The following is a 115,343-nucleotide window of genomic DNA, read 5'->3' as shown; positions in this document are numbered from 1 at the left end:
AGACGGCACTCAGCCGCCTAAATTCATCCAGACCGAATCGAAACTGCTGCAGCCGGATACTGCCAAGCAGGAATTCGACATGAAAAAGAGCATGGGCTATTAACCAGCGGCGGACGTGAATGATGGCCAATGATCTGTTAGCAATTAAAGGGCTTTCCGTCGAATTCCCAGGGGTAAAAGCCCTGGATCAGGTGGATCTGTCCGTGCGCAGTGGTGAAGTGATGGCGTTGCTCGGTGAGAATGGCGCCGGCAAGTCCACCTTAATCAAGGCATTGACCGGCGTTTATTCACGTTCTGCCGGCGACATCTGGCTGGATGGGACGTTGATTGCGCCGCAGAGTACCGCTCAGGCGCAATCATTAGGCATCGGTACGGTATATCAGGAGGTGAATCTGTTGCCGAACCTGTCGGTGGCTGCCAATCTGTTTCTTGGCCGTGAGCCGACGCGTTTCGGACTGGTTGATCAACGCAGGTTGCAACAGCAGGCAGTTCAGTTACTGCAAGGCTACGGCCTGCCGCTGGATGTCAGCCAGCCGTTGGGGAACTACTCGATCGCCATTCAGCAGATCGTTGCGATCGCTCGTGCGGTCGATCTTTCGGCCAAGGTGTTGATCCTCGACGAACCTACTGCCAGCCTGGACGCGAAAGAAGTCACCATGCTGTTGGCTATTCTGAGCCAGCTTAAAGCCCGGGGAATGGGCATGATCTTCGTTACCCACTTCCTCGATCAGGTGTATCGCATCAGCGATCGTATTACCGTGCTGCGTAATGGCAAGCTGGTTGGCACCAAATCCGTTGCCGAGCTGCCGCGTATCGAACTGGTGCAAATGATGCTGGGCCACAGTTTCGATGAAGAGCTGTTGAAGCGGGGAGAGCACGAGGCGGTAACTGCGGCACCGTTGGTCGAATTCAACGGCTATGGGCGGCGCGGCCTGGTGGAACCGTTTGATCTGTCGATACGTCCGGGTGAAATCGTCGGTCTCGCGGGATTGCTGGGATCGGGGCGCACCGAAACCGCGCAGCTGATTTTTGGCATCAAGGCGCAGGACAGCGGTACGGCAAAGGTCGCTGGTAAAACCGTCGCGATTCGCTCACCGCGCAAAGCCGCCAGCCTTGGTTTTGGCTATTGCCCCGAGGATCGCAAGACCGACGGTATCGTGGGAGCGGCAACGGTGCGCGAAAATATTATCCTGGCCTTACAGGCGCAGCGTGGCTGGCTGCGTCCGCTCCCATTGCGTGAGCAAACCCGCATTGCCGAAAGCTTTATTCAACTGTTGGGCATTCGCACCCCTGGCCCGGAACAGCAAATCCAATATCTTTCCGGTGGCAACCAGCAGAAAGTGTTGCTGTCACGCTGGTTGGCGACCAATCCGCGCTTTTTGATTCTGGATGAGCCGACCCGTGGCATCGATGTGGGTGCGCATGCGGAAATCATTCGCCTGATCGAACGGTTGTGCAGCGAAGGCCTGGCGTTGCTGGTGATCTCCTCTGAGCTGGAGGAACTGGCAGGCTACGCCGATCGGATCGTAGTACTGCGCGACAGACGACATGTCGCCCAGTTGGATCATGACGCGATCGGCGTGCCGGCCATTATGCAGGCGATCGCCGTGCAGCAGGAGACGGTATGAACCAAAGGAGCTTTTTCATGACCGGCGAGCCACGTAAAGTCAGATGGATATTACCGGCCGGCGCAACACAGGTCGGCGCCCTATTGGCCATTCTGTTGATCGATAGCCTGGTCGCCCCGCATTTTTTCTCTATTCATATCCAGGACGGGCGACTGTTCGGCAGCCTGATTGATATTTTTAATCGTGGGGCGCCGGTTGCCCTGCTTGCATTGGGCATGACACTGGTGATCGCGACCGGCGGTATCGATCTGTCGGTTGGGGCGGTGATGGCGATCGCCGGCGCGACGGCGGCAACGCTGACCAGCGCAGGCTATCCGTTGGGTTATGTTTTGGCGGCGGCGTTGGCCGCAGGTGTGCTATGCGGGCTATGGAACGGCTTTCTGGTGGCGATACTGAAGATCCAGCCAATTGTCGCGACGCTGATGCTGATGGTCGCAGGACGCGGTATCGCCCAGTTGATCACCGAAGGTCAGATTGTCACCTTTGAACGTGCCGGGTTGGCGCAGTTGGGCAGCGGCGCGCTGATGTATTTACCGATGCCGATTATTATTGCCGCACTGATGCTGTTAATGATTTGGCTGTTAACGCGTAAAACCGCGCTCGGTCTGTTTATCGAATCGGTGGGCATCAACCTGCGCTCGGCACACCATGCCGGAGTCAGTACCCAATGGGTAGTGATGGCGGTATATGTGATCTGCGGCCTGTGTGCCGCCGTGGCCGGAGTGATCGTGACGGCGGACATTCGCGGTGCCGATGCCAACAATGCCGGTCTGTGGCTGGAGCTGGACGCAATTCTGGCGGTGGTGATTGGCGGCGGCTCGCTGCTTGGCGGTCGTTTCAATCTGGCATTGTCGGTCATCGGTGCGTTAATTATTCAGGGGATGAACACCGGTATTCTGTTATCTGGCTACCGGCCGGAATTTAACCTGGTGCTGAAAGCGTTGGTGGTGTTGGCGGTGCTGATGGTGCAATCACCCAGCCTGTCGTGGCGGCGCCTGCTGCGGAGACCCAAGACATGATGAAGCGCAATTTGCCGTTATTGATCACCATTGCGGTGTTTCTGCTGGGCTACGGCTTTTGTCTTAGCCAGTTTCCCGGCTTTGCCTCGACGCGAGTGTGGTGCGATTTACTGACCGACAACGCGTTTCTCGGCATTGTCGCAGTGGGCATGACGTTTGTTATCCTGTCTGGCGGTATCGATCTGTCGGTCGGTTCGGTCATTGCCTTTACTGGGGTACTGCTCGCCAAGCTGATTGGCAGCGGTATCGATCCGCTGTATGCGTTTGCCATTGCCTTATTGCTGGGAGCATCGTTTGGCGCGCTGATGGGATGGATCATTGATGCGCTGAAATTACCGGCGTTTATCATCACGCTGGCAGGCATGTTTTTTGTGCGTGGCATGAGCTTTATCGTCTCCGAAGAATCGATCCCCATCGATCATCCGCTGTATGCCACACTGGCCAACTATGCCTGGAAGTTGCCGGGCGGTGGGCGCTTTACCCTGCTGGCGCTGGTGATGCTGCTGGTAGTGGCCCTGGGGATGGTGCTGGCGCATCGCAGCCGTTTTGGGCATAACGTGTATGCAATTGGTGGCAACCGGATATCCGCTGGGCTGATGGGAGTGCCGGTGCAACGCACGACGGTGCTGATTTATATGCTGTCCGGCACCTTGGCGGCGTTGTCAGGGATTGTTTTTTCCCTGTATACCTCGGCCGGCTATGCATTGGCAGCCAGTGGTGTGGAACTGGACGCCATTGCCGCCGTGGTGATTGGCGGTACGTTGCTGACCGGCGGCGTCGGCACCATTCTCGGCACGCTGTTCGGCGTGCTGATACAAGGATTGATCCAGAGTTATATTACCTTCGACGGCACGCTTAGCTCATGGTGGACCAAAATCGTCATCGGCATCTTGCTGTTCTGCTTTATTGGCCTTCAGAAGGCGTTGAGCGCGTTTTGGCTCTCAAGACGCTCAAGACCCCGCCATCCAACTCTGAAGCCGTCATAGCGCGTTATGCTGCGGTGTTTAAAGGTATTTTCAGCAGTTGGCGAATAAGCGGCTGCTGATCGCTGTTTTGCAACCAGACGGCATACAGCGGGCGAACGATGGTGGGCACGTCGGGAGTTGCCTCCAGATGGGGGTAGGCCTTATCCCATTGACTTGGCAAAAAGGCACAGCCGCCGGTGGTATCCAGCAGCTGTCGCGTCAGGTGCGCCGAGGTGGTGGTCAGCACCGGCATGGTATCGCTGTCCAGCATACGGCTTTCCTGTTGATGGAAATCTGCGCCCCATTCCAGCTTGATGTACGGCATCGGCGCTTGCCGGTTGCGCTGCGAAGATGCGAACAGCCGCAGTGAGAAGTTCCCCAGCAGCTGGCTTGCCAGTTCATCCATCTTTGGCGGCTCGGTGGTAATCAGCAAATCGAGCTGCCGTTCATGCAGCTGTTTTACCAGCGAATGTCGCAATGCCACTCTGGCTTCCAGCTGTAGCGCTTCACGCTGTTGATAAAGCGATTGCAGCCACGGCGTCAGATAGGCCTCCCACAACGAGGCGGTGGCACCGATCGACAGTTCGCTGTGTTGCAGCGACCGCACCACTTCTTTTTTTGCCAGTTGCCAGGTACTCATCAGGCTTTCCGCATACGGCAGCAGACGTTCTCCGGCCGGCGTCAGACGGATATTATTGCGATGGCGGGTGAACAAATTTGCACCCAATTGATTTTCCAACTGACGGATACGAAAACTGACCGCCGACTGCGTCAGGTACAAGGATTCTGCGGCCCGGCCAAAGTGACGCGTTCTACTGACCTCCAAAAAGGTTTTCAGTAATTCGGTATCCACAGCTATCTCCAAAAATTTTTGTCGTTAAGATTTAAATGTTTTGTTTTACACAATGTCAAGCCTATCTAATACTCCGCGCCATAAACAGCACGGCCATGAGAGAATTAGGAGCGTGTCAGATGGCGGATAGCTTCACCACGACCAATCGTTTTTTTGATAATAAACACTATCCTCGCGGGTTCTCCCGTCACGGCGATTTCACCATTAAAGAAGCGCAATTGCTAGAGCGCTTTGGATATGCGTTCAATGAGCTGGACGCCGGAAAACGCCAGCCAGCCACTGAAGAAGAACAGCTGTTCGTCGCAGTGTGCCGCGGTGAGCGCGAGCCGGTAACCGAGCAGGAAAAAGTATGGTCTAAATATCTGGCGCGCACTCGCCGCCCGAAAAAATTCCATACGCTGTCCGGCGGTAAACCGCAGGCGGATGCGGTGGAAGATTACACCGACAGCGACGATTAAAAATCATGGGGCTTCGGCCCCATTTTTTATTCCAGGCTGCGGTGCAACTGCATTAACAGGCGATCCATGCAGCGATAGCTCAATGCTTCGCTAACATGACGTCGAGTGACAGTATCGTCGCCCAGCAGATCGGCCAGCGTACGCGCCACTTTTAAAATGCGGTGCCAGGCTCGCACCGACAGCCCCAATGCGTTCAACGTAGCCTCTAGGTATTTGGCGTCCTCAGGCCGTAGGCGGCAGTCTCGGTCTACTTCACGATTATCCAGCAACGCATTGACCTTACCCGCTCGGCGCAGTTGACGCTCACGCGCCAGCAACACCCGTTCACGCACCTGACAGCTGCCTTCACTGGCGCTGCGCTGCTGGCTGAGCATGCCGGGCGGCAACAGCGGCACTTCTATCGACAAATCGAAACGATCGAGAAACGGCCCGGACAGCCGCCCCAGATAGCGTAATATCTGCTGGGGCGGCGTGCGGTTGTGCATGCCTTGATAATGGCCGGTTGGGCTGGGGTTCATGGCGGCGATTAACTGCACTCGAGCAGGAAAACGCACTTTGGCGCTGGCGCGTGAAATCACGATCTCACCCGATTCGAGTGGCTCGCGTAGCGCATCCAGTACCCGTCGCTCAAATTCGGGCAACTCATCCAGAAACAGCACGCCGTTATGCGCCATGGATATCTCGCCCGGACGCGGCAGCGAACCACCGCCGACCAGTGCTGCCATTGACGCACTGTGGTGCGGGGCGCGAAACGGCCGCTGCCGCCACGGCAGCGAGGAAGCAGGGTGATGCAGCAGACTGGCAACGGCGACGCTTTCCAGCGCCTCGCAATCGGTCAACGGTGGTAGCAAGCTGGTCAATCGACTGGCCAACATGGTTTTACCGGTGCCTGGTGGACCGAGCAATAGCAGGTTGTGGCCGCCGGCTGCGGCGATCTCCAGCGCGCGCTTGGCTTGCTCTTGGCCGATGATGTCGCTGAGATCGCCGCGCGTCGTGACCGGAGCGGCAGGCGGGGCGACGGCGGGTGGCAGGTGACTCTTGCCCTGTAAAAATGCGCAGGCTTCCAGCAGGTGGTTGGCTACCCGAGCCTTGCCGCCGGGGATCAAACCCACTTCACCGCTGTTTTCGCTGGCAAGGATCAGACTTCGGCCGGCCTGCTCTGCCGCCAGCGCCGCCGGTATGGCACCGTGGACTGCCCGTAACGCACCGGACAGCGCCAGTTCGCCAAGGAATTCATATTCAGCCAGCCGATCGACAGGCAACTGTTCGGAGGCGGCGAGGATCGCCAATGCAATGGGTAAATCGTAACGCCCGCCTTCTTTAGGCAAATCCGCCGGTGCCAGATTAACGGTAATGCGCTTGGCCGGAAAGGTGAAGCCGTTATTGAGCAACGCGCTGCGCACCCGATCGCGCGCTTCCTTGACCGTAGTTTCAGGCAACCCGACCAGCGCCAGCGTGGGCAATCCGTTGCTGATATGCACTTCCACCGTGACCGACGGGGCCTGAACGCCATAAAGGGCGCGGGTATAGACAACCGCTAGCGACATAGAACTCTCCTTGCTGAGAGCCATAACGTGCCAGTTAACCTTGTAACATGCAGTGCCCTATCGCTGAGACTGCGTACTGTCTCCCAATAAAAATATTGAATTTCAATAAGAAACGCTTTTTTTACGCGTTATCTCGCAGCTTGCCGCAATACCTCCTAACACTTACACGATCGCTGCAACAAATTAGCATGCTAAGCAAGTTGCAACCTGAGGGTTAATGGGTGTATTTAACAATTGTTTAAAATAACCATCATGTTTTTAACAATGCCTGACCGCCGCGCATTCAGACGCGGCAGCCATAGAACCTCAATGACTTCGTACTCAACGATAGGGATAACGTTATGTTTGGTTGGACCTCGCTGCAACGCAATGCAGCCATCGCCAGCTTTTCCAGTTGGACGCTCGACGCTTTTGATTTCTTCGTGCTGGTTTTCCTGCTGAGTGATATCGCACAGGCGTTTCATGTCGGTATGGAAGAAGTCACGCTGGCCATTTTACTGACGCTGGCGGTACGGCCGATTGGCGCATTGCTGTTTGGTCGCGCGGCGGAGAAGTACGGGCGCAAACCGATTCTGATGCTCAATATCGTCTTTTTCTCGGTTTTTGAGCTGCTCTCTGCCGCTGCGCCATCGCTGACGGTATTCCTGATATTGCGCGTGCTATACGGGGTCGCGATGGGGGGGATCTGGGGCGTGGCCTCATCGCTGGCGATGGAAACCATTCCGGATCGCTCACGGGGTCTGATGTCCGGTATTTTCCAGGCTGGTTACCCGTTTGGCTATTTGCTGGCGGCAGTGGTTTATGGCCTGCTGTTTGACGTGGTGGGGTGGCGCGGCATGTTTGTCATCGGTGCGCTGCCGATTCTGCTGTTGCCGTTTATTTATTATTTTGTCCAGGAATCACCGGTGTGGATGGCGGCGCGAGAACGCAAGGAAAGCACCGCGTTGCTGCCGGTGCTGAAGAGCCATTGGAAGCTGTGTATTTATCTGGTATTGCTGATGGCGGCATTCAATTTCTTCTCGCACGGCACGCAGGATATGTATCCGGTGTTTTTGAAAGTCCAGCACGGTTTCTCCCCTGAAACCGTCAGTATCATCGCCATTAGCTACAATATCGCGTCAATTATCGGCGGAGTGCTGTTTGGCGTGCTGTCGGAAAAAATCGGTCGCAAGAAGGCGATTATCATCGCTGCGCTGTTGGCGCTTCCGGTGATTCCGCTGTGGGCTTTTTCCAGCGGTTCACTGATGCTGGGGCTCGGGGCGTTTCTGATGCAGTTTATGGTGCAGGGCGCCTGGGGAGTGGTGCCGACCTATCTTAATGAGCTGGTGCCGAGCAATACGCGCGCCGTGCTGCCGGGATTTGTCTATCAGTTGGGTAATTTGATTGCGTCGGTCAATGCGACCTTACAGGCCACCATCGCCGAACGTCATGGCCATAACTACGGCATGGCGATGGCAATCATTGCTGGTACGGTGGCTATCGTAATTGCCGTGCTGATGTTTTTTGGCAAGGACACGCGTGGCAAAGCGATCGCCGGTACGGTCAAAGTACCGAAAGTGCACGCTAACGTTTGAAAACGCAGCACTTTGCTTGAGGTATGACCAGGCCGCGTCGAATAATAACGCAAAAAAATGTTGTCACGCCGCGCATGACTATGGTACCTCTGTAGGTATTAGTTCGACACGAGCACAGTGAACAACCCTATTATGAAAGCCTTTGCCCAAGTGATTAGCCTAGTCGTGATTAGCGTGGTGGTGATTATTATCCCACCGTGCGGGGCTGCACTTGGACGAAGAATGGCTTAGAAAACAAGCCAGAATCGCAAGAGAACCCCCGCACCGTCAGGTCCGGGGGTTTTTTATTGGCAAGAGAAAAGTGAAGTGAGGAGCAGAGAATGTACAACAGAATAAAATCCTGCAAATCCCGCAAGATGGCGGGGGAATAACCATGAATGGTGCTCAGTGGGTGGTTCAAGCGTTGCGTGCGCAGGGTGTTGATACGGTATTCGGCTATCCGGGCGGTGCAATCATGCCGGTCTACGATGCGTTGTATGACGGTGGGGTGGAACATCTGCTGTGCCGCCACGAGCAAGGCGCCGCCATGGCGGCCATCGGTTATGCGCGCGCCACCGGTAAAACCGGCGTATGTATCGCCACCTCCGGCCCGGGCGCCACCAATCTGATCACCGGTCTGGCCGATGCTCTGCTGGATTCGGTACCGGTTGTCGCCATCACCGGCCAGGTAGGGTCACAGCTGATCGGTACTGATGCTTTCCAGGAGATCGACGTGCTGGGCCTGTCGTTGGCCTGTACCAAGCACAGTTTCCTGGTGGAGTCGCTGGAGGCACTGCCTGGCATCATGGCTGAGGCATTCGCCATCGCTGCCAGTGGCCGCCCAGGGCCGGTACTGATCGATATCCCCAAAGACATTCAATTGGCGCAAGGCGATTTGCCGCCACACCTGATGCCGGTCGAGGATGAGTTCTGCCACCCGACCGAGGCACTGGCGCAGGCTGCCACGCTGTTGGTGCAGGCGAAAAAACCGGTGTTGTACGTCGGCGGCGGCGTTGGTATGGCGCAGGCGGTACCGGCATTGCGCGAGTTTATCGCCATGACGCACATCCCGGCAGTTGCGACGCTGAAGGGTCTGGGTGCCCCTGACGCCCGACATGCGTATTACCTCGGCATGCTGGGCATGCATGGCACCAAAGCGGCCAACCTGGCGGTGCAGGAGTGCGATCTGCTGGTGGCGGTCGGCGCGCGTTTTGACGATCGCGTCACCGGCAAGTTGAATGCCTTTGCTCCGCATGCCAAGGTGATCCACATGGATATCGATCCGGCGGAAATGAACAAACTGCGTCAGGCGCACGTGGCGCTGCAGGGTGATTTGAAAACGCTGCTGCCGGCCCTGCAGCAGCCGCTGCAGATTGCCGGTTGGCAACAGCGGGTCGCCGAACTGAAACAGGACCACACCTGGCGTTACGATCATCCCGGCCAGCCGATCTACGCGCCACTGCTGCTCAAGCAGTTGTCCGAGCGCATGCCGGCTAATACGGTGGTGACAACCGACGTCGGCCAGCATCAGATGTGGACCGCACAGCACATGTGCTTCGACCGCCCGGAGAACTTCATTACCTCCAGCGGTCTGGGCACCATGGGCTTTGGCGTTCCCGCCGCGGTGGGCGCCCAGGTGGCGCGCCCGGACGACATGGTGATCTGCGTGTCGGGGGATGGCTCTTTCATGATGAACGTGCAGGAGCTGGGCACCATAAAACGCAAGGGGTTGCCGCTGAAAATCGTGTTACTGGACAACCAGCGGTTGGGCATGGTTCGCCAGTGGCAGCAACTGTTCTTTGACGGGCGCTACAGTGAAACCAACCTGTCTGATAACCCCGATTTTCTGATGCTGGCCAGCGCCTTCGGCATTCCCGGCCAGCGTATTACCCGTAAAGACCAGGTCGCAGACGCACTCGACGCCTTGCTCAACAGCGAAGGGCCTTATCTGTTGCAGGTTTCCATTGATGAACTCGAAAACGTCTGGCCGTTGGTACCGCCGGGCGCAGGCAACGAAACCATGTTGGAGAAAGTATCATGATGCAGCATCAACTCTCGATCCAGGCCCGCTTTCGCCCAGAAATGTTAGAGCGCGTATTGCGCGTCGTGCGTCATCGCGGCTTTCAGGTTTGTGCTATGAATATGGCTGCTGGCCTGAATAGCGACAATATCAATATTGAATTGACCGTTGCCAGCCAGCGTCCGGTGGACTTACTGTCATCACAATTAAGCAAACTGATGGATGTCTCCCGAGTAGATATCCAGCAGCAAACATCACAACAAATACGCGCCTAAAGCGAAAGAAGGAAAAGAACAATGACGAGCAAAGCCGATTATATTTGGTTCAATGGTGAGATGGTTCCTTGGGCTGACGCCAAAGTGCACGTGATGTCTCACGCGCTGCACTACGGCACTTCGGTGTTTGAAGGGGTGCGTTGTTATGATTCGCACAAAGGCCCGGTCGTGTTCCGCCATCGTGAACACATGCAGCGTTTGCATGATTCGGCAAAAATTTACCGCATGCCGGTGTCGCAAAGCGTGGATGAGCTGATGGAAGCCTGCCGCGCCACGCTGCGTAAAAATAATCTGGTCAGCGCCTATATTCGCCCGCTGGTGTTCGTCGGCGACGTGGGTATGGGGGTGAATCCGCCGGCCGGCTACCAGACAGACGTGATTATCGCGGCGTTTCCTTGGGGCGCATATCTGGGTGAAGAAGCGCTGGATCAAGGCATCGACGCGATGGTTTCCTCTTGGCAACGTGTTGCGCCAAACACCATTCCAACCGCGGCCAAAGCCGGCGGTAACTACCTGTCCTCGTTGCTGGTGGGTAGCGAAGCGCGCCGCCATGGTTATCAGGAGGGCATTGCGCTGGACGTGCACGGCTATATCTCCGAAGGTGCGGGTGAAAACCTGTTTGAAGTCAAAGACGGCGTACTGTTCACCCCGCCGTTTACCTCATCGGCACTGCCGGGCATCACCCGTGACGCGATCATCAAGCTGGCGAAGGACATGGGCTTTGAAGTACGTGAGCAGGTGCTGTCGCGCGAGTCGCTGTACCTGGCTGACGAAGTATTCATGTCCGGTACCGCAGCGGAAATCACGCCGGTTCGCAGCGTTGACGGCATTCAGGTCGGCATTGGTAAGTGCGGCCCAGTCACCAAACAGATCCAGCAGGCATTCTTTGGCCTGTTTACCGGTAAAACCGAAGATAAATACGGCTGGTTAGATCCAATCAACGCATAAGCCATAACGACAGACAGACATCATGTCCGTGCGGTTCGTTCGCCGCTCGGACAAAACAGCCTATATTGGAGTGAAAAGAGCATGCCTAAGTTACGTTCAGCCACCACCACCCACGGCCGCAATATGGCGGGCGCCCGCGCATTATGGCGCGCGACCGGCATGACCGACGCCGATTTCGGCAAGCCGATCATTGCGGTGGTCAACTCCTTCACCCAGTTCGTGCCAGGCCACGTGCATTTGCGCGATCTGGGCAAGCTGGTTGCCGAGCAGATCGAAGCGTCCGGCGGCGTGGCGAAAGAGTTCAACACCATTGCCGTGGATGACGGCATTGCCATGGGCCACGGTGGCATGCTCTATTCGCTGCCTTCGCGCGAACTGATTGCCGATTCGGTGGAATACATGGTCAATGCGCACTGCGCGGATGCGATGGTGTGCATTTCCAACTGCGACAAAATCACCCCAGGGATGCTGATGGCGTCGCTGCGTTTGAATATTCCGGTGATTTTCGTGTCCGGCGGTCCGATGGAAGCCGGTAAAACCAAGCTGTCTGACAAGATCATCAAACTGGATCTGATCGATGCGATGATTCAAGGGGCCAACCCGAACGTCAGCGATGCCGACAGTGAACAGATTGAACGCTCCGCCTGCCCAACCTGCGGTTCTTGTTCCGGCATGTTCACCGCCAACTCGATGAACTGTCTGACCGAAGCTCTGGGGCTGTCTCAGCCTGGCAACGGCTCGCTGCTGGCGACCCACGCCGATCGTAAGGACCTGTTCCTCAACGCCGGTAAACGCATCGTCGAACTGACCAAACGTTATTATCAGCAAGATGACGAAACCGCGCTGCCGCGTAATATCGCCAACAAGGCGGCGTTCGAAAATGCCATGACGCTGGATATCGCCATGGGCGGCTCGACCAACACCGTGCTGCACCTGTTGGCGGCGGCGCAGGAAGGCGAAATCGATTTCACCATGGCGGACATCGATCGCCTGTCTCGCAAGGTGCCGCACCTGTGCAAAGTGGCACCGAGCACGCAGAAATACCATATGGAAGACGTTCACCGTGCCGGCGGAGTGATCGGCATTCTTGGCGAGCTGGATCGCGCCGAACTGCTGAACCGCGACGTCAGCAACGTGTTGGGCCTTAACCTGCCGCAGACGCTGGATGCCTATGACGTCATGCTGACCAGTGACGAAAGCGTGAAGAAAATGTACTCGGCCGGCCCGGCGGGTATCCGCACCACGCAGGCATTTTCGCAGGACTGCCGTTGGGATTCGCTGGACACCGATCGCCAGGAAGGCTGCATTCGTACCCGCGAGCACGCCTATAGCCAGGATGGCGGGTTGGCGGTGCTGTATGGCAATCTGGCCGAAGATGGCTGCATCGTGAAGACCGCCGGTGTGGATAAGGACAGTCTGACCTTCCGCGGGCCGGCCAAAGTGTATGAAAGCCAGGAAGATGCGGTGGACGCGATCCTCGGCGGCAAAGTGGTGGCGGGCGACGTAGTAGTGATCCGCTATGAAGGGCCGAAGGGTGGGCCGGGGATGCAGGAAATGCTGTACCCGACCACCTACCTGAAATCCATGGGGCTGGGCAAGTCTTGCGCACTGATTACCGACGGGCGATTTTCCGGCGGTACCTCCGGCCTGTCTATCGGCCATGCTTCGCCGGAAGCGGCGAGCGGCGGCGTCATTGGGCTGGTGCAGGACGGCGACATGATTGATATCGACATTCCAAACCGCGGCATCGTGCTGGATGTAGCGGACCGCGAACTGGCGGCCCGTCGTGAAGCCGAACTGGCACGGGGTGATGCGGCCTGGACGCCAAAAGCCCGTGAGCGTCAGGTGTCCTATGCACTGCGCGCTTACGCGACGCTGGCAACCAGCGCCGACAAGGGTGCGGTACGCGACAAGAGCAAGCTGGGAGGCTAAGCATCATGGCGGTATCACAACCCCTACCCGACGCCCCCTGCGGCGCCGAATATTTGCGTGCGGTGCTCCGCTCGCCGGTTTACGAGGTGGCGCAAGTCACCCCGTTGCAGGCGATGGACAAAATCTCCGCGCGCCTCGGTAATATCGTGCTGGTAAAGCGCGAAGATCGGCAGCCGGTGCACAGCTTCAAGCTGCGCGGGGCCTATGCCATGATTGCCGGGCTGGACGAAGAACAAAAGGCGCGCGGCGTGGTGACGGCGTCGGCCGGTAACCATGCACAGGGCGTGGCGCTTTCCGGTAGCCGCCTTGGTATCAAGACGCTGATTGTGATGCCGGTATCGACTGCCGATATCAAAGTGGATGCGGTGCGCGGTTTCGGCGGCGAAGTGCTATTGCATGGCGCCAATTTTGACGAAGCCAAAGCCAAGGCGATCGAACTTTCCGAGCAGCAGGGTATGACCTTTGTACCGCCGTTCGATCATCCGGCGGTGATTGCCGGTCAGGGGACGCTGGCGATGGAGCTGCTCCAGCAGGATGCGCACCTGGATCGCGTGTTCGTGCCGGTCGGTGGCGGAGGGCTGGCGGCAGGGGTGGCGGTATTGATCAAGCAGTTGATGCCGCAGATCAAGGTGATTGGCGTCGAAGCCGAAGACTCCGCCTGCCTGCGTGCGGCGTTGGACGCCGGGCAGCCGGTGGATCTGCCACGCGTTGGGCTGTTTGCCGAAGGCGTGGCGGTGAAACGCATTGGCAATGAAACCTTTCGGCTGTGTCGCGAATATCTCGACGATGTCATCACCGTTGACAGCGATGCCATCTGCGCGGCGGTGAAGGATCTGTTCGAGGATGTACGCGCCATCGCCGAGCCCTCGGGCGCACTGGCGCTGGCCGGTTTGAAGAAGTATGTGCAGCAGCATGACATCCAGGGGGAACGATTGGCTCACGTGCTGTCCGGCGCTAATCTCAACTTCCATGGTTTGCGCTACGTTTCTGAACGCTGTGAACTGGGTGAGCAGCGTGAAGCGCTGCTTGCGGTCACGATCCCTGAACAGAAGGGCAGCTTCCTCAAGTTTTGCCAACTGCTGGGGGGCCGGGCGGTAACCGAGTTCAACTATCGTTATGCCGATGCTGATAACGCCTGCATTTTTGTCGGCGTGCGTTTGACGCGCGGCCATACGGAACGCCAGGAAATCATCAGTGAACTGGCGGCCGGCGGCTATCAGGTAGTGGATCTGTCCGACGACGAAATGGCCAAGCTGCACGTGCGCTATATGGTGGGCGGGCGGCCTTCCAAGCCGTTACGCGAGCGTCTGTACAGCTTCGAGTTTCCGGAGTCGCCGGGCGCACTGCTGAAGTTTCTCCATACCCTGGGCACCCACTGGAATATCTCGTTGTTCCATTATCGCAGCCATGGCACTGATTTCGGTCGCGTGCTAGCGGGTTTTGAGCTGTCGCAAACCGAACCGGAGTTTGAACAGCACCTGGCGGCGCTGGGCTATGATTTTCATGATGAAACCACTAACCCGGCATTTCGCTTCTTTTTGCAGGGCTAAGGAAGTGCGAGCCGGGCGTTATCCAACCGAGGCGATCCAAAACGGGCTTCGGTTGCGGTGGCAGGCAACGCGGAACAACGCGATGGCGTTTGTCGGCGGTGGTATCAGTGCTACGCCGTCGCCGCCGGCGAACAATATCAAGACGACCGGGCAATATTTGATCGGCGTTATCCAGGCATTACCCGAGAGGATGATGGCAGTGTCGATGACGCTGATCCTGCTGGTACAGAGCAAAAATAGCGGTGTGGTATTGCTGAAATATTACCTCGTCATGCTGGTGGTCATGTTACTGGCGGTGTTCTCGACCTGGGCGAGCGGTGGGAACCAGCGTATTGCGGGTTGCAACGCTGCTGTGCGGTTCGGCCGGCGAGTTTTTATGTAGTAATCGGATAATTTTTTATCTGTATGTGACGTATTTCCGCAGCCGTCGGCGGGTGTTTGTGAAGCCGCGCTGGCAGAGGGCGGATCTACGCCATGGTAGATAAGGTAAAGCGGTGGGGAGAGATATGGCGCAGCGGTTCAACGGTTTTAGTCAGCAGGGATTGGATTTCCTACAACAGGTGCGGATTGAAAACGACAAAGACTGGTTTGAGGCACGGCGCGATGTCTATGAACGGGAATTGCTTACGCCTTTTCGCACGCTGGTGAACGACCTGGCCCCTGCGATGCTGATGATTGATCCGCAGTTCGAAATTCGCCCGGCGATCGGCAAAACGCTGTCGCGCCTTCATCGCGATACCCGGTTTTCCCATGACAAATCACGCTATCGCAGCCGGATGTGGCTGACGTTCAAACGGCCAAGCAAAGACTGGAAAGACGCGCCGGTGTATTTCTTCGAAATTGGGCCCGATCTGCTGCGTTACGGTTTGGGCTATTACAGTGCCAACAAGCAAACCATGGATCTGTTCCGCCATACGCTACGGCGCCAACCCCAACGGTTTCTTGAGGTGGCAGCCTGCTGCCAACCGCCGTTTGAACTGGTGGGCGAGAGCTACAAACGGTTGCTGGTAAAGGATCTGGCAGCGGAAATCTCGACCTGGTATCACCGTAAGTCCTTTGCCGTAATGGTCAGCGATAATCAGGTCGAAAAACTGTTCGGCGCCAATGTGGTGCCGATGCTGATCGAGGCGTTTCAACAGCTCGAACCGCTCTACCATTGGCTGATGAAGGTGGAGGCAATGAAACAGATCGATCCGGCTGACCTATAAACGCGTTTTGGCTGACCCGCCGCCTGGCGGCGAGAGGAGCGGCGGTGAATTTTTGCCGTTTACAGCAGCCGCCAAAACGCGTCGATCAACGGATCGCCGAGGCGCTTTTTCTGCACGCAAACGCCTAGTTCGAACGGCTCGACCATCGAGATATTGTCCAGTTGCGAGATGCGATTGCGCACCGGCTCCGGGCTGTTATCCACCACCACGCTCGGGATCAGGGCGATGCCGCAACCCAGCGCCACCATCGAGACAATGGCCTCATGGCCGCCGACGGTGGCATATATTAGCGGGTTGCTCAGGCGCTGCCGGCGGAACCACAGCTCGATGCGTTTACGCGACGGGCCGTGCTCCGGCAGGATAAACGGAATATTGGCCCAGTCCGGCTGTTCGGCAAATACCTGGGTACGCACGGCGCATGGCAACGCCGGGGCGATGAGTACCAGCGGAATTTCGCCGATTTTGGTGAACTCCACGCTGTTGGGCAGACTTTCCGGCCGGCCAGCGATGCCAAGATCGGCCTCGTTCGACTGAATTTTATCTACCGCATCGGCGGCATCGCCGGTGGTCAGTTTGATTTCGACCAGCGGATGCTGCGCGCGGAAGCGATCCAGAATCGGTGGCAGGTGGCTGTAAGCTGCGGTCACCGAACAGAACAGCCGCAGCTCGCCGCTCAACGAAGGACCGTGCTGACCGAGTGCGTGTTTCAGTTGCTGGTATTGCAACAGCGTTTGCTGGGCAAAAACTTTCAGCTGCTCCCCGGCGTCGGTCAACTGCACGGTACGGTTGTCACGCAGGAACAGCGGCTGCCCCAGCTCGTCTTCCAGCCGCTGTACCTGGCGGGAAAGCGTGGACGGGCTGACGTGCATCGCCTTGGCGGTACGGCCAAAATGACGGCCTTCTGCCAGGTGCAGAAACAGCTTTAAATCACGTAAATCCATAGTTGTACGCTCGCGGTGATTACGTTGCATAAATTGCAATATTACATTGTTAATATATCAATTTGAGCAACGCAGATCCTGTTATACATTGAGTTTAACGAATCTCCGCACAGACAGGGCGGGGAATGAAAATAACATGCAAGACACAACATCTAACTGGAGTACCACCATGGCTAACTATTTCAACACTTTGAACCTGCGTCAGCAGTTGGCGCAATTGGGTAAATGCCGTTTTATGGCGCGCGACGAATTTGCTGACGAAGCCGGCTACCTGAAAGGGAAAAAAGTGGTGATCGTCGGCTGTGGCGCCCAGGGGCTGAACCAGGGCCTGAACATGCGTGATTCGGGTCTGGACGTTGCCTATGCCCTGCGTAAGGAAGCGATTGAAGAAAAACGTGCTTCCTGGCGTAAGGCGAGCGAAAACGGCTTCAAGGTCGGGACTTACGAAGAGCTGATCCCGCAGGCCGACCTGGTGGTTAACCTGACGCCGGACAAACAGCACTCTGCCGTGGTGCGCGCGGTGCAGCCGTTGATGAAAGACGGTGCGGCACTGGGCTATTCTCACGGCTTCAATATCGTTGAAGTCGGCGAGCAGGTACGTAAAGACATTACCGTGGTGATGGTGGCGCCGAAGTGCCCGGGCACCGAAGTGCGTGAGGAGTACAAACGCGGCTTTGGCGTACCGACGTTGATCGCCGTTCACCCGGAAAACGATCCAAAAGGCGAAGGCATGGCCATCGCCAAGGCCTGGGCTGCGGCCACCGGTGGCCACCGTGCCGGCGTACTGGAATCATCCTTCGTTGCCGAAGTGAAATCTGATCTGATGGGCGAGCAGACCATCCTGTGCGGCATGCTGCAGGCGGGTTCACTGCTGTGCTTCGACAAACTGGTGGCCGAAGGTCGCGATCCGGCCTATGCAGAAAAGCTGATCCAGTTCGGCTGGGAAACCATCACCGAAGCGCTGAAGCAGGGCGGTATTACCCTGATGATGGATCGCCTGTCCAACCCGGCGAAACTGCGTGCCTATGCGTTGTCTGAGCAACTGAAAGCGATCATGGCGCCGCTGTTCCAAAAACACATGGACGACATCATTTCTGGCGCCTTCTCCAGCGGCATGATGGCGGACTGGGCGGAAGACGACGTGAAACTGCTGACCTGGCGTGAAGAAACCGGTAAAACCGCGTTCGAAAACGCCCCGCAGTTCGAAGGCAAAATCAGCGAGCAGGAATACTTTGATAACGGCGTACTGATGGTGGCCATGGTGAAAGCCGGTGTTGAACTGGCGTTTGAAACCATGGTGGATTCCGGGATCATCGAAGAGTCCGCGTACTATGAATCACTGCACGAACTGCCGCTGATTGCCAACACCATTGCGCGCAAGCGTCTGTATGAAATGAACGTAGTGATCTCCGATACTGCAGAGTATGGCAACTACCTGTTCTCCTATGCGGCGGTACCGTTGCTGAAAGATTTCATGAACACTCTGCAGGCGGGCGATTTGGGCCAGTCAGTTGCCGGTACCAGCGTTGACAATGCGCAGTTGCGTGATGTTAATGAAGCGGTACGCAACCACCCGATTGAATCGGTGGGTCGTAAACTGCGTGGCTATATGACTGATATGAAGCGCATCGCCGTGGCTGGCTAATCAGGCCGCTTAGCTTAGTTCCCGGGCGCGGTTTGGCGCCCGGTTAAAAACACCAAAAGCCGGCATTTGCCGGCTTTTGTCATTTATAGCGCTAACGTGCGTCTGCTCTTCTTCCTTCCATGCGCATCATGTAATATCAACCTCCTTGCTGACGTATCAACTGCGGCTTTGGTTGTGCAGCGCGCCTACCATACGAAGTGTCTGTACAATAGCTAACATAAACGTCAAATTATATAATGAAGTCGACTAACGCCGCTGGATATAAGAAAAATTGTTGGGTGGTTGTATTTGACATGCAAACATGCCGTTAACGGAGGGAATATGTTAGAGATTTTTGATGTAAATTATAGTTTGTTGGCCAATGACGTATCGGAAGAATTATTTACATTGCGCAAAGAAACCTTCAAGGATCGTCTCGACTGGGCTGTAAATTGCAATAATGGCATGGAGTTTGACGAGTATGATAATAATCATACCAATTATCTATTAGGCGTCAATGATGGCTCGGTTATTTGTAGCGTAAGATTTATAGAAACGAAATATCCTAATATGATAACTGGCACCTTTTTTAGCTATTTCGATAGAATCGATATTCCGTCAGGGAATTATCTGGAATCCAGCCGATTCTTCGTGGATAAAAAAAGGGTCAAATCGATGTTCGACAGTCGATTCCCGATTAGCTCCATCCTGTTTCTTGCCATGATTAACTATTCAATCAATGCCGGCTATGACGGTATATTCACCATCGTCAGCCATCCGATGCTAACAATATTAAAACGTTCTGGCTGGGGAATCTCTGTGGTTGAGAAAGGGCTGTCAGAAAAGGAAAAACCCATCTATCTGCTGTTTCTGCCGACCGACAGCCAAAATCAGGCGGTGCTGATTGACAGAATAAAGCAGCATGAGAGCCTTGCCGAGAATACCCTGACACATTGGCCGTTATCGTTGGCTTTCACTGAATGACCGGTTTGATGAGCTGCAGCTCAATGCCGAGTCTTATCGCGTGCTTGGCATTCAATACGCCGAGTTTTTTAACCACGTTGCCAATATGAAATTTTACGGTGCCAGTTTTTATACCCAGTATAAGGGCGATTTCCTGGTAAGTTTTCCCCATGCTGGCCCAATAAAGTATTTCATTCTCACGGTGTGAGAATATTTCTTTATCGTTATATATCTTCTCATCTTTATTTTGGCTCATCTCTCGGTATAGAGAGATGAGCTTGTCGTGGGCAGAAATTAACAGCATTTGCAGTTTTTCTTTGTTACTTTCGATATTTTCTTCTATCTCGTTGCTTTTCTCTTCATCCAGCATGATGGATAACATGGCCAGATTATTATTAGGATCATGCAGGACAAAGGTAAAGCCGTTAATGATATTGTATTTTCTGGACAGATTGAAGATTTTTGAAAGTTTTAAACTGGAATTAATGGCAAGGTTCTCGTCCCAGGAGAATGGCGCTATTTTATTGAATGCAATAACCACCACGGGATCAATATGCTGATAGTTATTTTCTTTATAAATATTCACCCACTCATCAGGGTAATTCGAGATTATATTGATCTCAGCAGGGTTTTTTTTATTAAGAATTAGATAGGAATATTTTATATCACCGTACACTTTCAGCTTGCGATCGAGGTAATTTTTTATCGTGTCATTGATGATGTCATTATTGGAGAATAAAATAGCCATCTAATTACCTCAAGTGAAACTATAACGTCCCTGTACTAACAAAAGTATAGCCCAAACCTAGACCTAAGTCTAACTACCCGGCGGAATGAAGAGAACATATACTGCGTTCATAAAATGAAAGTATAAAGATTCGAAAAAAAACCTGACCTTTTAGATCAGGTTGCCAATTGGCTAACACCAGGGAAAATTTATCTAGCAGTATTATCTTCGCTATCAAACGATACAGTCAATCTCTCTCATGCTATTTTGCACGATTAATGGCGAGGGAGAAGGCTGTGCTTTGGCGAACAATCCTCCTCTGACCCGCAATACGACTACGACACCCACGCTTAAGCGGGTGTCTGATCCCTTGATGTGCGGTTTAACATCACGCCGGCATAGCTGCCTGCGGGATAATGGCTCCCCGATACTGGATCACCGTACTGGCTGTCAGATGCCCACGCTGCGCCGCCTGTTCCGCGCTGCCGCCGTTCAAGCGCACTGCGAGGTAACCGGCGCTGAAGGAGTCCCCGGCGGCGGTGGTATCCACCACGTTCTCTTTGGCCAATTTCACCGCTGGCACGTCGTGTTCGCCACCTTCGGCGCTGTATACCAGGCAGGACTCTGCGCCACGCTTAATCACGATTTCCTGTACGCCGAAGCCGCGGGTGCGGCTCACCACCTGTTCTACCGGCTGCTGTCCCCACAATAAATCCTCGTCATCCAGCGTCAGGAACGCAATATCGGTGCAAGACAGCACATCGCGGTATACCTGTCGGGTTTCTTCCTTGTTTTGCCACAGGCGCGGACGGTAGTTATTGTCGAAAATCACTTTGCCGCCGTTGCTGCGGCATTGGCGCAGCAGAGCCAGCAATTTTGCCCGGCTGCCTGGATTGAGGATCGCCACGCTGATACCGCTGAGATAGAGATAATCAAATCGTGCCAGCTGCGAAACAATGCTGTCCGCCTGTGGGCTTTCCAACCAGTAGCGTGCGGCGGCATCGTTGCGCCAATAGTAGAAGGTGCGCTCGCCGGTTTCATCGGTTTCAATCACGTAAAGACCCGGTAGCTTGTTGTCCATACGCTGGATAAGTGAAGTCCCGATCCTTTCCTGCTGCCAGGCGCGCAGCATTTCCTCGCTAAAACTGTCGGTGCCCAGCGCGGTGACATAGTGCACATTCAGCGCCTGTTGCGCGACCTGACGGGCGACATAGACCGCGGTATTCAACGTATCGCCACCAAAGCCACGGCTGAGATCGTCGCCCTTCTGCGACAGTTCGATCATGCATTCACCGATCACGGCAAGATTTTTGTGATTCATGGGGTTCCCTGCGTTAAAAATTTGTCTGGTTACTGAGCTATATACTCAGTCTCATGGCAACGCGGCAACGAGTCAATACAAATAAAACGGCGTTTTATTTTATTTTGATCGCAGTCGTAAAATGCCCTGGTCGCTCTTTTTACTGCTAAAACCGGCGGCCATCACATCCGCATGATCGACGGGTGGCGATGTGGCATCCGCAACCTCCAGCGTGCCCAGCGCGTGAATTCTTGTGGGTCATCAACTAGGCTTGATAAGGACTATTAATCAATTTTGCCAGGCAAATCCAACGATTGACGAATGCGTTCAGGAATCCGTTATGAGCAAAACAGGAAAAGTTTTTAGTTGGCTGGGCGGGGTAGTGCTGGTGGTGGCGGTGGCTTTGGTCGTACTGATCGCCACATTCGACTGGAACCGCCTTAAGCCCACCATCAATGACAAGGTCTCTGCCGAACTGCAACGGCCGTTTGCCATTCGCGGCGACCTGGGCGTGGACTGGGCACGCAACAGGGACGAAGGCGGCTGGCGCGCCTGGGTACCGTGGCCACATATCCACGCCGAAGATATTGTGCTTGGCAACCCGGAGAATATTCCCGGCGAGCATATGGTGACGCTACGGCGGGTCGATGCCACCATTGCGCCGCTGGCGCTGCTGGGCAAACGGCTGTTGATCCCGCGTATCTGGCTAAAACAACCGAACGCGCGACTGCAGCGCTTGGCCAATGGCGAAAACAACTGGACATTCCATCTGGCGAATAGCGGCAGCGACCCGCAGGCAACGGCCTCCAACTGGTCGGTGAATATTCACGATATCGTATTCGACCGCGGCCAGCTTGATTATAAAGATGCCATGCTGAAGGCCGACTTGCGCGCCCAGATCGATCCGCTTGGCAAGCCGCTGCCGTTCAGTGAGGTGACCGGCAAAAAACGGCAGGGTGAGGTGGTAACGCCGGATTATGTTTTTGGCTGGAAAGTACAGGGCAGATATAACGGCGAGCCGTTGAGCGGCAGCGGCAAGATCGGTGGCATGCTGTCGCTGCAAAACGCGCAGCTGCCGTTCCCTTTGCAGGCCGACGTCCGTTCCGGCTCGACCCGCGTGGTGGTGGCCGGCACGTTGAGCGATCCGTTAAACCTGGCGGGGCTGGACGTGCAGTTGAAATTCTCCGGCGACAGCCTGGGCAACCTATATCCACTGATCGGCGTGCTGCTGCCAAACACGCCACCGTACGCCACCGACGGCCATCTGACGGCCAAACTGCGAGAGAAGGAGGGGGCGGTATACCTGTACCGGAACTTCGGCGGTAAAATTGGCGACAGCGATATTCATGGCGATTTGCGTTATGTCGCCAGCCAGCCGCGGCCAAAACTGACTGGAGAGGTGGTTTCCAGACAGCTGCGCTTTGCCGATCTGGCCCCGTTGATTGGTGCCGACTCCAACGCCGAAAAAGCCAACCGTGGCGAAAAAACGCGTCAGCCATCCGACAAGGTATTGCCGGTAGAGCACTTTGACAGCAAAAGCTGGGATGTGATGGATGCCGACGTGCGTTTTTCTGCCAAGCGTATCGAGCATGGTAATTCATTGCCACTCAGCGACTTATCTACCCATTTGAAACTGGATAACGGCGTGCTGTTGATGGATCCGCTGCGCTTTGGCGTTGCCGGCGGCAATCTGAATTCCACCGTACGGCTCGACGGCAGCAAAAGCCCAATGCAGGGGCGGGTGGATATGCATGCGCGCAAATTCCAACTTAAGCAGCTGTTACCGAACGTCGAGTCGATGAAACGTAGCCTGGGAGAACTGAACGGTGACGCTAAACTACGCGGCAGCGGTAACTCGGTGGCGGCATTGCTCGGCAGCAGCAGCGGCGATCTGCGGCTGTTGATTAACGACGGCGTTATCAGCCGCAGCCTGATGGAGATCCTGGGGTTGAACGTCGGCAACTATCTGGTAGCGCAGATATTCGGTGACGACGAGGTGGGTATTAACTGTGCGGCAGCCGACGTTGAGGTACGTAATGGCGTCGCTGCGCCGCGGCTATTCGTATTCGATACCGAGAATGCGCTTATCAACATTACCGGCAACGCCAACTTCGCCAGCGAGCGTATGGATCTGTCCATCAATCCGGAAAGCAAAGGCATGCGTGTATTGACGTTGCGCTCGCCGCTCTATGTACGCGGAACCTTCAAGAACCCGGATGCCGGGGTGAAACCGGGGCCGTTGATTGCCCGTGGTGCCGCCGCCGTGGCGCTCGGGGTGGTGGTAGCACCCGCCGCCGCGTTGCTGGCGCTGGTGTCGCCCAGCGACGGTGGTGATGAAAACCAGTGTGGGCAGATACTGCGCCAAATGAAGGGTAAAAAATAACGGCGCTCAGGGCGCTGGGGACAATAGCCGGCAGTGGTGATCCTGAATTTCCTCCGCCGAGGCCATATTGAAGCGCAGCAGGTTGCGTTCGGTGGCCAGCAGCAGGAAATCGCCGTCGGGCAACGCGGTCATCGCCAGCCCAAAACGGCCCATATGTTGCTCGGCGTCGGCGACTCCGTTGGCCAGCAAGCGGAATGCCCCCTGTTGCGCCAACTGCTCTGGCGTTACCCGACGGGCCAGATATTCATGATCAAGCAGACCACCGGGCAGCGGCTGCCAGCGTTGACTGACGCCGGGAGCCAGCTGTGACAGCCGCGTTTTTACCGCCGGTGACAGGCAGGAAATATGAATATGCAGCTGGTTCTGCGTGCGGCCGTATTCGGAATTAATCGCTAGCGAAATATCTGCGTCATCAATCGGTTTAGCATATTTTTGCGCCATAAACCGGCGTGCCTGCCAGGCTTGCTGGAAAAAGTTGGGGGTGGTGGTTGCCAGCAGTACCGGGCTTTCGATGCCGGTGATTTTCGCTGTCGGCATCAGCAGATACTGCAACGGGCCGTTGCGATCTTTTAACACCACAAAACCGGCGGGCCGATCCACCTGAGCGCAGGGCGTAGGATCGTGCCGTTGCTGCTGATTCGGCAGGCATTGCCGACTAACGATGCGCCACAGTGCATCTGTATGCGCAGGCTTCAGCCACCAGTAGAGCGCCACAACGACCAGCGTCAGTAGCATCAACAGTAATAAAAACCAGCGGCGCAGCGACATGATAACACTCGCGTTATTGAGCAGAGTGGCAGCATAAACGGCTTTTGTGACAAAAAACAGCTCAGCAGAGAGGGTGGCCCCGCGCACCGGCGGAGCCACGCGAGGGTTACAGCGCTTTGTGGCGGGTTTCTTTCATTGTCAGTAGAGCGATCAGCGTCAGGCTCGCCATTGCTGCCAGATACATGCCGACATAAAACAGACCGTAATTGGCGTTCAGCCAGGTAGCGATGTACGGCGCTACCGAGGCGCCGAGAATCGAGGCGACATTATATGAGAACGAGGCGCCGGTATAACGCACCTCGGTCGGGAACAGTTCCGGCAGCAGGGCCCCCATCGGACCAAACGTCAGCCCCATGATGCTCAGGCCGCACAGCAGGAATGCCATCACCAGCGCCTGGTTACCGGAACCAAGCATTACCGGGAACAGGAAGGAGAAACCGATCATCAGCAGGGTAATGACGATCATGGTCTTGCGGCGACCGAATGCGTCGGCCAGCAGGCCGGCGATTGGCACCATTACGCCAAAGCCGATCACCGCCAGCATCAGCATCCACAAGAAGCTTTCACGCGAATATCCCAGCCCCAGCGGCTGTGCCGTGGTGCCGTAAGTCATGGAATACACCGTCATCAGATAGAACAGCGTATAGGTGGCCAACATGATGAAGGTACCGAGGATGGTGACTTTCATATGCTTGCTCAACAGGGTGCCAAGCGGGATTTTTACCTGCTTGCCGGCTTTGGCCACTTTGGCGAATACCGGGGTTTCATGCAGTGAAACGCGCACATATAGGCCGATCAGTACCAATACCGCCGACAGTACGAACGGGACGCGCCAGCCCCAATCCATAAACTGCTGGTCGGTGAGCAGCCAGGACAGCAGCAGGAAGGTACCGTTGGCAAAGAAGAAACCGATAGGCGCACCGAGCTGTGGGAATGAACCGTACAGCGCACGCTTGCGCGGCGGGGCATTTTCAGTGGCCAGCAGGGCTGCACCGCCCCATTCGCCACCCAGTCCCAGACCCTGGCCGAAACGCGCCAGCGCCAGCAGCATTGGCGCCAGAATGCCGATGGTTTCATAACTCGGCAACAGGCCGATCAACACGGTGGAAATCCCCATGGTCAGCAATGAGGCGACCAAGGTTGCCTTACGGCCGACGCGATCGCCGAAGTGGCCGAACAGCGCCGAACCGATGGGGCGTGCCACGAAGGCCACGGCAAAGGTGGCCAACGACTGTAGCGTCGCGGTGGTTGGATCGCCCTGCGGGAAGAAAATATGCGGGAACACCAGCACGGCCGCAGTGGCGTATATATAGAAATCAAAGAACTCGATGGCGGTGCCGATCAAGGAGGCGACCAGCACCTTTCCCCGAGAGTTGACCGGCGTGGATGCATCATCGGCGTCGACAGTTGGTGCTATGGAGGCTTGCATAGTTGTTTCTTATATTTTGATTATCTAAAAGGCCATCTTAGACACAGCAAAATGCCTTTTCAACGGCGCAACTTTGTACAGCGCGTTCGATAACCGGTTAATAAGACTAATGTTTTATTGGCGTGGTGATTTGTAGAGTTTAACGTGGTAGATGTACTTTCAGGCAGTGTTAAACGCTGAAAAACCGGCAAAGAAAAGTTATTGGGTAGTTTGTTATTCTGCTTCTAGCGTCTCGCAGGGTTTTACTTGGTGCTTTATGCTGCTTTTTGGCTTGTTTTTTGAAACAAAAAACCGACCTGCTGTGAAAGGCCGGTATATTCCAATTGCCTGAACGGACCGGTTACCGCTGTGAAGGTAGCGTCTTATCCTCTTTATACTGCGCGGTAGCGATCCAGGCGGCGCAGAATAGCGTCAGGCGGGCAAAGAAGTAAAAGAACGCCATCAGACCAATCACCGAGCCAAATGCCGCACCGGAGGGGGATTTGGCTACCTGCGGCAGCGTCATGGTCATAACGAACTTGATCACTTCAAAGCCGATTGCTGCCATCAGGGTACCCCGTAACAGCGCTTTCTTCTTCGGCTTATGGCGCGGCAGCATCCAGAATATCCATAAGAACAACAGATAGTTGGCAAAAATGGAAATCGACAGCGCGATCAGCGTCATCGCCGGGCGCAGCCATTCGATATCGCCCAACCCCAAAGCATTGACGATGGCAGCCTGCGCGGAGCCGGCAATCGACGTTAGCGACAGCGTAATGATCAGTGCCACCACCAGGCCAATTAGTGAAATAAAATCACGGGTATATTTGAAATAGATTTTTTCCTGATCCTGCGGATTACGTTCCCAAACGTCTCGTGACTGCGCGCGGATGGCTTCGCGCAGGTTGCCCATCCAACTGATACCGGAATATAGCGCCAGCGCCAGCCCGGTAAGCCCAACGGTGGTGCGCTGTTGAATAGCGGTATTGACGGTGTTTTTCAGCGTGCTGGCCAGCGTCGGGTCGCTGATGCTGCCGACGATTTTATTGATCAGTTCAGCCAGCAAATCCGGGTTGGACGCCAAGACGAAGCCGACGGCGGCAAAGGAGACCATCAGGATCGGGATCAGCGATAAAAATGAAAAGTAGGTGATGGCCGCGCCAAACTGGCTGCCGAGCCGATCGTTGAAACGTTCGGTGGCACGCAGCAGGTGGGCAATGCTTGGCCAGGCCTTGATGCGCTCAACCAGACGGGAAAACCCGGAGATTCCCTTGTCGATGCTGTGATTGCCGGTTTTGAGGTCGATCAGTGGCTTGGCTGAGGTTTCACTGTCGGGCTGACGAGGTTCTTTATCTGATCCTGTAGGCATTACGTCACGATTTCCTTAACGATAAAAAGTCGGTCTGCCCCTGATTATAGCTAAACCGTCCGTCGATTTGGCCGTTGAAGCGGCGAATTTGGGGATTTCTCAGATTTGGCCGCTATCTGTTTAACAGATAGGGCTTTCGCAGTGCGTTTATGGGTAATAATCCGATCTCCTATCGTCGAAGCAGCCAATTTTTTCCGCCAATTCTCCTATTTCAGCGCCACGAAAGCGTTTACTGATGGTGTAGCCATGTGGTTTACCACTGCGCTATCGAACGACAGCCATAACGGCTGGAGCGATTCCATCGTTGTTACTGGTTAAATTGGAAGGTCCTATGAAATTACTCGATCACCCCACCTGCCGCCTGTTCACCGAGGCAGGCAATCTGTCGCAGATTTCGGCCTATTACGAAGAAGGGCGCAACATTATGTGGATGTTGCTGCGCGCCGAGCCGCGTCCATGCTTCAATCAGGCGTTAATCGAAGACATTATGGCGTTGGCGCAGGCTGCCAAAGAGTCGTCGCTGCAGTTTGATTTTTGGGTTACCGGCTCACTGGTGCCGAATATGTTCAACGTGGGCGGCGATTTGAACTTCTTCGCCGAGTCGATTAAAACCCGCAATCGTGCGGCGATGACCGCCTACGCACGAGCCTGTATCGACTGCGTACACGCGGCGGCACGCGGTTTTGATACCGGGGCGGTGAGCATCGCGATGGTGGAGGGCAGTGCCCTGGGCGGCGGTTTTGAAGCGGCATTGGCTCACCATTTTTTGCTGGCGCAGAACAATGCGCGCATGGGTTTCCCAGAGATTGCCTTCAATCTGTTCCCCGGCATGGGGGGCTATTCGCTGGTGGCGCGCAAAGCCGGCATGCGGCTGGCCGAGGAGCTGATCTGGAGCGGGGATGCACATACGGCGGAATGGTTCGAAAGTCGCGGATTGGTCGATCGGCTGTTCCAGCCGGGGGACGGTTATCTGGCGACGCGTACCTTTATCGACACTATCCGCCCCAGACTGAACGGCATGCGCGCCATGCTACGCGCGCGGCAACGGGTGCTGCAACTGACCCGTTCCGAGTTGATGGACATCACCGAAGATTGGGTACATGCGGCGTTCACCATTGAGCCAAAGGATCGGGAATATATTGAACGCTTGGTGATGCTGCAAGACCGACACACGCAAACCTTGCAGCGTGCCGTCTGACCGACGCCCGCCTGCATTACAGGGAAGCTGGATGCGGGCGGTAACCATGCAGCCACTGCGCAAGCTGCGCCGGTAGCATCGGGCGTGCAAATAGAAAGCCCTGCTTTTCATCGACCCCAACACAGTCGAGGAAATGGTTTTCGCTGTCGGTTTCGACACCTTCGGCAATAACGCGAAACTGCAGCGCCTCGGCTGCCGCCACGATGGCACGTACCAGCGATTGCGATACCGGGTTCAGATCGACGCCGTGCACAAAACTTTTATCCAGTTTGATGGCGTCCAACGGGATGCGCGCCAGCTGTGCCAGCGACGAATAACCGGTGCCGAAATCATCCAGGTGAACCTGCGCTCCCAACTGCCGCAGCCGTGTGATGACGGTACGTGCGCGGTTTTCATCTTCGATCAGGCTGCTTTCGGTCAGTTCAAAATCCAGTGGGCAGTGGGTAAGGTGGTTTTCCTGCAACACCTGTTGCAGATCCTCTACTACCGAATCATCCACCAACTGTCGAGCGGACAGATTGACTGCCACCCGCAGATTCAACCCTTGCCGTTGCCAGTCGGCCGCCTGGCGAGCCGCGGTTTTCAACACCCATTGACCCAGAGGGGTAATCAACCCCGACTCTTCCGCATAAGAAATAAACTTTAACGGCGGGATCAGCCCGCGTTCGGGAGAATCCCAACGCACCAGCGCTTCCACGCTGTGTACCTCGCCGCTGTAGGCATCTATTTTCGGCTGGTAATACACCACCAGTTGGTTCTGTTCCAGTCCCTTGCGCAAGTTGGTGTCGAGCCACATGTACTCCGCCACCCGTTGGTTCATTTCCGAGGAAAATACGGTAAACGTCCGTTTACCCAACTCCTTGGCGACGTACATGGCGGTATCGGCGCTGCGGATCAACCCATCAAGATCGTCACCGTGTTCTGGGCACAAGGCGATGCCAATGGAACAGCCGGTATAGACCTCAATCAACCCAATGCGAAACGGCGTTTTCAGCCGATCGATAATACGCTGCGCCAGCTCCTGAAGCATCACGCGGTCTGCCTGATAGACCAGTACCAGAAATTCATCACCGCCCAGCCGTGCCAGCACTTCGCCGTGGTTCAGGCAGCCGAGGATCGACCGGGAAACTTCAACCAGCAAGCGGTCGCCGAACATATGGCCGTAGGCATCGTTCACTTTCTTGAAGTTATCAAGGTCGAGATAGACCAGCCCGACGCTGCTTGCCGCGCGTGTCTCGATCGCCTGGGTGATCTTGTCCTGGATGGCGTTGCGATTGGGCAGTCCGGTGATGATATCGGTATTGGCCAGCACTCGCAGCCGTTCCTGGGCATGCCGTTCTTCGGTGATGTCGGTGCCGGAGCAGATTAAAAAGACCTCGTTCTTGCCGCTGCCGCTGTGGACGAATTTATTGCGAAACAGGAACAGTCGTTCGCCTTTGACGGTTTTTATCCAGCGCTCTACTTCATACGAGGCGCCGTTTTTGAAAAAACCGGCAATATTACGGCGTGAAGCGGCGGCTTCTTGCGGGCTCATAAACAGCTTGAAGACGTTTTTGCCGATGACGTCCTGCTCGCGCAGCCCGGTATATTCTTCGCTCAGACGATTAAAGCGTTGGATATGACCATGTTGATCGACAATGACAATCACCGAATTGGCTTCCGACACCACCTGCTCGGCAAACGATAGGCCGTGCACCAGATCGCGCGCTACGGCTTTGGTATCGGTATAGGCCGAAGCGGTACCTGCCCATTCGTATTTATTGATTCTGCGGCCAACCAAATGCAAATGGATAGGCTCGCCGGATAATTCAATGGCGATGTCCAGACTGCTGGTTACGCCGGTCAGCCGCCGGATTTTGGCCGCCTGCAGGGCCGTCAGGGTTACGGCAATATGTGCGGTGCCCTTAACGGCGGTCAGCTCCAGCGCGTTGCTGTCAAAGGACAGCCGCCAATAAGGGCTACTGGTACCAAACAGGGTGTTAAGGAGCACGGGTCCCGGATCTGCAAACATGATGTGTCCTCAAAAGAGCAACGGCAGCGCGGGGTCAGCCTCGGCGGTCGTTTCAGGCCAGTCCGGCCTTACTGCATATATCCCTATCATATAACACGCTTTTTGGCGCGGGATAATGATTTAAGGGAACTATTATAGATGCAATGATTCATTTTGCCTGACAACGCTGCTTGCCCGGCTAATGCTTATAAGTGTAGAAAAGAACCGTACTTTGGCAGAAATTTATGCCCGTGTGGTGATGTTGCGCGACGATAAGAAGTCGCTGTGATAAGTTGTCATTAATCCCAGGTAGGGAAATAGATTTTTATAGGAGATTTATCTGAATCGCAGTGGGGTTTTCGCAAACGAAACGCTTCCTCCATAATTTATTCATATTTGCCTATTAATTCTTTTTTGCATTTTAAAAAGTTTACACTCCCTCGCATTTCTCTATATTTATAAGCTTATTATTATCTTCGACGACACGATGAGCCTGTTAAGTACAGCGCTCCTGATGAAGAAATTTTAAGGAAATATATTATGCGTAAACTGACCGCTTTATTTGTCGCTTCCACTCTGGCCCTGGGCTCTGCTTCCATGGCGTTTGCCGCCGACACCAGCGCGCCGACTGCAGACAACGCGCCAATGAAAATGATGCATCATAATGGTCCAGGCAAGGGTGGTCCGTTTGCCGGTCTGAACCTGACCGAACAGCAACGCCAGCAAATGCGTGACATTATGAAACAGGCGCACCAGAAGCGCGGCCAGGGCATGAAGGAAGAGCGCCAGGCACTGCACAACATGGTGGCATCCGACAACTTTGACGAAGCCAAAGCCAAGGCGCAGATTGATACCATCAGCAAGGCACAGTCTGAGCGCATGCTGGAGCGCGCAAAAGCGGAAAACAAAATGTATAACCTGCTGACGCCAGAACAGAAAAAACAGTACAACGAAAATTATCAGCAACGCGAACAGAAAATGATGGAACATATGAAGTCAATGAAAGAGAAGATGGCTACTGCTGAATAATTGACATTAGCAACGAACGCATAACCTAACTACTACGGGCCGGATGATTATCCGGCCTTTTTATTGTCTCATGGCATGCTATTGTCCGTGCTTTGCTTATTATGGTGGGGGAGATTATTCTGCTCTGGCGGTAATGGCATGGAATTGCTCAATGATCACCTGAGCAAAAGCCGGATCGTTAATATGATACGGCGTCTTGATCAACTGGCGCTTTGCGGTCTGTATCATGGTGCGTTCCAATGAACGGACGAACGCGGCTAATGCGTTCGGATCCCAGAATGGTTGTCCCGGTGCGTCGAGCGCTGAAACCCCACCCTCCGGGATCACTAAACGTACCTCTCCCTGACAGGCGTTGAGTTTTTCGCCGATCCAGCGCCCCATATGCGCATTTTCTTCCGGGGTGGTACGCATCAGCGTTACTTGGGTATTGTGGTTGTAAAAGGTGCGAGCTGCATAGCGCGCCGGCACGGTTTTCGGGTGGCCAAAATTGATCATGTCCAACGCGCCGCAGGACATTACGCATGGGATGCCAGTACGTGCAATCGCGCCGAAGCGGTCTTCACTGCAGGCCAGTACCCCATCGAACAGGTAATCACACACTTCGGTGGTGGTCAGATCCAGCACCGCGTTCAGCAGCAGGCTGTCGATCAGTTTTTCCATGGCACTGCCGCCGCTGCCGGTGGCATGAAACACCAGGCAATCCCACTGTGCTTCAATGGCGCTGGTCACTGCCTGAATGCATGGCGTGGTCACGCCAAACATGGTCAACCCGGTGGCGGGTTTGCTGGCCGCTTCGTCGTCGGTATGAAAGCGCACCGCTCCAGCAATCTGATGTGCGGCGTTGCCGAGTACTTTACGGGAAATCCGGTTTAGCCCGGCGATGTCGGTAACGGAATACAGCATTGCGATGTCGCTGGCACCCACATAGCCGGAAACGTCACCTGCCGCCATGCTAGACACCATCAGCTTTGGCAGACCGATGGGCAGTTGTTGCATGGCCGGAGTGATCATGGCTGTGCCACCTGAGCCTCCCATGCCTAGCAGGGCGGCAACGTCGGTACGGGACAGCATGAAGCGTTCGAAGGCGATAGCCATGGCAGCAATGGCCTGGCCGCGGTTGCGGCAAAATACGGCCTCGGCACCATGCGGATGAAAAGCGGCTACGTCGGCCGCAGAAATATCGGCCGGGTAGCGTGCTGGCATGTTGTGTGTAGAAAGATCGACCGTTATGGTGGGTAAACCGAGGTTGTCAATCAAGCTACGCACATACGCCAGCTCTTGTCCTTTGGTATCTGCTGTGGTAGCAATATAGACAAAAGCTGGGGCATTTCTCATCGTCTGTTCCTGAAAAGGTCCGGATGTTGACCGAACTGTTTGTTTCTAATGATAACTTATTATTAAAATTGGAACCCTGGTGTTGAGACAATTAGATACAGCCGATGAATTTATATACATAATGAGACGGCAGTATCATTTATGCAAGCTTATTTTAAACAAAAGTGAGACTGGCGTCTCATTTTGGCTTTTTTAAAGTCGCTTTTGCGCTGCTGGAGGAGCCAGGATCCCCCAGTTTCGTTTTATAAACATGTCGATTCCGGGGCAGGAAGGCATGAGAAGTGCGAGGTTGATGTGCCACTTACCGCTTTCCCCGCGCCGCGGGACGAATCTTTAACGCATACTCGGGCCAGAACCCGTAAATTGCTGCTTGCCAGCGCAATGGAACTCTACGACGGCGGTGCTTTCCCCTCGATTACCGAGTTGGCCGCCCATGCGCAAGTTTCCCGTGCTACCGCATACCGCTATTTCCCGACGCAAAGCGCTTTAATTACCGCCGTGGTGGCGGAAAGCCTTGGGCCGATTTTGCAATGGGAGCCACGCGACAACGATGCACTGCTGCGCATTCAGCAATTACTGGCCTTTGCCTACCCGCAAATGGAACGGCACGAAGGGGCATTACGCGCGGCGTTGCAACTTTCGCTACAACAATGGGCGAACGCGACGCCAGGCGAAAAATTTGTGCGCGGCAACCGCAAGCGTCTGCTGAAACTTGCGGTTGAGCCATTGCAAGCAACATTACCCCCGGAGGCGTTGCAGCGAGTTATTCATTCCTTCTCGTTGATTTATGGTTCTGAGGTTTTCCTGGTATTAAAGGATATTTGGGGGCTGGATTTGCACGGCATTCAGGATGTCACTCAATGGATGGCAAAGGCAATTATTCGCCAGGCGGAAGAAGACGTGCGCAACAGCAAAAAATAGCCAGCAGGATAATCCATTTTTCGTCGCCAACCGCGGCGAAAACTAGCAGATTTCACTAAGCAAAGCGCTTATGTAGTAATAATTTTTACTGATAATTGTATCAGGAACCGCTTTCGCCGCTTGGCCACGGATAATAGTCTGCCGTGGCCTTGCATGAAAATTTAGCCTTTATAATTCAATTCGTTGTGTTTTATCTTCTTTTATGAAAATCAACATAGATTGGGCCTGAAAGACGATCTACGTCCTCAATGGCTTACCTCACGTGCTATCTATTTTCTTGCGCGGGAATCTTCCTAGATATTTATTGTGCTTCGCCGGCAATGGGCGAGATTTTCATTGTTGTGCTTTATTTATTTGGTGTTACGAACTCGTCACACGCTAAATCAATAAAACATTTGCAAACCAACAATGGATGGTATCTGGGATGGACAGAAATCGTAGAGGAAATAAATCCGCGACAACGGCCGTTGCTCGCTCCGCTCCGCAGATGAAGCATCGAATGAAATTGAGTGCGATTGCTTGCTGCCTGGCGGTAATAGGCAGCGGGGCGCAGGCTGCGTCATATGTAGAAAATGGCAAGCCGGGCGATGCGGCAAGCTGGCGTAGCAATGAATTCAACGCCGAATGGGGCCTGGCAGCCATTCATGCCGATCGAGCCTATGCTGCCGGTTATACCGGTAAAGGGGTAAAACTGGGTATATTCGACCAGCCGGTATATGCCCAGCACCCGGAGTTTTCCAGCTCAGGCAAGGTGATAAATCTGGTGACCAGCGGGATTCGTGAATATACCGATCCTTATATTCCGGTGAAAAAGGGCGATGCATTCCGTTACGACGGAACGCCGAGCGTCGATTCCGACGGCGAATTGGGGTCGCATGGCACCCATGTTGGCGGCATTGCCGCCGGCAACCGTGACGGCGGAGAAATGCATGGCGTGGCGTTCAATGCACAGATCATCAGTGCTGAAAACGGCGATCCTGGCCCTGAGGATGGCATTATCCTTGGCAATGACGGCGCGGTTTATCAGGCTGGCTGGGATGCGCTGATTGCCAGTGGCGCGCGTATCATCAACAACAGCTGGGGGATCGGCATCACCGAAAAATTTGAGCAGGGCGGCAAGGACCCCGCCTACCCACACTTCACGGTGGATGATGCCGGTAAACAGTTCGCTCAAATCAGGCAAATCCTTGGCACCCGGCAGGGCGGCGCCTACCAGGGGGCGATCGATGCGGCCCGTAGCGGCATCGTCACCATCTTTGCCGCCGGCAATGACGATAATTTGAATAATCCCGACGCCATGGCCGGTCTGGCGTACTTCGTGCCGGATATCGCGCCGAACTGGCTGTCGGTTGCCAGCTTGCAGGATCCGGCCAACAACGGTGATTACAGTATCAGCACCTTCTCTTCGCGCTGCGGCTATACCGCCAGTTTCTGCGTATCGGCGCCGGGCACTCGGGTTTACAGCTCGATAATCGAAGGTAATAGCCTGGAAAACCTCACTACCGGTTATGCCAAATACAGCGGTACCTCGATGGCGGCGCCGCATGTAGCCGGCAGCATCGCGGTGCTGATGGAACGTTTCCCTTACATGACCGGTGCCCAGGTCGCTTCGGTACTGAAAACCACCGCCAGCGATATGGGCGATCCGGGTATTGATGCGTTGTATGGCTGGGGGATGATCAACCTGGGTAAAGCGATTAACGGCCCGGGAATGTTCTATACCGTTGACGATATTCCCCAGGAGTTTCGCGTGCCGGGCGGCGATGACGTGGCGTACGGCTCGGGCCAGTTCGTCGCCGACCTGCCGGGTATTGGCGCGGTTATCGATAAGGGCAAACCGACGGAGCGGGTGTGTGACGACGTGCATTGTGGTCTGGATGTGTGGAGCAATGACATTTCCGGTCACGGCGGCCTGACCAAGCAGGGGATTGGTACGCTGGTGTTGACCGGTAATAACAGCTACGCCGGCCCGACGCTGGTAAATCAGGGGCTGCTGGCGATCAACGGCACGATAGTGTCGGATGTTTCGGTGCAGAATGGCGGCGTGCTGGGCGGCTCAGGCCGCATCGGTTCCCTGACCGCCAACCGTGGCGGTACCGTGGCACCGGGCAATTCCATTGGTACGTTGCATGTCACCAATGATGTTACCTTCGAAGCCGGCTCGCGTTACCTGGTCGAAACCGCCACCGACGGTAGCAGCGATCGTATCCACAGCGGCGGAGCGGCCACCATCAACGGCGGCGAGGTCGCCGTACTGTTGCAGCAGCAGAACCGGCTGTCGGGCAACGCCGCAGAGAGTCTGCTTGGCTCCTACACCATTTTGCAGGCCGATGATGGGATTCGCGGTCAGTTTAGCTCGGCAAGCACCACTTCACCGTTTCTTGATGCCAATCTGGCAACGCAGGGCCATCAGCTGACTGCCAATGTCGCACGTAACGCCACCGCCTTTGCCAGCGTGGCGGCAACGGACAACGAACGTGCGGTCGCCTTGGCGGCCGACGGTCTGGCGGCGGGTAACCCGGTGTACCAAAGTATCCTGTCTTCTGACAGCACCGCTCAGGCACGCCAGGCATTCCGCCAGCTGTCCGGGCAAATCCATGCCGATATTGCCGCGGCACAGATCAACGACAGCCGCTACCTGCGCGACGCGCTGAACGGCCGCCTGCGCCAGGCTGAGGGGCTGGCCAGCTCGCCGGACATCAAGGCTGACGACGGCGGCGCCTGGGCGCAACTGTTGGGAGCGTGGGATCATGCGTCCGGTGATGCCAACGCCACCGGCTATCAGGCCTCGACCTACGGCGTATTACTGGGGCTCGATAGCGCCTATGCCGACGAATGGCGTTTAGGGGTGGCGACCGGTTATACCCGTACTTCGCTCGACGGTGGCTACGGCTCGAACGCCGACAGCGACAATTATCATCTGGCGGCGTACGGCGGCAAACAGTTCGGTGATTTTGCGCTGCGTGCCGGCGGGGCATATACCTGGCATCGCTTCGATACCGCTCGTTCGGTGAATTACGGCTTGCAGTCCGATCGAGAAACCGCCAAATACAGCGCACGTACCGAGCAGGCATTTGTTGAAGCCGGCTACAGCGTGAAAACCGGCTGGGTCAATCTGGAGCCGTTCGCCAACCTGGCGTACATCAACTTCCAGAACAACGGCATTAGCGAGGATGGCGGCGCCGCGGCATTGCATGGCGACAAGCAACACACCGATGCAACGGTGTCGACGCTCGGCCTGCGCGCCGACCATCAATGGCAGGTCGGTCGTGAAACGGCGGTGGCATTGCGCGGTGAGCTGGGTTGGCAGCATCAGTACGGCGATCTGGATCGGGATACCGGCCTGAAGTTTAACGGCGGTAATGCACCGTTCGTGGTCAACAGCGTGTCGGCATCGCGCGACGGAGCGGTGATCAAGGCCAGCGCGGAAGTGGCGGTGAGCGCCAATGCTGCGCTGTCGCTGGGCTATGGGGGGTTGTTGTCCGATCATTACCAGGATAACAGCGTCAACGCCGGCTTTACCTGGCGTTTCTAATTGACATGATTGGGCGGGGTCAGCGTGCTGGCCCCGTTTTTATTTGGCGAAACAGGCAGTCAATGTGGGGGCGGCGGTGCTCGAGACATAGGGTGATAGATGGTTGGCTAACAGAGTATCGAGCAATCGTGGCGTCATGCCGGTAGAATTGCCGGTTGATTTTGCCTGGCGGCGTACAGGCAAAAAAAACGGTCCCCTGACGGGGACCGGTTAAAATGGGGGGTACATCTTTATTATTAGCGCTAAAGGCTTTTACTCCGGACGGTATGTCGTTGTTCCGTTGTGTTTTTCTTCAGAACCGACCACCTGAACAGATTTCCCTGGTGTCATTGTGGTTATTATAACTGTGTTTCTTGTATTATTTTTATAGTGTGTTGCTGTGTGTAGCTTCTGATACCATGTTTGACTATCGAAGTTGGTATGTCAAGCAATGTTTTGAGAATAAGATTGCATATGATGCTAGTATTGTATGGATCTTGAACACCTATTTACTCCAAAGCGACTGAAAAATTAGAAAAAAATCGAAGGAAAAAATGGATAACAATCACCAGAAATTCGATTCGCAGTCGATTGCAAACCGGGTCAGAGCGCTTTTTCTTCATCATGGGATAGGTAAGCGTCAACAGGCAAAAGAACTCAGCCGCATTCTGGCGCTGAGTTTTTCGCATGCGCACCGCAAACTGAAAGGGCAGAGCCCTTGGACGCTGGAACAAATCAACAGCGTGGCAGCGGCGCTGGATGAAACCCCGGCGGCAATCGTCGATATGAATGCGGAAAGTGATGCCCCTGCGCAAACTATTGCACGGGATGCCATCTTTTCTGTGGCTGGCGTTGAACTGCCTTGTGTCGCCTATATTGGCAATGAACTGAACGGTGGTCGGTTATCGGAATATGTGGCATTACAGCATGACGATCAATGGGTGGTTTATCGCGTTGATGATGCGCCGACCGGCAATCGTTATTGCGTTGAGCTGATTGAAATCCGCCCGCATGGTGCCGATGACGAGCGGCTGAGCATTGCGGTATTGGACGATTCCCATCAGGCGGCCGATGAGCTGACAAAATATCTCAACAGCCGTGGTTTCCATGCGGTGGCGTTTTATGACGTGGCGGCCTTTTGTCAGGCATTATCGAAAAGCCTGTTCGACGGTTACGTGGTGGATTGGCTGATAGGGCAGGAAACGGCGGTGCCATGCATCGAAGCCATTCGCGCTTCCGACAACCCCGACGCACCGGTATTGGTACTGACCGGCCAACTGGGCACTGGTCTGCGCGAATCAGAGATTGCACAGGCGATGCGTGATTACGACGTCCTGGGACCGTATGAAAAACCGGTGCGGCTTCACGTGATTGAAGCCGCGTTGCAACGCTGTTTCAACCTTTAGCGAACAGCGCCGCCAGTGCGTTGGACAGCGCGTCCATGCGCACAGGCTTCATCAAATAATCATCAAACATCGCCCGTTGCTCGGCGGTCAGCAACTCCGGCGTATAGGCGCTGATGCCGATGATGGGAATATGCCGATTCGGGCCGCGCTGGTTACGCAACTTTTTCGCCAGCGCTGCACCGTCAATACCGGGCATCTGCAAGTCCAGCAACAGTGCATCATAAGGGCGCCGTAGCAGCTTTTGCAGCGCGCGCTCCGGTGAATCACACTGCTCATGGCGATAACCCAGTTTATCCAGCAGCGCGGCGAAGGCGTCGCCCACCGATTTATTGTCATCCACCACCAGAATCTGCTGTTCTTTCAGCCGGGTGGCTGCCGGCGTTGACGTGTGTTCAGTCTGCTCTGGCAGCGCGTCGCCGAGGTCAACCGGAATGCTGACGATAAAGGTGCTGCCTTTGGCCTGTTCGCTGTAAACGGTGACGTTGCCTTGCAGCAGGGAGACCAGGCCCTGCACAATCGCCAACCCCATGCCGACACCGCCGTATTGCTTGGTATGCGACTGGTCGAGCTGGGTGAACGGCTGGAAGATCTGCCCGAGTTTTTCTTCTTCGATACCAATTCCGGTATCGGTCACTTCAATTATCAGCGCGTTGCCGCCCGGCTGACGTCGCAGGCAACCATGCACGGTAATAGAGCCGTTTTCGGTGTATTTATAGGCATTGGTCAGCAGATTGACCAAAATCTGGCGTATGCGCAGCGGATCGGAATATACCTGCGCATGGCTAAAGTCCACTTCGCACAGCAGCTTGATATGCGGTTTGCGCGTCAGCATCCCGATTTCGTCTGCCGTCTCCTGGATCAGGCGTTCGGCGTTGAACGGCACAATACGCAGCTCCATCATGCCGCTGTCCAGATGCGCGTAGTCGGTGAGATCTTTCATCTGACTTTCAATCTGCTGGGCGGCCGTTTCCAGGCGCTGGAACGTATCGACGTGCTCGGCTGAAACCCGGGTGTTCATCAACACATCGATGGCCGACATGATGCTTTGCAGCGAGGTGCGCAATTCATGGCCGATAGCCCCCAGAAAGGCGTTTTTGGTACGGGTCGCTTTCTCCGCTTCGATAGCCTTCGCCTGCTGCTGAATGGTTATACGTTGCTGACGCAGCACGATAAGCGTAATGGCAACCAGGGCAATCACCGAGAACATGATAATTACCAGGCCATAAAAAATGATCAGTCGTTTTTCGATGTAATCATCATAAGCCACGGTGCGCTGTTTTACTTCTGCATGGTCAGCCAGGTTGGCCATTTCGATCGCGTAGGGCTTCATGTGCTGCATGGCCTGGGATATGTTGGACAGATCGAGCGGCGAGGCACTGATGAGCCGATCAAGGCGATCCATTTCCTTCAGCATATGTTGAATGACCTGCGGATAACCGGGTTCGCGATACAGCGGCTGGGTGGATTCGGAGACCGTTTCCAGCACGTAAAAACGCGAATACAGGATTTCGAAACGCAGCCTTAGCGCGTCAATATCGACCTTGGGCGAGTTTTTCTGTTGCTCGACGAAGGTTTCAAATTCCGCCAGCTTGATCGAGAACTTGGCGATCGACCACGAATAATTCTCCTGCGTACCGGCGATGGCATATAACCCTTTCTTCGACAACGTCGCGCTGTAGTAATAGAGCGTGATGGTTGAAGCGACAAGAAACAGTGCGGCGAAGATGGCCGGAATAGCCAGTCGACCGCCGCTTTTAAACTGGGTTAACTTCATTTGATCACAATCCTGTTGACCTGCCAGATAAAGCGCGAGTTATACAAAGGCGAGTTTAATTCGGCGCCGGCGGCGTCGCGGGGATAGACCAGAAACAGGGGGCCGAAGTTTCTGATCTTCAACATTTCTCCGTCCATTTTGTAGGCGAGAATAATATGGTATTTCTCCACGTCCGAACGCGGGATATCAATGTAGTAATCATTGAGCGCATGCATGGACAGCGTTTGTCCCTTGGCGCCGACCCTGGCCAGAATATCCGCGACCGCCACGCCGTCAAATTTGCGTTTTGGCGTCCATGAGGTGGTGGTGGCAATGCTGCTCATTGGCATGGCGAACAGATCGCGGTCGGTAAACACGTAACGTTTGTTCACCGGGTCAGTGAACTGGCTGATATTGCCAGATACTTCCAGGGTAAAACTCAACGCGGAGGTTTGGCTAGCGATCAGGGCCAATAACGCCAACGTAATAGTTCTGATTATGGTTGACAGCATCGGGGGGTCTCCGCAACGGCAGGCAAGAGTTAATGGGTAAATTTAGCAGGCTAAACGGTGACAAAAAACAGCGAGTCATACCGGAGGATGTCACAGAAAAGACAACGGCCAGCAAAGCCGGCCATTGGGACGGGATCCACAGCATCCTGCTGTTAGAATAGCACCCTTTTGTGTGCTATTCGATGCACTGGGGCAAGGGACGCTTTAGAACATACCTGAAATTTCCCCCATCAGCTTCAGGTCACTTTTGGAGATATAGGTAGGCCGATTACTATCATCGGTTAAAGAAACGTACTGTTCATTGCTGATCAACAGGATTTTCGCCTTCATGGGCGCGGTATCGGTCAGTAATACGGTAGAAAACAGCCGTTCCATCCGCGTTCTGACATCCCCACCATTAGACAGATCAATTGGGCGACGGCTCATATAGGTCATGGCGCTTTTTTTGGCTTTTTCCTCATCTTTGAGGATTTTGACGCGGGTTTCATTAAAAAAGGTCGTGAGCTTGTTTCTGCTTTTCGCCATCTTTTTCATCGCGTCTATCAGTTTCTTGTTTTGCCCTATCTGGCGGTCAGACAGAAAGTTGCGTACCGCCAGCACGCAGCCGCTCGAAATGCCCAGCGCGCCGACGGCGGTCATGGCGTAACGCACGTAGATATTGGTCATCAGCGTCTGGCCGGCCTGAGCGGCGGCGGTAGCAGCAAAAACGGCGCCAGAACCCGACAGCGCACCAATGGCGCCTACCGCAGCGGCGGCCATGGAGTAATTGCTTTTTTGCGTATCGTCATAGACGTTACCGCCATAGCCTTTGAGCGACGTGTTGTATTTGTTGAAAACCGACGGGTTGTCTTGTAACACGTTGCCGTTCAGATTGCGCAGCCCGATGCTCTCTTCTTCGTCACGCGCCGCGCCGTAGTCCTCCAGCGATTCCCGGCGCTGGTTGGCGCGTTGTAGCTCCATGAAGTTGTTCATGATGCCGGAATCGGTATCGTTTTCGAACTGCGCCAGCGTCTCTTCGTCCAGTTCGTTAATAAAGGCGAGAATGATCCGCAGGTCATCCTGACTGAGCAGGCTGCCTTTTAAAACGGATTCGATATCCAGTGTTGGGTCTGCCATAGAACCCCCCCGTGGCTAGGTTATATTTCTTTGTTCTGTTTGATATCCCAACCGGCTTTGGTTTCCGCGCCCTTGGTGCCTTTATCCGTCTGTTCCCAATAATGCAGATTCACTTTCGACGCCTGGAAGCGGTATTTCACCAGAATATTATCGGTGTGGCCGACGCCGGTAAAATCTGCCAAAGTCACCAGCACGTCTTCCAGCACAATGCGTGCATATTCCACCTGGCTACCGCCGGCCTTACAAATAGAGACTTCGACTTTATTGACGTGCTTGCCGCTGGAGCAGAATTTTAAAATGGCCGGCGTGGATTTATCGATCAGCGCCTGAACTTCCAAATCGCGGTAATTGACTTTGCCACTCCCACCGCCGCCGCCGACCGCCATGTTGCCGGGCTGAGAGGCGCCCCAGGTAAATGACAGTACATCGGTCCAGTTTTTGTGATTGGAATCATGGGACTCACCGGTAACACCTTCAACCTTTAAAAAAGTATCGATTGCCATTTTTCTTCCTGTTTGAGAGTGGATATATTCACCAACAAACTTAACCAACAACCGTTTATTGTCAATGTATCAGGTAACGTTACCGAATGATTAGGATTAACCTCAGCGTTGCACAAAAAGTAAAAAACAAGCAAAACGCTTTAAGCGTTTGAAATCAAACTGGCTTACCGACAACTATTATTTCTTTCATTTTTTTATAATGTCATTTTTATTATATGAAGTTTTTATTAATCACCATAATAATTGCATTATCGCCGCTGACGGTGTTTAACATCAGTTATTATCGGGTTTTTGGCGGGGCAGGATAGTAAAAAAGGCCAACAGCCGAAGCCGTTGGCCTATTGAGAGAGACGCGTCACGCCGTTGAGACGTCGACAGCGGCCAACGGCCGCTTTTGCAGCGTTAGCGCATGGTAACGAATTCTTCCGCTGCGGTTGGGTGGATCGCCACGGTGTTGTCGAAGTCCTGTTTAGTGGCACCCATTTTCACTGCGACGGCGAAGCCTTGCAGCATTTCATCCATACCAAAGCCGATACCGTGGATGCCGACAATCTTCTCTTCTGCGCCGACGCATACCAGCTTCATGCGGCACGGCTGGCGATGCTGGGTAACGGCGCTGTACATGGCGGTGAACGCAGAACGGTACACTTTGACCAGGTCTTCGCCGTATTTCTCTTTCGCTTCCGGTTCGCTCAGACCGATGGTGCCGATTGGCGGGTGGCTGAACACCACGGTTGGAATATTGCTGTAATCCAGATGCTCGTTCGGCTTGTTGTTGAACAGGCGTTCGGACAGGCGGCGACCGGCGGCGACTGCAACCGGCGTCAGTTCAACCGCGCCGGTATTATCGCCGACCGCATAGATGCCTTTCACGCTGGTGTTCTGGAACTTGTCCACCTCGATGTAGCCTTGAGCGTTGGTTTTCACCCCGGTCACGGCCAGATTCAGGTTGTCGGTAGCCGGTTCGCGGCCAATCGCCCATACCAGGCTGTCAACGGTACATGCCTTGCCGTTTTCCAGTTGCAGCGTCAGGCTGCCATCAGCGTTCTTGACGATGGCTTTCGGCACCGATTCGGTGTGCAGGGTCGGCCCTTCGGTATTCATGACTTCCACCAGCGTTTCCACGATCAGGGGATCGAAGCTGCGCAGCGGCGCATGCTTGCGCACGAACAGGTGGGTTTCAGCGCCAAGTGCATTCAGTACGCCGGCGATTTCCACCGCAATGTAGCCGGCACCGACCACGGCGACGCGTTTTGGCAGAGCATCCAGTTCGAAGAAACCGTCAGAATCAATGCCGTATTCCGCACCCGGAATATTCGGATGGCTTGGGCGGCCACCTGTGGCGATCAGAATATGATCGGCAGTGATTTTTTCGCCGTTGACTTCCACGGTGTGGGCGTCAACAAAGCGGGCGAAGCCTTTGATTACATCAACCTTGTTTTTACCCAATACGTTGTCGTAAGAGGTATGGATACGGTCGATATAGGCGGTGCGGTTAGCGACCAGTTTCTTCCAGTCAAACGCGTTGACGGTGGTATCGAAACCATAATCCGGGCCATATTGATGAATAGCCTCGGCAATCTGCGCCGCGTGCCACATCACCTTCTTCGGTACACAACCCACGTTGACGCAGGTGCCGCCCAGTTCTTTGGCTTCAATCAGCGCGCATTTCTGACCATACATGGCTGCCCGGTTGATCGATGCGATACCGCCGCTGCCGCCGCCAATTGCAAGATAATCGTAATGTTTCGTCATCTGGGTTTTCCATGAGTTGTGTAATTTGAAGAACGTAAGAGTTTAACGCCTGATGCGGGTTTGTCGCAAAGATTGCGTCAATGGCTGTGATAGGCGGGATTGGGGCGCGCGTAGTGCGCGCCATGCAGGGTTATTCCGGCACCACCCAGTTCACCAGCTGGTGGCCGATGCCCGATGGCACCAACACCTTGTGCAGCCACGGCAGCACGTTTTTCATCTGCTGTTCCAGCTTCCACGGCGGGTTAATGACAATCATGCCGGAGGCGGTCATGCCGCGTTGATCGCTGTCCGGTTTCACCGCCAGCTCGATTTGCAGAATACGGCGAATGCCGGTGGCCTCCAGATCTTTCAGCATGCGCTTGATTTGCTGGCGCAGCACCACCGGATACCACAGTGCGTAGGTGCCGGTGGCAAAGCGCTTATAGCCTTCCTGAATACCTTTAACCACGTCCTGGTAATCGGTTTTCAGTTCGTAGGGCGGATCCATCAGGATCAGCCCGCGGCGCGATGCTGGTGGCAACTGCGATTTCAACTGCTGATAACCGTCGGCGCGCTGTACCTTGGCGCGTTCGTCTTTTTGAAACTCGCTGCGCAACAACGGGTAGTCGCTAGGGTGCAGCTCGGTCAGGTGGATTTTGTCCTGCGGGCGCAGCAACTGACGGGCAATCAGCGGCGAGCCTGGGTAGTAACGCAAGGTGCCGCTACGGTTAAAATTATGCACCACGCTCATATAAGCGGTCATCTCGGACGGAATATCGTCACGTTGCCACAGCAGGCCAATACCTTCGAGATATTCCCCGGTGCGTTCGGCGTGCTCACCGCTTAGCTGATAACGTCCCGCACCTGAGTGGGTGTCCAGGTACAGCAGCGGTTTGTCTTTTTCTTTCAGCGACTCGATGATCAGGCTCTGAACGGTGTGCTTCAGCACGTCGGCATGGTTGCCGGCGTGAAAACTGTGGCGATAACTTAACATGGCTGGTGACAGTTCCTTGTGCTCCATGGGAGGAGCTTTCAATAAGGCATATAATCTGCACAGTATAAACTGTCTGGCCGGGAAAAACTGAACTGCATTCCCGCAGGGTATAAGGGAACGATCGGACCATCGGCAAAAACGTGATGGTGATTGTGAGCGGGTGGCCCCTATCGCTATGCCAGCCCGGTCATCACCTGCTCACGCAGCCAGCCATGTGCCGAAGCGGGATGGCAACGGTCGGACAGCGCTGTTAACGCGTGGTTTAAGGCACTATCCATCAATGCCGGCCATTGATTTTCGCCCCGCTTGGCTCCATGTTAGTTAATCATACGCATTTTAAGGCCCGTCGGTTGCGGCGGGCCCCAACGCTAATCAGGACTGCCCTATGACAAATCCGTTGCTGACACCGTTTTCCCTGCCGCCGTTTTCCGCTATTCGCCCTGAAGATATCGTGCCCGCGGTGCAATCCGCGCTGAACGATTGCCGCGCCGTGGTAGAACGCGTGGTCGCGCAGCCGGGGCCGTTCACCTGGGATAATCTGGTGCAGCCATTGGCGGAGTCTGACGATCGCCTGTCGCGCATTTGGTCACCTATCGGCCACCTTAATGCGGTAAAAAACAGCCCGCAACTGCGTGAAGCCTATGAGCAGGCATTGCCGCTGCTGTCGGAATACGGTACCTGGGTGGGCCAGCATAAAGGGTTATATCAGGCTTACCGCAGCCTGAAGGAAGGCGAGGCCTTTGACCAACTGACCCTGCCGCAGCGCAAAGCGGTGGAAAACGCCCTGCGTGACTTTGAACTGTCGGGCATTGGCCTGCCGCCGGAACAGCAGAAACGCTACGGTGAAATCGTCGCGCGCCTGTCCGAGCTGGGCTCGACCTACAGCAATAACGTGCTCGACGCCACCATGGGGTGGAGCAAACTGATTACCGACGAAGCCGAACTGAGCGGCCTGCCGGCCAGTGCATTGGCGCAGGCGCAGGCGATGGCGCAGGCCAAAGAGCAGGAGGGATGGCTGCTGACGCTGGACATGCCGAGTTACCTGCCGGTGATGACCTACGCCGATAATCAGGCGCTGCGCGAAGAAATGTACCGCGCGTTCACCACCCGCGCCTCCGATCAGGGGCCGAATGCTGGCAAATGGGACAATAGCGAAGTGATGGCTGAAACGCTGGCGCTGCGTCACGAACTGGCGCAGCTGCTGGGGTTCTCGACCTACGCCGACAAATCACTGGCCACCAAAATGGCGGAAACCCCGCAGCAGGTCATTGGCTTCCTGAACGATTTGGCCCAGCGCGCCCGCCCGCAGGCGGAGCAGGAACTGGCTCAGCTCCGGGCTTTTGCCCAACAGCATTATGGCGTCGATGAGCTGGAAGCGTGGGACATAACCTATTACGGCGAAAAGCAAAAACAGCACCTGTTTTCGATCAGCGACGAACAGCTGCGTCCGTACTTCCCGGAACAGCGCGTTGTTGACGGGTTGTTTGAAGTGGTCAAACGCATTTACGGCATTAGTGCCAAAGAGCGTAAAGACGTGGATACCTGGCATCCAGAAGTGCGCTTCTTTGATCTGTTCGATGCAAGCGGCGTGCTGCGTGGCAGTTTCTACCTCGATCTGTACGCGCGCGAGAACAAGCGCGGCGGAGCCTGGATGGATGACTGCGTCGGCAACCTGCGTAAAGCCAACGGCGAGTTGCAAAAGCCGGTGGCCTATCTGACCTGTAACTTTAACCGCCCACTGGGTGACCAGCCGGCGCTGTTTACCCATAACGAAGTGACGACGCTGTTCCATGAATTTGGCCACGGACTGCACCATATGCTGACGCAAATCGATACCGCCGGCGTCGCTGGCATCAGCGGGGTGCCGTGGGATGCGGTCGAACTGCCAAGCCAGTTTATGGAAAACTGGTGCTGGGAGCCGGAAGCGCTGGCCTTTATTTCCGGCCATTATCAGACCGGCGAGCCGCTGCCAACCGCACTGCTCGATAAGCTGCTGGAGGCTAAAAACTATCAGGCGGCGCTGTTTATCCTGCGTCAACTGGAGTTCGGTCTGTTCGACTTCCGCATGCATTTTGAATACGACCCGCAAACCGGTGCGCAGATCCTGCCGCTGCTGGCCGAGGTGAAGAAAATGGTCGCCGTGGTGCCGTCACCAAGCTGGGGCCGCTTCCCGCATGCGTTCAGCCACATCTTCGCCGGTGGCTATGCGGCAGGCTATTACAGCTATCTGTGGGCAGAAGTGTTGTCGGCAGATGCCTATTCGCGTTTTGAAGAAGAGGGTATTTTCAACGCTGAAACCGGCCAGTCGTTCCTCGATAACATTCTGTCGCGCGGCGGTTCGGAAGAGCCAATGGAACTGTTCAAACGCTTCCGTGGCCGTGAGCCGCAGCTGGATGCTATGCTGCGCCATTACGGAATCAAAGGGTAACTCGACACGTGAGCGTGTGTTTATTGTGTGAAGCAGGCGCCGATCCCGGCGCCTTGTCTATTTTGGCCGACCGCTGGCAGCTGACGTCCGATGACCAGGCGCCGATGGCGTTGGTGTTGACGCCGCAACGGCTGGAGTTGCGTAAGCGTGACGAGCCGAAGCTCGGGGCGATCTACGTCGATTTTGTTACCGGCCCGATGGCGCACCGGCGACGGTTTGGCGGCGGTCGGGGTGAAGCGGTCGCCAAGGCGGTCGGCATCAAGGGCAACTATTTACCAGACGTGGTGGACGCCACCGCCGGGCTGGGGCGCGACGCCTTTGTGCTGGCGGCGCTCGGTTGCCACGTACGCATGCTGGAACGAAATCCGGTGGTGGCGGCGCTGCTCGACGACGGCCTGCAGCGCGGCTATCAGGACGCCGAAATCGGCCCATGGTTGCGTGAGCGCCTGACGCTGCTGCATGCATCCAGCCTGACGGCGCTGGCGGATCTCGAGCCGCGGCCGGAAGTGGTGTATCTCGATCCGATGTATCCGCACAAACAGAAAAGTGCACTGGTGAAGAAAGAGATGCGAGTATTCCAGTCGCTGGTGGGTAGCGACGATGACGCCGATGGCCTGTTGGCGCCGGCGCGCCGCCTGGCGACCAAACGCATCGTGGTGAAGCGCCCGGACTACGCGCCGCCACTGGCGAACGTGCCGGCGCATGCAGCGACGGTTACCAAGAATCACCGCTTCGACATCTACATGCCCGATCCCCTTCATACTTGACGCTGCTGCTGCGTTGGCTGCGTCAGCTCACCCCAGTCACTTGGTTGACCAAGCTCCTGGGGACTCACCAACTTGCCGCCACGCCAATTATTTCGGGGATCCTCCGGTCTATGACGCTGCTGCGGCGTTGGCTGCGTCAGCTTAACTCAGCCACTTGGTTGACCAAGCTCCTGGGGATTCACCAACTTGCCGCCTTGCCGCCACGCCAATTATTTCGGGGATCCCCCAGGTTTATGACGCTGCTGCTGCGTTGGCTGCGTCAGCTTAACTCAGCCACTTGGTTGACCAAGCTCCTGGGGATTCACCAACTTGCCGCCTTGCCGCCACGCCAATTATTTCGGGGATCCCCCAGGTTTATGACGCTGCTGCTGCGTTGGCTGCGTCAGCTTAACTCAGCCACTTGGTTGACCAAGCTCCTGGGGATTCACCAACTTGCCGCCTTGCCGCCACGCCAATTATTTCGGGGATCCCCCCTGGTCTATGACGCTGCTGCGGCGTTGGCTGCGTCAGCTTAACTCAGCCACTTGGTTGACCAAGCTCCTGGGGATTCACCAACTTGCCGCCTTGCCGCCACGCCAATTATTTCGGGGATCCCCCTGGTCTATGACGCTGCTGCGGCATTGGCGAACTTTGCGGGTGTATTCATTGAGCTACCTCCCATTTCTCTGAATCAATCTGAAAACACTCTGGATAAAATGCAAAGTGGATCGCATGATTCCCTTTTATTTCCCCGCCTATAATTAGATAAAAAATGAAAAACACGCTGCTTGCCGTATTGCTTTGCCTGGGAACCTGCGCGATGGCCGCCGAACCTGTCAATATCACCATTCTTGGTACTTCCGACCTGCACGGCACCTTCGTACCGTGGGATTATTCCACCGACACCGAAAATCTGGCCGGCAGCCTGAGCCAGATCGCCACCCGGGTCCATCAGATCCGCGCCCAGCAGCCGAACGTGATCCTGGTTGACGCCGGCGACACCATTCAGGGTAACTTTGTCGAAACGTTTAAAAACGAAAAAACCAGCCCGATGATCCTCGGCTTCAATGCGCTGGAGTATGACGTCTGGGTGATGGGCAACCACGAATTCGACTTCGGTCTCACGCCGCTGGCTACCTCGCTCAATCAGTTCAAAGGCACGGCGCTGGCTGGCAATATCCTGTGGGACAGCGGCAAACCCTATCTGCCGGCGTATAAGATCATCGAACGTCAGGGGGTGAAGATCGGCATTATCGGCATGGATACACCGATGACCGCCGAATTCGCCAAAGGCACCGATCGGGTGAAGGGGTTGAACTTCACCGATCCGGTGCAGGCGGTCAGACAGGTTATTCAGCAGATTCAAGGGCAAGTGGACGCCATCGTACTGGTCGCACACATGGGTATCGACAACGAGAATCAGCGGCCAGGCACCGGTGTGGGTGATATCGCGCGCGCCAATCCGGAGCTGGCGGCGATCGTCGCCGGTCATATGCACGTCAAGGTGGATAAGGAAGTGATTAACGGCGTGATTGTCACCGAACCGGACAAGTACGGCCGCGCGCTGTCGCGCATCGATCTGCAATTTGAGCAACACAACGGTAAATACCAGCTGATCAATAAAGACAGTTATACCTATCCGATCAAGGGCGTTGCGTCGGACAAAAAGCTGGAGCAGATCTATCAGCCGTATCACTCTATCCTGCGCGCCAATGCCAACCGGCCGATTGCCCAACTGTCCGGCCAGGATCTGGTGCCGCCGGATGCGGTGAAGGGCATTCCACAGGTTCACGTGCAGGATACCGGCATCAGCCGGCTGTATCAGCAGGCCAGCCGCTACTACGCGCCACAGGCGCAGGTGATCGCGTTGCAGATAGACAACGATCGGCCGAAGCTTAACGTCGGTACCATCACCGCCAAGGACATTGCCTTCAATTATCAGTACGCCGGTGGCGAAATTACCGTCTATCAGCTCAGCGGCAAGGAACTGAAAAAGTATATGGAATGGTCGGCAGGCTATTTTAATCAGCTGCACGACGGTGACGTCACATACAGCTTCAACCCGCAGCGGCGCGCCTCCAAATATTCAACCAATGATTTCTTCGACGGTGTTACCTATAAAATCGACCTGCGCCAGCCGGTGGGACAGCGCATTATCGAGCTGAAAATGAACGACGGTACGCCGGTCACCGACGACATGCCGATTCGTCTGGGGATGAACAGTTACCGCATGGGGCACCTGACGCAGCAGGGGGGCGCCCTGGAGGGTATGCAGTTCCCGGTATTGTCCGACAGCAAGGCGCAGTACGGCGAAGAGGCCGGTACCATACGCAATCTGACGCTTCGTTATCTGACCGAGGTCAAGCAAGGGCAATACCAGGGGAGCACGCAGCAGCGTTGGCAACTGGTTGGGCTGACGGGGTATGAGCGTGAACGGCATATCGTCGAAAAACTGCTGAACGACGGTAAAATCAGCGTGCCGACCACGGCGGATGGACGTTACGGCAACGTGGCGCCGATTAACGTAAAAGGATTGTTGTTCAGCGATCCGCAGGCGCGACGCCAGCAGGAAGCAATGATAAAGCAGCAAATTGCCAGCACCGACGATCCGCAGTTGCAGCGGCAGTTGAGCGATCGGCTGGTAATTATCGAGGCGATCAATAAGGCCTGATGGACTATGGGCCCGGCTTGCCGGGCCTTATTCAGGCGTTAATGTTCTTCGCGCAGGCTTTTGCCGACGTTGCCACCCGGATGCACCGCCAGCAGCCGGTCCTTATCGTAGCCGCTTCGAACCATCAGACAGGCGCAAGCGGCGTCGAAAATTGCCAGTACCAGCACGATCGAGGTGGTGGCCAGCATATTCAGCGGGTCTATCTCGTTTTTCACCCCGGTGGCGATCACCAGCTGCGCGGCGCGGGCAATGGCGGAGTCCGGGTTTTCTGTGACGCTGATCAGCGTCACGCCTTTGGCGGCCAGCGTCGGTAGCAGGCGCGTCAGTTCCTCGGAGTTGCCGCCGCGCGAGATCATGATCAGCAGATCGTCGGCGCGTAAAAATCCCAGATCGCCGTGCGCCGCGTCGGTTGCGTCAAGAAAAATGGCCGGCTGTTCGACGCAGGCCAGCATATGGGCGATTTTACGCGCAGCAATGCCGGAGGTACCAACGCCGGTTACCGCAATTTTGCCCCGACAGCCGCTTAACAGCGTCATCAGGCGTTGCCAATCGGCAGCCTCAATGCGCTGATCGAGTTGCGCCAGCTCGCGACTGTACAGCTGCCAGGCCTCGCTGGCGCGTTGCCACTCCTGTTGGCTCATGCGTCCTCCTGCATCAATTGGCGATATTTCATATGATCGTGATACAGCTGGTGGAACACGCGATATTTACGATCGTAGTAGCGCTTGATGTCATTGGTTTGTGGCGTAACGGTTTTGCCGATGCGGCTCATGGCATTCATCGCTTCCGGCAGGGTGTCGAACACCCCCGCCGCCACGGTACCCATCATGGCGCCACCCAGCAGCATCGCTTCGCTCTCCTCCGGTAGCAGCATGGCGCAGCCGGTGGCGTTGGCATGTTCCTGCACGAAAATCGGGTTTTTGGTGCCGCCGCCGCTGGCCATGATGGTATCAATGCTATAACCGCTCTGATTCATGGTTTCGATGATATGGCGGGTACCCAGCGCAATGGCCTGAATGGTCGCCAAATAGTGCAGCGCCATGTCTTCCGGCGTGCGTGACAGCTTCAGGCCGGTCAGCGTGCCGGTTAGCGTCGGGTTGGCGCGCGGCGAACGGTTGCCGTGGAAGTACGGCAGCATATGTATGTCCTGGGTCAGAAAGGCGATTTTTTCCGGTTCACCCGCCATACGGCGCAGCAAGGCGTTCAGCACTTCATATATCGTCTGGTTGTGTGCTTTGGCCTGCGACAGCAGCTCCGCATAGCACGGGTGCGACTGAATCACGTGATCGATCAGCGCGCCGGTGGCCGACTGGCCGCCTTCGTTCAGCCAGTATTCCGGCAGGATGGCAGAGTAATATGGCCCCCAAACGCCGCCAATGAAGCGTGCGGTGCGCGACATCGCCATATGACCGGTCGAGGTACCGCCGATTAACGCGATGCGCCGGTCGAAGTCTGCCACTTCGCCAGAAACGCCGGTAGCACCGATAGTGCCGAGCGTGCCGGCGTGGGCGTCAATGATCGACACGCTGACCGCGGTACCTGCCATCAGGCCCATCTCGCTGGCGGCACGCTGCGTCAGGCCATGACCGAGCGGTTCGCCCATGATTTTGACGTCACTGCCAATTTTTGCCGCGTCGTGCTCCAGCAGGTCTTCCAGCCCGATCTGCTTGAAATAGCTCTTGTCCCAGCGCTGCTCGTGGCCAAGGTAGGTCCATTTGCAGACCGTTGAGCACAGCGAACGGGTCGCATCCTGCGTCGCGCGCCAGGTCAGGAAGTCGGGCAGATCGAACAGGTAACCGGCGTTGGCCCAGGTGGTCGGCATATGCTGCTTGAGCCACAACATCTTCGGCGTTTGCATTTCCGGGGAAATCACGCCGCCAACGAAGTCCAGCACCCGGTGTTTGGTGGCGTTGATACGATCGGCCTGGGTAATGGCGCGGTGATCCATCCACACGATGATGTTCTGCTCGCTACGGCCGGACGGACTGATGGTCAGCGGTTTGCCTTCCTTGTCCAGTACCACCAGCGAACAGGTGGCATCAAAACCGAGCCCTTTCACCTGAATCGGGTTGATGTCGGCCTGGTTGACGGCGTCGCGTACCGCATTGCATACCGCTTGCCAGATATTGTCGGAAGACTGTTCGACAAAATCCGCCTTCGGCCGATAAATGTCAATTTCGCGACTGGCCTGACTTATCATCCGGCCGTTCAGGTCAAAAACGCCTGCTCGTGCACTGCCGGTTCCGACGTCTACGCCAATAAAATAACTCGCCATTATTTTTCTCCGTATAAGATTGCGCCGGTTAACCGAGCGCAGCACAACCTAGGCTTTTCGATTTTGTAATGCGATAAACAGGATCAGCACGCCGCCCCACAGCGCCATGGTCAGATAGCTGCTGACGCCGAGCAGGTTGAGGCCGCTTTCGATCATTTGCAGCACGATCAGCGCCAGCACCAGTCCAAGAATACGACCAAAGCCGCCGTCCGGATTGATGCCGCCGAGCACCGAAGCCAGAATGGTCACCAGCAGGTAGGACTCGCCATAGCCGGCCTTGGCCGAGTTGAATTTGGCCATCATCAGCAGCGCCGCACCCCAGCCGAGCAGGGCGGAAAGGATATAGACCGCAATCTGCACCCGGGCAGTATTGACGCCGCTGAACTGCGTTGCCTGCTGATTGGAGCCCAGCAGATACAGGCTGCGGCCAAGCGTGGTGTGCTCAAGCAGGATCCACAGCCCCGCCGCCACCAGCAGGAACAGCAACAGCGCCAGCGGAATGCCGAACAGGCTGCCGTTGCCGAGATACTGGATCGCCGCCGGGAAGCCGGAAATCACCGCACCGTTGGACAGCAGGATATTCAGACCGGTTATCAGCGTCATGGTGCCGAGCGTGGCGAGGATTGGCGAAACGCCAATCCAGGCAACCAGCGCGCCGTTCAGCATGCCGATGGCGACGGCGACGGCCAGCCCTGCCAGCAGTGCCAACCCGAGGAATAACGGTTGATCCGGATGGCTGACGATTATCGCTGCCATCACCAGAGAGCAGGCATTGGCTCCGGCAATAATCGACAGATTGATACCGCCGGTCAGCATGGTAATACCCATGCCGAGTGCCAGCATGCCGAGGATCGGCAACTGCGAGGCGATCGACTGGAAATTGCCGGCGCTAAAGAAACGCGATCCCAGTAATCCGGCGAACAGCAGGGCGACGATGATAATGATCGCGCTTTGCAGACGGATGATCCGATCGCGCGGGATCATGCGGGTTAATTGCGTCATGTCATATCTCCTTGGCCAGCTTGCGTTTTTCATTCCAGGCGGTGCTACTGATGCTGATCAGGATAATCAGACCGCTGAATACCGTGTGCCAGTATGAGGACACGCTGAGCAACGTCAGGCCGTTTTGCAGGAAGGCCAGCAATACCACGCCAAGCAGGGTGCCGGTGAGCGAACCGCGCCCGCCGGTCATGCTGGTACCGCCAAGTACCACCGCCGCCAGCACCGTCAGTTCAAAACCGAGCAGCGAGTTTGGCGCCACCGATTGAGTGATCTGCGCCTGCACCACCGCGGCGATGCCCGCCAGAATGCCCATATAGCCATAGACATAAAAATGCAGCCGCAGCAGATTCAACCCCAGGCGCGATGCGGCATCGCGGTTGCCGCCCATGGCGAAAATCTGGCGGCCGAGGCGGGTGAAGTTCATCAGGACGCCGGTGACGATAATCACCGCCAGCAGGCACAGCAGCGGCAGCGTCAGGCCGTAGTCATAGCCGTCGCCGGCGGTAAACGAGAACCAGTTGATGCCATCCATGAACCAGTCCGGAAAACCGTACAGCCAGGTACCGTTGGTGGCATACACCAGCAGGCCGTAGAACAGATTCAGCGTGGCGATGGTGATGATAATCGCCGGTACCTTCAGCCAGTACACCAGGAAACCGTTCATCAGTCCGAGCAGCAGGCCGCTGCCGATGGCCATGGCGAACGCCAGCGGGAAGCTGCCGCCATGCGTAATGATCCAGCTGGCCATCAGGTACTGGGCGATGGCGGTGATCGCCGGGAATGAAATATCAATCCCGCCGGCAATCAGCACTACAAACAGGCCGCAGGCCAGAATGCCGAGAATGGCGTAGCTGGTGGCGACGTCGGTCAGGTTGCCCAGCGTCAGAAACTCATCGGTGCCGATACTTAGCCCCAGCGCCAATACCAGCACCAGCAGGCCAAGATAGAATTCATGCCGCCCGGCCAGGCGAGCGAGAAACGACTTATCCATTCACCACCTCGGCGATCTGTTGTTCGGTGCAGTGATGCGGCGAAAATTCGGCGACCAGTTCGCCTTTGCGCATCACCAGCACCCGATGACTGTTGTAATAGGCTTCCGGGATCTCATCGCAGATCATCAGTACTGCCATACCGCGTTCGGCCAGATCTCTGGCGATCTGGTAGATCCCTTCCTTGTTGGCGATATCGACACCGACGGTCGGCGAGTCGAGGATCAGGATCTTTGGTTGGGTCGCCACCCATTTGGCGATGGCGATGCGCTGAGCATTACCGCCGGACAGGGTTTTTACCGGCAGCGCGCTGTCGGACACTTTGATATTCAGCTCGCGAATCAGCGAGTTCACCAGATGGCGAGCCTTTTGGTGATCCAGCAGGCCGAGCGGGGTATGCAGTTGGTCGAATACCGTGACGATGGTGTTATCGTAAATCGATTGCTCCATGATCAGCCCTTGCGTCAGGCGATCTTCCGAAACATAGGCAATGCCGTGGCGCACCGCTTCGCGGTTGTTGTGCAGGCGTACCGGCTGGCCGTCAACGCGGATTTCACCGCTGTCCGGCTGGGTCATGCCAAACAGGCTCAGGCACAGTTCGCTACGGCCGGCGCCCAACAGGCCGACGATCGACACGATTTCACCGCCGCGCAGTGCCAGATTGATATTGCGGTATTTATCGCGACGGCTGAGATTGTTGACCTCCAGCAACGGGGTGCTTTCCACCGGCGGCCGCGCGGGTAAATGGCTGTAGTGGAAGCGTTGGCCGGTCATCAGGAACGCCAGTTCGTGGCTGTCCAACTCGCTCGCCGGGTAGGTGCCGACCAGCTTGCCGTCGCGCATCACGCTGATGCGATCGGCAACCTCCATCACTTCATCCAGCCGGTGGCTGACAAAAACCACGCAGATACCGGCGGCTTTCAGCTCATTGACCACTCGCAGCAGACCATCAACCTCCTGACGCGTCAGTGAGGCGGTGGGTTCATCCATGATCACCAACCGGGCTTCGGCGGCGATGGCGCGGCAGATGGCCACCAGTTGACGATCGGCAATCGACAGTTTCTCGACCTTTTTGTCTGGATCGATACTGACGCCAACCCGTGCCATGGCGTCCAGCGCCATCTGACGCATGTGGTTACGCTTGACCCAGAAATGGCCGCCGGGCAGGTAGCGGTGAATGGCGATGTTTTCCGCCACCGTAAGATTGGGAAATAACGAGAGATCCTGATAAATCACCTGAATGCCATAATGGCCGGACAGCTGTGGCGTCAGGGCGTGGAATAATTTTCCTTCCAGCGAGATATTGGCGCCTTTTTCCGGCTGATAAACACCAGAAATAACTTTAATAATGGTACTTTTACCACAGCCATTTTGCCCGGCGAGGCAATGTACCTCGCCTTTATTGAGAGTCAGGCTTATTTGGTCCAATGCCAGCACGCCGGGGAACTTTTTACTGATATTTTCCAGCGTGATAAAAGCGGTAGAGGATGTCATGGCAATAACCTATGTTGCGACGTATAAACCGTGGGCGCAGCCGATCAAGCACTGCGCCGTTACGCTTTATAAATTCCCGGTGTGACGAATATTAAAAATTAAAAGCCCAGTGATTTGGCGTTATCTTTGGTAACTTCCAGAATTTTATTAAACCGAATCACTTTGTTGTCCATATCGACGTCGGCTTTTCCCAGCCCTTCGATCGACAAATCTTTGGTCACGGCCTTGCCTTGCAGCAATTGATCGGCCACTGTCACCAATGCATAGCCGGCGTCCTTCGGATCCCACAGCAGCGCTTTTTTAATGTCGCCGCGCATCAGGTAGGGTGCTGCCTGCGCTGGCATGGCGATGCCCACTACCGCGATCTTGTCCTTGGCGCGCTTCTTGGCCACGGCCTGACCGGCGCCGATTGGCCCCAATGAACCGAAGCCGATGATGCCCTTCATTTGCGGGTAGGTTTTCATCAGATCCAGCGTGGTGGAATAGGATTTGTCGATGCTTTCGGCCACCGGCAGGCGCTGGGTGACTTCGAACATGTCAGGGTATTTTTCTTTTTGATATTTAATCGCGGAATCGGCCCAGGCATTATGCAACGGCACGGTCAGTGAACCGACATAAATGGCGTAGCCACCTTTGCCGCCCATGTCCTTGGCCAGTTCATCAATATTGGCCTGCGCATATTTCTCGCTATCGATGGTCTCGATATCCCACTGACCGATCTGCTGGTCAGGTGATTCATGGGTCAATACCACAATGCCTTTGTCGCGCGCTTTCTTCAGCACCGGCTCCAGCACCTTGGCGTCGTTTGGCACCACGATAATGGCATTGACGTTTTTGGCGATCAGATCCTCAATCACCTTGACCTGCGCGGCAGGGTCCGGCGTTGACGGGCCGGTCTGATAGGCGTTGACGTCCAGCTTTTTTGCCGCGTCGTTGACGCCGACTTCCATGCGGTTGAACCACGGAATGCCGGTGACCTTGGCGACTACGGCGATTTCATATTTTTCAGCAGCAAAGCCCGGTGTTGATAACATGCACGCAGAAACCACACATGCATTTAATAATGCGAGGTTAAATTTCATAGCTGTACCTTTTTTTATCTGTAGGGGTGGCGGTTTTTCCACCGCTGCAGGTTACAAAGGAATGGAAGAGGGGGCGTAACGTAAGTTGGTAAAATGTGATCTGTGCAGATTAAGGTTAAATTATGCGTGCTTTTATGTTAAAAATAAGTTAAATAAATATTCTGTAGTAATTTTACCACTATTTATTATCCGTTATTAAACACTTAATTATCAATTTTAAATCATATCGATAACATTTTCGTATTGGTGAGAATGAAAAAATGCCGACGTTAACGCCGGCATGAAAGGATTTACCCATTTTGTGAGGCAGATCACCTGCCGTGGTGGTTACAGCACCCCTTGCGCCAGCATGGCATCTGCAACTTTGACGAAACCGGCAATATTGGCGCCGTGAACGTAGTGCGTCTGCTTGCCGTTGCCGCCGTGTTCCACGCAAGCATGATGAATATCCGCCATGATATGTTGTAAACGAACATCAACTTTTTCCGCTTTCCAACTGATGCGCGCGGCATTCTGCGCCATTTCCAAACCCGAGGTGGCTACCCCGCCGGCATTGGCCGCTTTACCGGGGGCAAACAGGACGCCAGCCTCCAGGAAAGCATCGGTGGCCTGAATGGTGGTTGGCATATTGGCACCTTCGGCCACGGCTTTTATGCCGTTGTGAATTAGCGTTCGAGCGGCGGTCAGATCCAGTTCATTCTGAGTAGCGCACGGCAGCGCGATATCCACCGGCAGGTTCCACGGCTGTTCCCCCGGCAAGAAAATCAGCCCGCGTTCGCGGGCGTAGTCTTCTATACGGCCGTAGCGCTGGTTTTTGATTTCGACCAGGTGCGCCAGCTTCTCGCTGGTGAAACCGGCTTCATCAACCACCGTGCCGCCGGAATCGGACGCGGTGATAACGCGGGCGCCCAGTGCCAGCGCTTTTTCAATGGCGAATTGCGCCACGTTGCCGGCGCCGGAAACCGCTACACGCATGCCTTCAAACCCCAGGCCGTGGCGCTGCAGCATCGCCTGGGTAAAATACACCAGGCCGTAGCCGGTGGCCTCCGGACGTATCAGGCTACCGCCAAAGGACAGACCTTTGCCGGTAAATACGCAGGCGGCGTTGTTGGACAGTTTCTTCATCATGCCGGCCATAAAACCGACTTCGCGCCCGCCGACGCCGATATCGCCGGCCGGTACGTCGGTATCCGGCCCAAGATGGCGATACAGTTCGCTCATCAGCGCCTGGCAGAACCGCATGATTTCGCCCTGGCTTTTGCCTTTCGGGTCGAAGTCGGCGCCGCCTTTGCCTCCGCCCATTGGCAGCGTGGTCAACGCGTTCTTGAAGGTTTGCTCGAAGCCGAGGAACTTCAGTATCGACAGATTAACCGACGGATGAAAACGCATACCGCCTTTATACGGCCCGATGGCGGAGTTGAACTGTACGCGCCAGGCGCGGTTAACCTGCACCTGTCCGGCGTCGTTCACCCAACTGACGCGGAACTGAATGGTGCGCTCCGGCTCGACCAGCCGTTCCAGCAGGGCATATTCGCGGTAGCGCGGATTTTGCTCGATAAACGGCCATAGTGAGGTAAAGACCTCACGTACCGCTTGCAGATATTCGGTTTGATAAGGATTTTGCTGCTGCAAAGTCGCGAGGAAAGCGTCAAGGGATACGGCCTGATCCATGGAGAACTCCTGTGGCATAGTTGTTGCCCCCTTTATGGTTATCGGATTGAAAATATGGGGGAAGATGTTGTGTCTTTTTTGACTATATCATTGCGGGGTGTGTGTTAAACATGCAATTGTGCACGGTGCGGGCAAAAAAACGCCCGCAGACGCGGGCGTAGGTTCGCGATGTTAGGAAGCGCTTACTTTAAGCCTCTTCTTCCTCATCTTCTTCGTCGCGCAGCGGCACAATCAGCATGTCGATGTGCACGGTATTAATCAGCTGGCGTGCGGAAGACATCAGCTTGCTCCAGAAATCCTGATGGTGGCCGCACAGCACCAGATCCATATCGTATTTCTTGATGGCATCAACCAATACCTGCGCCAAATCACCGCTGCCGCTCAGGGTTTCGGTAATCGGGTAGCCGGCGTTTTGCGACAGTTCGGTCAGCGCATGGTGGGTTTCTTCGGAAATGCGTTTCTGCATGTCGCCCAGGTTAACGTCGATCAGGCCGGTATACAGATCCGAATAATTCACATCAACGTGGATCAAGGAGACTTTGGCATTGTACGGTCGCGCCATTGATACCGCTTTTTCCACCAGGACTTTGCTTTCCGGCGACAGGTCCACCGCAATCAGAATGTGTTTGTAAGCCATGAGAATACTCCTTCCATTTAATGCCGATTAAAGGGTTAGCAGGCATCAGCGTACCAGCCTGGCACATTTGTTTACCTGCATAATATCATTCAGATAATGCGGTGATATGTTGGGCCGATCACACCGCAACTTATCAATAAGTTTTGCCATGTTTACCCTTTCAGTTTTACACCCGATGAGTAAAGAATCCTATGATTTATGCGGTTATTTTGCATTTGGCCGTTTGAAATATAAGCATTGTTGCTGTGAGTATAGTTGAAAAGCGGTGTTATACCGTGCCGTGCCGTGCCGTGCCGTGCCGTGCCGTGCCGTGCCGTGCCGTGCCGCAGGCGTGCGGCCAAATTACGCGCTGGGGAAATTTTCTCGCTTACCGGGGCCAGTTTGCGTTTGATTATTCTACAATGATGATAAGGCCTCACCCTTTTCTTTGAGCCGGACGGCGTTCAATATGCGTTTGCGTATCGATGGCCCGTCGCCAGTGGTTTACGGGTATCGCGGCCTGTGTGGGGTTGTAAAGCGGACAGGAGCAGCAGGCTCCGGCTGAGTATTGGATGCGAAGTAGGGCAGTTGGCCCGGTGGATGCCGTGGATCACAACGCCTTGAGGAGGAATCATGATCAGTACCGTCGCGCTATTTTGGGCTTTGTGTGTGGTATGTGTGGTAAACATGGTGCGGTATTACTCTTCTTTGCGTGCGCTGCTGGTAGTGTTACGCGGCTGCGATCCTCTGCTGTATCAATACGTTGACGGCGGCGGGTTCTTTACTGCTCACGGTCAGCCCAGCAAGCAGCTACGGCTGGTGCGTTACATCTACGCCCAACGCTATACCGATCACCACGATCCGGAATTCATTCGCCGTTGCGAGCGGGTGCGTGGCCAGTTCATGCTGACTTCCGCACTGTGCGGACTGGTGGTCATCAGCCTGGTCGCGATGGCTATCTGGTACTGACTGGCAATAAAAAAGGCGGCCACCAGGGCCGCCTTAGGTTGCTGACAAAGCAGGAAAAAGCGTGGTTTTCCCTGCTTTGTGGCTATCAGCCGAAAATCAGTAAATTGATCTTCCTGATTTTTTATTGATTGACCTCTACTCGTTCAGTGCAGCAATGAGGTTTGTCATCAGATAGAGGCGGCCACCAGGGTCGCCTTTTCGACTTGTTGCTTTAAATCAGCTTTAACGCCAACCAGTACAGCGCTCCCGACAGGACAATCGCCACCGGCAGGGTTAATACCCAGGCCAGCAGGATGTTCTTCACGGTTTTGCTCTGTACGCCGCCGCCATCGACGATCATCGTCCCGGCAACCGCCGAGGACAGAACGTGCGTGGTGGAGACCGGCATACCGGTGTAGCTGGCAACGCCAATTGACAGCGCAGCGGTCATCTGAGCAGAAACGCCCTGGGCATAGGTCATGCCCTTCTTGCCGATCTTCTCACCGATAGTGGTGGCAACGCGCTTCCAGCCAACCATGGTGCCAAGAGACAGCGCCAGTGCTACCGCAACGATAATCCAGATCGGCGCATACTCGACGGTTTGCAGCAGATCCTGACGCAGGTTGCTCAGGAAGCGTTTATCTTCGGCGGGGGTTTCCGGCAGCTTGGCGACGCGATCGGCCGTATCGGTGACGCACATCAGCAAGCGACGAAGATGGCTGCGTTGTTCAACCGACAGCTGGTCATAGCTTTGCAGACCGTTCAGCAACCCGGAGGCTAACTGGATCGCCGGCATGGCACGCGAGCTGTCACAATGGAACTGCGGCGGTTCATTGGCGGAAACCGACTCTTCCGGCGTTGGCACCAGCGGCGTCATGGCGACCACATGCGACAGTGAGTCGCTGTGCTGCAAATAATATTGTTGCAGGTGGTTTACCGCATCACGCGTACGGGTGATGTCATAACCGGTTGCATTCATATTGAGCACAAAGCCGGCCGGGGCGACGCCGATCAGCACCAGCATAATCAGACCGATGCCTTTCTGACCATCGTTGGCACCGTGCGAGAAACTGACGCCGACGGCGGACAGGATCAACGCAATGCGCGTCCAGAACGGCGGCTTGCGTTTACCGTCGACCTTTTCACGCTCCGCCGGCGTCATGTGTATACGCTGGCGTTTCTTGGTGCCGCTCCAGTAACGACGCAGTACAAAGACCATCAGCCCGGCCACCATCATCCCGACCAGCGGGGAGAAGATCAATGACAGGAAAATGCTGATCATTTTCGGCACATTGAGCGCATCCACCACCGAGGTGTTGGTCATCAGGGCGTTGGTCAGGCCGACACCGATAATGGCGCCAATCAACGTGTGGGAACTGGAGGCCGGCAGACCGAAATACCAGGTGCCGAGGTTCCAGATAATCGCCGCCAGCAGCATGGAAAAGACCATGGCTAAACCATGTGCGGAACTGACGTTCAGCAACAGATCGGTTGGCAGCAGGTGGACAATGGCGTAGGCAACACTCAAACCACCGAGTATCACGCCAAGGAAGTTAAATACGCCTGCCATCACGACCGCAAGCTGCGAGCGCATGGCGCGGGTATAGATTACAGTAGCAACCGCATTGGCCGTATCGTGGAAGCCGTTGATGGCTTCATAAATCAGCACGAACAGCAATGCGAGTATCAACATCAGGCCGGTATTGAAATCCAGGCCAGCGAACAAATGCAACATAAGCGTTACGCCAGGTTTGTGGACATGAACGCCGCGCATTATCTGCGACAACCGGTACTGGGGAAAAGGAAAATATGACGTTTTTTTGATTTCCTGATGACAGCGCGTCGATACTGAGGGTGTAAACTAAATAAATATCAGCGTGTTACACCAGTTTACCGATGATCACATTTCCTTACTATGGTGCTGGCTGCCGCAAGCCTTTACAATCGCCCGCCGTAAATAAGCACAGACCGGTAGTGAAATCGCGTAAAATGGCGTGCTTTTGCGGTGATTGTGATTTTATTCAAGTGAGGCGAAGGTGGAACAGTTTGATGTCGTAGTAATCGGTGCCGGTGCGGCGGGCATGTTTTGTGCTGCGCAGGCAGGGCAACTTGGCTGCCGGGTGCTGCTGCTCGATAATGGCAAAAAACCGGGCCGCAAGATCTTGATGTCGGGCGGCGGCCGCTGCAATTTCACCAATATGTACGTCGAACCGGCAGCGTACCTGTCCAATAATCCGCATTTTTGCAAATCCGCGCTGGCGCGTTATACCCAGTGGGATTTTATTGACCTGATCAACCGCTACGGCATCGCCTATCACGAGAAAACCCTCGGCCAGCTATTCTGTGACGATTCGGCCCAGCAAGTCGTGGAGATGCTGGTACAGGAATGTGCGCTCGGCCAGGTGACCACCCGATTGCGCAGCGAGGTGCTGAGCGTCGAAAAAACCGACGACGGCTTTGAATTGGCGTTGAATGGCGAGATGGTGAGCACTTGCTCACTTGTGGTGGCCAGCGGTGGATTGTCGATGCCGGGGCTTGGCGCCTCGCCGTTTGGCTACCAGCTGGCGCAACAGTTTGGTCTGCAGGTGTTGCCGACCCGCGCGGCATTGGTGCCATTCACCCTGCATAAGCCGCTGCTCGAGCATTCGCAGACGCTGTCCGGGGTTTCTGTGCCGGCTACCGTCACCGCCGAAAACGGCACTCAGTTCCGCGAAGCGATTCTATTTACCCACCGCGGGCTGTCCGGCCCTGCGGTGCTGCAAATTTCCAGCTACTGGCAACCCGGTGAGTTTGTGAGTATTAACTTACTTCCTGAGCTAGACCTGACCGGCTTTCTTGACCAACAACGTCAGGCCCACCCCAATCAGAGCCTGAAGAACACCCTGGCGCTGCATCTGCCGAAACGGTTGGTTGAATGTCTGCAGACGCTCGGTCAATTGCCGGAAGTCACGCTGAAGCAGCTTACCCCGGCGCAACAGGCGGCACTGGTGGACAGCCTGCAAAACTGGCGCGTGCAGCCAAATGGTACCGAAGGCTATCGCACCGCAGAAGTAACGCTGGGCGGTGTGGACACTCGCGAGCTGTCTTCCAAAACCATGGAGGCCAGTCGCGTGCCCGGACTTTATTTTATTGGCGAAGTAGTGGACGTCACTGGCTGGCTGGGCGGCTATAATTTCCAATGGGCCTGGAGTTCGGCCTGGGCCTGTGCGCAGGCCTTGGCGGCGGCACCGCGCGGCTGATTGACTAAATACGGTTAACAGGAGCAAATGATGGCAGCGGAATTAAGCGGTATCAATGTACTGTTTGTCGCGGGGTTTGGCCCGATCGCCCGAGATACGCAAACCAGTAAGTCTTTCTATCTCGAGACGTTGGGGCTGCCGCTGAAGCCGATGGGCGGCAATAGCGATTATATGCTGACAGAGACTGACGCGCTCGGCGGCGTTAAGCATTTTGCGCTGTGGCCGCTATCCCAGGCGGCATACTCCTGTTTTGGCAGCGCGCAATGGCCAGATGAGCTACCAGTGCCTCAGGGATGGATCGAATTTGAAGTTGAGGATATTGCTGCGGCGACCCGTATCCTGCGTGACAATGGCTATCAGCTACTGGTCCCACAGCGTGAAGAGCCCTGGGGGCAGACGGTGACGCGCTTGCTGAGCCCGGAGGGGTTGCTGACCGGCGTGACCATCACGCCTTGGTTACGCTCTGACTCGCAATGAGCGTCGGTTCACCAGCGCTGAAGCGGCTAATCATCGCGGTAATACCGGTTCAAACTCATGCGCAATGAGAGATCGATGCCGGAGGTGGGGTGTCTCCGGCCGTAGGACGATGCCGTTGGCAGTCAAGCTGCTAATAACGCTGATTTATTTAAAATAATTATAAAAAAGGTTTGCTAATAACTCATGGCTATGTGTAAATAGCGTCACCGGTTTGTGGTACAGACCTTATGAAAGCAGTTTTAGTAAAGCAGTTCTCAGTATTAGCGATATCCTTCCAGATACTTCTTTTCCCGTGAATTCTCTTATTTAGTGCCCCCATAAGTTAACGCCGAAAACAAGCCACTATCGCCTTATGGCGGCCAATAAATAATGAAGGAAATTTCTATGTCTAATAAAATGACTGGTTTAGTAAAATGGTTTGACGCTGGTAAAGGTTTTGGTTTCATTTCGCCTGCGGACGGCAGCAAAGATGTATTCGTGCATTTCTCTGCCATCCAGAGCAACGATTTCAAAACGCTGGACGAAGGCCAACAGGTCGAATTCACCATCGAAAATGGTCAGAAAGGCCCATCTGCAGGCAACGTGGTTGTTCTGTAAGATATAAAATCGGGTCAGGATACTTGCAATAGCGAAGATGGCGTAAGCCGGAGCAGCCAAGACACCGTTACCCGCTTTGTTAATCCCGGTTTCACGCCGGGATTATCTCTCCCCGTCTGATCCCTGCTTTATCTTTCGGTGCCAGCCCGAATATCGATGACCAACAGCAAAGCGTATCGCCACAGTTTTCTTTCGCCGTACTTTTTTCTGTTGTGCCATGGTCGTGCTTAGGCCGCGTAACGTTGGAGTGTTCGATGAACGCTTACGCCACAATTATGACGGCCGGGAAAGTAACCGGCAACAATCTGACCCTGGCCTAATCGCCGGGGTTTTTTTGTTCCTGACGCCGGGCATTTGCCAGTCACATTTATTCGGACATATACTGGCGGCCAGCTTCCAGCCATGACCGGAGTCGTAATGAGTAGCGGTAATTTGCTGATTTTGAATGAGATTAATTATCAAATAGATGATTCGGTTATTCTGGACTCGGTATCGTTCAGCCTGAAGGCCGGGGAATTCAAATTGATCACCGGGCCTTCCGGCTGCGGAAAAAGCACGCTATTGAAAATCATTTCTTCATTGATCAGCCCTACGCGTGGCGAGATCTTTTTTGATGGTAAAAATATTAACGACATTCAGCCGGAAGAGTACCGCAAACAGGTTTCATACTGTTTCCAAACGCCATCGCTGTTCGGGAGTACGGTATATGACAATCTGGCGCTGCCCTATCAAATCCGTCAGCAACAACCCGATGAGCAAAAAATGAAGCAGGATTTGGCGCGTCTGATGCTGCCGGAGAATCTGTTGTCGAAAAGTATCAATGAACTGTCCGGCGGCGAAAAGCAGCGTGTTTCGCTGATCCGCAATTTGCAGTTCACGCCTAAGATCCTGTTATTGGATGAAATCACCAGCGCGCTGGATGAAAAAAACAAGCGCAACGTGAACGAGATGATACATCAACTGGTAGCTGGGCAGGGCGTGGCGGTGCTGTGGGTAACGCACGATAGAGACGAGATTGCCCATGCAGATGATGTTATTGAACTGCAGGCGCATCGCGCAGCGCAACCGGAGCAATTTCATGAGCCAGCATAACATCACCAATGAATCCCTGGGCCTGTCGATGATACTGGTGCTGGTAGCGATTCTCATCAGCCATAAAGAAAAGCTGGCGCTGGAAAAAGACATCATCTGGAGTATTTGCCGGGCGGTGGTGCAGTTGATTATCGTCGGTTACGTACTGAAGTATATTTTCGACATCAATAACGCCATGCTGACGGTGCTAATGGTGCTGTTTATCTGCTTTAACGCGGCGTATAACGCCAAGAAACGCAGTAAATATATCGAACACGCGTTTGTGATCTCGTTTATAGCCATCACCAGCGGGGCGGTGCTCACGCTGGTGGTATTGGTATTGACCGGCTCGATTGAATTTACCCCAATGCAGGTGATCCCAATTGCCGGCATGATTGCCGGCAACGCGATGGTCGCTGTGGGGTTGTGTTACAACAATCTTGGTCAGCGGTTTAAAGGCGAACAGCAGAAAATTCAGGAAATGCTGAGCCTGGGCGCATCGCCGAAATTCGCCTCGGCGCAGCTTATCCGCGACAGCATTCGTGCCTCGCTGATCCCGACGGTCGATTCGGCGAAAACGGTGGGTCTGGTTAGCCTGCCGGGCATGATGTCCGGCCTGATTTTTGCTGGCATCGATCCGGTCAAAGCCATCAAATATCAAATCATGGTAACGTTTATGATGCTGTCGACGGCCAGTCTGTCGACCATCCTTGCCTGCTACCTGGCGTACCGCAAGTTTTATAACCCGCGACGCCAACTGGTGGTCAGCAACTTGAAATAACCGTCAGACGGCCGTTGGCTAGGCCGTTTTCAGACTACTGACAAAGTCAGATATCAGGGAGAGGGTGCCGTTGGGGTCGTAGCGGCGTGAGCCGCCGAAGGGCTCCGAGGTGCGCTTGGCCCGAGAACCTCGTTCCAGCAGACAACTCTGTCATCAACCGCCAAACGGCCTCTAGCGAGGCCGTTTTCAGAGGGCTAGGGTTGTTGCAGTAGCGCGATACTTTGGTGAATTTCCCGCTCAATGTCCGCTTCCGTCCAGGAGTTCAATTGGGAAGAGAACGGTTCAAACGCATAAAGACCTTGATAGCCAAGGCGCTCCAGATTCTGTACCTGTTTTTTGCTTTCCAGTCGGTCTTGCGCGCTAAGCATAATGCGTTCCTCATCGCTCAGCGTGCGTTTGTCGCGAGGATCTTCCACGCCGGAAAGATGCACCAGGCCAATTTGCCCAACCTGAATTTGTGCGTCGAATTCGGCCTGATCGATATCGCTGAGATAATGATGGAAGGTATCCAGCACCATTTTATACGGCGCGCCGGAATCGCGGACGATCGCCTGAGTCAGCAAAGATGAACGCAATGAGCTGATACCGAAGCCGAGCGGTTCCACATACCCTTCAATGCCATATTTTTGCAATAACGGCGCCAGCAGTGTTAATGCCGACAGGGTATCGTCCTGTTTTTGCGCGTCGCTGCGCTGGTCGGCACTGCTGCAGTGTGGACACAGTACCAGCGCCTTGCTGTGGATTGCCTTTGCCGTACCCAGCAGCGCTTCAGCGCGATCCAGCAACTGGGTTTTGTCGTCCAGCAGATTAAACATGCCGAGTGCATTGATGGTCACGATGTTGATGCCGTATTTGGCCGCCAGCGCATTGACCTGTGTATCGCTCAGGTTATCGCATACTTTGCCGCTGGGCATATCGTTGCGCAGCTCGACGTTGTGAAGCCCGCATCTGTTCACCAGTTGGAAAAAACGTTCCAAATCGAGATTGGGGGCGATCTTACGGTTAATACAGAAACGATCTAGCGCAATGGTCATGAACATTACTCCCGAGTACATAAGCTATTGGGTTGATCACAGTTACGATTTTTCATTAGACAAGGGCAGAGGTTTGCCATCGACGATGGGCTGGCGGTAACGTTTTGCCATCACCACGCCCTCCATTTTCTCCAGTGAAACCCCTTTGGTTTCCGGGATGAAACGGCAGATAAACCAGTAGCTGAACACGCAGCAGGCGGCGAACACCCACATCGGGAAGGCGCCGTGGAAGGTCGAGAACAGGTATGGATTGTCGTTAATCATCGGGAAGGTTTGCGAAACGGCAAAGTTGGCGACCCACATACTGCCAACGGCGATGCTCATGCCTTGTGAGCGCATGCGGTTCGGGAAGATTTCGGAGATCAGCACCCAGCAGCCGACGCCCCAGGAAAGGGCATAGAACAGCATGAAGAACAGCATGCCAAACAGCGCGAGATAACCGGTGGTTTCGCTATACAGGGCGTAAGAGGTAATCAACAGGCCGGCGATGGTGCCCAGCGTCCCGTAGCGCATCAGCGGCAGCCGGCCGATGCGGTCCATCAGCATGGCGCCGATCACCGAGCCAACCAGTTGCAGCACGCCTATCCAGATGGTCTGAAACAGCGCTTCCTGCGCGCTGCTGGTCACGGTCTTCAACACCACCGGTGCGTAATACATCATCACGTTGACGCCGGTCACCTGCTGTAACATGGCGATCATGCAGCCGACAAACAGAATGAAACGCACTCGTTTGTCGTGGTAATCGAGCTTTTGCTTGGCGCTTTTCAAATCCTCTTGCAGGGAGTCCTTGATCTCCTGCAATACGCTGCGCGCATGGCTTTCATTGGATACGCGGGTCAGCATTGCCAGTGCCTGATCTTCTCGCCCGACCATCACGTTCCAGCGCGGTGATTCAGGAATGATAAACACCAGCAGGCAGAACAGCAGGCAGGGGATGACTTCCGAGCCGAGCATCCAGCGCCAGCCCATTTCAACCAGCCAGGTTTCCGACGCGTAACTGGCGATTTTAAAGTTAACGTAAAAGATCAGGATCTGGCCGAAGACAATGGCGAATTGCTGCATGCTAAGCGCGCGGCCACGCATGTCTTTTGGCGAGACTTCAGACATGTACATCGGCGACACGGTGGCCGCGATGCCCACCGCCAGCCCGCCGATCATGCGGTAAATGATAAATTCGGTAAAGGTAGCCGCCAGCGCAGCGCCGATGGCGGAAATGGTGAACAGTACGGCGGCCAGAATCAGTGCTTTTTTACGGCCATAGCGACCGGCCAGCGGCCCGGCGGCAAATGCGCCGAGCACGCAGCCGAGCACCACGTTGGAAACCGCCCAGCCGGTTTGCGCCGGGCTGAGATCGAAATAGCTTTTCAACGCTTCAATGGCGCCGGAAATCACGGCAGTATCATAACCAAACAGAATACCGCCGAGGGCGGCAATACCACAGATCCGCAGTACGTATCCTGTATTGTGCTTTCGCTGATGTGACATATAACGCTCCGATTTTAATCCATTTTTCTGCCCGCGGCTTACGCCATGAATGGAGAGGGGGCAGCAAGGTGAGCCGTGCCTGTCAACAAGGCGGTGTCTATACTTGGAATCCTGTCACGAAGAAGAACATTTATTTCATAACTATGGAATAATGAAATATTGATTTTTAGATCCAGTTCAAAAAAATCGGCGTAAACGGCAATAATGACAGGCTTTTGCTACGATGCATGATGCAGAGTAGTGCCAGGATGTAGAGGGTTCATGCTGGGTAAAACTGATTAATCACCGTTGTATTCCGTGGTTTCCAAGGGTGGTGGCAGCAATCGCGCGTTGTAATGCGCTCGGTAGACTGTGGCAGAAAAGTGCGATCGCCCGCACTAAAAACAAATTTTCTAAAATAATTTATTTGAAACTTTTTTTTCAATGAAATAGAGTTTGCATCATCCGGTCAGGATTTAGCCTAGGCTTCCTGACGTCAGCGGCACTTGAAATGAGGGTGAAACATGAAAACCGTGGGTAATTTTATTGGCGGGCAGGTTTGCCTGAGTAGCAGCAACCAGACCGTTGAAGTGCATAATCCGGCAACGGGCCAGGTTGAGCGCCTCGTCACGCAAAGCACCGCAGCCGAAGTGAAGCAGGCGATTGACGTTGCCCATCAGGCGTTTGCCGATTGGTCGCGTACCACGCCGCTGCGCCGAGCGCGGGTCATGTTCAACTTCAAGGCGTTGCTGGAACAGCATCGTGAAGAGCTGGCAGCGCTGATCGTCAGCGAACATGGCAAGGTTTATTCCGACGCGCTGGGCGAACTGACGCGCGGAATGGAAGTGGTGGAGTTTGCCTGCGGTATTCCGCATCTGATTAAAGGCGAGTATTCCGCCGACGTCGGCACCGGCGTCGACAGTTTTTCTCTGATGCAGCCGCTGGGCGTGGTTGCGGGCATTACCCCGTTCAACTTCCCGGCGATGGTACCGATGTGGATGTTCCCGATCGCCATCGCTTGTGGCAATACCTTTGTACTGAAGCCACCGGCGTTGGTACCTTCCGCTTCTGTGCGCCTGGCTGAACTTCTGAAAGAAGCCGGCCTGCCGGACGGGGTGTTCAACGTGGTGCACTGCGCCAATGAAAACGCCGCGCAGCTGTGCACCGATCCGCGCATTCAGGCGGTCAGCTTCGTGGGTTCCTCTACCGTGGCGGAACATATCTACACCACCGCCAGCGCGCACGGCAAGCGGGTGCAGGCGTTCGGTGCCGCCAAGAACCAGGCGATCATCATGCCGGACGCCGATCTGGATGCGACGGTTAATGCCTTGATGGGTGGGGCCTTCGGTTCGGCCGGCGAACGTTGCATGGCATTGCCGATCGCCGTGGTGGTCGGTGACGATACCGCCGACAAGCTGATTGCCAAACTGAAGCCGCTGATTGCCCAGTTACGCGTCGGGCCGGGCTTGCAGCACGGTGGTGAAGAAAACGAAATGGGTCCGCTGGTGTCTTCGGCGCACCAGAAAAAAGTGCTGGGCTACATCAGCCTGGGCGTGGAAGAAGGTGCTACGCTGGTAACCGACGGCCGCAACTATCAGGTGGAAGGGCATCCGCAGGGCTATTATGTCGGCGGTACCCTGTTTGACCATGTGACGCCAAGCATGCGTATTTACCGTGAAGAGATCTTTGGGCCGGTATTGGGCATCGTCCGCGTCGCCGATTACCAGACGGCAATCGACACCGTCAACGGCCACGAGTTTGGCAATGGCAGCGCCATCTTTACCAGTAATGGTCACTACGCACGCCAGTTTGTGCATGAAGTACAGGCCGGTATGGTGGGTGTGAACGTTCCGGTGCCGGTGCCGATGGCCTTCCACAGTTTTGGTGGCTGGAAGCGTTCGGTGTTCGGTGCGCTGAATGTGCACGGTACTGACGGCGTGCGTTTCTATACGCGCATGAAAACCACCACCGCGCGCTGGCCTTCCGGCCAGCAAACGGTATCTGAATACAGCATGCCGACGCTTGGCTGATTCGCGTCGGGCAGTTGCCAGTGGCCGTTACTCCAGTGGGGTCGCGGCCGCTGTTACATTAATCACCCAGCGTATGCAAACGGCGTCAAGGCGGCAGTCGCGCAGGCCTGCCCAACGTCGGACAACGGCACCAGCCTGGCAGGCAACGGCCGGCAAACGAATGACGCTGGGGCTTATCGGAGGATTGCATGTCTTCATTACTCGCTAAATGTCAGCAACCGGACGCCGAAGGGCGAGTCCAGCATGTTACGCCGGAAAACGCCGGTTGGCGCTTCGTCGGCTTTGACGTTTACCGCCTTGAAGCCGGGCAAACGCTGCAACTGGAAAGCGCTGACAAGGAGCTATGCCTGGTGCTGGTGGCCGGCATTGCTTCAGTGGCAACGCAGCGCGCGGAGTACCCGCATATCGGTAAACGCATGAGCCCGTTCGAACGCACGCCACCGTATGCCGTCTATGTGCCACATCATGATAGCGTACAGGTGCGGGCGGAAAGCGATCTCGAACTGGCGGTGTGTAGCGCGCCGGGGCACGGGCATCTGCCTTCGCGTTTGATCACGCCGGCGGAGGTAGGGGTGGAGCGCCGTGGCAAAGGCCGCAACCAGCGGCTGGTGCACAACATTTTGCCGGACAGCGAACCGGCGGATAGCCTGCTGGTGGTGGAAGTCTATACCGATGAGGGCAACACCAGCTCTTATCCCAGCCACAAGCACGACCAGGAGGATTCGGCCGACGAAACCTATCTTGAAGAAACCTATTATCACCGCATCCAGCCGGAACAGGGTTTTTGTCTGCAACGGGTTTACACCGACGATCGAACGTTGGACGAATGCATGCCGGTGTACAATCGTGATGTGGTGAAAGTGCCGCGTGGCTATCACCCGGTGGCGACCATGGCCGGCTACGACAGCTATTATCTCAACGTGATGGCCGGGCCGGTGCGGTTGTGGAAGTTCACCTGGGAACAGGATCACGCCTGGATCAATGGCGACGACTACCCCAAGGCATAGGATCTGACGGATCGGAATCAAAGGGCGTGCGCCCTCAGACTGCTGACAACGTCGATATTAGGGGGAGCGTGCCGTTGGGGTCGTAGCGGCGTGCCCCTGGGTGCGCCAGGCCCGGGTATCTCGATTCGACAGGACTCTTTGTTATCAACCAAGGGCGAATCTGTTATTCGCCCTTTGGCTTTTAGGCTTCTTTGGCGTTGTTCAACGCCAGTGAAACGGCCAGGGTTTGTGCCAGACACATTGAGGCCACCTGCGAACGGAAGCCGTCCACCTGCGCTTCTCGCACCACAAAGCACACGTCACTGAAGGCGGCCAGCGGGCTTACCTGACTGTCGGTGATGGCAATCTGCTGCGCGCCTTGCTTGGCGCCCAACTCCACCAGTTCCAGCGCTTCTTTGGCATACGGCGAATAGCTGATGGCGATCACCACATCTTTCGGTTTCACCATGCTCAGCTGTTCGGTGAACATACCGCCCAAGCCATCGATCAAAAATGCGCGGCGCTCCAAATGGCGTAGCGCATAGGTCAGATATGAGGCGACGCTGAATGAACGCCGCAGGCCAATCACGTAGATATTTTCGGCGTTGTTGAGCAACTCGACCGCTTTGTCCAACTGCTCTGCGCTAATCTGCATCGCCAGCTGCTGCAACGCCTGCGCGTTCACCATGGTGAATACGTTGAGGATTTCGGCCGGTTTTTCCGGCGCGACGTTATCGTCGGTCGAGGTTTGGCGGAACAGGCGGGCCCGTTCGGTGTAGTTGACGGTTTCTTCCATCAGATGCTGACGGAAAACCTGTTTCATTTCGTTAAAGCCGCTGAAACCGAACGCATTGGCAAAGCGGATCAGGGTCGACGGCGGCACGCTGGCCTGTGCGGCGATGGAAGCTACGGTATCGAAAGCAATGCTATTACTGTTATCCAGAATATAACGCGCGACCTGCTTCAAACGTTTGCTGAGCGTCTCATAGCGGTGACGAATTTCGTCTTGTAATAGCGAAAGTTGAGTTGGGTTATTCATCCATTCGGCTCGCAGTATTGGCTGAGGCGCAGCGGTTCTGACGCCTGAATTGTTGACTCGTCATTCTAACAGACGGAGCGGAAATTTCATTTCCTCAAAAAGCGATTTATTTCATCGCAAGTTGCGTTAGTTCACAGAAAATGGGCAAAAAAATCCCCTTAAAGTCGCGAAAATCACTTTAAGGGGAAGTTTCTGCGTTACCGAGTGGCGATCAACGGCTGCCGTGAGCGCTGTCTGGCTGCGGACGATATAAACGCCAGAAACCGATCAGCGTGAGATATTTCTGTTTCACCTGCGCGATCAAAGCAGAATCATCTAGCTCACCCTGCAGCCAACGGCGTGACGGCTGGCCAAAAATGGTGCGGCCGACGGCGAAGCCTTTGACCCAACGTGCATCGGCCGCGGCGGCAAAGCCGGCTTTGAGTGTTTCTTCCGGCGAGTCCAGCCCCAGGATCACTGCACCGCGGCAGTAGGGATCGTTGGCCTCAATCAGCGCGCCGACCTTCTGCCAGTTTTCCGCGCTGAGCGGCGGCAGTTTCCACCAGTCCGGTTGAATGCCCAACTGATAGAAGTGGGCGATAATGTCGAGATAATACCGTTCGTCCCTATCCGCATTGTCTTCCGGCAGAATCACCTCCAGCAACAGCTCGTGGCCCGATTTACAGCAGCCACGATAGACGTCGCCGATCAGCTCATCCTGCTCCCGACGCAGCGCCTCGGCATCGTGAGGATGATAGAACACCAGACATTTAACGACGTGCTCCTGTGGCCAATCAATCAGCTGCGAGCCGATATTGCCATGTTCCAAACGTAGCGGTCGCGAACTCGGCTGTTCGATCGGACGACCTATCCACCAGCCCTGACCGGTAATTTCATTCAAGGCCGCCTGGCCGTAGGTGGTGTCCGCCAGAATGCCGCTGTTGCCGTCCAGTCCGGCTTCTGCCGCCGCCTGTCTGGCGGCCGTCAGCAGCAGGGTCTTCAATTGCGGAATGCGTTCTTCACCAACGCCGGCCTCGCGCGCCATATCTGCCAGCTGTTTGCGATGGTCAAAGGCAAACACGCACAGCTCTGACCATTGTCGTTTGCGGGTGGTGACGCGGTGCAGATGGTTAAGCCGCGCGTCCCGATCTGGTCGTTTCACCTGCTGTTCGCGTGCCAGATAGTCATCCAGTTCTTGTCTGGTCGGCATGGCCGGCGCGCAACCGTGGCGGGAAACCACCAGCGCACCGCAGGCGTTGGCGTAACGGCAGGCCTGATCCCAGCCTTCGTCATTCAAATAACCGCGCAGCAGACCGGACATAAAGGCATCGCCGGCGCCCAATACGTTAAGTACTTCCACCCGTACGCCAGAATGCAGCTTCACCTGCTGCCAATCGGCGGGAATTACGCCTTCAAAGACCGAGCAGCCCTGCGCGCCGCGTTTGCACACCAGCGTCGCCTGGCTGACCTTGCGTACATTGGCCAGTGCGGTCAGGGTATCGGTACTGCCGCCGGCGATGTGGAATTCCTCTTCGGTACCGACGATCAGATCAAAATGATGCAGTACCTCCTGCAGTTCGCGAGTGACCTGTGCCGACTCCACGAAGCGCGTTTCACCGTCGCCGAGCGACGTCAGCCCCCATAGCACTGGGCGATAATCGATATCCAGCGCGGTGCGCAGCCCATGCTTATGTGCATATTCCAGCGCCTTCAACACCGCGGCACGGGTATTCGGATGCGACAGATGGGTGCCGGTAATAGCCAGCGCGCGCGATGAGGCGATGTAGGATTCATCGATATCCTCGGGGGTCAGTGCCATATCGGCACAGTTGTCACGGTAGAAAATCAGCGGGAAGGTTTCCTGATCCTTAATCCCCAGGATCACCAGGCCGGTCAGCCGTTGCTTGTCGGTGATCAAACTGCGGGTATCTGCGCCCACACGCTGCAGCTCTTCACGCAGGAAGCGCCCCATATGCTCGTCGCCCACTCGCGCCAGCATGCCGGACTTCAGGCCCTGGATCGCCGTGCCGTAAGCGACGTTGCCCGACGATCCGCCCAGATATTTTGCGAATGAGCTGGCATCTTCGAGACGAGCGCCGATTTGTTGAGCATAGAAATCGACGGCGATGCGGCCGAGGCAGATGACATCAAGCTGTTTTTGTTGTGAAGCCATACCCGTTTCCTTCTGTTTAAGCAAAACCCGACTGCCACCCGGCAAGCGGAGATACGCAGGAAGCATGATTGGCAGTATGAGGAATAAAAATTTCAAATTCAAGATGGAATGAAATTAACACCCCGAAAATGTGATGCGTTTAAAATCACCGCATCACCGGTAGGGCAGCGGCAGGGGCAGCGATGACGGAGACGCCGTCCGGTAATAATGCCGCTACAGGCGCGGGCTACGGCCCGGTTTGACCAGACGTGATGAAACGGTGTTTACATGAGAATGCGATCTTTATCGCAAAATGAAATGTTTCTTCTGGAATGTGATTTTATGGAAAATATATTTGTTTATAATCGCTGCACGTTTCAGGTTGTCGACAGTATTAACCGGCGGGTTAAAGACGCGCCGCCAATAAGGGGGAAACATGAGTAAGATCAGATTGACCATGGCGCAGGCGCTTGTCAGATTCCTCGACAACCAGTACTTGCTGGTGGACGGTGTCGAAACCAAGTTCGTCAAGGGCATATTCGCCATTTTCGGCCACGGCAACGTGCTGGGGCTGGGACAGGCTCTGGAGCAGGAGTGCGGCGGCCTGATTGTTCATCAGGGCCGTAATGAACAGGGGATGGCCCACGCCGCTACCGGCTTCGCCAAGCAGAAACTGCGCCAGCAAATCTATGCCTGCACCTCCTCCGTCGGGCCCGGTGCCGCCAATATGATCACCGCCGCAGCCACCGCCACTGCCAACCGCATTCCTTTATTGCTGCTGCCGGGCGACGTTTACGCCTCGCGCCAGCCGGACCCGGTGCTGCAACAGATCGAACAATCCTACGATCTTAGCATCAGCACTAACGACGCCTTCCGCGCGGTGAGCAAATACTGGGATCGCATCGTGCGCCCAGAACAGCTGATGAGCGCCTGTATCAGCGCGATGCGCGTGCTGACCGATCCGGCGGAAACCGGTGCGGTAACGCTGTGCCTGCCTCAGGACGTGCAGGGCGAGGCCTACGACTACCCGGATTATTTCTTCCAGAAACGGGTTCATCGACTGGAACGTCGCCCCGCGACGCCGGGTATGCTGGCCGACGCGCTGGCAATGCTGAGCGGCAAGCGTAAACCGCTGCTGATCTGCGGCGGTGGGGTTAAATATTCGCAGGCCGGGCAGGCACTGCAACAGTTTGCCGAACGTTTCCACATCCCGTTTGCTGAAACGCAGGCCGGCAAGGGAGCGGTAGTATCCAGCCATCCGTTCAACGTCGGCGGCATTGGTGAAACCGGCTGTCTGGCCGCCAATACCCTGGCCAAAGAGGCCGATCTGGTGATTGGCGTCGGCACACGCTATACCGATTTTACCACCTCTTCCAAATGGTTGTTCCAGAATCCCGAGGTAGCGTTCCTTAATATCAACGTCAGCGCATTCGATGCCGGCAAGCTGGACGGCATACAGCTGCTGGCGGACGCCCGCGATGCATTGACCGCGCTCGCCGAGCAGGCCGCGCGCGCCGACTATCGCGCCGATTGGGGCGACGCCGTGACCCAGGCGCTGGCACAGCAGCAAAAAGAGACCGAACGGGTGTATTCCGTCGCCTATACCGGCGCCGATTTTGTGCCGGAAATTGCCGACCACCTGGATCGCGAGCGCGTGTTTGCCGAATTTATCGAACAGACCGGTTCGGTGCTGACCCAAAGCCGCGTGCTGGGTGTGCTGAACCACAATCTGCCGCAAGACAGCATCATTGTCGCGGCGGCGGGCAGCCTGCCGGGGGATTTGCAACGTGTCTGGCGCAACCGCCATGAACACGGCTATCACGTGGAGTACGGCTATTCCTGCATGGGTTACGAAGTGAACGCCGCCCTTGGTGTCAAGCTGGCGGAGCCGCAGCGTGAGGTTTACGCCATGGTCGGCGACGGTGCCTTCATGATGCTGCATTCAGAGCTGGTCACGTCGATTCAGGAAGGCTGCAAAATCAACGTGGTGCTGTTCGACAACATGACCAACGGCTGTATCAACAACCTGCAGATGGAACACGGTATGGACAGCTACACTACCGAGTTCCGCTTCCGGCAGGGGGACCGGCTGGACGGCGGGCTGGTGCCGGTGAACTTCGCCATGCTGGCAGCGGCGTACGGCTGCAAGACTTACAGCATTACTACCGAACAACAACTGATTGAGGCGTTGGCCGATGCCCGTCAGCAGACGGTTTCAACCCTGCTGGATATAAAAGTGCTGCCAAAAACCATGGTGCATAAATATCTCAGCTGGTGGCGTGTTGGCGGCGCACAGGTGGCGAACAGCGACAGCATTGTCGCGGTAGCGCGCAAACTGCAGGAAAACATTGACCAGGCCCGTGATTATTAAGCGTCACCGGCTTTCAACTCAGCCCTACACTTTCTGCCTAACCTAATCCGGGGGCTTTGAGCGGCAAATCGGTAATTCCCTGGGCGCATGGCTCGCCGTGCAACCAGGCTCAGCGAAGGCCGGCAGCCCAAGAGCCAACCCGGAACATGAAGGGCAAATCTAGAGGATAGCGAAATGACATTGAACATTGGGGTTATCGGCACCGGCGCTATTGGCCGAGATCACATCCGTCGTTGCAGCAAGGTATTGCAAGGTGCGCGGGTGGTAGCCGTCAACGATATCAATCGCGATAATGCCGCCAGGGTGGTCAGTGACCTGCAGCTGGAGGCAAAAGTCTATGACAACGGCCACGATCTGATTAACGCGGCCGACGTACAGGCGGTGCTGGTCACCTCCTGGGGGCCGAGCCACGAGGAGTTCGTGCTGTCTGCAATCGCCGCCGGAAAACCGGTATTCTGCGAGAAACCGCTGGCGGTCACCGCCCAGGGGTGTAAAAACATCGTCGAGGCCGAGGCAAAGCACGGCAAGCGTCTGGTACAGGTCGGTTTTATGCGCCCTTACGATCAGGGCTATCGGGCCCTGAAACAGGTGCTGACCAGTGGCCAGATCGGCGAACCGCTGATGCTGCATTGTGCGCACCGCAACCCGACGGTCGGCGAAGCCTACACCACCGACATGGCGATTACCGACACCCTGATTCATGAAATCGACGTACTGCGCTGGCTGCTGGACGACGACTACGTTTCGGTGCAGGTGGTGTTCCCACGCAAGACCTCCAAGGCGTTCGCTCACCTGAAGGATCCGCAAATCGTGCTGTTTGAAACCGCCAAGGGCACGCGCATTGACGTTGAAATCTTCGTTAACTGCCAGTACGGCTATGACATCCAGTGCGAAGTGGTGGGCGAAACCGGCATTGCCAAATTGCCAGAACCGTCGTCGATCCAGCTGCGCAGCAGCGCAAAATTGTCGAACGAAATCCTGATGGACTGGAAAGAACGTTTTATTGATGCCTATGACGTCGAACTGCAAGGTTTTATCAACGACGTGCTCGCGGGTCAGCTACAGGGGCCATCGGCCTGGGACGGCTATGCCGCTGCGGTGACCGCCGATGCCTGCGTGGCCGCGCAGCTTAGCGGCGAGATCGTACCGGTGACGCTGCCGACACGCCCATCGTTCTATGGCCATTAATCAACCACTCCAAACCCGATTAAATGAGGAGCAACCATGAAAATCGCCTTTGATGTGGATGTGATCAAGGATTTGGGGATCACGCAAATGGTGCAGCAGGTGGCCGACTGGGGCTACAAGTATATCGAGCAGTCACCGCACCCGCAGATCAACCCTTTCTATAAGCATCCGAAAGCCGCACGCGAAGTCATGGCGGAATATAAAAACGCTCTGAAGGCCACCGGCGTGGAGATCTCTTCATTTATCGTGGTGTATCGCTGGTCCGGGCCGGGGGAGGATCGCCGGCAGGCGGCGGTGAAGAACTGGCGCCGCATGATCGAGATCGCCGTTGAAATGGGGGTGCAGGTGATTAATACCGAACTGGCTGGCAACCCCAATGAACCGGAGATCTGCGAAGAGCTGTGGTACAAGTCGATGGAAGAACTGTTGCCGATCATCGAGCGTGAAGGTATTCGCATGGAGATCCAGTCTCACCCGTGGGACTTTTGCGAATTGAGTAATGAAACCGCCGATATGGTGAAGTCGCTGCGCAGCGATCACGTTAAATACCTGTATAGCGTGCCGCATTCGTTCTATTACGACAAAGGGCAGGGCGACGTGGCGAACATGCTCAAATACGCCGGCGACGATCTTTCCCACGTGCTGATCGCCGACACCATGAATCATACCCGCCATTGCCGTTACATCGTCAATCCGCCCGGCGTGGATGCTGCGGTGCATCAGCATGTTGGCATTGGCGAAGGCGAAGTCGATTTTGATGCGCTGTTCCAGACATTGCGCGATATGGAATTTGCCAATCGCAACTTCAAGGTCGGCGGCGAATCGATAATCTGCACCTCACTGTTCGGCTACCCGGAAAAAATGAAAACCCAGGCGGTAGCTACGCGCGAACGTATCGAAAAAGAGCTGTTGGGCAAATAACCTTGTCGGCAAGCCGGCAGGGAATGCGCCGGTACGCCGAACTGCGACAGAGGCTTAAGATGAACAAAGATAATGTAAAGCTGGCGATTGCGCCGATCGGTTGGACCAACGACGACATGCCCGAGTTGGGCAAGGAAAATACCTTCCAGCAGTGCGTCAGTGAAATGGCGCTGGCAGGGTTTACCGGCTGTGAAGTTGGCAGCAAGTATCCGCGCGATCCAAAAGTGTTGAAACCGATGCTGGATATTCGCGGCATTCAAATCTGTAATGCCTGGTTCAGCACCTTCTTTGCCGATGGTCTGAAAGAAAAAACCATTGACGAATTTGTCAATCATATGAATTTCCTGCACGCCATGGGAGCCAGGGTGATTGGCTGTTCAGAGCAAAGCAAGAGCATCCAGGGCACCAGCAAACCGGTGCTGGAGGAAAAGCCGCATTTCAGCGATGAAGAGTGGCAGCGCGTAGCCGACGGCTATAACCAGCTGGCGAAAATCGCCGCCGAAAAAGACATGCAGGTGTGTCTGCATCACCACATGGGCACCGGCATCCAAACCACCGAAGAAATCGATCGCTACATGAGCATGGTGAACGACGATGTCTACCTGCTGTTTGATACCGGCCATGCCTATTATTCCGAGGGCAGCCAGCAGGCAATGATGGCAATACTGGAAAAGTACCTGCCGCGCATCAATCATGTCCATTTGAAAGACGTACGTGACGACGTGGTGGCACAGGTCAAGGCGCAGCGCCTGAGTTTTCTGGACGGGGTGAAGAAAGGCACCTTTACCGTACCGGGCGACGGCGTGATTGATTTCCGCCCAGTGTTCAAGCTGCTGGACGAACGAGGCTATAAGGGCTGGATGGTGGTTGAAGCTGAACAGGATCCGGCGCTCGCCAACCCGTTTGAATATGCGGTAAAAGCCCGGCGCTATATCAGGGAAACTGCGGGGATCTAACCGGCGACGACGGCAGCGTCTCGGTAAAACCAAGGGCTATCGGCGATAGCCCTTTTGCTTTATTTAAACACCATGAAAACGCGCCATATGATAGGCATCCACCAGTTTGCCGTCGCGCATGGCGAAGTGCCGGCTGGTGCCTTCGATGTCAAAACCAAACTTGCGGTAGAGCGCAATGGCCCCCTGGTTATCGGTGAACACCGTCAGTTCAATGCGCTGTATCGCCGCCCAGTTATCACAGATGTCTATCATGGCGTGCATCAGCGCACTGCCGACGCCCTGGCCATGATAAGCCGGGTCGACGCCAAGACCAAAGGTTGCAACGTGCCGACGGCGCACGCGCTGGTTGAGTTCCAGCGTCAATTGCCCGACGATCTTTTCTCCCATGCAGGCTACCAGATTATTGATACCCGCGGGCCTGTCGGCCAGACGCTGTTGCCACAGGGCTTCGGAAGGCAAGGGGAGTTGTAGCGTGTCGCGGTACACCGCCGGATGGGCATACAGCTGCTGTAAAGCTACAGCATCGGTTATCTCAGCGTGACGGACGGTAATGTCTCCCATACCTGCTCTCCTTTGGTTTAACGGTTGAATAACCTCTAAAATTATCGGTTTATTGTATCGAATCAACAATATTTCACATTGGTCAAAAAAACACTTTACAGATGCGAATGATAATGATTATTATTGCTGTGCGTTCTCGGGAGGGTAGCACCCTTTGCCACTCTCGCTAGAAGGCACGACATTGCTCACATTGCTTCCAGTGTTACTTAGCCAGCTCGGGTGCTGGCTTTTTTTTTGCCCAAAATCATCCACCTTTACGCGCAACAAATCTTCTGCGGCTCCTCTGGCAATTTCATCGAATTTTTTGAACAGAGGGGTGAGTTTTTTACGCTTTCTTATTTCCTATGCAGGACTAGACTGTAAAAAACGTTGAGGAGAGTTGAATATGATTTATGTACGTAAAGCAGAAGACCGCGGTCATGCCAATCATGGTTGGTTGGACAGCTGGCACACCTTCTCATTTGCCAATTACTACGATCCTGACTTTATGGGGTTCTCCGCACTGCGGGTGATCAATGAAGACGTGATCGATGCGGGGCAGGGTTTTGGTACCCATCCGCATAAAGACATGGAAATTTTGACCTACGTGCTCAGCGGTACCGTCGAGCATCAGGACAGTATGGGCAACAAAGAGCAGATTCAGGCCGGTGAGTTCCAGATCATGAGCGCGGGTACCGGTGTACGGCACTCCGAATACAACGGTAATAGCGATCGGCCACTGCACCTGTATCAGATCTGGATCATTCCTGATACCAACGGCTTGCCGCCGCGTTACGAGCAACGCATGTTCGATGCGCCGAAGGGCCGCCAACTGGTATTGTCGCCCGATGCCCGTGAAGGCTCGTTGAAAGTATTCCAGGACATGACGCTGACGCGTTGGGCGCTGGAAAAAGACCAGCAGCCAGCCTATCAGGTAGCGGCCGAACGCCGCATCTGGATCCAGGTCGTGCGCGGTACGGTGACTATCAATGGACATACGGGCAGTACCAGCGATGCGTTCGCGGTATGGGATGAAGCCGAGTTGTCGATTCATGCCGATGAAGACAGTGAAATCCTGCTGTTTGATCTGCCGCCGGTCTGATTAACGCAGTAACCACCATTAAGGCTCAACCTGCGCGTTGAGCCTTTTTTAAGACTGCCGCTCACTAACCAGCAATATCGGCGCGCCTTTTTTTTTGCTAAAATGAACACCCATTCATGGTTAGCCAGTTCATTGATAATGAAGAAAAAACGGCCGGTACTTCAAGATGTGGCAAATAAGGTAGGCGTCACCAAGATGACGGTGAGCCGCTATTTGCGCAATCCCGATCAGGTTTCCGCCGCTTTGCAGCAAAAAATTGCGGTAGCGCTGGATGAGCTGGGATATATCCCCAACCGAGCGCCGGACATTCTCTCCAATGCCACCAGTCGGGCGATCGGCGTGCTGTTGCCATCGTTGACCAACCAGGTTTTTGCCGAGGTGTTGCGCGGCATTGAAAGCGTTACCGATGCGCATAATTATCAAACCATGCTGGCGCACTATGGCTATTTGCCGGAGCGTGAAGAAGAACGCCTGACTTCGCTGCTTTCCTTCAATATTGACGGTTTGATCCTGTCCGAACGTAACCACACGCCACGTACTTTAAAAATGATTGAAGTGGCCGGTATTCCCGTCGTCGAATTGATGGATTGCGTTACACCCTGTCTGGATCTGGCTGTCGGCTTTGATAATTTTGAAGCCGCGCGCCAAATGACTCAACAAATCATTGCTCATGGCCATCGGCACGTGGTGTATCTTGGCGCACGCCTTGATGAACGAACCCTGATTAAACAACGCGGTTATCAGCAGGCGATGCTGGATGCAGGTTTACAACCCCATTGCATCATGACCGATCGGGCTTCTTCGTATTCTTCTGGCGGTGAACTGTTACGTTTGGCGCAGAAAGAATATCCTCAGGTAGACAGCATATTTTGTACTAACGATGACCTGGCGGTAGGGGCAATGCTTGAATGCCAGCGCCAGGGACTGTCGATTCCACAGGACATGGCAATTGCCGGATTCCACGGCCATGATATCGGTCAGGTGATGGTGCCAAAACTTGCCAGCGTGTTGACATTGCGTGAGCGCATGGGGCAAGTGGCCGCGCAAAGCCTACTGGCAAAACTGCGTGGCGAAGCGGTTAATCCGCGCATGATTGACACCGGTTTTACCCTCCTGCTTGGCGGCAGTCTGTAGCGCCGCCATCGCGCGCTTGAGCATATTCCTAGTTTTTCAGTCCAGCATGGTTTTTTGATGGCCTTCACAGTTATGTAAAATCATCATAGGTGTTTGTTGCTTAATACTTCATCTACAAAGACAATGTTACCGATAACTTGTTACCAGTAACATTTTGGCTGGTGACCCCAACAGGGCAGTAATATTATGAGTAATACACAACACCACGTTTTTATTTTAATGGGCGTATCTGGCAGCGGGAAATCAGCGGTAGCCAATGCAGTTGCCCATGAAATCAGCGCTGCGATGCTTGACGGGGATTACCTGCATCCACGCAGCAACATCAACAAGATGGCCGATGGCCATGCGCTCAATGACGACGACCGTGCTCCTTGGCTGACGGCGTTGAACGATGCCATTTTTGCCATGCAGCGGACCAATAATGTGGCTCTGTTGGTGTGTTCGGCACTGAAAAAGCGTTATCGCGATCGCCTGCGTGCCGGCAACAGCAATCTGCATTTCATCTACCTGCAAGGTTCCAAAGCGATCATTGAAGAACGTTTGAAGCAGCGTAAAGGGCATTTCTTCAAGCCGCAGATGCTGGTTTCCCAGTTTGAAGCGCTGGAAGAACCTGGCGCCGATGAAGGCGATGTTCATGCGATCGATATCAACCAACCTTTAGAAGGCGTGGTTGCTGACACTATTAAACTGATAACCACAGTAACCGCTCAGGAATAATTATGGATACGTTAACGCTGGTTTTCACCGCCGTTGGTTCGGTGTTGCTATTGCTCTTCCTGGTGATGAAGGCGCGCATGCATGCCTTCATCGCCCTGATGCTGGTGTCGATGGGCGCGGGCCTGTTTTCCGGCATGTCGCTGGAAAAAATCACCGACACCATGCAAAAAGGCATGGGCGGCACCTTGGGCTTCCTGGCGATCGTTGTGGCGCTGGGCGCGATGTTCGGCAAAATTCTGCATGAAACAGGCGCGCTGGATCAGATCGCCGTCAAACTGTTGAAGGGATTCGGTGAACAGCGTGCGCACTACGCACTGGGTATTGCCGGTCTGGTCTGTGCCTTGCCGCTGTTCTTTGACGTGGCGATCGTGCTGTTGATTGGCGTGGCGTTCGCCGTTGCCCGCCGTACCGGCGGCAATCTGATCAAGCAGGTTATTCCGTTGTTTGCCGGCGTTGCCGCCGCTGCTGCCTTCCTGCTGCCGGGACCGACGCCGATGCTATTGGCTTCGCAAATGAATGCCGATTTTGGCTGGATGATCGTCATCGGCCTGGCTGCGGCGATCCCCGGCATGCTGTTGGCTGGCCCGCTGTTCGGTTCGTTCATCAGTAAACACGTGACGCTGGAGCTGCCAAAAGATATCGAGGAACCCAGCATTGACAAGAGCAAGCTGCCGTCGTTTGGCTTCAGCCTGGCATTAGTGCTGTTCCCGCTGGTGCTGGTGGGGATGAAAACCATTGGCGCACGCTTCACCGTTGAAGGCAGTTCGCTGTATCAGTGGCTGCAATTTATCGGACACCCGTTCACCGCGATTCTGATTGCCTGTCTGGTGGCGATTTATGGCCTGGCGATTCGTCGTGGCATGAGCAAAGAAAAGGTGATGGAAGTCTGTTCCGCGGCAATCCAGCCCGCAGGGATCATTCTGTTGGTGACCGGTGCCGGCGGCGTATTCAAGCAGGTGCTGGTCGATTCTGGCGTAGGCCCGGCGCTGGGTAATGCGCTGATTGGCGCCGGCTTGCCGATCGCCATTGCCTGCTTTGTGCTGTCTGCGGCAGTCCGAGTCATTCAAGGCTCGGCTACCGTAGCGTGTCTGACTACCGTCGGCCTGGTGATGCCGGTGATTGGTGAACTGGGTTATTCTGGCGCACAGATGGCGGCGCTGTCGATTTGTATCGCCGGTGGCTCTATCGTACTGAGCCACGTGAATGACTCCGGCTTCTGGCTGTTTGGCAAGTTCACCGGCGCCACCGAAGCGCAGACGTTAAAAACCTGGTCGGTGATGGAAACCATTCTCGGCACCACCGGTGCCGTTGTCGGCATGATCGCGTTCTCGATGATGTAATCTGCCGTCATTTTTTCATGCCAAGGCCGGTCAGTGAATGCTGACCGGTCTTATTCTCCGCGCTTCTTTCCCTTTGCTACAGTTTCAGATAGGCACGCACGCCATCCAGAAACATCTGCGTTGACAGCATTACCAGCACCAGCCCCATCAAACGCTCCAGCGCGCTGACGCCCTTACTGCCCAATAGACGCAAAAACAGGTCCGACATCAGCAGGATGGCGGCAGAAATCCCCCAGGCTATCAACAACGCGACCACCAGATGTCCCAGTTGATTAGGGTATTGATGTGACAGCAGCATCAGCGCTGCCAATATCGATGGCCCGGCTACCAGCGGGATCGCCAACGGTACCAGAAACGGCTCCTCGCCGGCGGAAAGACCGCTGTTGTTGCCTTCCTGTGATGGGAAAATCATCCTGATGGCTATCAGGAACAGAATGATGCCGCCGGAAATGGAGACCGTTTCAGTGCGCAGGTTGAGGAAGGCCAGAATGTTCTCGCCGGCAAACAGAAATACCAGCATCAGTATCAGCGCAATCAGCAGCTCGCGGATTAACACAATGCGCCGGCGGCGAGGTTCAAGGTGCTTGAGCACCGACATGAAAATCGGCAGATTACCGAGTGGGTCCATAATTAAAAACAGCAACACCGTCGCTGAAATCATCTCTGTCATCATTACCTCAACCGCGGCCAGAGGCAGCAAAATGACTGCTTGCCCCCCGCCTATAAGAAGGATTGCTGAGAAATGCCCAGCCATCGATTAAATTCACTTTGCGCCTGCGCTGACATTTTGTAAGGTGGGGACATTGTGTCCATCTCTACAAATTTGTCGTCATCCTCCAAGGCAGGACAGTTATCATGAAAAACGTTGGTTTAGTCGGTTGGCGCGGTATGGTCGGCTCTGTGCTCATGCAACGCATGGCAGAAGAGCGCGATTTTGACGCCATCCGCCCGGTATTCTTTTCTACATCTCAGCACGGTTCTGCTGCACCAGCCATCGGCGGCCAGCAAAACGGCACGCTGCAAGATGCTTACGATATCGATGCGCTAGCCGCACTTGATATTATCATCACCTGCCAGGGCGGCGATTACACTAACGAAGTTTATCCCAAGCTGCGTGAAAGTGGCTGGCAGGGTTACTGGATTGATGCCGCATCATCACTGCGCATGCAGGACGACGCGATTATCATTCTGGACCCGGTCAACCACGCGGTGATCCAGCAAGGGCTGGATAAAGGCATCAAAACGTTTGTCGGCGGCAACTGCACCGTCAGCCTGATGCTGATGTCACTGGGCGGGCTGTTTGCCAACGATCTGGTGGAATGGGCATCGGTCGCCACCTACCAGGCGGCATCCGGTGGCGGTGCGCGCCACATGCGCGAACTGCTGGTGCAAATGGGCATGCTGCACGCCGACGTGGCAAAAGAGCTGCAAAACCCGGCGGCGGCCATTCTGGATATCGAACGTAAAGTGACGGAGGCCACCCGCTCCGGCACCTTGCCGACCGACAATTTTGGTGTGCCATTGGCTGGCAGCCTGATCCCATGGATCGACAAGCAGCTCGATAACGGCCAGAGTCGTGAAGAGTGGAAAGGCCAGGCGGAAACCAACAAGATCCTGTCCACCTCCAGCGTTATCCCGGTTGATGGCCTGTGCGTGCGCGTTGGCGCGCTGCGCTGCCATAGCCAGGCGTTTACCCTGAAACTCAAGCAAGACGTGCCGCTGCCGGAAATTGAACAGATGCTGGCAACCCATAACGACTGGGTGCGGGTGATCCCGAACGACCGCGAACTGACGATGCGTGAACTGACACCTGCCGCGGTGACCGGTACGCTGAACACCCCGGTCGGACGTTTGCGCAAGCTGAACATGGGGCCGGAATACCTGTCGGCCTTCACCGTCGGCGACCAGCTGCTGTGGGGGGCGGCGGAACCGCTGCGTCGCATGCTGCGTATTCTGCTGTAAAAATAGCCAACACGTCCAGGGGCTGGAGCCTGCCAGCCCCATTAAACCGCATTTCTACCATTTCCCCCTTTATCTGAAAAATTTTCCTCATTCTCATCGCCATTCTTTTAGTCGTCTTTGGCTATGCTTACTGTGTAGCTGATTGAATTTTCACCTCTGCTAGGAATATGTCTAAAAAGAAGCAGAAAGAGCGATCTACAGGTCGGAAGCGTAAAGTTTAATCAATAACCGACCATAATCACGCTTTAGTCATCGAATGAATTGCATGATAAACACAACGGCTAACGTGTAAAAAATGTAGCCCTTAAGGATCATGCTATTAAGCAAAGGAAGAAGAACATGCCTGTACTTCCCGATCGTGACGTGATTAATCAATTGATTTCCGGTAATTATGCCGATCCGTTCTCCCTGCTCGGCATGCATGCCACCGCAGCGGGCCTACAGGTGCGAGCGTTATTTCCTGATGCCAGCGAGGTATGGCTGGTGGATGCCCAAACCGGACGTCGGGTAACGCAGCTCGACTGCCTGGAACCGCGCGGTTTCTTCTGTGCCACTATCTCGCGTCGTAAAAACCCTTTTCGCTATCAATTTTCGGTTAAATGGCACGATCATCAACAATTGTTGGAAGATCCTTACCGTTTTGGCACGCTTTTGCAGGAGATCGACAGCTGGCTATTGGCTGAAGGCACCCATTTGCGACCCTATGAGCGCCTGGGGGCCCACCTGAGCGAACTGGACGGTGTGGCCGGCGTCAGCTTTGCGGTATGGGCGCCAAATGCTCAGCGCGTTTCGGTGGTGGGGGAGTTCAACTTTTGGGATGGCCGCCGTCATCCGATGCGTCTGCGCAAAGAAAACGGCATCTGGGAACTGTTCCTGCCGGGGGTGAGCGCCGGGCAGCTCTACAAATACGAAATCATCGACTGTTACGGCAATACCCAGCTCAAGGCCGATCCCTATGCGTTTGAAGCGCAAATGCGCCCGGATACCGCTTCGCTGGTCGCTCCATTGCCCGAGGTGGTGGAAAACGCGGAGCAGCGCCAGCGTGCCAACGGTTTCGATCGGCCGGTATCAATTTATGAGGTGCACCTTGGCTCATGGCGTCGCCACAGTGACAACAATTTCTGGCTCAGCTATCAGGAACTGGCAGAACAGCTGATCCCGTATGTGAAGGAAATGGGGTTCACCCATATCGAACTGTTGCCGATCAACGAACACCCGTTCGACGGCAGTTGGGGCTATCAGCCGTTGGGCCTGTATGCGCCGACCCGTCGCTTTGGCACGCCGGCGGAGTTCAGGGCTTTTGTTGCAGCAGCGCATCAGGCCGGCATCAATGTGATCCTTGACTGGGTGCCGGGGCATTTCCCCAGCGACGCCTACGGGCTGGCCAATTTCGACGGCACCGCGCTGTATGAATATGCCGACCCGCGCGAAGGTTTCCATCAGGACTGGAACACGCTGATCTACAACTATGGTCGCCACGAAGTGCGTAATTACCTGGCAGGAAACGCCTTTTTTTGGCTGGAGCGTTACGGCATCGACGGCTTGCGGGTGGATGCGGTCGCTTCGATGATCTATCGCGACTATAGCCGCGCCGAGGGCGAGTGGGTGCCGAACTACTACGGCGGCAATGAAAACCTCGAAGCTATTGCCTTCCTGCGTTACACCAACCGCACGCTGGGCAAGGAGCGACCGGGCGCGGTCACGCTGGCGGAAGAGTCCACCGACTATCCCGGCGTCACGCTGCCGCCGGAGTCTAGCGGCCTGGGCTTTCATTACAAATGGAACCTGGGCTGGATGCACGACACGCTAAACTACATGAAGTGCGATCCGGTGCACCGCAAATATCAACATAACCAAATGACGTTCGGCATGCTGTATGCCTATACCGAAAACTTCGTGCTGCCGATTTCCCATGACGAAGTGGTGCACGGTAAACGTTCGGTGCTGGATCGCATGCCGGGCGATGCCTGGCAGAAGTTCGCCAACCTGCGCGCCTATTACGGTTTTATGTGGGCGCACCCCGGCAAAAAGCTGCTGTTTATGGGTTGCGAATTTGCCCAGGGGCGCGAGTGGAACTTCGACACCAGTCTGGACTGGCATTTGCTGCAAGGACTGGATGGTTGGCACCACGGCGTCCAGCGGCTGGTGCGCGATCTCAACCACTGTTATCAGAACACGCCGCCGCTGTACCAACGTGATTATCTGCCGGATGGCTTTGAATGGCTGGTGGTGGACGATTTCGACAACTCGGTCTTTGCCTTTGCCCGCTACGACGCTGACGGCAACCAACTGATTGCCGTCAGCAATTTTACCCCGGTACCGCGTCATCAGTATCGCATCGGTCTTTCCCAGCCGGGTAACTACCGGGAAATACTCAATACCGACTCGCACCATTACCACGGCAGCAATACCGGTAATCAGGGCCGGGTTCAATCGCAGGCGATCGGCAGCCACGGCCGCGATCATTCGATCGCCATTACCGTCCCGCCGCTGGCAACGCTGTACCTGCTGCGGGAGGCGACATGACGCAATTGCAACCCGGATTTGCCGCTCCCTATGGCGCTCATTTTGACGGCAATGGCGTCAACTTTACGCTGTTTTCGGCCAATGCCACACGGGTGGAGCTGTGCCTGTTCGATGCCGAACAGCGCGAAACCCGCCTGCCGCTGCCGGCACGCAGCGGCGATATCTGGCACGGTTATCTGCCGGGGGGGCGGCCGGGCCTGCGTTACGCTTACCGGGTGCATGGCCCGTTCGCGCCGGCGCAAGGGTTGCGCTTCAATCCGCAAAAACTGCTGCTGGACCCGGCTGCTCGCGCGGTCGAGGGCCCGGTTAATGACGACCCCCGGCTACACGGTGGTTATCAGCAGGCCGATGAGCATGACAGTGCTGCGCTGATGCCCAAATGCATCGTGGTGGATGAGGCCTATGATTGGCAGGACGATCGCGCGCCGGCCACGCCGTGGGGAGAGACGGTGATTTACGAAGCCCATGTGCGCGGTCTGACGCTGCAACATCCGGCGATCCCGCCGGCGCTGCGCGGCAGCTTTGCGGCGCTGGGTCACCCAGTGATGATCGCCTACTTCACCCAATTGGGCATTACTGCGCTAGAGCTATTGCCGATCCAGCAACATACCACCGAGCCGCGGTTGCAGCAGCTCGGGCTACAGAACTACTGGGGCTACAACGTGCTGGCGCCGTACGCGCCGGATAATCGCTATGCCAGCCAGTCGTCGCCGTTGCACGAGTTCCGCGACGCGGTAAAAGCCCTGCATCGCGCCGGTATCGAAGTGATTCTGGACGTGGTGTTCAACCACAGCGCCGAGCTGGATATTGACGGACCGACGCTGTCGCTGCGTGGTATCGACAACCCGAACTATTACTGGCTGAACCCGGACGGCGACTACAGCAACGTTACCGGCTGCGGCAACACGCTGCGGCTCGATCAGCCGGCGGGCGTGGCATGGGTGATGGATTGCCTGCGTTTTTGGGTGCGCGAGTGTCACGTCGACGGCTTTCGTTTCGATCTGGGCACGGTATTGGGCCGCACGCCAGAATTCGACCGCGACGCGCCGCTGTTTCAGGCGATGCTGGCGGACGACACCCTGTCCCGCTGCAAGCTGATCGCCGAACCGTGGGATATCGGCCCGGGCGGCTATCAGGTGGGCGGTTTTCCCGGCCGTTTCGCTGAATGGAATGACCATTATCGTGACGATATGCGGCGTTTCTGGCTGCTGGGGGATTTGCCGCTTGGCGCTTTCGCCCAGCGTTTTGCCGCCTCAAGCTCGGTGTTTGACCAACGTGGCCGGGCGCCCTATGCCAGCATCAACATGCTTACCGCCCACGACGGCTTTACCCTGCAGGATCTGGTGAGCTACAACCAGCGGCACAATCAGCCGAACGGCGAAGACAACCGTGACGGCAACGGACGTAATTACAGCTATAACCACGGCGTGGAAGGGCCAACCGATGATGCCGAGGTGAGGCAACGCCGCCGTGGCAGCCAGCGCGCGTTACTCGCCACCCTGTTGCTGTCGCAGGGCACGCCGATGCTGTTGGCCGGCGACGAGCATGGCCACAGTCAGCAGGGCAACAACAATGCCTATTGCCAGGATAATGCCACTACCTGGCTGGACTGGCAGTCGGCGGATCGGACGTTGCTCGACTATACCGCCGCGCTGATCCAACTGCGGCGGCAGATTCCCGCCCTGCGCCAGGACCGCTGGTGGCAGGAGGGTGATGGCAGCGTGCAATGGCTGAATGCGCAGGGCCAGCCGCTCGGCGCATCGCAGTGGGAGCATGCATCGCCGCAGTTGCAAATTCGGCTATCCCAACGTTGGCTGGTAGTGATTAACGCCGGCCCGGAGACGGCCGCTATGACCTTGCCTGCCGGCGATTGGCAGGTAGTCGCCCCGTTTGTTCAGGAAGACTCGCAGGCGGATTTCCCCGCCTGGCGCCAGCCTGCGCACTCGCTTTGCGTACTGGCAGACAATAATTAAAAGGAGTCAATCATGGTTAGATTTGAAAACAAAGACCCTTTGATGTTGGCGCGGCAACTGCCGATCAAATCCGTTGCCCTGATTCTGGCCGGTGGCCGCGGCTCACGCCTGAAAGATTTAACCTCGACCCGTGCCAAGCCTGCGGTGCACTTTGGCGGCAAGTTTCGCATTATCGATTTCGCGCTGTCCAACTGCCTGAATTCGGGCATCCGACGTATTGGGGTGATCACCCAATATCAGTCCCACACCCTGGTGCAGCACATTCAGCGCGGCTGGTCGTTCCTCAATGAGGAAATGAACGAGTTTGTCGATCTGTTGCCGGCCCAGCAGCGGCTTAGCACCGAACACTGGTACAAGGGCACCGCCGACGCGGTGTACCAGAACCTGGATATCATCCGCCGTTACGATGCGGAATACGTGGTGATTCTGGCCGGCGATCATATCTACAAGATGGATTATTCGCGCATGCTGATCGACCACGTCGAAAAGGGTGCGCAGTGTACCGTAGCCTGCCTACCGGTGCCGTTGCAGCAAGCCAGTGAATTCGGCGTGATGAAAGTGGATGAGCACGACCGGGTGCTGGAGTTCCTGGAAAAGCCACAGCAACCGCCGGCGATGCCGGACAACCCGGATATGGCGCTCGCCAGCATGGGTATTTATATCTTTAATGCGGATTATCTGTTCACCCTGTTGGAAGAGGACATGTCGACACCGGGTTCCAGCCATGACTTCGGCAAGGATCTGATCCCCAAGATTACCGCGCAACACGCCGCCTGGGCTCATCCCTTCACGCTGTCCTGCGTGACCTCCAATCCGGATCTGCCGCCGTATTGGCGTGACGTCGGCACGTTGGAAGCCTACTGGCGCGCCAACCTGGACTTGGCGTCGGTGACGCCGGAGCTGGATATGTATGACCGCGCCTGGCCGATTCGCACGCACATGGAACCGCTGCCGCCGGCCAAGTTCGTGCAGGATCGCTCCGGTAGCCATGGCATGACCATGAACTCGCTGGTCTCCGGCGGGTGCATCGTTTCCGGTTCGGTGGTGGTGCATTCGGTGTTGTTCCCTCGAGTACGGGTGAACTCCTTTTGTACCATCGATTCCACCGTGTTGTTGCCGGACGTCAACGTCGGCCGCTCTTGCCGCCTGCGGCGTTGCATCATCGATCGTGCCTGCCAGATCCCGGAAGGGATGGTGATTGGCGAGAATGCCGATGAGGACAGCAAGCGTTTCTACCGTTCCGAAGGCGGCATCGTGCTGGTCACGCGCGACATGCTGTCGAAATTATAGCGGATCGCCTTTGACCCCGTGGGCGCGCAGCTCGTGCCCTTACGTGTCTCCCAGTGCCCGCTAGCGGGCCGAATTTCAGGAGTAGCGATGCAGGTATTACACGTATGTTCTGAGATGTTCCCACTGCTTAAAACCGGCGGGCTCGCAGACGTGGTTGGCGCGCTGCCGGCGGCGCAGATTGATGCCGGCGCCGATGTGCGGGTGTTATTACCCGCTTTCCCCGATCTGCGTAACGGCATTGCCGAAACCGTACTGGTGGCGGAAATCGACTCGTTCGCCGGCCGCGTCGGGCTGCGCTATGGTACCTATCATGGCGTTGGCATCTATCTGATTGATGCGCCCTGGCTTTACGATCGCCCTGGCAGTCCGTACCACGACCAGTCGATGTATGCCTATCCCGATAATCACCGCCGCTTTGCGCTGCTCGGCTGGATGGCCTGCGAACTGGCCAAGGGGCTGGATCGCTATTGGCGACCGACGCTGGTGCATGCACACGACTGGCACGCCGGGCTGACCTGTGCCTATCTGGCGGCAAACGGCCACCCGGCGCGTTCGGTGTTTACCGTGCACAACCTGGCCTATCAGGGCATGTTTTCCGCACATCACGTTACTGAGCTGTGGCTTCCCCAGTCGTTTTATGACATCTACGGCCTCGAGTTTCACGGGCAGATGTCCTACCTGAAGGCCGGATTGTTCTATGCCGATCATATTACTGCCGTCAGTCCGACCTATGCGCGCGAAATCACCCGGCCGGAGTTCGGCTATGGTATGGAAGGGCTATTGCAGGAACGGCAGCGTCAGGGGCGGTTAAGCGGCATTCTGAACGGCGTCGACGAAAAAATCTGGGATCCGGCCAACGACGCACGACTCAGGGCGCGTTATGACGCCGACGATCTGAAAGAAAAAGTGAAAAATAAACTGCATCTGCAAAAGGCCATGGGGTTGAAGGTGGATGAGTCGGCACCGGTATTTGCGGTGGTCAGTCGGCTGACCAGCCAGAAAGGACTGGATCTGGTGCTGGAAGCATTGCCGGCGTTGCTGGAACAGGGCGGACAACTGGCGCTGCTCGGTGCCGGCGATGCGGTGTTGCAGCAGGCGTTTCTGGCGGCCGCTGCCGACTATCCAGAGCAGGTTGGGGTGCAAATCGGCTATCACGAAGCGTTCTCGCACCGCATTATTGGCGGGGCTGATGTCATTATGGTGCCGAGCCGGTTTGAACCCTGCGGCCTGACGCAGCTGTATGGCCTGAAGTACGGCACGCTGCCGCTGGTACGCCGCACTGGCGGGCTGGCGGACACGGTGGTGGACTGCGCGCTGGAAAATCTGGCCGACGGTACCGCCAGCGGATTCGTATTCGATGACTGTGACGCCGTTGCGCTGGGCAATGCCATTCGGCGCGCCATGGTGTTGTGGAGCCGCCAGAAACACTGGCGTCACGTGCAGCGCCATGCCATGAGTCTCGACTTTGGCTGGCAGGTAGCGGCAAAGGAATACCTGTCGCTGTATCGCCGGCTGCTTTGAGGCGGCCCCTGCGTCCCAGGCGCTTGCCGTGCGGCCGGCATTTACCGACTCACGGCGTTGCCGTCTGGGTGTAACACCCATCCAGTAGGGTATATCCATGCTGGTTGTAATCACGCACTCGGGATTGAAAAATGACTTCACCGTTTAGCTACACCTCACCCACGGTCAGTGTCGAAGCGCTGAAACATTCCATTGCCTATAAGCTGATGTTTATCATCGGCAAAGATCCGGCCATTGCTACCCAGCATGACTGGCTCAACGCCGCCCTGTTCGCGGTGCGCGATCGCATGGTGGAACGCTGGCTGCGCTCCAATCGCGCCCAGTTGTCGCAGGATGTGCGGCAGGTCTATTACCTGTCGATGGAGTTTCTGCTTGGGCGCACTCTGTCGAATGCCCTGCTGTCGATGGGCATTTATCAGGATTTGCAGGACGCGTTGGAAGAGATGGGCCTCAGCCTTGGCGAACTGCTGGAGGAAGAGAACGACCCGGGGCTCGGCAACGGCGGGTTGGGGCGGCTAGCCGCCTGTTTCCTGGATTCGCTGGCAACGCTGGCGTTGCCGGGGCGCGGTTATGGCATCCGCTACGAATACGGTATGTTCAAGCAGAACATCGTGGACGGTCAGCAGATGGAATCACCCGACTATTGGCTGGAATATGGTAATCCGTGGGAGTTCCCGCGCCATAACACCCGTTACAAAGTGCGTTTTGGCGGGCGTGTCCAGCAGGAGGGCGCGAAAACCCGCTGGGTGGAAACCGAAGAGGTACTGGCGATCGCCTACGATCAGGTGATCCCCGGGTTTGACACCGACGCCACCAATACCCTGCGGCTGTGGAGCGCGCAGGCGAGTAACGAAATCAACCTGGGCAAGTTTAACCAGGGAGATTATTTCGCTGCGGTAGAAGATAAAAACCATTCTGAAAACGTTTCGCGGGTGCTGTATCCGGATGACTCGACCTATTCGGGGCGTGAACTGCGGTTGCGGCAGGAGTATTTCCTGGTATCGGCGACGGTGCAGGATATCCTCAATCGCCATTGGGCGATGCATAAGACCTTTGATAATCTGGCAGACAAAATCGCCATTCACCTCAACGATACCCACCCGGTGTTGTCGATCCCGGAACTGATGCGCGTGTTGATCGACGAGCATAAATTCAACTGGCTAGACGCCTGGGGGGTGGTGGAAAAAGTGTTTTCCTACACCAACCACACGCTGATGAGCGAAGCGCTGGAAACCTGGCCGGTGGAGATGATCGGCAAGATCCTGCCGCGTCATCTGCAGCTGATCTTCGAAATCAACGATCATTTCCTCAAGTATGTGCAACAGGAAGCGCCAGGTGACAACGATCTGCTGGCGCGTCTGTCGATCATCGACGAACAGCACGGCCGCAAAGTGCGCATGGCGTGGCTGGCGGTGGTGGTCAGTCACAAGGTGAATGGCGTTTCTGCGCTGCACTCCGAACTGATGGTGCAATCGCTGTTTGCCGACTTTGCCCGTATCTTCCCCGATCGCTTTTGTAATAAAACCAACGGCGTTACGCCACGGCGCTGGCTGGGGCTGGCCAATCGCCCACTGTCGGCAGTGCTGGACGATGCCATTGGCCATACCTGGCGCACCGATCTCAGCCAGTTGAGCGAGATTAAACCCAACGTCGATTACCCCAGTTTTCTGTTGGCGGTGCGGGAGGCCAAGCAGCAAAACAAACAGCGGCTGGCGGCTTACATCGCCCGCAAGCTGAACGTGGTGGTCAACCCGGATGCGTTGTTTGATGTGCAGATCAAGCGCATCCATGAATACAAACGGCAACTATTGAACGTGTTGCACGTTATCACTCGCTATAACCGGCTGCTGCAGGATCCGGAAACCGAACGCGTACCACGCGTGGTGATTTTTGCCGGCAAGGCGGCCTCGGCCTACTACGCCGCCAAGCAGATTATTCGCTTGATCAATGACGTGGCAAAGGTGATCAACAACGATCCGCGGGTGCACGATCGGCTGAAAGTAGTGTTTATTCCCAATTATGGCGTCAGCCTGGCGCAGATGATCATTCCGGCAGCGGATCTGTCCGAACAGATCTCGCTGGCCGGCACCGAGGCCTCCGGCACCAGTAACATGAAATTTGCCCTCAACGGCGCGCTGACCATTGGCACGCTGGACGGTGCCAACGTTGAAATGCGCGAGCATGTCGGCGAAGACAATATCTTTATCTTTGGCAACACCGCCGAACAGGTAGAGCAGCTGCGGCGTAACGGTTACAACCCGCACCAGTATTATGAGCAGGACACCGAACTGCACCAGGCGCTGACGCAGATCGCGACCGGTGCCTTCAGCCCGCAGGAGCCCAAGCGCTACAGTAACCTATTCGACTCGTTGGTGAATCTCGGCGATCACTATCAGCTGTTGGCGGATTATCGTAGCTATGTTGACACGCAGGATCGGGTTGACGAGCTGTATCGCCAACAGGATGAGTGGACGCGGCGGGCGGTGCTGAACATTGCCAATATGGGCTATTTTTCGTCCGATCGCACCATTCAGGAATACGCCGACGAGATCTGGCACATCAAGCCGGTGAAGCTATAGTAAAAGGGCCGGAGTATCCGGCCCTGATTTCACGGGGTGAGTGCGCTGTCGTTACGAGGCCAGCGACAGCGTTTTCGTTTTCGCGTGTTGCGCCAGCCAGGCTTTGACGCGCGCCTGTTGCGCTTCATCCAGCCACATGCCGAGTTTGGTGCGACGCCAGATGGCATCGTCCAGCTCAACCACCCACTCTTTTTCTACCAGATAGCGCAGTTCGGCCTGGTACAAGCCGTGGCCGAAATCTTCGCCCAGGTCTGTCAGACCGTTGGCGCCGTCCAGGATCAGTTCGCTGTGGCTGCCATAGGTGCGCGCGTAACGTCGAGCCAGCGATTCTGGCAGCCAGGCGTGTTCGCGTCGCAGTTTGGCCGCGTAACCGTCGCGATCGCCGCCGATGTCGCCACCCGGCAATGCGCCGTTTTTGGTCCACGCCGGACCGGCACCCGGATAGTAACGGGCCAGTTTTTCCATCGCGTGTTCTGCCAGCTTGCGGTAGGTGGTCAGCTTACCGCCGAACACTGACAGCAGCGGCGCCTGGCCAGCATCATCATGCACGTCCAGGGTGTAATCGCGCGTGACCGCCTGCGGCGAGTCGGACTCGTCATCGCACAGCGGTCGTACGCCGGAGTAGGTCCAGACGATATCATCGCGTGCCAGCTGCTTTTTGAAGTGATCGTTATACACCTTCAGCAGATAGTCGATTTCATTGTCGTCGATTTTCACGTCTTTCGGATCGCCGTGATATTCCACGTCGGTGGTGCCGATAATTGAAAACTCGTCCAGCCACGGGATGACAAACACGATGCGGTTGTCTTCGTTTTGCAGAATATACGATTGTGGCTGATTATGCGCTTTTGGCACCACGATGTGGCTGCCCTTGATCAGACGGATGCCGTACGGTGATTTCAGCTTCAGGCCGTCGTCAAAGAAGTGTTTCACCCATGGGCCGGTCGCATTCACCAGACCCTTGGCGCGCCAGGTGAAGGTTTTGCCGCTGTCGATATCGGTGGCTTCAACCATCCACAGGCCGTTCTCTCGCCATGCACGGGTCACTTTGGTGCGGGTACGTACTTCGCCGCCGCGTTCCACCACTTCCTGTGCGTTCAGTACCACCAGGCGCGCATCGTCGACCCAGCAGTCAGAATATTCGAAACCGCGCTTCAGTTCCGGCTTAAGTACCGATTCTGGTCCAAATCGCAACCCTTTGCTGCCCGGCAGGCTGGTACGCTTGCCCAGGTGGTCGTACAGGAACAGACCGGTGCGGATCATCCAGGCCGGGCGCAGATGCGGTTGGTGCGGCAGCCGAAAGCGCATCGGGAACGCGATGTGCGGTGCCAGTTTCAACAGCACTTCACGTTCGGCCAGCGCTTCGCTTACCAAACGGAATTCATAGTGTTCCAGATAGCGCAAGCCGCCATGGATCAGCTTGGAGCTGGCGGAAGACGTAGCGCAGGCCAAGTCTTGCGCTTCCAGTAGCAGTACGGACAGCCCGCGCCCGGCAGCATCCGCCGCGATGCCGGCACCGTTGATGCCGCCACCGATAACGATCAAGTCTTTGGTTTCCACGTCACCTTCCTCCAGATGTTCGAAATAGCTCTTTCATGTTCGTTTTCGCTCATGATTGTAATCAAAAACCAACAAACAAGCCAAGCCTTAACCAAACAAAAACATTCTGGCGTGATAGAGGTAACAGTTTGGTGATAATAGTCACAAAAAGTGAAGGGGAATTGGAGCGGCCCTCTCCCGCAGGGAGAGAGGGTTAACAACAGGCGGGGATTAGCACAGTTCGAGTTGGACGTCGTATTGCTCGATGATTTTCATCACGCTCGGCGGTGGCAACTGGTCGGTGAACAGATAGTCGATCAGATTCATGTTGCCGAGATTAACCATCGCGTTGCGGCCGAATTTAGAATGGTCGGTGACCAGCATGACGCAGCGCGAGTTTTCAATAATGGCGCGTTTGGTACGCACTTCGTGATAGTCGAATTCGAGCAGCGAGCCGTCCATATCGATACCGCTGATCCCGAGGATGCCGTAGTCCAGGCGGAACTGGGAGATGAAATCCAGCGTCGCTTCACCCATGATGCCGCCGTCGCGGGTGCGCACTTCACCACCGGCCAGAATCAGCCGAAAATCTTCTTTGGCGGTCAGCAGCGTAGCGACGTTGAGGTTATTGGTAACTACCCGCAGGTTCTTGTGGTTCATCAGCGCGTGGGCCACCGCTTCTGGCGTGGTGCCGATATCAATGAACAGCGTGGCACCATCCGGGATCTGGCTGGCGACGCGTTGGGCGATGCGCGCCTTTTCTTCGGACCACATCACCTTGCGATCGTGGTAAGCGGCGTTCACCGAGCTGGACGGCAGCGCGGCGCCGCCGTGATGGCGCTGAATCTTGTTCTGATCGGCCAGGTCATTCAGATCGCGGCGAATCGTTTGCGGACTGACGTCAAAATGTTCGACCAGTTCTTCCGTGCTGACATATCCCTGTAGTCGCACCAGCTCGATAATTGCGTCATGACGCTGTGTTTGCTTCACGATAATCCCCTATATATGTACCTGGCTGTTATTGTTGGTGGGTGGCGCGATGTCGCGTATCCCAAAATGCCATCAGTAACCCTAACACTAAACCGGCGACGTGTGCCGCGTTAGCGATCGACATTCCTAAAATATCGAAGTAGCCAGCCACCAACCACAGCACGGAAAACGCCATCAGACCGCGTGGCAGCATCAGACCGCGTTCCGGCGCACGCTCGCCGCTGAGCCAGCTGTAACCCATCAGCGCATAAACCACGCCGGACAGGCCACCAAACAGCGCGCCGCTGAACAGTGATTGCGCCCAGCCGCTGAAGAAGGCAGAAACTACCGCCAGCACGAACAGTTTACCGGCGCCGAGGCGTTTTTCCATCGGGCCGCCGAGATACCACCACCACAGCAGGTTGAAGGTAATGTGCAGCAGCGAAAAATGCAGCAAGGCATGGCTGACCCAGCGCCACAGCTGGCTATATTGCTCGCTGTTCTGCGGCCAGGACAGCCAGTACATCACGAGATCGTCGCCCAATACCTGCATCAGCAGGTAGACCAGAATACACAATACCATCACCGTTAACGTCAACGGGCCGGCCTTGCTGCGGATGAGTTGCAGGTAGGAGACGTGTTGGTAAGGCATATTGGCGTCGGTGGTGCCGGTCTGCCAACTGGCGGCCTGATAACGGCGGTTAAGCGGGTCAATCATAAACTGCTGCAGTTCATGCTGTACCTGATCGAGGCGACTGTCGTCGGCCAACCAGATTTCCGCCGCCTCGCCGGTGTTATGCACCTCAAGCGTGATGCCCAGCGTGGCCATGTAATCGACAAAGGCCTGTGCCAGGCGGGGGTTGGATACGGCGATCACTCGAACCATAAATAGGGGGATCCGTGATAAGTAGATGATTTCTGCCGCGGTTTGCATCACCACTGGCAATCGACGGCTGATTATAACGTCGAAGCCCCAGGCGTTGGCAATGCTTTAACCTTCGGTAACGCATTGTGCGTTAACGGGAGAGGGCAATCGATGGATGTGGGGCTGTGGCAAAGGAAAGGGCGCAGTCGTGCCCCGAATATGCGGGATAAAGCCAGTGGCTAGATAGCGTGCGATTGGCGGCACGCTGGCCCTGCTGCTGATAAATTGGCCGGGGGAAAGTTGCCTTACCCCCTGGAGTGGCCCATCAGCTGGGATCCTCAGATGTATCCCATTAACGCGTGGGGGACACCAGCCGGTAGCGTTGTCACAACCTCGGAGCGCAGGTGGTTAGGCGGAAGTTTCTACCTCTTGCGGGTACTGGCGCAGCCAGGCCTCAAAGCCGCCGTCGATGCTGTAAACGGAATCAAATCCTTGATTAATAAGATATTGTGCTGCGCTGCGGCTGCTGTTGCCGTGGTAGCACATCACCATTACCGGTCGCTCGAAATCATTCTGTTGCATAAATGCCGATAGGGTCGCGTTGGTAAGATGGTAAGCGCCTGGCGTATGGCCGGCTTCAAAACTCTGTGGATCGCGAATGTCGACCAGCGCCGCACTGCCGTCTTTCCAGCGCGCGTACGCCTGTTCAACATTGATCGCTTCAAACTGTTCCATGACTTCCGACTGCCTTTTAATGGGGGACGCTGCTATTGTATCTAAATCTGCGCCATTTAAGACCAGAGCGTTATTAAGGTTTTATATCCACCGCCGCTCCTCGGCCGACTTGCGGGTTGTCAGGCGCCATAACCCATCATTTTCAGTAACTGCTGGGCCTGCTGCACCGCTTCCTGACGATGGGCCACGCCCAGTTTCTGATACAGGTTGCGGATGTGCGTTTTGATGGTGGTGGCGGCGACCGCCAGTTCACCGGCAATCTGATCGTTACTGTAGCCGGAATAGATCAGCCCCAGCACCTGCCATTCACGCTGGGTCAGTGGGCTGGTGCGGATCAGTTCCGGCACCTGCGGGTGCGTTAACAGCTTATCGACGAAGTTTTCGTCAAAATGCGCGAACTTGTGCCGATGGTGTTGGTTGATATCACGCAGGATACGCTGCGCGCGGTGCTGTTCCAGCTCTGGCAGCGTATTCAGTTGGATCAGTTGGCGCAACTGCTGCGCCATGGCTTCGCCTTCAATCACGAAATGGCTGATAAAGCCGGTGCGATTGGCCAGCGACAGGGCCTCGATCAACACGCGTTGCGCATCGCTTTTGCGCTCCATCTGCCAATAAAGCTGGTTGCTTAGCAACAGGTTGCGATTAAGATCGCTGACCAGCCGCAGTCGACGTGCATTGTCATTCAGTTCGTCCAGCACCACTTCGGCTTCGTCATATTGGCCCAGCAGGATCTGTACGCGGGCGATGTTGCGCCACTGGCCCTGCAGGAAGTGGTTATCCGCCATGCCCGGTTTTTCCGCGTGGCGCAGCCAGTTGGCCGCAGCGGCGGTATCTCCGGTCATCTGCCATAGGATCACCCGTGGCTTATCGGCGTTGGTCAGCCAGTCGCGGTGATATTGAGTGCCATGCAGCAGCGCTTCGCAGCGTTGCAGATGGGCGTGGGCGTTATCCAGATCGCCGCGTGCCAGTGAACATTTCGCCAGCATGGCGATGCACTGCAACTGCTGTTGCGGCTGATAGTTGGCGAGAATCGATAGCCCCTGACGGGCTGCGTCTTCGGCTTCGTCAAGCCGCGACCATGACCATAACACCTGCGCGCGAATGCGCAGCAGGAATTCATGCATCGGCAACTGTTCCAGATGCTGTTCGCGCACCAGTTCGAATGCCTTGTCCTGCGTTTCATAGGCCGCCTGCAAGAAGCCTTGGGCAATCAGGATTTCACTCTGCTGCAGCAGGGCCCACAGCGCGTAATGGAAAGCCTGATGACGGCGCGCCATCTGTTCGGTTTGCTGCATCATTGGCAGCGCGCGTGCCAATTCACCTTTGCAGTGATGAATTTCACCGGTTACCGAGGTGGCGACAATGCGGCTGTAATAGCTCGACAACGGCAGGAACTTCAGCGCTTCGGTTGCCAACCGTTCCGCTTCTTCCGGCTTGCCGGCGTTGATTGCCACCTGCGCGCGCAGCGCGTCGAATTCGGCACGCAGCGTCTGGTCGACGGTGATCTGCCGATCGCGCATGGCCTGTTCGGCGCGCTCAAGCTGGGTATTCACCTCAATGTAACGGTGCTGACTCTGCGCCAGCCAGGCTTGCAGCAGCGCCAGTTTCGGGCTCTGAATCAGCCGATCGTAAGGTAATGCGTTCAGGCACTCTTCCAGTAACGCCAGTTCGCTGCGATGGAACAGCGCCCAGGCGTGTTGTAACAGAATGTCGCGCAGCATGCTGACGTCGCTGGCCGCCAGCGCATGGTGGATAGCTTCGGCCGGATAACCGAGCGCCAGCCAGCCTTCGGCGGCGGCACGATGCAGCCCCGGTAGCTCTAGTGCCAGTTCCCACTGGCAACGCTGCCGCAAAAAGGTGGCAAACAGCGGATGGAAGCAGAACCATTCGCCGGTATCATCCATGCGATGGATAAACATTCCCTGGCGTTCCAGCTCCTCCAGTCGCTGCTGGCCGTTGTCTTCGCCGGTCAGGCGTACAATCAGCGCGTCGTTCATTGAGCGCAACACCGAACAGCGCAGCAGGAAGGCGCGCGCTTCGGCGTCCACGCGATCAAGCACCTCATCGACCAGATAGTCCGACAGGTGGCTGGCATTCAGCCCGGCCAGTCGCTTGGCGGACTGGTGCGCGGAGGAGCTGGACTGGCGTGCGGAAAGCGCGATCAGTTGTAATGCGGTGGCCCAGCCTTCGACCTCGTCACACAGTCGGCTGCTGTCATGCTGTTCCAGTGGTGCGCTAAGGCGGCAGTCAAAGAACTGTTTGGCTTCCTGATGGGTAAATGCCAGCAGCGGCGTGCCGAGCTCCAGCAGTTGATCGCGCACGCGCAGGTTGGCAATTCCGAGCGGTGGCAGGGTGCGTGACAGCAGGATCAGCGACAGGTTTTCCGGCTGATGGCGCAGGAAAAAGCGCATCGCTTCGTGGATGACGTCATTGGTGATCAGGTGATAGTCATCAATCACCAGGTACAGCGGCTGGTGCCATTCGGCCAGTTCGATAAACACCTGACCAAACAGCGCCGACAAACTGGCGTATTGATGTTTTTGGCTCAGCGCTTCGCTTTTGACGCAGTGTCCACCGGACGCCTGCTGCAAGGCGGCAATCAGGTAGCTGGCGAAACGCTCCGGCTGGTTGTCACTTTCGTCCAGGGAATACCAGCCGAGATCCGCCTTGCCGGCCGCCCATTGGGCAATTAACGTGGTTTTCCCATAACCTGCCGGGCAATTGACCAACGTCAGGCGATAGTTCGCCGCACCGCTCAGCTTGGCCAACAGACGATCGCGTACCACGGTATTTTGCAGCCGTACCGGGCGGCTCAATTTTGATGGGATCAGCATAGTATTCCAGAGTCAATGCGCGGTTCCCGCCGCCGAAACCAGCCCGCAGGCAGCGTTGCTTTTTACCTGTCGGGAACGGGGCGAGATTAATTATTTCAGGGTTCGTAATTAATCACCCCGTTTAACTTCTGACAACGCCAGACGTATTGCAACAAGCTTACGCTTTCGCTTGGCGGTAAGTTGCAGTCGATCACACTTTTTTACATATCGGTGGCGTTATGGCGTTCGGTGTAAATCGACCGGCAAAAATACCGTTCTGTGTTAATCGCCTGGCAAGTTAAATGATGTGCCGTTTCGGGAAGGGGGCTAAAGCGACTACACTTTGATCGCCGGTGGCGATATAGACGTTTTAGGGCTGTCTCATTGCTTGCTGAGGGGTAAAAAGTGCCTGAGATCACACTTCTGACTACGCCCCAACTCTCCTCCCCAGCTAATCCCCAGGCGGGATGATGCCCTGTCGCGTTCCTCCCGGCAGGATAGCGAAAAATTGGCACACTTCTACAGAGCAGAGAGTTCTCTTATGTCACAGTCTACGCTTAAAAAGGACGTTTTCCTGGCAGCATTGACCCGCCAGTGGCAGCAATTCGGCCTGAGTTCCGCCCAGCAGATGACCCAGCAGCAGTGGTGGCAAGCGGTCAGCCGCGCGCTGGCCGAACAGTTGGCGGCGCAGCCGGCACCGCGCAGCAAGGCCACATCAATGCGCCATGTGAATTATATTTCGATGGAATTTCTGATTGGACGTCTGACCGCCAACAATCTGATCAACCTGGGCTGGTATGACACGGTGGCCGGGGCGCTGGCGGAGCAGGGTGTACAGCTGGCCGACCTGCTTGAACAAGAGACCGATCCGGCATTGGGCAACGGTGGGCTGGGGCGTTTGGCTGCCTGCTTCCTCGATTCAATGGCGACGGTAGAACAGCCGGCGACCGGCTATGGTCTGAATTATCAATACGGCCTGTTCCGCCAGTCCTTCCAGGACGGTAAGCAGCAGGAAGCGCCGGATGACTGGCAGCGCGAGCGTTACCCGTGGTTCCAGCATAACTCTGCACTGGCAGTGGATGTCGGCGTCGGCGGCAAGCTGGAAAAACTGGCCGATGGCCGCGAACTGTGGCATCCGGCGCTGACCCTGCGCGGCGAAGCCTGGGACCTGCCGGTTCTCGGTTATCGCAACGGCGTCAGCCAGCCGCTGCGCCTGTGGCAGGCGAGCCACCCGCATCCGTTCGACCTGGGCGACTTTAACGACGGCAAGTTCCTGCAAGCGGAAAAACAGGGCTGCGAGGCGGCCAAGCTGACCAAGGTGCTGTACCCGAATGACAACCATCAGGCCGGCAAACGCCTGCGTTTGATGCAGCAGTACTTCCAGTGCGCCTGTTCGGTGGCAGATATTCTGCGCCGGCATCATCAGGCCGGGCGAAAAATCGAAGATTTGCCGAAATACGAAGTGATTCAGCTGAATGATACCCACCCCACTATCGCCATCCCGGAAATGCTGCGTATCCTGCTGGATGAACACCAGATGACATGGGATGCCGCCTGGGCGATCACCAGCAACACCTTTGCCTATACCAACCATACCCTGATGCCGGAAGCGCTTGAATGCTGGGATGAAAAGCTGGTACGCAGCCTGTTGCCACGCCATTTTTCGATCATCAAGCAGATCAATGCCAATTTCAAGAAACTGGTCGCCAAACACTGGCCGGGTGATGACGCGGTGTGGGCCAAGCTGGCAGTGCATCACAACAAACAGGTGCGGATGGCGAACCTGTGCGTGGTCAGCGGTTTTGCGGTAAACGGTGTCGCACAGCTGCACTCGGATCTGGTGGTGAAGGATTTATTCCCGGAATACTACCAGCTGTGGCCAAACAAGTTTCATAACGTCACCAACGGCATTACGCCACGCCGCTGGCTGAAGCAGTGCAACCCCGCACTGTCGGGGCTGATTGACGATACCCTGAAGGTTGAGTGGGCAAACGATCTGGACGCGTTGAAAGGGTTGGAAAAATACGCCGACGACGCGGCGTTCCGGCAAAAATACCGGCAGATCAAGCGTGATAACAAAGTGGCACTGGCAAACTACGTGCACGGTGTGATGGGTTTGACGCTCAACCCGGACGCCATTTTTGATGTGCAGATCAAACGCCTGCATGAATACAAGCGTCAGCACCTCAACCTGCTGCACATCCTGTCGCTGTATCGCCAATTGCGCGATGAGCCGAACCTGGACATGGTGCCGCGCGTATTCCTGTTTGGCGCCAAGGCAGCGCCGGGCTACTATCTGGCCAAGAACATTATTTATGCGATCAACCAGGCCGCCGAGAAGATCAACAACGATCCGCTGGTCAAGGATCGTTTGAAGGTGGCGTTCATTCCTGATTATCGCGTTTCGGTAGCGGAACTGATGATCCCGGCGGCCGACATCTCCGAGCAGATTTCTACCGCCGGTAAAGAGGCTTCCGGCACCGGCAACATGAAGCTGGCGCTGAACGGCGCGTTGACGGTCGGCACGCTGGACGGCGCCAACGTGGAGATCGCCGAGCAGGTTGGCGAAGACAATATTTTCATTTTCGGCAATACGGTCGAACAGGTGAAGGCGCTGTTGGCACAAGGCTATAACCCGCTGAGCTACCGTAAAAAAGACAAGCATCTGAAGACGATACTCGATGAACTGGCCAGCGGTGCATTCAGCCATGGCGACAAGAAGGCGTTCGACATGATGCTGCACAGTCTGCTGGAAGGCGGCGATCCGTATCTGGTGCTGGCGGACTTCGCCTCGTATTGCCAGGCGCAGCGGCGGGTTGATGAACTCTACCGCGATAGTGATGAATGGACGCGTCGCGCCATTTTGAATACCGCGCGTGTGGGGATGTTCAGCTCGGATCGTTCGATTCGCGATTATCAGCAGCGAATCTGGCAAGCCAAGCGTTAAGGAGAGCGAATGGAGCGCAAACGGATCGATCAGGCTGCGGCCCAGGCGGGCATTGCCGCCGATTATATCAATGCACATGGTACGCGGCAGGCGATTGCGCAGGAAACCAAGCGCAAGCTGCTGGATGCCATGAGCCGTACCGTGGTGCCGGTGGTTGATGCGCCGCTGCCGGTAGTGAAAGTGTTTTATCAGGGTAATCCTATCGTACTGCCCCTGGCCGGCAGCGGCGAATACCACTGGGAGCTGATACGCGAAGACGGTAGCCGTTTGCAGGGGCGCGCCAGCGCGCGTAAGACGTTGACGTTACCAGGGGGAGAACTGCCAACGGGCTATCACCAACTGACGTTGAGCCAGGGAGAAAAGGCCTGGCCCTGCCGTCTGATTGTCGCTCCCAAACGCTGTTATGAACCTGATGCGCTGCTGACGGGAAAGAAGCTGTGGGGGGCCTGCGTGCAGCTTTACACGCTGCGTTCCGATCGTAACTGGGGCATAGGCGATTTTGGCGACTTGCGCCGCATGGTGAACGAAGTGGGCGAACGCGGCGGGGCGTTTGTCGGCTTGAACCCGATTCATGCGCTTTATCCGGCCTGCCCGGAAAGTGCCAGCCCGTACAGCCCGTCATCGCGGCGCTGGCTGAATGTGCTGTATATCGATGTCAACGTGGTTGAGGATTTCCAACGCAGCGCCGCAGCACAGCAATGGTGGCAGAGCGCCTCGACCCAGCAGCAACTGGCGACAGCCCGCGCCAGTGACTGGGTAGATTACGCCACGGTCACCCGATTGAAATTGGCGGCGTTGAAACTGGCCTTCCCGCTGTTCCAGGCGCGTAACGCCGCAGATCCACAGAAACAGGCGTTTGAGAGATTTGTTGCCGAAGGAGGCAGCAGCCTGTACCAGCAGGCGTCGTTTGACGCACTGCATGCCCATCTTTGTCAACAGGACAGCGGCCTGTGGGGCTGGCCCGCCTGGCCGGAACGTTATCGGCAGGGTAACGGCGAAGCCGTGGCGCAGTTCTGCCAGCAGCATCAGGATGAAGTGAGTTTTTACCTGTGGCTGCAATGGCTTGCCGCCAGTCAGTTTGCCGAATGCTTCGAACAGAGCCGGCAACAGCGGATGCCGATTGGCCTGTATCGTGATTTGGCGGTTGGCGTGGCGGAAGGGGGAGCGGAAACCTGGTGCGAACGCGAACTGTATTGTCTGCAAGTATCGGTTGGTGCTCCACCGGACATTCTTGGCCCGCTGGGGCAAAACTGGGGCTTACCGCCGATGGATCCGCACGTGATGGCGGCGCGTGGCTATCAGCCGTTTATCGATTTACTGCGCGCCAACATGACCAGCTGCGGCGCGCTGCGCATCGATCACGTCATGGCGCTGTTACGCTTATGGTGGATCCCGTACGGCGAAACCGCCGATCGGGGCGCTTACGTGCAATACCCGGTAGATGACCTGCTGGCGGTATTGGCTTTGGAAAGTCAGCGCCATCGCTGCATGGTTATCGGCGAGGATTTAGGCACCGTGCCGGTAGAAATCGTTGGCAAACTGCGCGACAGCGGGGTGTACTCTTACAAGGTCTTGTACTTTGAGCGCGATGGCGAAAACCGGTTCCGTGCGCCGCAGACTTATCCGATGCAGGCAATGGCCACCATAACCACCCATGACTTGCCGACCCTGCGCGGTTATTGGCAGAGCGGGGATTTACGGTTGGGCGCTTCGCTGGGGCTGTATCCGGACGCCGATATCCTGACCGAGCTGTACGCCGATCGTGAACGTGCCAAACAGGGTCTGCTGGACGGGTTGCATCACTATGGCTGCGTGCCGCAGAAGGTCGGTAAGAAAGCGGCGTTGCTGGCCATGAGTCCGTTGTTGAATCGTGGCCTGCAGCGCTACGTGGCGGACAGCGCCAGTGCGTTACTGGGTCTGCAACCGGAAGACTGGCTGGACATGGCGGACCCGGTAAATATCCCCGGTACCAGTACGCAATACCCTAACTGGCGGCGCAAACTCAGCCATACGCTGGAGGAGATGTTTGCCGATAGGCAGGTGAATCGCCTGTTAAAGGATTTGGACAAGCGACGCAGGAAAGTCTCGGTAGGCTAGCGGATCGGGCTCCCTCTGGCGGGCAGGGGGAGCCGGTTGGCGCATCAGTAATATGAATGTTCGCCGCGTTGGTGCTCGGTCAAATCGCGCACGCCTTTCAGTTCCGGGAATTTTTGCAGCAGTTCTTTCTCGATGCCTTCCTTCAGGGTTACATCGACCATTGAACAGCCGTTGCAGCCACCGCCGAATTGCAGGATCGCCAGACCGTCTTCGGTAATTTCCATCAGGGTGACGCGGCCGCCATGGCCAGCCAACTGTGGATTGATCTGCGATTGCAGCACATATTCCACGCGCTCCATCAGCGGGGCGTTCTCGTCCACTTTACGCATTTTGGCGTTTGGGGCCTTCAGCGTCAGCTGGGAACCCAGCTGATCGGTCACGAAGTCGATTTCGGCGTCTTCCAGATACGGCGCGCTCAGCTCGTCAACGTAGGCCGACAGTTTGTCGAACTTCAGTTCGGTGTCGGTGGCTTCTACGGCGTCCGGCGGGCAATAAGAGACACCGCATTCGGCGGTAGGGGTACCCGGATTAATCACGAATACGCGGATTTGGGTGCCTTCCTCTTGGTTTGCCAGCAGTTTGGCAAAGTGTTCCTGTGCAGCATCTGTTATACGAATCATAGCATTAGCTCAATAGTTGACTTCTATAGTAGGTTATAATACGCCCATTGCCGGAGTACTACAATGTGCGGCAAATACACCATATCTGCAACGACGCCACGCCCTGCGCCTGTAACAGGGTAGCGATCGCCGCCACCGTACTGCCGGTGGTGAGCACATCGTCCAGCAAGGCGACGTGCTTGCCGGCCAGATCCTCGTGGCAGCGAAAGGCGGCGCGCAGATTGCGCCGGCGGAGATGTGCGCTCAGCTGCCGCTGTGGCGCGGTGGATCGCACACGCTCCAGCGCCGCCGGTCGATATTCGCAGCCCAGCCAGCGTGCCAGCGGCCGGGCCAGTAAATCGCCTTGATTATACCCGCGACGCCAGCAGCGTCGATGATGTAAGGGTACCGCCAAAATCACCTCCGGTCTGTTCAGATATTGCTCTCGGTGCGCTTGCAGCCAGCGCAACAACAATAATCGAGCCAGCACCGGCGCCAGTTCGGGCGCACGGCGGAATTTGAAACGACCAATCAACTGGCGGTACGGACTGGCATAATCGCCGGCAAACACCAATGCGTGCCACGGTGGCGGCGTTAGCAAACAGCGGCCGCAGGGCAGCCGGGCGTCGCCGGACGGCAAACCGCAACGGGGGCAGCAGAGCGGAATACGCGGCAACTGGCGTTGGCAACAGCTGCAAATCCCCTGTTTCGCCAGACGCAAGGGTTGTCGGCATAGCCAACAACGGCTGTGGATTGCTAGCATAGTGGTCCTCCATGACGGGTCAACAAGGACAATAACTGATGAGTGCGCTGTACTGGAAAACAATGGGTGAAGGCGATCGCGATCTTGTGCTGCTGCACGGATGGGGGCTGAATGCCGAGGTCTGGGGTTGCACGCTGGCGCGATTGGCGCCGCATTTTCGCCTGCACCTGTTGGATCTGCCGGGGTACGGCCGTAGCCAGGGGTACGGTGCGCTGACGCTGGAGCAGATGGCCGAGATCGTCCTGGAACAGGCGCCGGCCAAGGCCTGGTGGCTGGGCTGGTCGCTCGGCGGGCTGGTGGCCAGCCAGATTGCCTTGACGCAGCCTCAGCGGACTTGCGGTCTGATCGGCGTCGCCTCGTCGCCCTGTTTCCACGCCGAGGATGGTTGGCCAGGCATTCGTCCAAACGTGTTGAGTGGCTTCCAGCAGCAGCTTAGTCAAGACTTTCAGCGCACGGTGGAGCGTTTTCTGACATTGCAAACGCTAGGTACCGCCAGCGCCCGGCAGGACGCCAGAACATTGAAGGCGGTGGTGCTCAATCAGCCGATGCCCAGCGTTGAGGTGCTCAACGGCGGATTGGAAATGCTGCGTACGGTCGATTTACGTCGTGCCATGACCACACTGGCGCCGACACTGCCGCTGCTGCGCATTTATGGCTACCTTGATGGTCTGGTGCCGCGCAAGGTAGCAGCGCTGGTGGATGAGCTGGTGCCGGCCAGCAGGTCGGTGATTATCGACAAGGCCGCCCATGCGCCGTTTATTTCTCATCCTGATGAATTTGCCGATACCATCAAACAATTTGTCGATAACTCAGCGAATTGACCCAGCGCAAAACTGTGTAAAAAAAACTGCCGATGGGTGGATAAAAGCCAAACCTGTTCGATACTTAATGAGTAAATACGTGGGGTGCAGAATGAAAAGACCGTATCCCGGTCTTTTCACTTTGGCGTTCCGTCTCTGGGATGAGCCTCGTCAGGGAAAGCAACGAGGTTCATGGATAGCGCAGCAACCTGAAACTACGCGTATTTAATCTTGACGGCTTTCATAACATATAAATTATCCATTGCGAGGTTGAGTCATGAAATCATTGAAGATGATCGTTGCAGCGTTAGTTGTCGGTTCCGTTTCTTTTGGCACGATGGCGGCAACGGAATTAACCAAAGAAGATTTGGCAAAAGATCCGGGCAAATACGAGAAAGTCGGCACGGTGAGCACCACGGCAGAAACCACGTCACCGATGGATGCCAAAAAGGAACTGTCCAAACTGGCCGATGAAAAAGGCGGGCAGTATTACCTGGTTATCGCCGGTCGCGAGCACGGCAAATTCAGTGCTACCGCTGAAGTGTATAAAGACAAGTAACAAGGCTGATAAAAGAGGCGCTGAACGGCGCCTCTGATTTTATGCGGCTTCCACGCCCCCCACGCCAGCAGCCATGCAGCGGTTTTCTGGCCGGCACGTATTCACTGCTTCAATCGATACAGCACGGTATTGCACTTATGGCTTTCCGGGCAATGTCTGCAACTACCGCTCAGGCAGGCGCTGTCGTTTTGTTCAATGCACTCTATTTTTCCCATTGCGGCCAATCGTTCCAGCATCGCCTGCACCAGCGGCAACGGCGTCGCCAACTGACGGCTAAGCTGCTGCGCCTGCAGGCTGCCGTTCAGCGCCAGCGCATCACGCACCTGCAACAGGCTGGCCATCAGTGACACTCTCCCTGCGGGCTTTGGCAGCAGCCGGTCGGCGTAGCGCGATGCAGGCGCACCGTGACGCGGTTGCGCGCCTTACGCAGCCCCAACAGAACCAGAGCGTTAAACACCAGAACTACCAGGATGCAGATCAGGCTGTACTGCGGATGTTGCTGGAAGGTGACGGCCTGATAAAACAGCGTGGCCAGCGAGTAGGCGACGTTCAGCCCCCACAGTATCGAAAATGTCATCCAGCCACGGCTGGATTCGCGGGCAATGGCACCCATCACCGATACGCACGGCACATACAACAGCACGAAGATCAGGTAACTGTAGGCGGAAATGGAGGTGCCGAACTTGCTGCTCATGGTGCCCATCGAACTGGCGTTCATTTCGCCATCACCCTTGCTGGCTTCGATCGGGTTGGACAGGACGCTCAGGCTGAACGTGTCTTTCAGACCTTGCCAGGTCTCGTGCACCGCGTCGCCCAGCGCTGCCGGCAGGTTGAATTCGGCGGCGTCAAAAGGCGCATTGGCGATCTGTTCGGCGGTGTAAAGGGTATTCAGCGTGCCAACCACCACTTCTTTTGCCATCGCGCCGGTGACCAGGCCGACGGTCGCCTGCCAGTTGTCGGCGTGGACGCCCATCGGTTGTAGCAACGGCGTCAGCAGTTTGCTGACCGAGGCCAGCGCCGAGTCGTTGATGCTGTCTACCGGTTTGCCGCTGAAGGAGAAGCTGTTCAGCCCACCAATAAAGATGCTGGCAATGACGATCACCTTGCCGGCGCGCAGCACAAAGCCTTTTAGCCGCTGCCAGGTTTGCAGCAGCAGGCTTTTCAGGTGCGGCACATGGTATACCGGCAATTCCATCACGAACGGCGAGGCTTCACCGCGCATGATGGTGTACTTCAGCACCAGTCCGGTCAGAATGGCGACCACGATACCGAGCATATACAGCGAGAACACTACGCCTGCGCCATCCTGACCAAAGAAGGCGGCGGCGAACACGGCGAAGATCGCCAACCGCGCGCCACAGGACATAAACGGTGCCATCATGATGGTGATCAGCCGTTCACGCTGTGCGTCCAGGGTGCGCGCGCCCATGATTGAGGGTACGTTGCAGCCAAAGCCGACGATCAAGGGGACGAAGGATTTGCCAGGCAGGCCAAGTGCCTGCATCAGGCGATCCATCACAAACGCCGCCCGTGCCATATAACCGGAATCTTCCAGGAACGACAGGAACAGGTACATCATGCCGATCTGCGGCACCAGTGGCAGTACCGTGTTGATACCGCCGCCGACGCCCTGCGCCAGGAAAATAGTCAGCCACTGCGGGAAGTGCAGGGTATAGCCGAGCCACTGGATGCCTTGAATGAAGATCGCGGCGGAACCGAGATCAAAAATCGGTTGCAGCGCGCCGCCGATGTTGATGGCCAGCAGGAACATCAGATACATCACCAACAGGAAGATCGGCACCCCCAGCCAGCGATTGAGGATCACGCTATCTAGGATCGCCGTCAGCCGGTTCGGTTGCGCCTGCTGCGCGTTGCTGGCGTCGGCACAGATGGTGGCGATTGACCGATAGCGCGCATCGGCAATCACCAGCGCCGGGTCTTCCTGCCGTTGCTGTTCCAGCGCCGCTTTGGCCGCCGGCAACAGGGGGACGGCGTCGCCCGCCAACTGGTGGCTATAGATATCGCCTTCGAGCATTTGCAGCGCCAGCCAGCGGCGCTGTTCGCACGGCAGGCTGGCGGGCATCGCGGTGCTGAGCGTGTCGACTTCCTCGAGCAGTAAAGGCGGGTAGTCCACCAACGCGGTCAATTGGTTGGTTTGATGATTATCAATCATCTGTTTCAGCACGCCGATCCCGTCCGCCTTGGTCGACACCATCGGCACTACCGGGCAGCCGAGGCGTGCCGACAGGGTGGCAATGTCGATCTGGATATGCTGGCTGTGGGCGATATCCAGCATGTTCAGTGCGACAATGCACGGGATGC

Annotated in this window: 91 protein-coding genes (2 of these 91 cut by a window edge); 51 read left to right on the top strand and 40 right to left on the bottom strand. The window is 56.0% G+C overall.

Translation table 11 applies throughout. The annotated features are described in order from the left end of the window. The 4 genes in view from ytfQ to yjfF are tightly spaced (at most 16 nt apart) and all read left to right on the top strand, a layout consistent with a single transcriptional unit that may run on beyond the window. A protein-coding gene (gene ytfQ, locus NYE85_RS04000) for a galactofuranose ABC transporter, galactofuranose-binding protein YtfQ (RefSeq protein WP_259003086.1) crosses the window boundary here: on the top strand, nt 1-103 show its 3' end. 854 nt of this gene lie to the left of the window's left edge; only the last 103 of its 957 coding nucleotides appear in the window; its start codon lies beyond the left edge, outside the window; its stop codon occupies nt 101-103. Nucleotides 104-119: 16 nt separating this feature from the next. Continuing rightward, nucleotides 120-1,628 (top strand): galactofuranose ABC transporter, ATP-binding protein YtfR, encoded by a 1,509-nt coding sequence (gene ytfR, locus NYE85_RS03995; RefSeq protein WP_259003085.1) that lies wholly within the window; start codon nt 120-122, stop codon nt 1,626-1,628. After that, complete coding sequence (gene ytfT / locus NYE85_RS03990; RefSeq protein WP_309600848.1) at nt 1,625-2,647, top strand: galactofuranose ABC transporter, ATP-binding protein YtfT; 1,023 nt, start codon at nt 1,625-1,627, stop codon at nt 2,645-2,647. The genes ytfR and ytfT overlap by 4 nt, the downstream gene beginning before the upstream one ends. Beyond that, on the top strand, nt 2,644-3,633 hold the full coding sequence (gene yjfF, locus NYE85_RS03985; protein WP_259003084.1) for a galactofuranose ABC transporter, permease protein YjfF: 990 nt from the start codon (nt 2,644-2,646) through the stop codon (nt 3,631-3,633). The genes ytfT and yjfF overlap by 4 nt, the downstream gene beginning before the upstream one ends. 4 nt (nt 3,634-3,637) lie before the next feature. Here yjfF and hdfR read toward each other — a convergent pair whose 3' ends face one another. Further along, a complete protein-coding gene (hdfR, locus tag NYE85_RS03980; RefSeq protein ID WP_259003082.1) occupies nt 3,638-4,465 on the bottom strand; it encodes an HTH-type transcriptional regulator HdfR in 828 nt (275 codons plus the stop codon). A 119-nt stretch (nt 4,466-4,584) separates the two neighbouring features. Between hdfR and NYE85_RS03975 the strand changes: the two genes are divergently transcribed. Next, on the top strand, nt 4,585-4,923 hold the full coding sequence (locus NYE85_RS03975) for a DUF413 domain-containing protein (protein ID WP_039991394.1): 339 nt from the start codon (nt 4,585-4,587) through the stop codon (nt 4,921-4,923). Nucleotides 4,924-4,949: 26 nt separating this feature from the next. On the opposite strand, the gene NYE85_RS03970 is transcribed toward NYE85_RS03975, so the two are convergent. Continuing rightward, nucleotides 4,950-6,470 carry a YifB family Mg chelatase-like AAA ATPase gene (locus tag NYE85_RS03970; protein ID WP_259003079.1) on the bottom strand — a complete coding sequence of 507 codons (1,521 nt, stop codon included), beginning with the start codon at nt 6,468-6,470 and terminating at the stop codon, nt 4,950-4,952. Nucleotides 6,471-6,811: 341 nt separating this feature from the next. Here NYE85_RS03970 and NYE85_RS03965 point away from each other — a divergent pair, with 341 nt between their 5' ends. The 9 genes from NYE85_RS03965 (at nt 6,812) to NYE85_RS03925 (ending at nt 15,956) form a co-directional block, all read left to right on the top strand. Beyond that, nucleotides 6,812-8,044: an MFS transporter gene (locus tag NYE85_RS03965; protein ID WP_259003077.1), complete on the top strand. Its 1,233-nt coding sequence runs from the start codon at nt 6,812-6,814 to the stop codon at nt 8,042-8,044. Between the two features lie 132 nt (nt 8,045-8,176). Beyond that, nucleotides 8,177-8,275 (top strand): ilv operon leader peptide, encoded by a 99-nt coding sequence (gene ilvL / locus NYE85_RS03960; RefSeq protein ID WP_015962288.1) that lies wholly within the window; start codon nt 8,177-8,179, stop codon nt 8,273-8,275. A 142-nt stretch (nt 8,276-8,417) separates the two neighbouring features. Beyond that, a complete protein-coding gene (gene ilvG / locus NYE85_RS03955; RefSeq protein WP_259003075.1) occupies nt 8,418-10,064 on the top strand; it encodes an acetolactate synthase 2 catalytic subunit in 1,647 nt (548 codons plus the stop codon). After that, complete coding sequence (gene ilvM / locus NYE85_RS03950; protein WP_004956463.1) at nt 10,061-10,318, top strand: acetolactate synthase 2 small subunit; 258 nt, start codon at nt 10,061-10,063, stop codon at nt 10,316-10,318. The genes ilvG and ilvM overlap by 4 nt, the downstream gene beginning before the upstream one ends. Before the next feature lie 21 nt (nt 10,319-10,339). Next, entirely contained in the window at nt 10,340-11,266 is a 927-nt protein-coding gene (gene ilvE / locus NYE85_RS03945) for a branched-chain-amino-acid transaminase (protein ID WP_259003072.1), read from the top strand. Nucleotides 11,267-11,347: 81 nt separating this feature from the next. Beyond that, entirely contained in the window at nt 11,348-13,198 is a 1,851-nt protein-coding gene (ilvD, locus tag NYE85_RS03940) for a dihydroxy-acid dehydratase (protein ID WP_259003071.1), read from the top strand. A 5-nt stretch (nt 13,199-13,203) separates the two neighbouring features. Then, nucleotides 13,204-14,748, top strand: a complete 1,545-nt coding sequence (ilvA, locus tag NYE85_RS03935) for a threonine ammonia-lyase, biosynthetic (RefSeq protein ID WP_259003070.1) — start codon at nt 13,204-13,206, stop codon at nt 14,746-14,748. An 82-nt stretch (nt 14,749-14,830) separates the two neighbouring features. Continuing rightward, nucleotides 14,831-15,130: a hypothetical protein gene (locus NYE85_RS03930; RefSeq protein WP_259003069.1), complete on the top strand. Its 300-nt coding sequence runs from the start codon at nt 14,831-14,833 to the stop codon at nt 15,128-15,130. Between the two features lie 124 nt (nt 15,131-15,254). Further along, nucleotides 15,255-15,956 carry a DUF2461 domain-containing protein gene (locus NYE85_RS03925; protein WP_259003067.1) on the top strand — a complete coding sequence of 234 codons (702 nt, stop codon included), beginning with the start codon at nt 15,255-15,257 and terminating at the stop codon, nt 15,954-15,956. Between the two features lie 59 nt (nt 15,957-16,015). Here NYE85_RS03925 and ilvY read toward each other — a convergent pair whose 3' ends face one another. After that, nucleotides 16,016-16,897 (bottom strand): HTH-type transcriptional activator IlvY, encoded by an 882-nt coding sequence (gene ilvY / locus NYE85_RS03920; RefSeq protein ID WP_259003064.1) that lies wholly within the window; start codon nt 16,895-16,897, stop codon nt 16,016-16,018. Nucleotides 16,898-17,066: 169 nt separating this feature from the next. On the opposite strand from ilvY, the gene ilvC reads away from it, so the two are divergent. Both ilvC and NYE85_RS03910 read left to right on the top strand, forming a co-directional pair. Then, the gene (ilvC, locus tag NYE85_RS03915; RefSeq protein ID WP_004956456.1) at nt 17,067-18,542 is read left to right on the top strand and encodes a ketol-acid reductoisomerase; all 1,476 of its coding nucleotides are present in this window, start codon (nt 17,067-17,069) and stop codon (nt 18,540-18,542) included. Between the two features lie 321 nt (nt 18,543-18,863). Continuing rightward, the gene (locus NYE85_RS03910; RefSeq protein ID WP_259003062.1) at nt 18,864-19,505 is read left to right on the top strand and encodes an acyl-homoserine-lactone synthase; all 642 of its coding nucleotides are present in this window, start codon (nt 18,864-18,866) and stop codon (nt 19,503-19,505) included. On the opposite strand, the gene NYE85_RS03905 is transcribed toward NYE85_RS03910, so the two are convergent. Together NYE85_RS03905 and NYE85_RS03900 are read right to left on the bottom strand one after the other, a co-directional pair. Then, complete coding sequence (locus NYE85_RS03905; protein ID WP_259003060.1) at nt 19,495-20,232, bottom strand: LuxR family transcriptional regulator; 738 nt, start codon at nt 20,230-20,232, stop codon at nt 19,495-19,497. The two genes, NYE85_RS03910 and NYE85_RS03905, sit on opposite strands and share 11 nt — an antisense overlap. A gap of 367 nt (nt 20,233-20,599) precedes the next feature. Continuing rightward, nucleotides 20,600-21,532, bottom strand: coding sequence for a sugar kinase (locus NYE85_RS03900; RefSeq protein WP_259003058.1), 933 nt, complete (start codon nt 21,530-21,532; stop codon nt 20,600-20,602). 319 nt (nt 21,533-21,851) lie between these two features. Here NYE85_RS03900 and NYE85_RS03895 point away from each other — a divergent pair, with 319 nt between their 5' ends. Further along, on the top strand, nt 21,852-23,894 hold the full coding sequence (locus tag NYE85_RS03895) for an AsmA family protein (RefSeq protein ID WP_259003056.1): 2,043 nt from the start codon (nt 21,852-21,854) through the stop codon (nt 23,892-23,894). 6 nt (nt 23,895-23,900) lie between these two features. Here NYE85_RS03895 and NYE85_RS03890 read toward each other — a convergent pair whose 3' ends face one another. From NYE85_RS03890 to yhjD, 3 genes are all read right to left on the bottom strand, one after another. Further along, nucleotides 23,901-24,662 carry a CDP-diacylglycerol diphosphatase gene (locus tag NYE85_RS03890; RefSeq protein ID WP_259003053.1) on the bottom strand — a complete coding sequence of 254 codons (762 nt, stop codon included), beginning with the start codon at nt 24,660-24,662 and terminating at the stop codon, nt 23,901-23,903. 106 nt (nt 24,663-24,768) lie between these two features. After that, complete coding sequence (locus NYE85_RS03885; protein WP_259003052.1) at nt 24,769-26,091, bottom strand: MFS transporter; 1,323 nt, start codon at nt 26,089-26,091, stop codon at nt 24,769-24,771. Nucleotides 26,092-26,431: 340 nt separating this feature from the next. Further along, nucleotides 26,432-27,439: an inner membrane protein YhjD gene (gene yhjD / locus NYE85_RS03880; RefSeq protein ID WP_259003050.1), complete on the bottom strand. Its 1,008-nt coding sequence runs from the start codon at nt 27,437-27,439 to the stop codon at nt 26,432-26,434. 331 nt (nt 27,440-27,770) lie between these two features. Between yhjD and NYE85_RS03875 the strand changes: the two genes are divergently transcribed. Then, nucleotides 27,771-28,637, top strand: a complete 867-nt coding sequence (locus NYE85_RS03875) for a crotonase/enoyl-CoA hydratase family protein (protein WP_259003049.1) — start codon at nt 27,771-27,773, stop codon at nt 28,635-28,637. A gap of 16 nt (nt 28,638-28,653) precedes the next feature. On the opposite strand, the gene pdeR is transcribed toward NYE85_RS03875, so the two are convergent. Then, nucleotides 28,654-30,648, bottom strand: coding sequence for a cyclic di-GMP phosphodiesterase (gene pdeR / locus NYE85_RS03870; protein WP_259003047.1), 1,995 nt, complete (start codon nt 30,646-30,648; stop codon nt 28,654-28,656). Nucleotides 30,649-31,167: 519 nt separating this feature from the next. Here pdeR and spy point away from each other — a divergent pair. Beyond that, on the top strand, nt 31,168-31,656 hold the full coding sequence (gene spy / locus NYE85_RS03865; protein ID WP_259003046.1) for an ATP-independent periplasmic protein-refolding chaperone Spy: 489 nt from the start codon (nt 31,168-31,170) through the stop codon (nt 31,654-31,656). A gap of 114 nt (nt 31,657-31,770) precedes the next feature. Here the strand turns inward: spy and NYE85_RS03860 are convergent, their stop codons facing one another. Next, the gene (locus tag NYE85_RS03860; protein ID WP_259003045.1) at nt 31,771-32,991 is read right to left on the bottom strand and encodes a Tm-1-like ATP-binding domain-containing protein; all 1,221 of its coding nucleotides are present in this window, start codon (nt 32,989-32,991) and stop codon (nt 31,771-31,773) included. Nucleotides 32,992-33,372: 381 nt separating this feature from the next. On the opposite strand from NYE85_RS03860, the gene NYE85_RS03855 reads away from it, so the two are divergent. The 3 genes from NYE85_RS03855 to NYE85_RS03845 all read left to right on the top strand — a co-directional run bounded on the left by NYE85_RS03855 (nt 33,373) and on the right by NYE85_RS03845 (nt 38,832). After that, nucleotides 33,373-33,912, top strand: a complete 540-nt coding sequence (locus NYE85_RS03855) for a TetR/AcrR family transcriptional regulator (protein WP_259003093.1) — start codon at nt 33,373-33,375, stop codon at nt 33,910-33,912. Nucleotides 33,913-34,411: 499 nt separating this feature from the next. Further along, a complete protein-coding gene (locus NYE85_RS03850; RefSeq protein WP_405050653.1) occupies nt 34,412-37,447 on the top strand; it encodes an autotransporter outer membrane beta-barrel domain-containing protein in 3,036 nt (1,011 codons plus the stop codon). Between the two features lie 533 nt (nt 37,448-37,980). Beyond that, a complete protein-coding gene (locus tag NYE85_RS03845) occupies nt 37,981-38,832 on the top strand; it encodes a helix-turn-helix domain-containing protein (RefSeq protein WP_259003042.1) in 852 nt (283 codons plus the stop codon). Here the strand turns inward: NYE85_RS03845 and NYE85_RS03840 are convergent. From NYE85_RS03840 to NYE85_RS03815, 6 genes are all read right to left on the bottom strand, one after another. Beyond that, nucleotides 38,822-40,606 carry an ATP-binding protein gene (locus tag NYE85_RS03840; protein ID WP_259003040.1) on the bottom strand — a complete coding sequence of 595 codons (1,785 nt, stop codon included), beginning with the start codon at nt 40,604-40,606 and terminating at the stop codon, nt 38,822-38,824. The genes NYE85_RS03845 and NYE85_RS03840 overlap by 11 nt on opposite strands. Next, a complete protein-coding gene (locus tag NYE85_RS03835) occupies nt 40,603-41,097 on the bottom strand; it encodes a molybdopterin-dependent oxidoreductase (RefSeq protein WP_259003039.1) in 495 nt (164 codons plus the stop codon). The genes NYE85_RS03840 and NYE85_RS03835 overlap by 4 nt, the downstream gene beginning before the upstream one ends. A gap of 204 nt (nt 41,098-41,301) precedes the next feature. Next, complete coding sequence (locus NYE85_RS03830) at nt 41,302-42,213, bottom strand: hypothetical protein (RefSeq protein ID WP_259003038.1); 912 nt, start codon at nt 42,211-42,213, stop codon at nt 41,302-41,304. A 20-nt stretch (nt 42,214-42,233) separates the two neighbouring features. Next, a complete protein-coding gene (locus tag NYE85_RS03825; protein ID WP_259003036.1) occupies nt 42,234-42,716 on the bottom strand; it encodes a type VI secretion system tube protein Hcp in 483 nt (160 codons plus the stop codon). 402 nt (nt 42,717-43,118) lie between these two features. Next, the gene (gorA, locus tag NYE85_RS03820) at nt 43,119-44,471 is read right to left on the bottom strand and encodes a glutathione-disulfide reductase (protein WP_259003035.1); all 1,353 of its coding nucleotides are present in this window, start codon (nt 44,469-44,471) and stop codon (nt 43,119-43,121) included. Nucleotides 44,472-44,601: 130 nt separating this feature from the next. After that, nucleotides 44,602-45,444: a 23S rRNA (adenine(2030)-N(6))-methyltransferase RlmJ gene (locus tag NYE85_RS03815; protein ID WP_259003033.1), complete on the bottom strand. Its 843-nt coding sequence runs from the start codon at nt 45,442-45,444 to the stop codon at nt 44,602-44,604. A gap of 385 nt (nt 45,445-45,829) precedes the next feature. On the opposite strand from NYE85_RS03815, the gene prlC reads away from it, so the two are divergent. The 3 genes from prlC (at nt 45,830) to NYE85_RS03800 (ending at nt 51,289) form a co-directional block, all read left to right on the top strand. Beyond that, nucleotides 45,830-47,872 (top strand): oligopeptidase A, encoded by a 2,043-nt coding sequence (prlC, locus tag NYE85_RS03810; protein ID WP_259003031.1) that lies wholly within the window; start codon nt 45,830-45,832, stop codon nt 47,870-47,872. An 8-nt stretch (nt 47,873-47,880) separates the two neighbouring features. Further along, a complete protein-coding gene (gene rsmJ / locus NYE85_RS03805) occupies nt 47,881-48,639 on the top strand; it encodes a 16S rRNA (guanine(1516)-N(2))-methyltransferase RsmJ (RefSeq protein ID WP_259003030.1) in 759 nt (252 codons plus the stop codon). 751 nt (nt 48,640-49,390) lie between these two features. Further along, nucleotides 49,391-51,289, top strand: coding sequence for a bifunctional UDP-sugar hydrolase/5'-nucleotidase (locus tag NYE85_RS03800; RefSeq protein WP_259003029.1), 1,899 nt, complete (start codon nt 49,391-49,393; stop codon nt 51,287-51,289). A gap of 38 nt (nt 51,290-51,327) precedes the next feature. On the opposite strand, the gene NYE85_RS03795 is transcribed toward NYE85_RS03800, so the two are convergent. The 8 genes from NYE85_RS03795 to uspA all read right to left on the bottom strand — a co-directional run bounded on the left by NYE85_RS03795 (nt 51,328) and on the right by uspA (nt 60,439). Continuing rightward, entirely contained in the window at nt 51,328-51,930 is a 603-nt protein-coding gene (locus NYE85_RS03795; protein ID WP_259003028.1) for an SIS domain-containing protein, read from the bottom strand. Beyond that, the gene (locus NYE85_RS03790; protein ID WP_259003027.1) at nt 51,927-53,564 is read right to left on the bottom strand and encodes an FGGY-family carbohydrate kinase; all 1,638 of its coding nucleotides are present in this window, start codon (nt 53,562-53,564) and stop codon (nt 51,927-51,929) included. The genes NYE85_RS03795 and NYE85_RS03790 overlap by 4 nt, the downstream gene beginning before the upstream one ends. A 48-nt stretch (nt 53,565-53,612) precedes the next feature. Beyond that, nucleotides 53,613-54,566: an ABC transporter permease gene (locus NYE85_RS03785; protein ID WP_004956417.1), complete on the bottom strand. Its 954-nt coding sequence runs from the start codon at nt 54,564-54,566 to the stop codon at nt 53,613-53,615. A gap of 1 nt (nt 54,567) precedes the next feature. Next, nucleotides 54,568-55,557: an ABC transporter permease gene (locus NYE85_RS03780; protein WP_259003025.1), complete on the bottom strand. Its 990-nt coding sequence runs from the start codon at nt 55,555-55,557 to the stop codon at nt 54,568-54,570. Then, nucleotides 55,550-57,049, bottom strand: a complete 1,500-nt coding sequence (locus NYE85_RS03775) for a sugar ABC transporter ATP-binding protein (protein WP_259003024.1) — start codon at nt 57,047-57,049, stop codon at nt 55,550-55,552. The genes NYE85_RS03780 and NYE85_RS03775 overlap by 8 nt, the downstream gene beginning before the upstream one ends. A gap of 98 nt (nt 57,050-57,147) precedes the next feature. After that, nucleotides 57,148-58,131, bottom strand: coding sequence for an autoinducer 2 ABC transporter substrate-binding protein (locus tag NYE85_RS03770; RefSeq protein WP_259003023.1), 984 nt, complete (start codon nt 58,129-58,131; stop codon nt 57,148-57,150). Between the two features lie 327 nt (nt 58,132-58,458). After that, a complete protein-coding gene (gdhA, locus tag NYE85_RS03765) occupies nt 58,459-59,802 on the bottom strand; it encodes an NADP-specific glutamate dehydrogenase (RefSeq protein ID WP_259003022.1) in 1,344 nt (447 codons plus the stop codon). A gap of 187 nt (nt 59,803-59,989) precedes the next feature. After that, nucleotides 59,990-60,439: a universal stress protein UspA gene (gene uspA, locus NYE85_RS03760; protein ID WP_259003021.1), complete on the bottom strand. Its 450-nt coding sequence runs from the start codon at nt 60,437-60,439 to the stop codon at nt 59,990-59,992. Between the two features lie 612 nt (nt 60,440-61,051). Between uspA and uspB the strand changes: the two genes are divergently transcribed. Then, nucleotides 61,052-61,387 (top strand): universal stress protein UspB, encoded by a 336-nt coding sequence (gene uspB / locus NYE85_RS03755; protein WP_004956410.1) that lies wholly within the window; start codon nt 61,052-61,054, stop codon nt 61,385-61,387. Nucleotides 61,388-61,598: 211 nt separating this feature from the next. On the opposite strand, the gene pitA is transcribed toward uspB, so the two are convergent. Beyond that, nucleotides 61,599-63,101, bottom strand: coding sequence for an inorganic phosphate transporter PitA (gene pitA / locus NYE85_RS03750; RefSeq protein WP_259003020.1), 1,503 nt, complete (start codon nt 63,099-63,101; stop codon nt 61,599-61,601). A gap of 301 nt (nt 63,102-63,402) precedes the next feature. Between pitA and NYE85_RS03745 the strand changes: the two genes are divergently transcribed. From NYE85_RS03745 to fetB, 5 genes are all read left to right on the top strand, one after another. Next, nucleotides 63,403-64,605, top strand: coding sequence for an NAD(P)/FAD-dependent oxidoreductase (locus tag NYE85_RS03745; RefSeq protein ID WP_259003019.1), 1,203 nt, complete (start codon nt 63,403-63,405; stop codon nt 64,603-64,605). Between the two features lie 30 nt (nt 64,606-64,635). Beyond that, complete coding sequence (locus NYE85_RS03740) at nt 64,636-65,082, top strand: VOC family protein (protein ID WP_259003018.1); 447 nt, start codon at nt 64,636-64,638, stop codon at nt 65,080-65,082. Between the two features lie 384 nt (nt 65,083-65,466). Further along, nucleotides 65,467-65,679: an RNA chaperone/antiterminator CspA gene (cspA, locus tag NYE85_RS03735; protein ID WP_259003017.1), complete on the top strand. Its 213-nt coding sequence runs from the start codon at nt 65,467-65,469 to the stop codon at nt 65,677-65,679. A 417-nt stretch (nt 65,680-66,096) separates the two neighbouring features. Further along, complete coding sequence (fetA, locus tag NYE85_RS03730) at nt 66,097-66,771, top strand: iron efflux ABC transporter ATP-binding subunit FetA (protein WP_259003016.1); 675 nt, start codon at nt 66,097-66,099, stop codon at nt 66,769-66,771. After that, nucleotides 66,758-67,531, top strand: coding sequence for an iron efflux ABC transporter permease subunit FetB (gene fetB / locus NYE85_RS03725; protein ID WP_259003015.1), 774 nt, complete (start codon nt 66,758-66,760; stop codon nt 67,529-67,531). The genes fetA and fetB overlap by 14 nt, the downstream gene beginning before the upstream one ends. A gap of 194 nt (nt 67,532-67,725) precedes the next feature. Here the strand turns inward: fetB and NYE85_RS03720 are convergent, their stop codons facing one another. Continuing rightward, a complete protein-coding gene (locus NYE85_RS03720; RefSeq protein WP_259003014.1) occupies nt 67,726-68,565 on the bottom strand; it encodes a TIM barrel protein in 840 nt (279 codons plus the stop codon). A gap of 42 nt (nt 68,566-68,607) precedes the next feature. After that, nucleotides 68,608-70,050, bottom strand: a complete 1,443-nt coding sequence (locus NYE85_RS03715) for a sugar porter family MFS transporter (protein WP_259003012.1) — start codon at nt 70,048-70,050, stop codon at nt 68,608-68,610. Between the two features lie 503 nt (nt 70,051-70,553). Here NYE85_RS03715 and NYE85_RS03710 point away from each other — a divergent pair. Next, nucleotides 70,554-72,059 (top strand): CoA-acylating methylmalonate-semialdehyde dehydrogenase, encoded by a 1,506-nt coding sequence (locus NYE85_RS03710; protein ID WP_004956399.1) that lies wholly within the window; start codon nt 70,554-70,556, stop codon nt 72,057-72,059. A gap of 188 nt (nt 72,060-72,247) precedes the next feature. Beyond that, nucleotides 72,248-73,066: a 5-deoxy-glucuronate isomerase gene (iolB, locus tag NYE85_RS03705; RefSeq protein ID WP_259003010.1), complete on the top strand. Its 819-nt coding sequence runs from the start codon at nt 72,248-72,250 to the stop codon at nt 73,064-73,066. Between the two features lie 181 nt (nt 73,067-73,247). On the opposite strand, the gene NYE85_RS03700 is transcribed toward iolB, so the two are convergent. Both NYE85_RS03700 and iolC read right to left on the bottom strand, forming a co-directional pair. Continuing rightward, entirely contained in the window at nt 73,248-74,084 is an 837-nt protein-coding gene (locus NYE85_RS03700; protein WP_259003009.1) for a MurR/RpiR family transcriptional regulator, read from the bottom strand. 211 nt (nt 74,085-74,295) lie between these two features. Next, on the bottom strand, nt 74,296-76,236 hold the full coding sequence (gene iolC / locus NYE85_RS03695) for a 5-dehydro-2-deoxygluconokinase (RefSeq protein WP_259003008.1): 1,941 nt from the start codon (nt 76,234-76,236) through the stop codon (nt 74,296-74,298). Nucleotides 76,237-76,651: 415 nt separating this feature from the next. Here iolC and iolD point away from each other — a divergent pair, with 415 nt between their 5' ends. The 4 genes from iolD to iolE all read left to right on the top strand — a co-directional run bounded on the left by iolD (nt 76,652) and on the right by iolE (nt 81,651). Beyond that, nucleotides 76,652-78,586, top strand: coding sequence for a 3D-(3,5/4)-trihydroxycyclohexane-1,2-dione acylhydrolase (decyclizing) (iolD, locus tag NYE85_RS03690; RefSeq protein WP_259003006.1), 1,935 nt, complete (start codon nt 76,652-76,654; stop codon nt 78,584-78,586). 174 nt (nt 78,587-78,760) lie between these two features. Continuing rightward, complete coding sequence (locus tag NYE85_RS03685) at nt 78,761-79,774, top strand: Gfo/Idh/MocA family protein (protein ID WP_259003004.1); 1,014 nt, start codon at nt 78,761-78,763, stop codon at nt 79,772-79,774. A 36-nt stretch (nt 79,775-79,810) separates the two neighbouring features. Further along, on the top strand, nt 79,811-80,695 hold the full coding sequence (locus tag NYE85_RS03680) for a sugar phosphate isomerase/epimerase family protein (RefSeq protein WP_259003003.1): 885 nt from the start codon (nt 79,811-79,813) through the stop codon (nt 80,693-80,695). A gap of 59 nt (nt 80,696-80,754) precedes the next feature. Then, the gene (gene iolE / locus NYE85_RS03675; RefSeq protein WP_259003001.1) at nt 80,755-81,651 is read left to right on the top strand and encodes a myo-inosose-2 dehydratase; all 897 of its coding nucleotides are present in this window, start codon (nt 80,755-80,757) and stop codon (nt 81,649-81,651) included. Between the two features lie 63 nt (nt 81,652-81,714). Here iolE and NYE85_RS03670 read toward each other — a convergent pair whose 3' ends face one another. Further along, nucleotides 81,715-82,212 carry a GNAT family N-acetyltransferase gene (locus NYE85_RS03670; protein ID WP_259003000.1) on the bottom strand — a complete coding sequence of 166 codons (498 nt, stop codon included), beginning with the start codon at nt 82,210-82,212 and terminating at the stop codon, nt 81,715-81,717. Nucleotides 82,213-82,597: 385 nt separating this feature from the next. Between NYE85_RS03670 and NYE85_RS03665 the strand changes: the two genes are divergently transcribed. The 4 genes from NYE85_RS03665 to gntU all read left to right on the top strand — a co-directional run bounded on the left by NYE85_RS03665 (nt 82,598) and on the right by gntU (nt 86,484). Next, entirely contained in the window at nt 82,598-83,293 is a 696-nt protein-coding gene (locus tag NYE85_RS03665; RefSeq protein ID WP_259002998.1) for a pirin family protein, read from the top strand. A 138-nt stretch (nt 83,294-83,431) separates the two neighbouring features. Beyond that, entirely contained in the window at nt 83,432-84,427 is a 996-nt protein-coding gene (gntR, locus tag NYE85_RS03660; RefSeq protein WP_259002997.1) for a gluconate operon transcriptional repressor GntR, read from the top strand. A 186-nt stretch (nt 84,428-84,613) separates the two neighbouring features. Next, nucleotides 84,614-85,144 carry a gluconokinase gene (gene gntK / locus NYE85_RS03655; protein WP_259002996.1) on the top strand — a complete coding sequence of 177 codons (531 nt, stop codon included), beginning with the start codon at nt 84,614-84,616 and terminating at the stop codon, nt 85,142-85,144. 2 nt (nt 85,145-85,146) lie between these two features. Next, nucleotides 85,147-86,484 carry a gluconate transporter gene (gene gntU / locus NYE85_RS03650; protein ID WP_259002995.1) on the top strand — a complete coding sequence of 446 codons (1,338 nt, stop codon included), beginning with the start codon at nt 85,147-85,149 and terminating at the stop codon, nt 86,482-86,484. A 76-nt stretch (nt 86,485-86,560) separates the two neighbouring features. On the opposite strand, the gene NYE85_RS03645 is transcribed toward gntU, so the two are convergent. After that, nucleotides 86,561-87,154, bottom strand: a complete 594-nt coding sequence (locus NYE85_RS03645) for a YhgN family NAAT transporter (protein WP_259003092.1) — start codon at nt 87,152-87,154, stop codon at nt 86,561-86,563. 185 nt (nt 87,155-87,339) lie between these two features. Here NYE85_RS03645 and asd point away from each other — a divergent pair, with 185 nt between their 5' ends. The 6 genes from asd to glgP all read left to right on the top strand — a co-directional run bounded on the left by asd (nt 87,340) and on the right by glgP (nt 98,335). Continuing rightward, the gene (gene asd, locus NYE85_RS03640) at nt 87,340-88,446 is read left to right on the top strand and encodes an aspartate-semialdehyde dehydrogenase (protein WP_259002994.1); all 1,107 of its coding nucleotides are present in this window, start codon (nt 87,340-87,342) and stop codon (nt 88,444-88,446) included. Nucleotides 88,447-88,785: 339 nt separating this feature from the next. Beyond that, complete coding sequence (glgB, locus tag NYE85_RS03635; RefSeq protein WP_259002993.1) at nt 88,786-90,972, top strand: 1,4-alpha-glucan branching enzyme; 2,187 nt, start codon at nt 88,786-88,788, stop codon at nt 90,970-90,972. Next, entirely contained in the window at nt 90,969-92,945 is a 1,977-nt protein-coding gene (gene glgX, locus NYE85_RS03630; RefSeq protein WP_259002992.1) for a glycogen debranching protein GlgX, read from the top strand. Before glgB ends, glgX begins: the two co-directional genes overlap by 4 nt. Nucleotides 92,946-92,957: 12 nt before the next feature. After that, complete coding sequence (gene glgC / locus NYE85_RS03625) at nt 92,958-94,235, top strand: glucose-1-phosphate adenylyltransferase (RefSeq protein ID WP_259002991.1); 1,278 nt, start codon at nt 92,958-92,960, stop codon at nt 94,233-94,235. An 87-nt stretch (nt 94,236-94,322) separates the two neighbouring features. Further along, complete coding sequence (gene glgA, locus NYE85_RS03620; RefSeq protein ID WP_259002990.1) at nt 94,323-95,756, top strand: glycogen synthase GlgA; 1,434 nt, start codon at nt 94,323-94,325, stop codon at nt 95,754-95,756. A gap of 131 nt (nt 95,757-95,887) precedes the next feature. Continuing rightward, nucleotides 95,888-98,335 (top strand): glycogen phosphorylase, encoded by a 2,448-nt coding sequence (glgP, locus tag NYE85_RS03615; protein ID WP_259002989.1) that lies wholly within the window; start codon nt 95,888-95,890, stop codon nt 98,333-98,335. A 51-nt stretch (nt 98,336-98,386) separates the two neighbouring features. Here glgP and glpD read toward each other — a convergent pair whose 3' ends face one another. The 5 genes from glpD to malT all read right to left on the bottom strand — a co-directional run bounded on the left by glpD (nt 98,387) and on the right by malT (nt 105,277). Further along, entirely contained in the window at nt 98,387-99,895 is a 1,509-nt protein-coding gene (glpD, locus tag NYE85_RS03610) for a glycerol-3-phosphate dehydrogenase (protein WP_259002988.1), read from the bottom strand. 210 nt (nt 99,896-100,105) lie between these two features. After that, nucleotides 100,106-100,864 (bottom strand): DeoR/GlpR family transcriptional regulator, encoded by a 759-nt coding sequence (locus NYE85_RS03605; protein ID WP_004956373.1) that lies wholly within the window; start codon nt 100,862-100,864, stop codon nt 100,106-100,108. 28 nt (nt 100,865-100,892) lie between these two features. Further along, nucleotides 100,893-101,729 (bottom strand): rhomboid family intramembrane serine protease GlpG, encoded by an 837-nt coding sequence (gene glpG / locus NYE85_RS03600; protein WP_259002987.1) that lies wholly within the window; start codon nt 101,727-101,729, stop codon nt 100,893-100,895. A gap of 387 nt (nt 101,730-102,116) precedes the next feature. After that, nucleotides 102,117-102,443: a thiosulfate sulfurtransferase GlpE gene (gene glpE, locus NYE85_RS03595; RefSeq protein WP_259002986.1), complete on the bottom strand. Its 327-nt coding sequence runs from the start codon at nt 102,441-102,443 to the stop codon at nt 102,117-102,119. Between the two features lie 119 nt (nt 102,444-102,562). Further along, a complete protein-coding gene (gene malT / locus NYE85_RS03590) occupies nt 102,563-105,277 on the bottom strand; it encodes an HTH-type transcriptional regulator MalT (protein ID WP_259002985.1) in 2,715 nt (904 codons plus the stop codon). 520 nt (nt 105,278-105,797) lie between these two features. Between malT and malP the strand changes: the two genes are divergently transcribed. Together malP and malQ are read left to right on the top strand one after the other, a co-directional pair. Beyond that, nucleotides 105,798-108,203 carry a maltodextrin phosphorylase gene (gene malP, locus NYE85_RS03585; protein WP_259002984.1) on the top strand — a complete coding sequence of 802 codons (2,406 nt, stop codon included), beginning with the start codon at nt 105,798-105,800 and terminating at the stop codon, nt 108,201-108,203. 9 nt (nt 108,204-108,212) lie between these two features. Next, nucleotides 108,213-110,300: a 4-alpha-glucanotransferase gene (gene malQ / locus NYE85_RS03580; protein WP_259002982.1), complete on the top strand. Its 2,088-nt coding sequence runs from the start codon at nt 108,213-108,215 to the stop codon at nt 110,298-110,300. Nucleotides 110,301-110,344: 44 nt separating this feature from the next. On the opposite strand, the gene nfuA is transcribed toward malQ, so the two are convergent. Together nfuA and gntX are read right to left on the bottom strand one after the other, a co-directional pair. Continuing rightward, entirely contained in the window at nt 110,345-110,920 is a 576-nt protein-coding gene (gene nfuA, locus NYE85_RS03575) for a Fe-S biogenesis protein NfuA (protein WP_259002980.1), read from the bottom strand. A 58-nt stretch (nt 110,921-110,978) separates the two neighbouring features. Continuing rightward, a complete protein-coding gene (gene gntX / locus NYE85_RS03570) occupies nt 110,979-111,662 on the bottom strand; it encodes a DNA utilization protein GntX (RefSeq protein ID WP_259002978.1) in 684 nt (227 codons plus the stop codon). Between the two features lie 38 nt (nt 111,663-111,700). Between gntX and bioH the strand changes: the two genes are divergently transcribed. Then, nucleotides 111,701-112,483 (top strand): pimeloyl-ACP methyl ester esterase BioH, encoded by a 783-nt coding sequence (gene bioH, locus NYE85_RS03565; protein WP_259002977.1) that lies wholly within the window; start codon nt 111,701-111,703, stop codon nt 112,481-112,483. Between the two features lie 256 nt (nt 112,484-112,739). After that, nucleotides 112,740-113,021 (top strand): YdgH/BhsA/McbA-like domain containing protein, encoded by a 282-nt coding sequence (locus tag NYE85_RS03560; protein WP_259002976.1) that lies wholly within the window; start codon nt 112,740-112,742, stop codon nt 113,019-113,021. Nucleotides 113,022-113,122: 101 nt separating this feature from the next. Here NYE85_RS03560 and NYE85_RS03555 read toward each other — a convergent pair whose 3' ends face one another. Beyond that, nucleotides 113,123-113,362, bottom strand: a complete 240-nt coding sequence (locus NYE85_RS03555; RefSeq protein WP_259002975.1) for a FeoC-like transcriptional regulator — start codon at nt 113,360-113,362, stop codon at nt 113,123-113,125. Then, nucleotides 113,362-115,343: the 3' portion of a Fe(2+) transporter permease subunit FeoB gene (gene feoB, locus NYE85_RS03550; protein WP_259002974.1), read on the bottom strand. It continues 334 nt past the right edge of the window; the window shows 1,982 of its 2,316 coding nt (coding positions 335-2,316); its start codon lies beyond the right edge, outside the window; the stop codon is at nt 113,362-113,364. Before feoB ends, NYE85_RS03555 begins: the two co-directional genes overlap by 1 nt.

Origin of the sequence: Serratia sp. AKBS12 (assembly GCF_024793895.1) — a bacterium.
Classification (GTDB): domain Bacteria; phylum Pseudomonadota; class Gammaproteobacteria; order Enterobacterales; family Enterobacteriaceae; genus Serratia_F.
The sequence above is the reverse complement of the archived record's forward strand: the minus strand, read 5'-3'. Positions and strand labels throughout refer to the sequence as shown.

Coding starts and splice junctions, on each gene's coding strand:
- malT (WP_259002985.1), bottom strand. CDS start 105,277: ATGCTGATCCCATCAAAATTGAGCCGCCCGGTACGGCTGCAAAATACC.
- NYE85_RS03835 (WP_259003039.1), bottom strand. CDS start 41,097: ATGCTGTCAACCATAATCAGAACTATTACGTTGGCGTTATTGGCCCTG.
- pitA (WP_259003020.1), bottom strand. CDS start 63,101: ATGTTGCATTTGTTCGCTGGCCTGGATTTCAATACCGGCCTGATGTTG.
- ilvY (WP_259003064.1), bottom strand. CDS start 16,897: ATGGATTTACGTGATTTAAAGCTGTTTCTGCACCTGGCAGAAGGCCGT.
- bioH (WP_259002977.1), top strand. CDS start 111,701: ATGAGTGCGCTGTACTGGAAAACAATGGGTGAAGGCGATCGCGATCTT.
- NYE85_RS03815 (WP_259003033.1), bottom strand. CDS start 45,444: ATGTTAAGTTATCGCCACAGTTTTCACGCCGGCAACCATGCCGACGTG.
- NYE85_RS03700 (WP_259003009.1), bottom strand. CDS start 74,084: ATGAATAACCCAACTCAACTTTCGCTATTACAAGACGAAATTCGTCAC.
- NYE85_RS03560 (WP_259002976.1), top strand. CDS start 112,740: ATGAAATCATTGAAGATGATCGTTGCAGCGTTAGTTGTCGGTTCCGTT.
- NYE85_RS03720 (WP_259003014.1), bottom strand. CDS start 68,565: ATGACCATTGCGCTAGATCGTTTCTGTATTAACCGTAAGATCGCCCCC.
- glgB (WP_259002993.1), top strand. CDS start 88,786: ATGCCTGTACTTCCCGATCGTGACGTGATTAATCAATTGATTTCCGGT.
- glpE (WP_259002986.1), bottom strand. CDS start 102,443: ATGGAACAGTTTGAAGCGATCAATGTTGAACAGGCGTACGCGCGCTGG.
- NYE85_RS03860 (WP_259003045.1), bottom strand. CDS start 32,991: ATGAGAAATGCCCCAGCTTTTGTCTATATTGCTACCACAGCAGATACC.
- NYE85_RS03975 (WP_039991394.1), top strand. CDS start 4,585: ATGGCGGATAGCTTCACCACGACCAATCGTTTTTTTGATAATAAACAC.
- NYE85_RS03905 (WP_259003060.1), bottom strand. CDS start 20,232: ATGGCTATTTTATTCTCCAATAATGACATCATCAATGACACGATAAAA.
- gdhA (WP_259003022.1), bottom strand. CDS start 59,802: ATGGATCAGGCCGTATCCCTTGACGCTTTCCTCGCGACTTTGCAGCAG.
- NYE85_RS03890 (WP_259003053.1), bottom strand. CDS start 24,662: ATGTCGCTGCGCCGCTGGTTTTTATTACTGTTGATGCTACTGACGCTG.
- fetB (WP_259003015.1), top strand. CDS start 66,758: ATGAGCCAGCATAACATCACCAATGAATCCCTGGGCCTGTCGATGATA.
- glgX (WP_259002992.1), top strand. CDS start 90,969: ATGACGCAATTGCAACCCGGATTTGCCGCTCCCTATGGCGCTCATTTT.
- glgC (WP_259002991.1), top strand. CDS start 92,958: ATGGTTAGATTTGAAAACAAAGACCCTTTGATGTTGGCGCGGCAACTG.
- NYE85_RS03910 (WP_259003062.1), top strand. CDS start 18,864: ATGTTAGAGATTTTTGATGTAAATTATAGTTTGTTGGCCAATGACGTA.
- nfuA (WP_259002980.1), bottom strand. CDS start 110,920: ATGATTCGTATAACAGATGCTGCACAGGAACACTTTGCCAAACTGCTG.
- prlC (WP_259003031.1), top strand. CDS start 45,830: ATGACAAATCCGTTGCTGACACCGTTTTCCCTGCCGCCGTTTTCCGCT.
- gntU (WP_259002995.1), top strand. CDS start 85,147: ATGGATACGTTAACGCTGGTTTTCACCGCCGTTGGTTCGGTGTTGCTA.
- glpG (WP_259002987.1), bottom strand. CDS start 101,729: ATGGTTCGAGTGATCGCCGTATCCAACCCCCGCCTGGCACAGGCCTTT.
- cspA (WP_259003017.1), top strand. CDS start 65,467: ATGTCTAATAAAATGACTGGTTTAGTAAAATGGTTTGACGCTGGTAAA.
- malP (WP_259002984.1), top strand. CDS start 105,798: ATGTCACAGTCTACGCTTAAAAAGGACGTTTTCCTGGCAGCATTGACC.
- ytfR (WP_259003085.1), top strand. CDS start 120: ATGATGGCCAATGATCTGTTAGCAATTAAAGGGCTTTCCGTCGAATTC.
- NYE85_RS03715 (WP_259003012.1), bottom strand. CDS start 70,050: ATGTCACATCAGCGAAAGCACAATACAGGATACGTACTGCGGATCTGT.
- ilvE (WP_259003072.1), top strand. CDS start 10,340: ATGACGAGCAAAGCCGATTATATTTGGTTCAATGGTGAGATGGTTCCT.
- iolD (WP_259003006.1), top strand. CDS start 76,652: ATGAGTAAGATCAGATTGACCATGGCGCAGGCGCTTGTCAGATTCCTC.
- iolC (WP_259003008.1), bottom strand. CDS start 76,236: ATGGCTTCACAACAAAAACAGCTTGATGTCATCTGCCTCGGCCGCATC.
- NYE85_RS03645 (WP_259003092.1), bottom strand. CDS start 87,154: ATGACAGAGATGATTTCAGCGACGGTGTTGCTGTTTTTAATTATGGAC.
- iolE (WP_259003001.1), top strand. CDS start 80,755: ATGAACAAAGATAATGTAAAGCTGGCGATTGCGCCGATCGGTTGGACC.
- NYE85_RS03840 (WP_259003040.1), bottom strand. CDS start 40,606: ATGAAGTTAACCCAGTTTAAAAGCGGCGGTCGACTGGCTATTCCGGCC.
- ilvL (WP_015962288.1), top strand. CDS start 8,177: ATGAAAGCCTTTGCCCAAGTGATTAGCCTAGTCGTGATTAGCGTGGTG.
- NYE85_RS03875 (WP_259003049.1), top strand. CDS start 27,771: ATGAAATTACTCGATCACCCCACCTGCCGCCTGTTCACCGAGGCAGGC.
- yhjD (WP_259003050.1), bottom strand. CDS start 27,439: ATGCCTACAGGATCAGATAAAGAACCTCGTCAGCCCGACAGTGAAACC.
- NYE85_RS03665 (WP_259002998.1), top strand. CDS start 82,598: ATGATTTATGTACGTAAAGCAGAAGACCGCGGTCATGCCAATCATGGT.
- NYE85_RS03900 (WP_259003058.1), bottom strand. CDS start 21,532: ATGAATCACAAAAATCTTGCCGTGATCGGTGAATGCATGATCGAACTG.
- uspB (WP_004956410.1), top strand. CDS start 61,052: ATGATCAGTACCGTCGCGCTATTTTGGGCTTTGTGTGTGGTATGTGTG.
- NYE85_RS03770 (WP_259003023.1), bottom strand. CDS start 58,131: ATGAAATTTAACCTCGCATTATTAAATGCATGTGTGGTTTCTGCGTGC.
- ilvC (WP_004956456.1), top strand. CDS start 17,067: ATGGCTAACTATTTCAACACTTTGAACCTGCGTCAGCAGTTGGCGCAA.
- ilvA (WP_259003070.1), top strand. CDS start 13,204: ATGGCGGTATCACAACCCCTACCCGACGCCCCCTGCGGCGCCGAATAT.
- NYE85_RS03795 (WP_259003028.1), bottom strand. CDS start 51,930: ATGAGCCAACAGGAGTGGCAACGCGCCAGCGAGGCCTGGCAGCTGTAC.
- asd (WP_259002994.1), top strand. CDS start 87,340: ATGAAAAACGTTGGTTTAGTCGGTTGGCGCGGTATGGTCGGCTCTGTG.
- NYE85_RS03885 (WP_259003052.1), bottom strand. CDS start 26,091: ATGCAAGCCTCCATAGCACCAACTGTCGACGCCGATGATGCATCCACG.
- NYE85_RS03710 (WP_004956399.1), top strand. CDS start 70,554: ATGAAAACCGTGGGTAATTTTATTGGCGGGCAGGTTTGCCTGAGTAGC.
- uspA (WP_259003021.1), bottom strand. CDS start 60,439: ATGGCTTACAAACACATTCTGATTGCGGTGGACCTGTCGCCGGAAAGC.
- iolB (WP_259003010.1), top strand. CDS start 72,248: ATGTCTTCATTACTCGCTAAATGTCAGCAACCGGACGCCGAAGGGCGA.
- ilvD (WP_259003071.1), top strand. CDS start 11,348: ATGCCTAAGTTACGTTCAGCCACCACCACCCACGGCCGCAATATGGCG.
- NYE85_RS03670 (WP_259003000.1), bottom strand. CDS start 82,212: ATGGGAGACATTACCGTCCGTCACGCTGAGATAACCGATGCTGTAGCT.
- NYE85_RS03965 (WP_259003077.1), top strand. CDS start 6,812: ATGTTTGGTTGGACCTCGCTGCAACGCAATGCAGCCATCGCCAGCTTT.
- NYE85_RS03925 (WP_259003067.1), top strand. CDS start 15,255: ATGGCGCAGCGGTTCAACGGTTTTAGTCAGCAGGGATTGGATTTCCTA.
- NYE85_RS03895 (WP_259003056.1), top strand. CDS start 21,852: ATGAGCAAAACAGGAAAAGTTTTTAGTTGGCTGGGCGGGGTAGTGCTG.
- pdeR (WP_259003047.1), bottom strand. CDS start 30,648: ATGTTTGCAGATCCGGGACCCGTGCTCCTTAACACCCTGTTTGGTACC.
- NYE85_RS03785 (WP_004956417.1), bottom strand. CDS start 54,566: ATGACGCAATTAACCCGCATGATCCCGCGCGATCGGATCATCCGTCTG.
- NYE85_RS03740 (WP_259003018.1), top strand. CDS start 64,636: ATGGCAGCGGAATTAAGCGGTATCAATGTACTGTTTGTCGCGGGGTTT.
- NYE85_RS03830 (WP_259003038.1), bottom strand. CDS start 42,213: ATGGCAGACCCAACACTGGATATCGAATCCGTTTTAAAAGGCAGCCTG.
- fetA (WP_259003016.1), top strand. CDS start 66,097: ATGAGTAGCGGTAATTTGCTGATTTTGAATGAGATTAATTATCAAATA.
- ilvG (WP_259003075.1), top strand. CDS start 8,418: ATGAATGGTGCTCAGTGGGTGGTTCAAGCGTTGCGTGCGCAGGGTGTT.
- NYE85_RS03685 (WP_259003004.1), top strand. CDS start 78,761: ATGACATTGAACATTGGGGTTATCGGCACCGGCGCTATTGGCCGAGAT.
- yjfF (WP_259003084.1), top strand. CDS start 2,644: ATGATGAAGCGCAATTTGCCGTTATTGATCACCATTGCGGTGTTTCTG.
- NYE85_RS03800 (WP_259003029.1), top strand. CDS start 49,391: ATGAAAAACACGCTGCTTGCCGTATTGCTTTGCCTGGGAACCTGCGCG.
- gorA (WP_259003035.1), bottom strand. CDS start 44,471: ATGACGAAACATTACGATTATCTTGCAATTGGCGGCGGCAGCGGCGGT.
- gntR (WP_259002997.1), top strand. CDS start 83,432: ATGAAGAAAAAACGGCCGGTACTTCAAGATGTGGCAAATAAGGTAGGC.
- NYE85_RS03930 (WP_259003069.1), top strand. CDS start 14,831: ATGGCGTTTGTCGGCGGTGGTATCAGTGCTACGCCGTCGCCGCCGGCG.
- NYE85_RS03790 (WP_259003027.1), bottom strand. CDS start 53,564: ATGGCGAGTTATTTTATTGGCGTAGACGTCGGAACCGGCAGTGCACGA.
- gntK (WP_259002996.1), top strand. CDS start 84,614: ATGAGTAATACACAACACCACGTTTTTATTTTAATGGGCGTATCTGGC.
- NYE85_RS03850 (WP_405050653.1), top strand. CDS start 34,412: ATGAAATTGAGTGCGATTGCTTGCTGCCTGGCGGTAATAGGCAGCGGG.
- glgA (WP_259002990.1), top strand. CDS start 94,323: ATGCAGGTATTACACGTATGTTCTGAGATGTTCCCACTGCTTAAAACC.
- NYE85_RS03970 (WP_259003079.1), bottom strand. CDS start 6,470: ATGTCGCTAGCGGTTGTCTATACCCGCGCCCTTTATGGCGTTCAGGCC.
- NYE85_RS03845 (WP_259003042.1), top strand. CDS start 37,981: ATGGATAACAATCACCAGAAATTCGATTCGCAGTCGATTGCAAACCGG.
- NYE85_RS03680 (WP_259003003.1), top strand. CDS start 79,811: ATGAAAATCGCCTTTGATGTGGATGTGATCAAGGATTTGGGGATCACG.
- spy (WP_259003046.1), top strand. CDS start 31,168: ATGCGTAAACTGACCGCTTTATTTGTCGCTTCCACTCTGGCCCTGGGC.
- NYE85_RS03780 (WP_259003025.1), bottom strand. CDS start 55,557: ATGGATAAGTCGTTTCTCGCTCGCCTGGCCGGGCGGCATGAATTCTAT.
- gntX (WP_259002978.1), bottom strand. CDS start 111,662: ATGCTAGCAATCCACAGCCGTTGTTGGCTATGCCGACAACCCTTGCGT.
- ytfT (WP_309600848.1), top strand. CDS start 1,625: ATGAACCAAAGGAGCTTTTTCATGACCGGCGAGCCACGTAAAGTCAGA.
- NYE85_RS03825 (WP_259003036.1), bottom strand. CDS start 42,716: ATGGCAATCGATACTTTTTTAAAGGTTGAAGGTGTTACCGGTGAGTCC.
- glgP (WP_259002989.1), top strand. CDS start 95,888: ATGACTTCACCGTTTAGCTACACCTCACCCACGGTCAGTGTCGAAGCG.
- ilvM (WP_004956463.1), top strand. CDS start 10,061: ATGATGCAGCATCAACTCTCGATCCAGGCCCGCTTTCGCCCAGAAATG.
- malQ (WP_259002982.1), top strand. CDS start 108,213: ATGGAGCGCAAACGGATCGATCAGGCTGCGGCCCAGGCGGGCATTGCC.
- NYE85_RS03855 (WP_259003093.1), top strand. CDS start 33,373: ATGGAACTCTACGACGGCGGTGCTTTCCCCTCGATTACCGAGTTGGCC.
- NYE85_RS03555 (WP_259002975.1), bottom strand. CDS start 113,362: ATGGCCAGCCTGTTGCAGGTGCGTGATGCGCTGGCGCTGAACGGCAGC.
- NYE85_RS03775 (WP_259003024.1), bottom strand. CDS start 57,049: ATGACATCCTCTACCGCTTTTATCACGCTGGAAAATATCAGTAAAAAG.